Annotated in this window: 115 protein-coding genes, 2 pseudogenes and 1 other annotated feature (1 of these 118 running past the window's edge); of the genes and pseudogenes, 4 read left to right on the top strand and 113 right to left on the bottom strand. The window is 44.5% G+C overall.

Features of this window, described 5'->3' with window-relative positions:
* The 55 genes and pseudogenes from rpsB to smc form a co-directional block, all read right to left on the bottom strand.
* On the bottom strand, positions 1-95 hold the start of the coding sequence (gene rpsB / locus P855_RS0106510) for a 30S ribosomal protein S2 (protein WP_028782807.1). Its footprint begins 649 nt before the window's first position; 95 of the gene's 744 nt are visible here — the first part of the coding sequence; the start codon lies at positions 93-95; its stop codon lies beyond the left edge, outside the window.
* Between the two features lie 153 nt (positions 96-248).
* The gene (locus tag P855_RS0106505; RefSeq protein ID WP_028782806.1) at positions 249-743 is read right to left on the bottom strand and encodes a DUF6115 domain-containing protein; all 495 of its coding nucleotides are present in this window, start codon (positions 741-743) and stop codon (positions 249-251) included.
* A gap of 173 nt (positions 744-916) precedes the next feature.
* The gene (locus tag P855_RS0106500) at positions 917-1,693 is read right to left on the bottom strand and encodes a FliA/WhiG family RNA polymerase sigma factor (protein WP_028782805.1); all 777 of its coding nucleotides are present in this window, start codon (positions 1,691-1,693) and stop codon (positions 917-919) included.
* Positions 1,694-1,732: 39 nt separating this feature from the next.
* Positions 1,733-2,041 carry a hypothetical protein gene (locus P855_RS20610; RefSeq protein ID WP_037985685.1) on the bottom strand — a complete coding sequence of 103 codons (309 nt, stop codon included), beginning with the start codon at positions 2,039-2,041 and terminating at the stop codon, positions 1,733-1,735.
* A gap of 45 nt (positions 2,042-2,086) precedes the next feature.
* A pseudogene (locus tag P855_RS20605) lies at positions 2,087-3,349 on the bottom strand (chemotaxis protein CheA); the annotation flags it as partial.
* Positions 3,350-3,565: 216 nt separating this feature from the next.
* Positions 3,566-4,429: a MinD/ParA family protein gene (locus P855_RS0106485; RefSeq protein WP_028782804.1), complete on the bottom strand. Its 864-nt coding sequence runs from the start codon at positions 4,427-4,429 to the stop codon at positions 3,566-3,568.
* Entirely contained in the window at positions 4,422-5,555 is a 1,134-nt protein-coding gene (flhF, locus tag P855_RS0106480; protein WP_028782803.1) for a flagellar biosynthesis protein FlhF, read from the bottom strand. The genes P855_RS0106485 and flhF overlap by 8 nt, the downstream gene beginning before the upstream one ends.
* Positions 5,552-7,579: a flagellar biosynthesis protein FlhA gene (gene flhA / locus P855_RS0106475; protein ID WP_028782802.1), complete on the bottom strand. Its 2,028-nt coding sequence runs from the start codon at positions 7,577-7,579 to the stop codon at positions 5,552-5,554. Before flhA ends, flhF begins: the two co-directional genes overlap by 4 nt.
* A gap of 19 nt (positions 7,580-7,598) precedes the next feature.
* Positions 7,599-8,678, bottom strand: a complete 1,080-nt coding sequence (flhB, locus tag P855_RS0106470; protein ID WP_028782801.1) for a flagellar biosynthesis protein FlhB — start codon at positions 8,676-8,678, stop codon at positions 7,599-7,601.
* Position 8,679: 1 nt separating this feature from the next.
* Positions 8,680-9,459 (bottom strand): flagellar biosynthetic protein FliR, encoded by a 780-nt coding sequence (fliR, locus tag P855_RS0106465; RefSeq protein ID WP_028782800.1) that lies wholly within the window; start codon positions 9,457-9,459, stop codon positions 8,680-8,682.
* A gap of 3 nt (positions 9,460-9,462) precedes the next feature.
* Positions 9,463-9,732 (bottom strand): flagellar biosynthesis protein FliQ, encoded by a 270-nt coding sequence (fliQ, locus tag P855_RS0106460; RefSeq protein WP_028782799.1) that lies wholly within the window; start codon positions 9,730-9,732, stop codon positions 9,463-9,465.
* A gap of 18 nt (positions 9,733-9,750) precedes the next feature.
* Positions 9,751-10,416: a flagellar type III secretion system pore protein FliP gene (fliP, locus tag P855_RS0106455; protein WP_028782798.1), complete on the bottom strand. Its 666-nt coding sequence runs from the start codon at positions 10,414-10,416 to the stop codon at positions 9,751-9,753.
* A complete protein-coding gene (gene fliO / locus P855_RS20600; RefSeq protein WP_037985683.1) occupies positions 10,409-11,083 on the bottom strand; it encodes a flagellar biosynthetic protein FliO in 675 nt (224 codons plus the stop codon). The genes fliP and fliO overlap by 8 nt, the downstream gene beginning before the upstream one ends.
* A gap of 19 nt (positions 11,084-11,102) precedes the next feature.
* A complete protein-coding gene (locus tag P855_RS0106445; protein ID WP_028782797.1) occupies positions 11,103-11,465 on the bottom strand; it encodes a response regulator in 363 nt (120 codons plus the stop codon).
* Between the two features lie 26 nt (positions 11,466-11,491).
* Positions 11,492-12,682: a flagellar motor switch phosphatase FliY gene (gene fliY, locus P855_RS0106440; RefSeq protein WP_028782796.1), complete on the bottom strand. Its 1,191-nt coding sequence runs from the start codon at positions 12,680-12,682 to the stop codon at positions 11,492-11,494.
* Positions 12,672-13,670: a flagellar motor switch protein FliM gene (gene fliM, locus P855_RS0106435; RefSeq protein WP_028782795.1), complete on the bottom strand. Its 999-nt coding sequence runs from the start codon at positions 13,668-13,670 to the stop codon at positions 12,672-12,674. Before fliM ends, fliY begins: the two co-directional genes overlap by 11 nt.
* 35 nt (positions 13,671-13,705) lie before the next feature.
* The gene (fliL, locus tag P855_RS0106430) at positions 13,706-14,128 is read right to left on the bottom strand and encodes a flagellar basal body-associated protein FliL (RefSeq protein ID WP_028782794.1); all 423 of its coding nucleotides are present in this window, start codon (positions 14,126-14,128) and stop codon (positions 13,706-13,708) included.
* Positions 14,125-14,331: a hypothetical protein gene (locus P855_RS0106425; protein ID WP_028782793.1), complete on the bottom strand. Its 207-nt coding sequence runs from the start codon at positions 14,329-14,331 to the stop codon at positions 14,125-14,127. The genes fliL and P855_RS0106425 overlap by 4 nt, the downstream gene beginning before the upstream one ends.
* 47 nt (positions 14,332-14,378) lie before the next feature.
* A complete protein-coding gene (gene flgG, locus P855_RS0106420) occupies positions 14,379-15,227 on the bottom strand; it encodes a flagellar basal body rod protein FlgG (RefSeq protein ID WP_028782792.1) in 849 nt (282 codons plus the stop codon).
* A gap of 88 nt (positions 15,228-15,315) precedes the next feature.
* The gene (locus tag P855_RS0106415) at positions 15,316-15,687 is read right to left on the bottom strand and encodes a TIGR02530 family flagellar biosynthesis protein (RefSeq protein ID WP_028782791.1); all 372 of its coding nucleotides are present in this window, start codon (positions 15,685-15,687) and stop codon (positions 15,316-15,318) included.
* A gap of 18 nt (positions 15,688-15,705) precedes the next feature.
* Positions 15,706-16,149, bottom strand: a complete 444-nt coding sequence (gene flgD, locus P855_RS0106410; protein ID WP_037985681.1) for a flagellar hook assembly protein FlgD — start codon at positions 16,147-16,149, stop codon at positions 15,706-15,708.
* A gap of 9 nt (positions 16,150-16,158) precedes the next feature.
* Entirely contained in the window at positions 16,159-17,478 is a 1,320-nt protein-coding gene (locus P855_RS0106405) for a flagellar hook-length control protein FliK (RefSeq protein ID WP_028782789.1), read from the bottom strand.
* Between the two features lie 30 nt (positions 17,479-17,508).
* Positions 17,509-18,090 (bottom strand): MotE family protein, encoded by a 582-nt coding sequence (locus P855_RS0106400; RefSeq protein ID WP_028782788.1) that lies wholly within the window; start codon positions 18,088-18,090, stop codon positions 17,509-17,511.
* A gap of 4 nt (positions 18,091-18,094) precedes the next feature.
* A complete protein-coding gene (fliJ, locus tag P855_RS0106395; RefSeq protein WP_028782787.1) occupies positions 18,095-18,544 on the bottom strand; it encodes a flagellar export protein FliJ in 450 nt (149 codons plus the stop codon).
* Complete coding sequence (fliI, locus tag P855_RS0106390; RefSeq protein ID WP_419177260.1) at positions 18,544-19,863, bottom strand: flagellar protein export ATPase FliI; 1,320 nt, start codon at positions 19,861-19,863, stop codon at positions 18,544-18,546. The genes fliJ and fliI overlap by 1 nt, the downstream gene beginning before the upstream one ends.
* Positions 19,853-20,623 carry a flagellar assembly protein FliH gene (gene fliH, locus P855_RS20595; RefSeq protein WP_051353105.1) on the bottom strand — a complete coding sequence of 257 codons (771 nt, stop codon included), beginning with the start codon at positions 20,621-20,623 and terminating at the stop codon, positions 19,853-19,855. The genes fliI and fliH overlap by 11 nt, the downstream gene beginning before the upstream one ends.
* Complete coding sequence (fliG, locus tag P855_RS0106380) at positions 20,616-21,626, bottom strand: flagellar motor switch protein FliG (protein WP_028782785.1); 1,011 nt, start codon at positions 21,624-21,626, stop codon at positions 20,616-20,618. The genes fliH and fliG overlap by 8 nt, the downstream gene beginning before the upstream one ends.
* 13 nt (positions 21,627-21,639) lie before the next feature.
* On the bottom strand, positions 21,640-23,244 hold the full coding sequence (fliF, locus tag P855_RS0106375; protein WP_028782784.1) for a flagellar basal-body MS-ring/collar protein FliF: 1,605 nt from the start codon (positions 23,242-23,244) through the stop codon (positions 21,640-21,642).
* Positions 23,245-23,308: 64 nt separating this feature from the next.
* Positions 23,309-23,587, bottom strand: coding sequence for a flagellar hook-basal body complex protein FliE (gene fliE / locus P855_RS0106370; protein WP_419177264.1), 279 nt, complete (start codon positions 23,585-23,587; stop codon positions 23,309-23,311).
* Between the two features lie 42 nt (positions 23,588-23,629).
* Complete coding sequence (flgC, locus tag P855_RS0106365) at positions 23,630-24,088, bottom strand: flagellar basal body rod protein FlgC (protein ID WP_028782782.1); 459 nt, start codon at positions 24,086-24,088, stop codon at positions 23,630-23,632.
* 1 nt (position 24,089) lies between these two features.
* Positions 24,090-24,485, bottom strand: a complete 396-nt coding sequence (flgB, locus tag P855_RS0106360; protein ID WP_028782781.1) for a flagellar basal body rod protein FlgB — start codon at positions 24,483-24,485, stop codon at positions 24,090-24,092.
* A 353-nt stretch (positions 24,486-24,838) separates the two neighbouring features.
* On the bottom strand, positions 24,839-25,618 hold the full coding sequence (codY, locus tag P855_RS0106355; protein ID WP_028782780.1) for a GTP-sensing pleiotropic transcriptional regulator CodY: 780 nt from the start codon (positions 25,616-25,618) through the stop codon (positions 24,839-24,841).
* Positions 25,619-25,646: 28 nt separating this feature from the next.
* Positions 25,647-27,041 carry an HslU--HslV peptidase ATPase subunit gene (hslU, locus tag P855_RS0106350; protein WP_028782779.1) on the bottom strand — a complete coding sequence of 465 codons (1,395 nt, stop codon included), beginning with the start codon at positions 27,039-27,041 and terminating at the stop codon, positions 25,647-25,649.
* A 14-nt stretch (positions 27,042-27,055) separates the two neighbouring features.
* Positions 27,056-27,601 (bottom strand): ATP-dependent protease subunit HslV, encoded by a 546-nt coding sequence (hslV, locus tag P855_RS0106345; protein ID WP_028782778.1) that lies wholly within the window; start codon positions 27,599-27,601, stop codon positions 27,056-27,058.
* A gap of 13 nt (positions 27,602-27,614) precedes the next feature.
* Positions 27,615-28,523, bottom strand: coding sequence for a tyrosine recombinase XerC (xerC, locus tag P855_RS0106340; RefSeq protein ID WP_028782777.1), 909 nt, complete (start codon positions 28,521-28,523; stop codon positions 27,615-27,617).
* Between the two features lie 64 nt (positions 28,524-28,587).
* On the bottom strand, positions 28,588-29,895 hold the full coding sequence (trmFO, locus tag P855_RS0106335; protein ID WP_028782776.1) for an FADH(2)-oxidizing methylenetetrahydrofolate--tRNA-(uracil(54)-C(5))-methyltransferase TrmFO: 1,308 nt from the start codon (positions 29,893-29,895) through the stop codon (positions 28,588-28,590).
* 142 nt (positions 29,896-30,037) lie between these two features.
* Positions 30,038-32,113 carry a type I DNA topoisomerase gene (topA, locus tag P855_RS0106330; protein ID WP_028782775.1) on the bottom strand — a complete coding sequence of 692 codons (2,076 nt, stop codon included), beginning with the start codon at positions 32,111-32,113 and terminating at the stop codon, positions 30,038-30,040.
* 166 nt (positions 32,114-32,279) lie between these two features.
* The gene (dprA, locus tag P855_RS0106325) at positions 32,280-33,152 is read right to left on the bottom strand and encodes a DNA-processing protein DprA (protein ID WP_037985677.1); all 873 of its coding nucleotides are present in this window, start codon (positions 33,150-33,152) and stop codon (positions 32,280-32,282) included.
* A gap of 80 nt (positions 33,153-33,232) precedes the next feature.
* Positions 33,233-34,135, bottom strand: a complete 903-nt coding sequence (gene sucD / locus P855_RS0106320; protein WP_028782773.1) for a succinate--CoA ligase subunit alpha — start codon at positions 34,133-34,135, stop codon at positions 33,233-33,235.
* 16 nt (positions 34,136-34,151) lie between these two features.
* A complete protein-coding gene (gene sucC, locus P855_RS0106315) occupies positions 34,152-35,312 on the bottom strand; it encodes an ADP-forming succinate--CoA ligase subunit beta (RefSeq protein ID WP_028782772.1) in 1,161 nt (386 codons plus the stop codon).
* Positions 35,313-35,745: 433 nt separating this feature from the next.
* A complete protein-coding gene (gene ltrA / locus P855_RS0106310) occupies positions 35,746-37,047 on the bottom strand; it encodes a group II intron reverse transcriptase/maturase (RefSeq protein ID WP_028782771.1) in 1,302 nt (433 codons plus the stop codon).
* A gap of 192 nt (positions 37,048-37,239) precedes the next feature.
* Entirely contained in the window at positions 37,240-37,365 is a 126-nt protein-coding gene (locus tag P855_RS22635) for a hypothetical protein (RefSeq protein ID WP_268744481.1), read from the bottom strand.
* Between the two features lie 754 nt (positions 37,366-38,119).
* A complete protein-coding gene (locus tag P855_RS0106295) occupies positions 38,120-38,893 on the bottom strand; it encodes a ribonuclease HII (protein WP_028782769.1) in 774 nt (257 codons plus the stop codon).
* A gap of 104 nt (positions 38,894-38,997) precedes the next feature.
* Positions 38,998-39,846, bottom strand: coding sequence for a ribosome biogenesis GTPase YlqF (gene ylqF / locus P855_RS0106290; protein WP_028782768.1), 849 nt, complete (start codon positions 39,844-39,846; stop codon positions 38,998-39,000).
* Positions 39,847-39,860: 14 nt separating this feature from the next.
* Entirely contained in the window at positions 39,861-40,412 is a 552-nt protein-coding gene (gene lepB / locus P855_RS0106285; RefSeq protein ID WP_028782767.1) for a signal peptidase I, read from the bottom strand.
* A gap of 96 nt (positions 40,413-40,508) precedes the next feature.
* Entirely contained in the window at positions 40,509-40,853 is a 345-nt protein-coding gene (gene rplS / locus P855_RS0106280; protein ID WP_028782766.1) for a 50S ribosomal protein L19, read from the bottom strand.
* Between the two features lie 126 nt (positions 40,854-40,979).
* Entirely contained in the window at positions 40,980-41,714 is a 735-nt protein-coding gene (gene trmD, locus P855_RS0106275; RefSeq protein WP_028782765.1) for a tRNA (guanosine(37)-N1)-methyltransferase TrmD, read from the bottom strand.
* Positions 41,714-42,229, bottom strand: coding sequence for a ribosome maturation factor RimM (gene rimM / locus P855_RS0106270; protein WP_028782764.1), 516 nt, complete (start codon positions 42,227-42,229; stop codon positions 41,714-41,716). The genes trmD and rimM overlap by 1 nt, the downstream gene beginning before the upstream one ends.
* A gap of 9 nt (positions 42,230-42,238) precedes the next feature.
* Entirely contained in the window at positions 42,239-42,625 is a 387-nt protein-coding gene (locus P855_RS0106265; RefSeq protein WP_028782763.1) for a YlqD family protein, read from the bottom strand.
* A gap of 57 nt (positions 42,626-42,682) precedes the next feature.
* Positions 42,683-42,910 carry a KH domain-containing protein gene (locus P855_RS0106260; protein WP_028782762.1) on the bottom strand — a complete coding sequence of 76 codons (228 nt, stop codon included), beginning with the start codon at positions 42,908-42,910 and terminating at the stop codon, positions 42,683-42,685.
* A gap of 15 nt (positions 42,911-42,925) precedes the next feature.
* Positions 42,926-43,198, bottom strand: a complete 273-nt coding sequence (rpsP, locus tag P855_RS0106255) for a 30S ribosomal protein S16 (RefSeq protein ID WP_028782761.1) — start codon at positions 43,196-43,198, stop codon at positions 42,926-42,928.
* Positions 43,199-43,282: 84 nt separating this feature from the next.
* Positions 43,283-44,625 (bottom strand): annotated as a pseudogene (ffh, locus tag P855_RS20590) (signal recognition particle protein).
* 13 nt (positions 44,626-44,638) lie between these two features.
* A complete protein-coding gene (locus tag P855_RS0106245; RefSeq protein WP_028782760.1) occupies positions 44,639-44,959 on the bottom strand; it encodes a putative DNA-binding protein in 321 nt (106 codons plus the stop codon).
* A 75-nt stretch (positions 44,960-45,034) separates the two neighbouring features.
* Positions 45,035-46,237: a signal recognition particle-docking protein FtsY gene (ftsY, locus tag P855_RS0106240; RefSeq protein ID WP_419177263.1), complete on the bottom strand. Its 1,203-nt coding sequence runs from the start codon at positions 46,235-46,237 to the stop codon at positions 45,035-45,037.
* Between the two features lie 118 nt (positions 46,238-46,355).
* On the bottom strand, positions 46,356-49,922 hold the full coding sequence (gene smc, locus P855_RS0106235; protein WP_028782758.1) for a chromosome segregation protein SMC: 3,567 nt from the start codon (positions 49,920-49,922) through the stop codon (positions 46,356-46,358).
* A 124-nt stretch (positions 49,923-50,046) separates the two neighbouring features.
* Between smc and P855_RS0106230 the strand changes: the two genes are divergently transcribed.
* Positions 50,047-50,268: a DUF1128 domain-containing protein gene (locus P855_RS0106230; RefSeq protein ID WP_028782757.1), complete on the top strand. Its 222-nt coding sequence runs from the start codon at positions 50,047-50,049 to the stop codon at positions 50,266-50,268.
* Between the two features lie 49 nt (positions 50,269-50,317).
* Here the strand turns inward: P855_RS0106230 and rnc are convergent, their stop codons facing one another.
* The 18 genes from rnc to sdaAB form a co-directional block, all read right to left on the bottom strand.
* Complete coding sequence (gene rnc / locus P855_RS0106225) at positions 50,318-51,010, bottom strand: ribonuclease III (RefSeq protein WP_028782756.1); 693 nt, start codon at positions 51,008-51,010, stop codon at positions 50,318-50,320.
* An 81-nt stretch (positions 51,011-51,091) separates the two neighbouring features.
* Positions 51,092-51,325, bottom strand: coding sequence for an acyl carrier protein (acpP, locus tag P855_RS0106220; protein ID WP_028782755.1), 234 nt, complete (start codon positions 51,323-51,325; stop codon positions 51,092-51,094).
* A 102-nt stretch (positions 51,326-51,427) separates the two neighbouring features.
* Positions 51,428-52,168: a 3-oxoacyl-[acyl-carrier-protein] reductase gene (fabG, locus tag P855_RS0106215; protein ID WP_028782754.1), complete on the bottom strand. Its 741-nt coding sequence runs from the start codon at positions 52,166-52,168 to the stop codon at positions 51,428-51,430.
* Positions 52,168-53,106 (bottom strand): ACP S-malonyltransferase, encoded by a 939-nt coding sequence (gene fabD, locus P855_RS0106210; protein ID WP_028782753.1) that lies wholly within the window; start codon positions 53,104-53,106, stop codon positions 52,168-52,170. Before fabD ends, fabG begins: the two co-directional genes overlap by 1 nt.
* Positions 53,103-54,110, bottom strand: coding sequence for a phosphate acyltransferase PlsX (gene plsX, locus P855_RS0106205; RefSeq protein WP_028782752.1), 1,008 nt, complete (start codon positions 54,108-54,110; stop codon positions 53,103-53,105). The genes fabD and plsX overlap by 4 nt, the downstream gene beginning before the upstream one ends.
* Positions 54,107-54,688, bottom strand: a complete 582-nt coding sequence (gene fapR, locus P855_RS0106200) for a transcription factor FapR (RefSeq protein WP_028782751.1) — start codon at positions 54,686-54,688, stop codon at positions 54,107-54,109. Before fapR ends, plsX begins: the two co-directional genes overlap by 4 nt.
* A gap of 219 nt (positions 54,689-54,907) precedes the next feature.
* On the bottom strand, positions 54,908-55,921 hold the full coding sequence (locus P855_RS0106195) for an ABC transporter ATP-binding protein (protein ID WP_028782750.1): 1,014 nt from the start codon (positions 55,919-55,921) through the stop codon (positions 54,908-54,910).
* A complete protein-coding gene (locus P855_RS0106190; RefSeq protein ID WP_028782749.1) occupies positions 55,918-56,859 on the bottom strand; it encodes a C40 family peptidase in 942 nt (313 codons plus the stop codon). Before P855_RS0106190 ends, P855_RS0106195 begins: the two co-directional genes overlap by 4 nt.
* 12 nt (positions 56,860-56,871) lie before the next feature.
* Positions 56,872-57,966 (bottom strand): mandelate racemase/muconate lactonizing enzyme family protein, encoded by a 1,095-nt coding sequence (locus P855_RS0106185; protein ID WP_028782748.1) that lies wholly within the window; start codon positions 57,964-57,966, stop codon positions 56,872-56,874.
* Positions 57,967-57,986: 20 nt separating this feature from the next.
* Positions 57,987-58,907, bottom strand: a complete 921-nt coding sequence (locus tag P855_RS0106180; RefSeq protein ID WP_419177259.1) for a S66 peptidase family protein — start codon at positions 58,905-58,907, stop codon at positions 57,987-57,989.
* Between the two features lie 138 nt (positions 58,908-59,045).
* Positions 59,046-60,677 (bottom strand): peptide ABC transporter substrate-binding protein, encoded by a 1,632-nt coding sequence (locus P855_RS0106175; protein ID WP_028782746.1) that lies wholly within the window; start codon positions 60,675-60,677, stop codon positions 59,046-59,048.
* Positions 60,678-60,717: 40 nt separating this feature from the next.
* The gene (locus P855_RS0106170; RefSeq protein WP_028782745.1) at positions 60,718-61,713 is read right to left on the bottom strand and encodes an ABC transporter ATP-binding protein; all 996 of its coding nucleotides are present in this window, start codon (positions 61,711-61,713) and stop codon (positions 60,718-60,720) included.
* Positions 61,714-61,718: 5 nt separating this feature from the next.
* Positions 61,719-62,690 (bottom strand): ABC transporter permease, encoded by a 972-nt coding sequence (locus P855_RS0106165; protein ID WP_028782744.1) that lies wholly within the window; start codon positions 62,688-62,690, stop codon positions 61,719-61,721.
* Positions 62,687-63,619: an ABC transporter permease gene (locus P855_RS0106160; RefSeq protein WP_028782743.1), complete on the bottom strand. Its 933-nt coding sequence runs from the start codon at positions 63,617-63,619 to the stop codon at positions 62,687-62,689. Before P855_RS0106160 ends, P855_RS0106165 begins: the two co-directional genes overlap by 4 nt.
* A gap of 13 nt (positions 63,620-63,632) precedes the next feature.
* Positions 63,633-64,457 carry a M55 family metallopeptidase gene (locus P855_RS0106155; protein ID WP_028782742.1) on the bottom strand — a complete coding sequence of 275 codons (825 nt, stop codon included), beginning with the start codon at positions 64,455-64,457 and terminating at the stop codon, positions 63,633-63,635.
* Between the two features lie 272 nt (positions 64,458-64,729).
* Positions 64,730-66,766 (bottom strand): ATP-dependent DNA helicase RecG, encoded by a 2,037-nt coding sequence (recG, locus tag P855_RS0106150; protein ID WP_028782741.1) that lies wholly within the window; start codon positions 66,764-66,766, stop codon positions 64,730-64,732.
* A gap of 4 nt (positions 66,767-66,770) precedes the next feature.
* Positions 66,771-67,655: an L-serine ammonia-lyase, iron-sulfur-dependent, subunit alpha gene (gene sdaAA / locus P855_RS0106145; RefSeq protein WP_028782740.1), complete on the bottom strand. Its 885-nt coding sequence runs from the start codon at positions 67,653-67,655 to the stop codon at positions 66,771-66,773.
* An 18-nt stretch (positions 67,656-67,673) separates the two neighbouring features.
* A complete protein-coding gene (gene sdaAB, locus P855_RS0106140; RefSeq protein WP_028782739.1) occupies positions 67,674-68,336 on the bottom strand; it encodes an L-serine ammonia-lyase, iron-sulfur-dependent subunit beta in 663 nt (220 codons plus the stop codon).
* Positions 68,337-68,565: 229 nt separating this feature from the next.
* Here sdaAB and P855_RS0106135 point away from each other — a divergent pair, with 229 nt between their 5' ends.
* Positions 68,566-69,843: an NCS2 family permease gene (locus P855_RS0106135; protein ID WP_037985672.1), complete on the top strand. Its 1,278-nt coding sequence runs from the start codon at positions 68,566-68,568 to the stop codon at positions 69,841-69,843.
* Positions 69,844-69,936: 93 nt separating this feature from the next.
* Here P855_RS0106135 and P855_RS0106130 read toward each other — a convergent pair whose 3' ends face one another.
* From P855_RS0106130 to P855_RS0106115, 4 genes are all read right to left on the bottom strand, one after another.
* Positions 69,937-70,677, bottom strand: a complete 741-nt coding sequence (locus P855_RS0106130) for an SDR family oxidoreductase (protein WP_327084773.1) — start codon at positions 70,675-70,677, stop codon at positions 69,937-69,939.
* Between the two features lie 82 nt (positions 70,678-70,759).
* Entirely contained in the window at positions 70,760-72,232 is a 1,473-nt protein-coding gene (locus P855_RS0106125) for a protein adenylyltransferase SelO (RefSeq protein ID WP_028782736.1), read from the bottom strand.
* Between the two features lie 133 nt (positions 72,233-72,365).
* Positions 72,366-74,036, bottom strand: coding sequence for a DAK2 domain-containing protein (locus P855_RS0106120; protein WP_028782735.1), 1,671 nt, complete (start codon positions 74,034-74,036; stop codon positions 72,366-72,368).
* 45 nt (positions 74,037-74,081) lie between these two features.
* The gene (locus tag P855_RS0106115; protein ID WP_028782734.1) at positions 74,082-74,444 is read right to left on the bottom strand and encodes an Asp23/Gls24 family envelope stress response protein; all 363 of its coding nucleotides are present in this window, start codon (positions 74,442-74,444) and stop codon (positions 74,082-74,084) included.
* Positions 74,445-74,706: 262 nt separating this feature from the next.
* Between P855_RS0106115 and rpmB the strand changes: the two genes are divergently transcribed.
* Positions 74,707-74,895 (top strand): 50S ribosomal protein L28, encoded by a 189-nt coding sequence (gene rpmB, locus P855_RS0106110; protein WP_028782733.1) that lies wholly within the window; start codon positions 74,707-74,709, stop codon positions 74,893-74,895.
* Between the two features lie 112 nt (positions 74,896-75,007).
* Here rpmB and spoVM read toward each other — a convergent pair whose 3' ends face one another.
* The 14 genes from spoVM to P855_RS0106040 all read right to left on the bottom strand — a co-directional run bounded on the left by spoVM (position 75,008) and on the right by P855_RS0106040 (position 88,976).
* Positions 75,008-75,088, bottom strand: a complete 81-nt coding sequence (gene spoVM / locus P855_RS20585) for a stage V sporulation protein SpoVM (protein WP_037985670.1) — start codon at positions 75,086-75,088, stop codon at positions 75,008-75,010.
* Between the two features lie 59 nt (positions 75,089-75,147).
* Positions 75,148-75,795: a thiamine diphosphokinase gene (locus P855_RS0106100; protein WP_028782732.1), complete on the bottom strand. Its 648-nt coding sequence runs from the start codon at positions 75,793-75,795 to the stop codon at positions 75,148-75,150.
* A gap of 51 nt (positions 75,796-75,846) precedes the next feature.
* Positions 75,847-76,497, bottom strand: a complete 651-nt coding sequence (rpe, locus tag P855_RS0106095; protein ID WP_028782731.1) for a ribulose-phosphate 3-epimerase — start codon at positions 76,495-76,497, stop codon at positions 75,847-75,849.
* Positions 76,498-76,501: 4 nt separating this feature from the next.
* The gene (gene rsgA, locus P855_RS0106090) at positions 76,502-77,377 is read right to left on the bottom strand and encodes a ribosome small subunit-dependent GTPase A (protein ID WP_028782730.1); all 876 of its coding nucleotides are present in this window, start codon (positions 77,375-77,377) and stop codon (positions 76,502-76,504) included.
* A gap of 12 nt (positions 77,378-77,389) precedes the next feature.
* A complete protein-coding gene (gene pknB, locus P855_RS0106085; protein WP_028782729.1) occupies positions 77,390-79,495 on the bottom strand; it encodes a Stk1 family PASTA domain-containing Ser/Thr kinase in 2,106 nt (701 codons plus the stop codon).
* Complete coding sequence (locus tag P855_RS0106080; RefSeq protein ID WP_028782728.1) at positions 79,495-80,253, bottom strand: Stp1/IreP family PP2C-type Ser/Thr phosphatase; 759 nt, start codon at positions 80,251-80,253, stop codon at positions 79,495-79,497. The genes pknB and P855_RS0106080 overlap by 1 nt, the downstream gene beginning before the upstream one ends.
* 45 nt (positions 80,254-80,298) lie before the next feature.
* The gene (gene rsmB, locus P855_RS0106075; protein WP_028782727.1) at positions 80,299-81,648 is read right to left on the bottom strand and encodes a 16S rRNA (cytosine(967)-C(5))-methyltransferase RsmB; all 1,350 of its coding nucleotides are present in this window, start codon (positions 81,646-81,648) and stop codon (positions 80,299-80,301) included.
* The gene (gene fmt, locus P855_RS0106070) at positions 81,641-82,588 is read right to left on the bottom strand and encodes a methionyl-tRNA formyltransferase (protein ID WP_028782726.1); all 948 of its coding nucleotides are present in this window, start codon (positions 82,586-82,588) and stop codon (positions 81,641-81,643) included. The genes rsmB and fmt overlap by 8 nt, the downstream gene beginning before the upstream one ends.
* A 17-nt stretch (positions 82,589-82,605) precedes the next feature.
* Complete coding sequence (gene priA, locus P855_RS0106065; protein ID WP_037985668.1) at positions 82,606-85,023, bottom strand: primosomal protein N'; 2,418 nt, start codon at positions 85,021-85,023, stop codon at positions 82,606-82,608.
* The gene (coaBC, locus tag P855_RS0106060) at positions 85,016-86,212 is read right to left on the bottom strand and encodes a bifunctional phosphopantothenoylcysteine decarboxylase/phosphopantothenate--cysteine ligase CoaBC (protein WP_028782724.1); all 1,197 of its coding nucleotides are present in this window, start codon (positions 86,210-86,212) and stop codon (positions 85,016-85,018) included. Before coaBC ends, priA begins: the two co-directional genes overlap by 8 nt.
* Before the next feature lie 581 nt (positions 86,213-86,793).
* Positions 86,794-87,015, bottom strand: coding sequence for a DNA-directed RNA polymerase subunit omega (rpoZ, locus tag P855_RS0106055; RefSeq protein WP_084315632.1), 222 nt, complete (start codon positions 87,013-87,015; stop codon positions 86,794-86,796).
* Complete coding sequence (gene gmk / locus P855_RS0106050; RefSeq protein WP_028782722.1) at positions 87,012-87,632, bottom strand: guanylate kinase; 621 nt, start codon at positions 87,630-87,632, stop codon at positions 87,012-87,014. The genes rpoZ and gmk overlap by 4 nt, the downstream gene beginning before the upstream one ends.
* 11 nt (positions 87,633-87,643) lie before the next feature.
* Positions 87,644-87,907 (bottom strand): extracellular matrix/biofilm regulator RemA, encoded by a 264-nt coding sequence (remA, locus tag P855_RS0106045; RefSeq protein WP_028782721.1) that lies wholly within the window; start codon positions 87,905-87,907, stop codon positions 87,644-87,646.
* A gap of 187 nt (positions 87,908-88,094) precedes the next feature.
* Positions 88,095-88,976 carry a YicC/YloC family endoribonuclease gene (locus P855_RS0106040; RefSeq protein WP_028782720.1) on the bottom strand — a complete coding sequence of 294 codons (882 nt, stop codon included), beginning with the start codon at positions 88,974-88,976 and terminating at the stop codon, positions 88,095-88,097.
* A gap of 146 nt (positions 88,977-89,122) precedes the next feature.
* Between P855_RS0106040 and P855_RS0106035 the strand changes: the two genes are divergently transcribed.
* A complete protein-coding gene (locus tag P855_RS0106035) occupies positions 89,123-90,844 on the top strand; it encodes an Rqc2 family fibronectin-binding protein (RefSeq protein WP_028782719.1) in 1,722 nt (573 codons plus the stop codon).
* A gap of 598 nt (positions 90,845-91,442) precedes the next feature.
* Here the strand turns inward: P855_RS0106035 and P855_RS0106025 are convergent.
* From P855_RS0106025 to P855_RS20580, 22 genes are all read right to left on the bottom strand, one after another.
* Complete coding sequence (locus P855_RS0106025; protein WP_235062615.1) at positions 91,443-91,712, bottom strand: hypothetical protein; 270 nt, start codon at positions 91,710-91,712, stop codon at positions 91,443-91,445.
* A 145-nt stretch (positions 91,713-91,857) separates the two neighbouring features.
* Positions 91,858-92,481: an orotate phosphoribosyltransferase gene (pyrE, locus tag P855_RS0106020; RefSeq protein WP_028782717.1), complete on the bottom strand. Its 624-nt coding sequence runs from the start codon at positions 92,479-92,481 to the stop codon at positions 91,858-91,860.
* Positions 92,474-93,178, bottom strand: coding sequence for an orotidine-5'-phosphate decarboxylase (gene pyrF, locus P855_RS0106015; protein WP_037985912.1), 705 nt, complete (start codon positions 93,176-93,178; stop codon positions 92,474-92,476). The genes pyrE and pyrF overlap by 8 nt, the downstream gene beginning before the upstream one ends.
* 5 nt (positions 93,179-93,183) lie before the next feature.
* Positions 93,184-94,095, bottom strand: coding sequence for a dihydroorotate dehydrogenase (locus tag P855_RS0106010; RefSeq protein ID WP_028782715.1), 912 nt, complete (start codon positions 94,093-94,095; stop codon positions 93,184-93,186).
* Positions 94,092-94,859, bottom strand: a complete 768-nt coding sequence (locus P855_RS0106005; protein WP_028782714.1) for a dihydroorotate dehydrogenase electron transfer subunit — start codon at positions 94,857-94,859, stop codon at positions 94,092-94,094. Before P855_RS0106005 ends, P855_RS0106010 begins: the two co-directional genes overlap by 4 nt.
* The gene (carB, locus tag P855_RS0106000; protein WP_028782713.1) at positions 94,856-98,056 is read right to left on the bottom strand and encodes a carbamoyl-phosphate synthase large subunit; all 3,201 of its coding nucleotides are present in this window, start codon (positions 98,054-98,056) and stop codon (positions 94,856-94,858) included. Before carB ends, P855_RS0106005 begins: the two co-directional genes overlap by 4 nt.
* Positions 98,035-99,150, bottom strand: a complete 1,116-nt coding sequence (locus tag P855_RS0105995; protein ID WP_028783514.1) for a carbamoyl phosphate synthase small subunit — start codon at positions 99,148-99,150, stop codon at positions 98,035-98,037. The genes carB and P855_RS0105995 overlap by 22 nt, the downstream gene beginning before the upstream one ends.
* A gap of 1 nt (position 99,151) precedes the next feature.
* The gene (locus P855_RS0105990) at positions 99,152-100,423 is read right to left on the bottom strand and encodes a dihydroorotase (RefSeq protein ID WP_028782712.1); all 1,272 of its coding nucleotides are present in this window, start codon (positions 100,421-100,423) and stop codon (positions 99,152-99,154) included.
* A complete protein-coding gene (locus P855_RS0105985) occupies positions 100,423-101,301 on the bottom strand; it encodes an aspartate carbamoyltransferase catalytic subunit (RefSeq protein WP_028782711.1) in 879 nt (292 codons plus the stop codon). The genes P855_RS0105990 and P855_RS0105985 overlap by 1 nt, the downstream gene beginning before the upstream one ends.
* A gap of 174 nt (positions 101,302-101,475) precedes the next feature.
* Positions 101,476-102,867, bottom strand: coding sequence for a solute carrier family 23 protein (locus P855_RS0105975; RefSeq protein WP_028782710.1), 1,392 nt, complete (start codon positions 102,865-102,867; stop codon positions 101,476-101,478).
* Positions 102,868-103,132: 265 nt separating this feature from the next.
* Complete coding sequence (gene pyrR, locus P855_RS0105970) at positions 103,133-103,681, bottom strand: bifunctional pyr operon transcriptional regulator/uracil phosphoribosyltransferase PyrR (RefSeq protein WP_028782709.1); 549 nt, start codon at positions 103,679-103,681, stop codon at positions 103,133-103,135.
* Positions 103,682-103,852: 171 nt separating this feature from the next.
* Complete coding sequence (locus P855_RS0105965; protein ID WP_028782708.1) at positions 103,853-104,761, bottom strand: RluA family pseudouridine synthase; 909 nt, start codon at positions 104,759-104,761, stop codon at positions 103,853-103,855.
* Positions 104,758-105,231, bottom strand: a complete 474-nt coding sequence (gene lspA / locus P855_RS0105960) for a signal peptidase II (protein ID WP_028782707.1) — start codon at positions 105,229-105,231, stop codon at positions 104,758-104,760. The genes P855_RS0105965 and lspA overlap by 4 nt, the downstream gene beginning before the upstream one ends.
* A 162-nt stretch (positions 105,232-105,393) precedes the next feature.
* Positions 105,394-108,150, bottom strand: coding sequence for an isoleucine--tRNA ligase (gene ileS, locus P855_RS0105955; protein WP_028782706.1), 2,757 nt, complete (start codon positions 108,148-108,150; stop codon positions 105,394-105,396).
* A 158-nt stretch (positions 108,151-108,308) separates the two neighbouring features.
* Positions 108,309-108,537: a binding site (T-box leader), on the bottom strand.
* A 65-nt stretch (positions 108,538-108,602) separates the two neighbouring features.
* Complete coding sequence (locus P855_RS0105950; RefSeq protein ID WP_028782705.1) at positions 108,603-109,118, bottom strand: DivIVA domain-containing protein; 516 nt, start codon at positions 109,116-109,118, stop codon at positions 108,603-108,605.
* A gap of 88 nt (positions 109,119-109,206) precedes the next feature.
* Entirely contained in the window at positions 109,207-109,980 is a 774-nt protein-coding gene (locus tag P855_RS0105945) for an RNA-binding protein (protein ID WP_028782704.1), read from the bottom strand.
* Between the two features lie 301 nt (positions 109,981-110,281).
* Positions 110,282-111,583, bottom strand: coding sequence for a group II intron reverse transcriptase/maturase (gene ltrA / locus P855_RS0105940; RefSeq protein WP_028782703.1), 1,302 nt, complete (start codon positions 111,581-111,583; stop codon positions 110,282-110,284).
* Between the two features lie 1,096 nt (positions 111,584-112,679).
* Entirely contained in the window at positions 112,680-112,943 is a 264-nt protein-coding gene (locus P855_RS0105930) for a YggT family protein (protein ID WP_028782701.1), read from the bottom strand.
* A 4-nt stretch (positions 112,944-112,947) separates the two neighbouring features.
* Entirely contained in the window at positions 112,948-113,394 is a 447-nt protein-coding gene (locus tag P855_RS0105925) for a cell division protein SepF (protein ID WP_028782700.1), read from the bottom strand.
* Between the two features lie 24 nt (positions 113,395-113,418).
* Complete coding sequence (locus P855_RS0105920; protein WP_028782699.1) at positions 113,419-114,087, bottom strand: YggS family pyridoxal phosphate-dependent enzyme; 669 nt, start codon at positions 114,085-114,087, stop codon at positions 113,419-113,421.
* 1 nt (position 114,088) lies between these two features.
* Positions 114,089-114,910 (bottom strand): peptidoglycan editing factor PgeF, encoded by an 822-nt coding sequence (gene pgeF, locus P855_RS0105915; RefSeq protein WP_028782698.1) that lies wholly within the window; start codon positions 114,908-114,910, stop codon positions 114,089-114,091.
* 63 nt (positions 114,911-114,973) lie between these two features.
* On the bottom strand, positions 114,974-115,240 hold the full coding sequence (locus tag P855_RS20580) for a YlmC/YmxH family sporulation protein (protein WP_037985664.1): 267 nt from the start codon (positions 115,238-115,240) through the stop codon (positions 114,974-114,976).
* Positions 115,241-115,343: the final 103 nt, after the last annotated feature.

Genomic DNA, 115,343 nt, shown 5'->3' with positions numbered 1-115,343 from the left:
AAGATGTATTTTTTCATCTTCGGGTTCCAGCGGCGAGTTTGGTGTCCGAAATGAACACCAGCTTCAAGCAGCTGTTTCATTGAAATTACAGACATGTTAATTCCTCCTGTTTGGTTTTTTAGTATCCTCCGGCCGCTTCATCTTCCTTCCGAAACTCATGTATAGAGCACCCTCGGCAGGAATCGGCAACCGTGTGTATTGACACCAAGAGTAAATATATCATAAGCCATTGGTGCAATCAAGTATAATCACATATTTTGTTGATTGAATTTTAAAATTAAAGCAATTTCTGTCTTACCCCTGTTTAATTGGCGGGCGATTTCCTCAATAGAATAACCCTGATCTTGGAGTGAAAATACCTGGGTTGAGAAAGAAGGTTCATAGTTCACTTGTTCATTTCCCGGCATCAATGGCTGGTAAACCGGCTTTAATTGCTTCTCGAAGTTCTGTTTCCCGTAGGTATGGACAGGATTTTCTGCCCCAGAAACACGATTTCGCTCTGGGTATGAAGGTGAATAATCGGTCGCCGTTTTCCCTTCCATATTAAGCATTTGCTGAAAACGTTCATTTTCTTCTTTGATTTCAAGCAGGTATGCGGTAAACATCTGTTCAATATCCTCTGCTACTTGCTTTTGGCGAGTCTCGAGTTCCTGTGCTTTCTTCACCCGTACAGAAAGGATAACCATGCTCAGTACCAGAACGCCGTGTAATATAAAACTAATGATCAATAAAAAAACAACCATTAAACAACCCTCGCAATTTCCAAATTCCTGTCAACTGCATACTTTTTTATCCCAGAGAGCGAATCGCGATTGCTCTTTTTAGTAAGTGCAGCAAATTATTATTGATCGTACGGAAGATTTTCCTGTGTTAATAAATCGTTAGCCGTTTTCATGCTGTCATCCCTGGCTGCTCTTCAATCTAACACTAATTTAGAAAGACTTTCTCTCAATTTGAATAATGCCTTTGCGTGAATTTGTGAAATCCGGGAGGTCGTCAATCCCAGCACATGCCCGATTTCGGTCAAAGTAAGTTCTTCATAATAAAACAGGCTGATGACGAGCTGTTCTTTCTCTTTCAGCTTTTTTATCCCTTCCGCCAGATCCTGAAAGTTTTCCTGTTGCACAATATTCTTTTCCGGGGTCAATGTTTTCTTATCAGGCAGTGTATAGCCGATCCCTTCCTTATGTTCACTGTTGCCCTCCTTAGATTTATCCTCCATAGACAGTACATGTGCAAACAGGGAATCTTTTATGACTTCTGCTACTTCCTCTTCCTCCATGTCCAGGAACTCCCCGATTTCTTTTGCGGAAGGGGGGCGCTGCAGCTGCTGTTCCATACGTTCTGATACTTGTTCGATTTTTTTAGCCTTGTCTCTTACAGACCGAGGCAGCCAATCCTCTTTACGCAGTCCGTCCATGATGGCTCCGCGAATTCTGAAAGAGGCGTATGTATCAAATTTCAAATCACGATTGACATCAAATTTTTTAAGGGCATCATATAAACCTGACAATCCTAAACTTTTAATATCTTCTTTATTTACACTTGAAGGTAAATGGGCAGAAATTCGTTGGACATGAAAGTTTACAAGATGAAGATGGTTTTCAATCAATTCATTCGCAGCTTCCATATCCTCTTTGTGCTGCCACTGACTCCACAGTTCCTGTTCTTTAGCAGATAACAAGTATGCCATACAACCCCTCCTTCTTACACGTTAATCCATCGGTATTCTTTAGTCTTCGTTTAACAGCTTTCTGATCGTTTCCGATGCTTGTTTGGCTACCGGATCTTCCCTGGTACGGTCTCTATCATCTTCGATTCCCGATACATTCTCCCTACTTTCATCAGGTGTCTGGTGATAAGTTCTATTAATATAGTAAAATACCAACCGGAATAAAAAAGCGAGGACATACATAAAAAAGAACGCAGTAGCGGCCCGGATCATTGATGTATCAAGGGAATTATTCTGCAATGATAAAAATAACGATAAACAAAAGCCAAATACAGCAAACAATAAGTTCCACAAAAGGTTTCCTGCCATTATATTTCAGCTACCCCTCTATCGTTCTGATTCCGCGAACTACCTTAAAGGCAATTGGATAGAAAATTTACTTCCTTCCCCAAAAGCAGAAGCAATATCTATCGTCCCGCCTAAGGACTCTATTGTATTACGGACAACGTCTAACCCGACTCCTCGTCCAGAAACGCCTGAAATTTTTTCTGCTGTAGAAAAACCACTTGCCATCAGCAATTCGTAAACTTGCTTATCCGATAGCTCTGCGGATTGTTCTTTGGTGATTACAGCACGCTGGATTGCATTGTTTAGAACTTTTTCACGACTGATTCCAGCGCCATCATCCGATATTTCAATAAATGCATGGTTGCCGCTATGGCAGGCTTGGAGTTTCAGTGTCCCTTCCGCAGGTTTTCCCTTCTGTTCCCTTTCATCCGGTGATTCAATTCCATGGTCTACCGCATTACGAATTAAATGGACGATAGGCTCCGCGAGTTCCTCTATGACCGCGCGGTCCAGTTCCGTGTCCGCACCTGAAATTTCAATGTTGATACGCTTGCCCAGATCTTTCGCCAACTGCCTGATCATACGCGGAAAGCGATTGAACACCTGGTCGACCGGCACCATTCGCATCCTTAAAATAATATCCTCCAGGTTTCCGGAAGTTCTGGCCATTCTTTCTGCCGTTTCCTGCAATTCTTTATGCTCCAATTCTTTGGAAATCAGCTCCAGTCTGCGCCTGTCTATGATCAGTTCTTCAAATAAATTCATTAAGATATCGAGCCGCTCGATGTTAACCCGAATAGTTTTATTACCGCAGGCGCGTTTTCCTGCCGTCACAGACGTTTGATTGTTTGCCCCGTTTTTTTCCGTAGGCTTTTCGATAAAAGGGCTATCATTTTCAGGCTGGTGAGATTGAAGAGGTTCCAGTAGTGCATCTGCACCCAGCGTCATTTTTCCTGATTCGATTGCTTCTATTCTGGATAAGATCGCTGTAACATCTCTTCTTCCTTGTGCTCCATCCGAAATATCAATGATAATAGCTTCTAAATATTCAACCGCTTCAAAAAGGACATCGACTACCATTGTTTCCACAGTAATTTCACCATTTCGTACAGCGTCCAAAACGTTCTCCATTTTATGGGTCAGGTCGGCCAGGTCCTGGAACCCCATCGCTGCTGCCATCCCTTTCAATGTATGGGCAGAACGGAATATTTCCTGGATAATGGTTAAATTCTTTGGGTTGCGTTCCAGCTCAAGCAGCTGGTCATTTATCGTCTGGAGATTTTCTTTGCTTTCCTCGATGAAAATATCCAAATATTGATACACTTCCACTGCCAATTAAACCTCCTCTTGCACCCTGATAACGTCCGGGATTGTTTTTCCAATTGCCTCCAATGAATCCATGCTATCCGTGCAATCCCCGGCTCACAACTGGCTTTGGCCTCTCTGATGAAATGCCTGTTGCAACAACTGGGTACTACAGTGGAAAGTGAGTGCCATTAAAAGGGTAAATCTCCTTAGCCTGAAATAATCTTTTAGCCATAAGTACTATCTTTCTGTAACCAGCCTCTTTAGCTTTGTGACAAAACTTGTGGCTGGAGGTCGAGTGATATCCAGTTTATCCTCTAAATATTGGTCAGTAATATGCTGTACCGCCTTTGATGCAGGAGAATGCTGGTTATGTAGTAAAAATGGCACCTGACGGGCAACAGCTTTCATTACTTGCTGATCGTCTGGAAGTATCCCCATCGGATATAATTTTCTGGTAAGGAACTGCTGCACTACCTTTTGGAGTCGTTCCATTGCTACTCTGCCGGCTTGCTGGCTGTTTGCACGATTGATCACTGTGTATATTTTGATCCCCTTTTCCATTCGATAAATATGTTTCAATATGGCATAAGCATCGGTCATGGATGTAGGCTCATGAGTAGTGATCAATATAGCTTCTTCTGCAGCAAGGATGAAACTTAAACTGTTCTGGCTGATTCCTGCGCCCATATCAAAAATGATATAGTCATAAGCTTTGGCAATCTGATCGAATTGGGATAAAAAATACTCGAACCTTTCGTCATCCAACTCAAAAAAATCACTCAAACCCGATCCTCCGGCTATGTATGTCAGTGCTTCTGGTCCATGGGTAAAAAGGTCTTTCATCGACAAACCACTCTTGAATAAATCGGTTAAATTATATTTAGCTGACGAGCCTGTTAAAATATCAATGTTACCCATACCGATATCGAGATCAAAGACCAGTACCCGCTGCTGACGCTTTGCCAATGCCAAAGCAAAGTTTAAGGCAAAATTCGACTTACCAACTCCACCTTTGCCACTGATCACTGCTATCGTTTTTGCCCGAGGCGGTTGTTGTTTAGCCATTAAACGGTCCCGGAGCTGTTGTGCCTGATCATACATCATAGTGCTCACCTGCAATTCGGGACGCTATCCATTGCGGGGATGCTGTCTGGATGTCATCGGGAACATTTTGTCCGTTGGTTATATAAGCTGCTCCGATCTTATTGTGAACAAGCATATTCAATGCGCTTCCATAAGTGGAAGTTTCGTCCGACTTAGTAAAAATCAATTGCCTGATAGGAATATCATTGAATTGGTCAAAGATTTCCTGCATGTCTTTATAACGGGAAGTCAAAGACAGCACAAGGTAGGTTTCCATACTTGTACGGAAATCAATTAGTTTACTTAACTCGTAGACATACTGTGGATCCCGAAAATTCCGGCCCGCGGTATCCAAGAGAACCAAATCACAATTTGCGAATTTATGCCTGGCTTCCATATAATCCTCCAGTGAATACGCTACTTCTATTGGTATATCTAATAGTTTTGCATATGTTTTCAGTTGATCTATCGCTGCAATGCGGTAGGTATCCGTAGTGATGAAAGCTACTCTTTTATGATCATTCAATACTGCCCGCGCGGCTACTTTTGCAATCGTAGTAGTTTTCCCCACGCCTGTCGGTCCGACGAAGTGAAGGAACTTCCGGTTGTAATCAACACCACCGAATGTTAACGGTCTTTCTTTCGCTTCCAGTGAATGAAGAATAATAGATTTCAAACCATCGATAGAGGCAGGAACCGATTCTTCGTTCTTTTTTAACTTGGTAATCAGTTCATCAGCCAACTCCGGGGTAACTTCCTGTTCAAACAGGTGATCATAAAATTTCTGATATGGGTGTGGATGACTCGTCGTCTGGCTCGTTTGCTGTTTCTCCATCAACTTTTTCAAAGCTTTGATTTCTGTCATGACTGCTTGATTTTGATCGGACACAAAGGCGGGCAATTGCTCAGAAGGTGGAGCAGCTATTTCTTGCCTCCTCTCCATTTTCCATGCCTGTTTTTTTGGCAGCTTATCTTCCGGGTCGATTGCAGCAATCACTTCGATGTTTTTTTTCTTAAAAAGGCCGAGGAATCCACCACGATGAACTACCTTGGAATTTAAGATGACTGCATCATTTCCCATTTCTTTTTTTACCTGGCTCATTACTTTCGGCATCGATTCCGCTTCGAATTTTTTCACTTTCATGCTACGTTCACCACCCCTACACTTTGGACTTCGATTGTCGGTTCCAGCTCATTGTAAGACAACACATTCACTTGAGGCAGGAAGCGTTCGAGCAATTGTTTCAAATACATTCTTACTGCCGGCGAGCAAAGCACAATGGCCGTTTCCTCTTGTAAAGAAAGCTGTTCTACCTGTTCGGCAACTGACTGGATGATTGTCTGTTGCGTTTCCGGATCCAGGGTGAGGTAACTGCCATGCTCTGTTTGTTGAATATGATCTGCGAGCAGTTTTTCTACTTTCCCGGAAACCGTTATCACTTTCACCGTTTGACCGTCACTGGTGAACTGGCGGGTAATCTGGTGTGATAGCGCCTGTCTTGCATATTCACCGAGCAGATCTGTATCCGTAGTCATCTTGCCGAAATCTGCAAGCGTTTCGAAGATGATTGGCAGGTTTTTAATCGAAATATTTTCACGGAGCAGTTTAGCCAGCACCTTTTGGATATCTCCGACACGAAGCGGTTCCGGTGTAACCTCATCCACCAGAATGGGGTAAGAGTCCTTCAAGTGGTCAATCAATTGCTGTGTTTCCTGTCTGCCCAACAATTGATGGGCATGCTGCTTGATGACTTCGGTAATATGGGTGGACACGACAGAAGGTGGATCAACCACCGTATATCCGGATAATTCCGCGTCATCCTTCACTTCTTCTGTCACCCATTTAGCCGGCAGACCGAATGCAGGCTCCTGGGTGTGAATTCCATCGATGTCGTCTTCTTCACGTCCTGGACTCATCGCTAAATAATAATCCAGCATGAGTTCCCCCCGTGCCACTTCATTGCCTTTGATTTTCAGCCGGTATTCGTTAGGGCTCAATTGAATATTGTCTCTGATGCGGACTACCGGAATTACGATGCCCAGTTCAATCGCAAGTTGGCGCCTAATCATTACGATACGGTCCAGCAGGTCTCCGCCCTGGTTTGTATCTGCGATCGGAATCAGTCCATAGCCGAATTCGAATTCAACCGGGTCCATACTGATCAGGTTGACAACATTTTCAGGTGATTTCATGTGATTGCTTTCCTCTTCGTCTTCATCCATTTCGAATTCATCTGCTGGTGTTGGGCGGGACAACCAGTAGCCCCCGAATGCGAGAGCCGAAGCAATCAAGGTAGTCAAAAAGAAGTTGATCGGTGTCAATCCTAAGAAAAAGATCGTTCCAGCGGCAATGTATAATAATTTCGGATCCTGTAATAATTGATCGGATACATCGGTTCCAAGGTTCCCTTTAGAAGCCACTCTCGTTACTACAATACCGGTTGCTGTTGAAATCAATAAGGCAGGGATCTGGCTGACGAGTCCGTCACCGACAGTGAGACGCATGTAAACATCCACTGCTTCTGAAAATAGCATGTCCATCTGTACCATTCCGATGATCAGTCCAAAGATAATGTTGATTAGTACAATGATGATACCCGCAATGGCATCTCCTTTGACGAACTTACTTCCCCCATCCATCGCTCCATAAAAGTCGGCTTCCTGTTCGATTTTTTCCCTGCGCTCTTTAGCCTGCTGCTCAGAAATCATTCCGGCATTCAAGTCGGCATCGATACTCATCTGTTTACCTGGCATAGCATCCAAGGTGAATCGGGCCGCGACTTCAGATACACGTTCAGCACCCTTGGTAATGACTAAAAACTGAATGATTACTAAAATGATGAATACAACGAAACCAACAAGCGGATTATTGCCGATTACAAACGTTCCGAATGTCTCAACGACACCTCCCGCCTCTGCTTTTGACAGGATGGAACGTGTTGTGGAAACATTTAACCCTAAACGGAACAATGTCATTAGTAATAATAAGGAAGGAAATATAGAAAATTGCAGGGCTTCCTTCATGTTCATTGAAACGAGAATGACCATCAATGCCAGTGAAATATTGATCAGTATTAAAAAGCTGAGCAGCCAGCCCGGTAAGGGGATGACCAACATTACGATTATCATGATGACGCCTAATAAAACCGATAGATCTCTCGGTGCCATTGTCTTCTCCCCTTACTTTCTAGACTTTCTTTTGAATCCGGTAAACATATGCCAATATTTCTGCTACAGCTTTATAAAACTGCTCGTCGATGTTATCCCCGATTTCTGTTTCAGCGTATAAAGCTCTTGCCAACGGACGGTTTTCTACCATAACCACTTTGTTCGCTTTGGCCACTTCTTTTATTTTCTGAGCTACAAAATCGACGCCTTTAGCCGATACAAAAGGTGCATCAGATTTATTTTCATCATACTTGATGGCTATCGCATAGTGGGTTGGATTGGTGATGACAACATCTGCTTCAGGTACTTCACTCATCATCCGCTGCATCGCCATCTGGCGCTGTTTCTCTTTGATTTTGGATTTGATTTGCGGGTCACCTTCGATATTTTTATACTCATCTTTAACATCGTTTTTTGACATCCGGATGCTTTTTTCATAATCGTATTTTTGATAGCTGTAATCCAGCACAGAAATTAATAAAAGAGCCAGAGCGGAAGCTATTCCCATAATTACGGTCGTATGGCCAAAAAACGCGAGTGCTCCATCGACAGATCGTTGCGACATCATCATCATTTCGTCTTTATTCAGCCAGATGACTGTAAAAGTTATCGTACCGATCATGGTTATTTTCAATAAGGATTTCACCAGCTCAACTAACGCACGAGCTGAAAAAATTTTCTTGGCACCTTCAATCGGATTAATCTTATTCAGTTTAAATTTCAACGGTTCGGCAGTGAACATAAAGCCTACCTGGAGCCAGTTAGAAGCAAGACCCGCTATCACTGCTGCCCCCATAATCGGTACGATGACTTTACTCAATTCAACAGTTGTTTCCCTAAATACCTGAAAAACACTGTTCTCCGTGACTTCCCGGTGCAAGTATTCCTGGAAAGCATGTTGATACATACCGGTCATGACACTTTTAAGGTAATCCCCCAGAACCATGAATAAGGCAAACATAAACAGCATCAGGATAGCCGTGTTTACGTCCTGGCTTTTTGCGACCTGTCCCTTTTTCCGGGAATCCTGTCGCTTTTTCGGTGTTGCTTTTTCTGTTTTTTCCCCAGCAAAAAACTGCAAATCTAACTTCAGGTGCATATCAGGCGCCTCCAAATAGCTGCATCAAGCCTCTCATTGTGGCGAGCATGGTATCAAATAGATTTTCGATCAGCATCATGAATATTCCCATCGATAGGAATAGGACGACAAGGGCTACCAGTATTTTCAAAGGAAGGCCGACCACGAAGACATTCAATTGCGGCACTGTCCGGGCAACGATGCCTAAAGCGACATCGACAAGAAACAAACAGCCCACCACAGGCACTGCCATTAAAAATGCGATGATGAACATCTGATTAAAAGCATCGATGACGAACGCAGCTATATTGCTTTCTCCAATCGGAATCCAGACCTGCATCGGAATCAATTCATAGCTGTAAAAAATACCATCCAGCATTAAATGATGACCATTCACCGCTAATAAAAACAATAAAGCAAACGTATAAAGGTACTGGCCAATCAAAGGGCTTTGGGCTCCGGTCTGTGGATCAATGACATTCGCAATCGCAAAACCCATTTGGAAATCGATGAATCCTCCTGCAATTTGAACAGCAGCTAATATGATATAGGCAATCAAGCCAATCATGATTCCAACAAATGCTTCCTTTAATAAAAGGAGTAAGTATGTACCATTAGGCAAAACGAGTGGAATATCAATCGTGAAAAACATCAATAGTGCTAAAAAGAAACTGATCCCGACTTTATGCTGGGCAGGTACGTTACGGTAGGAAAAGAGTGGCAATGTTACAAAAAATGCTGTAACCCTGACTAAAATCAATAAAAATGCAGGAATACTTGCCAGATTAATAGTTTCAAGCATAATCTAACCTACCAACATATTAAGATTGTTGAAGATATCCGCAGTAAACTCGACTACTTGCGTCAGCATCCATGGTCCAAAAAAGATCAGTCCAAGCAAGACTGCAACGATTTTCGGGATGAAGGCAAGTGTCTGTTCCTGGATCTGGGTGGTCGCCTGGAAAATACTTACCAGCAAACCGACACCGAGTGCTAATATCAACAATGGACCGGTTACCATCAATACTGTATAAATCCCTCTTTCTGCTAAAGAGATGACCATCTCACTGTTCATCCAACCTACCTCCTATCCCTAAAATCCTTCCAATAAGGAATGCGTAATCAAATACCATCCATCCACCAGGACGAATAATAGAATTTTGAATGGCAGAGAAATCATCACAGGGGGCAGCATCATCATCCCCATAGACATCAAGACGCTGGCCACTGCCATATCAATGACAAGAAACGGGACGAATATCATGAACCCCATTTGAAACGCGGTTTTCAATTCACTAATAGCAAAAGCAGGCACGAGCGTTGTCATCGGAATATCCTGAATGGTTTCCGGTCGTTCCATTTGGGCGTAATTCATAAACAAAGCCAAATCCTTTTGTCGCGTATGTTTCGCCATGAATTCCTTCATAGGAACAGCAGCCTCTTCATAAGCTTCATCTAATGTAATCTCTTCATTGAAAAGTGGCTGCAATGCTTCATTATTCACTTCCTGCAATGTCGGAGCCATAATGAAGAAGGTGAGAAACAGGGCGATCCCTATCAGTACCTGGTTGGGTGGCATTTGTTGGGTCGCAAGAGATGTACGTACAAATGACAGGACAATTAGGATTCGTGTAAAGCTGGTCATTAAAATCAGAATACCTGGTGCCAATGAAAGGACGGTAAACAATAACATGAGACGCACTGCTGTCGAGACGTTTTCAGGATCAGAGCTTGAAAAGATTTCTGCGAATTCATTCATCGTGATAATCCTCTCGCTGCTTCTTGTTATGTAAAAGTCGTTGTCGGTTTTCTTTCAGGTCTCCAAGTTCACCTTCAAACAATTGTTGGAATTGTATGGAAGAAGATTGCTGGTAGGTTTTCGGTTTCTTTTTATCCTTCTTGTTGAAAAAACGGGAAATCAACTGGTCATCCAGCGTCTCTTCCTGATCTGCCTGCATTAAATTTTGTTTAGAAGTTTCGTCCTTAATTTCTGTTACCATTTTCACATTTTCACCCACTCCGATCACTAACACACGGTCTCCAATTCGGACAAGCTGAAGAGAGCGGTTTGGGCCGAGCGAAAGACCTCCTATATTTTCCAGCTTGCGATTTTTTTGGAACATCTTATTTTTCCGATTGAAAAATTTCAGCAGCCCGTAAATCAATCCCAAAACCAATAGCAGTGAAAATAATAACTGGACCAGGTTCCAGGCCATGGAGTCGTTTGACGGGGCAGCCTCATTATTCTGTCCTTCTGAATCCCCCGGCGCTTCACCAGCTCCTGACCCACCTTCTCTGCAGCCCTCCAAACCTGGGTTTTCGGTACAATCGATGACGGAAGGCCTTGCTGTTACCACATTAGGCGATAAAACCGGGATCACAGCTGCCAGTATGGCCAGGGTGAATATCAATACTCTATTTATCATAGCAGCCTCACTTCTTCACTTAATCTAATGCTTTCTGGATTGCTTCAATAACCCGGTCTGCCTGAAAGGGCTTGACTATAAAATCCTTTGCGCCTGCCTGGATGGCATCAATGACCATCGCCTGCTGCCCCATAGCTGAACACATGATGGTTTTGGCTTCAGGGTGACTTTGTCTGATTTCCTTCAAAGCAGTGATGCCGTCCATTTCCGGCATTGTTATATCCATAGTCACCAGGTCAGGTGAAGTCTCTTCATACTTATCGATCGCCTCCTGGCCATCCTGCGCTTCACCTACTACTTCAAATCCATTCTTAGTTAAAATATCTTTGATCATCATCCGCATAAATGCTGCATCATCAACAATCAATACTTTATTAGCCATTTATAATTTCTCCTCTCTCCATGCTGCTATTTAATTTTTTTAAGCCTGTCTTCAGGGCTTAATATATCCGTCACCCGGACGCCAAAATTTTCATCGATGACGACTACTTCGCCTTGGGCGATCAGCTTATTATTGACATGAATGTCGACCGGTTCACCGGCAAGCTTATCCAGCTCGACTACGGAACCAGAAGACAGCTCCAAAATATCTTTGATGGTGCGTTTGGCTCTGCCCAGTTCCACCGTCACTTTCAATGGAATATCTAACAGCATATCTAAATTTTTCTGTTCAGTGGAAATACTCTGGTTATTGCCAAAATCAGAAAACTGAGCCGATTGAATATCTGCATCCGTATTAGGATGGCCATTTCTGCCTAACAATTGAGCACCTTGTTTTGATGTTTTGTGTGGAGCGGTAGACCGGGAGAAGTATTTTTTTTCATCAGCATTCAGCACTGGAGGAGATATTTGCTCTTGAGCAGCTATCTGATGATCTCTGGTATGTTTTTCCTGATAAGCAGGGTTGAATAATCGATTGACCAGTTCTTTGGCAAACTGATAGGGCAGCAGCTGCATAATATTAGAATCTATCAAATTACCAACTTTCAAATGGAAAGAAACTTTAACTAATATATTTTCATCTGGTATATAACCAAGTCCTTCATCTTCAGGAATGCCCAGTACATCAATGACCGGCGGAGAAATATCTACTCTTTTTTCAAAAACGGTTGACATACTAGTCGCGGCTGAACCCATCATTTGGTTCATTGCCTCCTGCACAGCACTAAGATGTATGTCCTTCAAATCCTCCGACGGTGAAGTACCGTCCCCACCAAGCATCAAATCTGCAATAATTGCTGCATCCTTAGCCCGGATGATCAATAAATTATCTCCGGAAAATCCATCCGTATAGGTCACTTTGATTGCCACATTCGGTTTAGGGAATTCTTCATTCAGCTGTGTTCTGTCGATCACCATTGTAGTAGGAGTCGTGATTTCCACCTTTTGATTCAGCAACGAAGATAATGCCGTAGCAGAACTGCCGAACGAAATATTCCCGATTTCCCCGAGAGCATCCCGTTCTAATTCCGATAAATACTCATCCACATTTACTCGCTGGCTGGCATTGTTTGGTTCATCACTGAAGTCCTCATCGCTATCACTGCCATTTAACAGTGCATCAATTTCATCCTGAGATAACATATCATCATTCATCATCTTCCCCCCTTTGAATTTCTTCGAGAATCTGCACGGCCATTTTTTTGCGTTTCTTTCCTGGCTGCACATAGAATTTAGGTTCTTCATCAATACATAACTGCATTGGTTCATTGATCAGCTGGTCGAGCTGGATGACGTCATTTCGGTTGAGGTAAAGAAACTCCTCAATGGAAATATCTGCTTCTCCTAAAACAGCTTTCACTTCTACCTTCGTCTTTTTTATCGATTTGGAAAGGACCTGATATTCTTCAGGCTTACTTTCTTGCGGTTGCTGATTCTGCATCCAGTAATGGACAGATAGCTTAGGAATGATAGGTTCTAAAACAACATGAGGGATGCATATATTGATCATTCCGCTCGAATCCCCGATGGTCGTATTCAAAGAGATGACCACTACTGTCTCATTAGGTGACACCATTTGGAGAAACTGAGGATTGACTTCGAACTCTTCCATCATGGGCTCGATGTCGACAATAGAACTCCATGCCTCTTTTACATTGGCAGCTGCATGTTCGAATAATTGGCTCATGATTGTTGTTTCGATTTCCGTCAGATTTTCCACCTTATTTACGCTTGCTCCACGCCCTCCCAACACCCTGTCAAGCATTGTATAAGCAATATTGGGATTGATTTCGAAGAGGATCCTGCCGTTTAATGGCGGCATGCTGAATATGTTTAAAATCGTCATTTTAGGTATCGAGCGGATGAACTCTTCGTATGGAACCTGATCGACGGAAGCAACTGAGATATTCACATACGTACGAAGCTTGGCTGAAAAATAAGTGGTCAATAGACGGGCAAAATTCTCATGGATTCTCGATAAGCTGCGAACCTGGTCTTTGGAAAACCGAAGCGCACGCTTGAAATCATATACCCTTACCTTTTTTTCTTTTTCTTCTTCCTTCAATTCATCCGCATCCATTTCCCCAGTGGAAATTGCAGAGAGAAGGGCATCAATTTCACTTTGAGAAAGAACCTCTTCTGCCAATTATTTCACCTCCGTTCATGTGAAGAACCTTTTTATCATTGCAAAACTTTTTTAATGGTATATACATCTGTGACTTCGCCTTCTGTCATCATTTCATTCAATTTCAATTTCACCGTACTTTCCAACTGACCAATACCTGACTTGAACTCACTGACTTCCATGGATGCCAGCTCTTTGATCAGGATATTTTGCAGCTGGAAATCGCGTTTCTGCAATTCTTCATTAGCATCTTTGCTATCTGTTACGATGCGAAATTGAATCCTGACGAAATGATTATCTTTTAAATCGGTGGTGATTTCTTTTGTTTCATAGGAAGTTTCGATAATTTCATCAATCGACCGCTTCCCTTCCGCTTTTTGTTGATCACCAATATTCAGTACGATAATAAGTGCTGCGATTCCAAGCACCGTCAAACCCGATAGTATCATTATCATTGATTTGACCAGTTTGGAGCTCATTCTTCATCACCTGCTTCTTTCCATTTCCCTGCCAGTCCAATTTCCTGATCAAATGTAGTGATATGCGGCTTGATTTCTTCTTCTTTGACTACCAGTTTTTTCCGGCAGTCATTGTTATGAATGCATCCGGACAGGAGTGGATTTGTTCTATGTATATGGCATGCCTGGAATGTTTTTCCGTTCAAGCGTGTCCGTTTAATCATATATGGGAGGATTCATACCAGTGGCTGAATCCTCCTTCCTTCCTTACTTATCGCTTCAGGTTGACAAGCTCCTGCAGAATTTCATCAGAGGTCGTGATGATTCTTGTATTAGCCTGGAAACCACGCTGGGCTGTGATCATCTCTGTGAATTCTTCAGAAAGATCCACATTGGACATTTCAAGTGCACCCGCAACAGTCTGGCCAGTCCCATTAGAACCAGGTGCGGATAAATCTTCTAAAATATTAAATTCTCCTGCATTATTCGTCGCCCGGTACATATTGCCTCCAACTTTCTCCAGTCCTTCCGGGTTTGCAAAGTTAGCGAGACTGACAGTTCCTGCAGATTGAGCCTTGCTAGCATCATCTACATAAGTCACATCACCGTTACTCTGAATACTGAAGCTTTGAGCAGTTGCAGGTATGTTGAGAATCGTTGGTGAGTTATTTCCATCAACACCTACGAGATATTGTCCATTGCTACTAACGATGTTCCCTTCGGTATCGAGGTAGAAGTTGCCAGCCCTTGAAAAACTTAAGGTTGAGCCTTGTACGTTATTGCCTGCACCTAAATTTTCTGCTAAGACAAACATGCCATCGCCTTCTATGGCTAAATCAAGTGGTCGATTGGTTGTCTGACGATTGCCTTGTGTGTGAATCGTATCTACCGACCCTATTTGGGAACCTAAACCTACCTGGGAAGGGTTTTTCCCTCCTAGTAAGCTATTGGCGGAAGGACCCTGAGCTCCTGAAATTGTCTGGCTCATCATATCCTGAAAAGTGGTACGGCCTTTCTTGTAGCCAAAGGTATTGACATTGGCAATATTGTTCCCGATTGTATCCAGTTTGGCTTGAAAACCTTTCATTCCTGATATTCCAGCGTACATTGAACGTAACATAAGGTTGACATTCCCTTCTTAATTCCATATATTTGGGAACTGCATCAATCAATTAGCAGTTCTGTCGGCCTCCCTATCCGGGTCCAGCCTATTTATCCATCAAAATTGTTCCATTAATATTTGTAAATATTTTTGCAGTTGCTTCTCTGCGGTCCATCGCTGTAATTACTGTATTGTTTGTTGTACTGACTACCAGTGCGGCATCGGGCAGCAATACCAATGAATCTGTGATACCCTTTTGCTTTGCTTCATTCATTTTGTGGGCAATATTTTCCCATTGTGTTAGAGAAATCTCGATATTTCTTTCTTGCAGCCGCTCCCCGGCATGTTTACTTACTTTCAGCGTTTGGACATCAGCCAAGACATCCTTGAATGAAACTCCAGACGCTGCTGCTTGTTGTTTCAATGGTGTCTTAGGTAAAGGCAGCGGTTGGTGCAGCTGGTGGATACGATGTTTCATGACATCCCCTTCCTTACATCATTCTGTCGTCAAATCACTCACTCTTGAAATTGACCGGACATCTACCGTCTTACCATTCTTCAATTCAAGCAGGACAACGCCGTTTTTTTGACTGACAGCCGTAACTGCTGCATTCTCTTGTCGGCTGTCTTTCCGGCTCTCTGTATCATCTACCGGATAAGTAACTTCTTTACCGATCAAAGAACTATATTGGACAACAGGTGCGAAAGACTGCGATTCAGTCATTTTCTCCATTGCTTTTGACATGTTCATCATCTGTTCCAAGCTGGAAAAACTAGCCATCTGGGAAATGAATTCTTTATCTTTCATTGGATTCATCGGATCCTGGGTTTGGAGCTGTGTCATCAGAATCTTTATAAAATCATCCTTATCCAAAGTAGAATTGATTGATCCTCTCGATTGCTGCTGGTTTAAATAAAGTGAAGCATCGACTTTGGTCATATCATTCACCTACACTTTCTCGTTCAACAAAATTTCCTGGAAACTATCTTCGTTTTCATTATTCTCTTCTTCCCGTTCTTGCTGTTTAGCAGTATGCTCTGGACTGGATTGATCATCACTGCCGTTGGTTTGTTGGTCTTTCGATTGGAATTGCTGCTGTGCACTACTCATATCCGCCTTTTCAACCACCACCTGTTGTGGGGAGAACATGTGACGAAGCTGCTGCATATTACCCTCCAGCATTTCTTTAGCAGCCTGAGATGTTACGATGATTTTTACAGCCATTTCTCCATTCAGCTGTGTCATTCTCACTACAACATCTCCCAGCTGTGCGGGTCTTAGTTTCAGCTGCATTTCCATGGAGCCATTTTTCAACAATTGAAGATTACTTGATTTTAAAACTTTGTCGAACTCCTGCATCAATTGTTTTTGCATTCCCTCAGTCGATTGGCTATGATTCAAATGGATCATGAACTGTTCCACTTTAGTTATAGTCCCAGCAGGGAGAAAGGAGTGCTTTTCCGGCCCCTTATCAGCCGTTATGTACCTGTTCAAAGCGTGCTGCAGCCATTTTGTCATATCTTTTGTTGTCACCTGGGATTGACTTTGATATGCCTGGTTTTGTATAGCCGTACGGGACTGGTACCATTTAATCAAGTCTCGCAGCAGGGGTTCGTCCAAAGGGTTTGGTGCCTTCTGACCCTGTGCTGCTGCCTGCTGGGCATTGCTGTTATTACCATTGTGTTGAGCTGTCCATTGTTCTAATGATTGAACCAGTTGTTTTGCCAGCTTTCCGAATTGGTGCTCACTGGTATCTGAGCCTCTCCATTGCTTCGCATGTTGTATTAAATCTTTCATATGTATAGCTAATGTCAAGTTCTCCTGTCCCATTGCTTCCCCTCCCACTGTGCCTGTTGCAGGACTCGAAGCTATTGGGGCAGGAAAAAATATGCGATTTCCCGCAGATTGTTCTTTTGCCTCAGTGTTACCCCCGCTAATTAACTGTTGTGATGACTGTAAATCTTCGAGGGGAAATTCCGATGAAAGCTGTTCGAAGTCTTCCAAGACAGTTTTTGGCAAGGTATCTTGAAGCTTACCTTGAAGGTCTGTCATCTTAGTTCCTTGAGACGCCTCGATTGCCCCCGCCAACATTTGCTGGACCATCCCTTCAACCGCAGCTGTTCCTGAGCCCTCTTCTTTTTCTATATGAAGAGCTGCTAATACGTTTCCAAAGATATATGCATTCCCTTTCTGGGGGTGATTTTTTTGAACCTTCCCATTCAGTGATGAGGATGTAAAGAAATCCAGTTTCATTGCACTTGTATTCACATAATCACCTCCTTTCAAGGTGTACTATCATTAATTTCCTATTGTTATAAATAAGCTTGTCAATTTGGCAGCCTGTTCCGGATCCAATTCTCCAAGGATATCTCCACGCTCGTTATTTGGGAGATTACGAAGAACAGTGACTGCAATCGGCTGGTCTAAGTTACCGATGATTGCAGCTGCCTGTTCCGGGTCCATATCTTTAAAAGAAGAGGATATTTGTTTGACTTGCGCTTCTTTATCTTCCTTTGTATTTTCTTTCATTGACAGTTTTGCTTGCAAATCGCCAACTTGCTGCTGTAATTTCTCAATGGTTACGTTTTTCCCTGCTATCTCTTGTTCCAACTGGTCAAGCCTGTCAGTCTTTTCATCTAACGAGTATTGCATTTTATTGATCGTATGATCTTTGCTCTTTTCAGCTTGATAAGAAAATAGAGATTGAACAACCGGAACGTCCTTCCCATACTTGGCTGCCAGATCACCGAGGTTGACCCCAGCTATGGTTAATACAATCAACGTTAGCGTGACAGCAAAGATAACAGGAATGAGAATGACAAAAAAGAACCATTGGAGACGATTTGTGCCGGCTGATTCGTTCGGTCTTGACTTGGCCATAACCTCACCTGTTTCTTTCGATTAAAAATTGACGTAATGAAAGCTCATCCATTTGCTGTTTTTCCGCTTCCTTCTGTCGTAATTGCCATTTTTGTACTTTTTTATCGATCAATTTATCAAATTTCTTCACTTCCACATGGGCTTCTGTCAGTATGTGCTGGCAATTCTCCATTTCACTTCTTGCTGATTGCACTATTGGCTGTAGCTGCATTACTTTCTGATCTAACCGCGCTATAAATTCTTGCGTTTGAGCAAAATAATGCGCAGACAAATTTCCGTTTGCTAATTTCCCTTGAAGCAATTGTCCGGTGTCTTCTTTCTTTTTTAACGTTTCATATAATTGCTGTGCAGTTTCCTCAAACTTACTCAACGCTTGCTGGTATGCTTCCTGCGCAGTCAATTTATCATTTTCATGGATATCACGAATTTTATGGAAAGCATGTAGACTTGCCATCAGTTATCACTTCCCCGATTAAGCTCTTTCAATAGGCTCATCGACTCTGTAAATGGTGCCTCTTCATGGATGCCTTGTTTCAAAAAGCTAATGATGTTTGGATACGCGCGAATCGCTTTATCCACTTCAAGGTTTGCTCCTTTTTTATAGGCCCCGATTTGAATTAATTCACTACTTTCTTCATAAGTGGAGAGCAGTGAACGCAGACGATTGGCAGCTTGTTTGTGGTCTTCATCAACCACTTGATTCATCACCCTGCTGATCGACTTCAAAATATTGATAGCTGGAAACTGATTTTGTTCCGCCAGCTTCCGATCGAGTACAAAATGGCCATCCAATATCCCTCTTACCGTGTCAGCAATTGGTTCATTCATATCATCACCATCAACCAGCACAGTATAAAAAGCCGTAATGGTTCCCAGTTTGCTCGTACCTGTCCGTTCTAATAATTTAGGCAGTACAGCGAAAACAGAAGGAGTATAGCCTTTAGTGGTGGGGGGCTCTCCTGTCGCAAGCCCGATTTCCCTTTGAGCCATTGCTACCCGTGTCACTGAGTCCATCATCAGGTTGACCTCATAGCCTAAGTCGCGGAAATACTCGCTGATAGCGGTCGCTGTATAGGCGCCTTTCATTCTCATCAGTGCGGGCTGATCGGAAGTAGCGGCTACAATGATCGATTTCTTCAATCCTTCCTCCCCGAGGTCATTTTCTATGAACTCCCGGACCTCTCTCCCTCGTTCACCGATTAATGCAATGACATTGATTGTCGCTGAACTATTTCGGGCAATCATTCCCATCAGCGTACTCTTTCCAACTCCGCTTCCTGCAAATATTCCGATCCGCTGACCTTTCCCTACAGTGAGAAGTGTATCGACAGCCCTGACACCGACATGGAGAGGTTCTTTAATTGTCGGTCGTAACAAAGGGTTTGGCGGAGACTGTTCCGTTGGATAAGATATTAGCCCTTTCGGAAGGAGATGCTCACCCAGAGATTCCCCCATAGCATCGACAACAGTTCCGATCAAGCCTGCTCCAACTTTTATTTGGAGTGGAGATCCGGTAGCTTCGACCAGACTGCCAGGACTAATTTCCCTCACTTCTTTGAAAGGCATCAATAATATGTTTTCATCATGAAATCCTACAACTTCTGCCTTAATTGTTCTGTTGATATGGGAGGGTGTATGGATTAGACAAACTTCTCCAATCGAGGCTTCAGGTCCTTTAGATTCAATCATAAGCCCGACTACCCGATGGATCCTTCCAAACCGTTTATATGTATCTATTTGATCAATAGCTTTCAGATAAGAATTATGAATCAACGAAACCGCCCTCCTTGGAAATTTGCAGCAATTGTTTACGAAGCTCGCTCAATTGACTATCGATCGAGGCGTCAATACTGCCGAAAGGCGATTCGACTTTGCAGCTGAATGGTTCAAGTTCTGCATACGGATAGATGGTCAATATCGTTTTGCCTGAGGTGAGCACTTCCAATTCATCTTTTTGAGCTAAAACAAGAGCATACTGATCCGGATGAACAGAAATAACAATCTCCGGTTGATCCTGGACTTCCGCAATAACCTCTTTAACTATCGGTAGAAACTTCTCCGGTTTTTCGGTTAATTGATGCTTCATGATTTTTTCGGCAATTCGCAATGCGATCTCCAGGATGGCAGTTTCACTGGACTCAATAATCTGCCGATAATCTTCTCTAGCCTGGTCCACCACCTGGCGCGATTGATTGATATGAATTTCAGCTTCCTGATAAGCCAGTTGCCTGCCTTCCCTGTGACCTGCATTAAATCCCTCTTTTCGTGCAGACTCTGTCAAATCCACCTTTTCTTGTTCCCATGCAAGCCTTTGCTGCTCAATAATCTTTTCAGCTTCTTTAAGCTTTTTTTCCGTCTCCAGCTCAGCTTCCTTCCATTTTCTGTCTGCTTCCTGGAGCCTCTGGGCAATCTCTTCTTCTTTTTCAGATAAGGATGTCTCTGTATTAGGTTCTATTTCTTGCTTTGCCACATGGATAGGTCTCAGCTTGATAAGCCTGGCCTTTTCTTTTTGGTTACCAGTTATATCAGACAATGATATCGTCACCTCCGCCACGGGCAATCACTATTTCACCGACTTCTTCCAATTGACGGATAACCGCCACTGTACGTGTTTGTGCCTCTTCAACATCTTTCAGCCGGACAGGTCCCATGAACTCCATTTCTTCCTGGAAGGTCTCCGCCATCCGCTGGGACATATTGTTGAATACGATCTCTTTCACTTCTTCACTAGCTACCTTCAGTGATAGGCGGAGATCATCGTTTTCAACCTCTCTTATGACACGCTGTATCGCACGGTTATCCAGCGTGACGATATCTTCGAATACGAACATCCGCTTTTTGATTTCTTCCGCCAAATCAGGATCTTGTATTTCCAGGGCATCAAGAATCGTGCGTTCTGTGCTCCTGTCCACACCATTCAAGACTTCTACCACTGCAGGGATACCACCGGTCTGCGTATAATCCTGCGTACCCGTTGAGGAAAGATGCCTTTCCAAAATCTGTTCCACCTGGCTGATGATCTCTGGTGAAGTGGACTCCATCAACGCAATCCGTTTGGCTATGTCCGCTTGAATTTCCTGTGGCAATTCAGAAAGCACCTGAGCCGATTGAGAGGAATCCAAATAAGATAACACCAATGCAATCGTTTGCGGGTGTTCATTTTGGATAAAATTCAAAATCTGGCCTGGGTCTGCTTTTCGTGCAAAGTCAAAAGGGCGGACCTGCATCGAAGAAGTAAGACGACCGATGATATTGGCTGCCTCCTGTTCTCCCATGGCTTTTTCTAATACAGTTTTCGCGTAACCTACCCCACCCTGGGTTATATAATCCTGAGCGAGAGCAATTTGGTGAAATTGTTCGAGGATTTCTTCTTTTTGTCTGGAATCGATTTTTTGCACGGATGAAATCTCCAAGGTGAGTTTTTCGATTTCTTCCTCTGTCAGGTGTTTGTATACTTGTGCGGACACGTCCGGACCAAGGGAAATCAATAGTATGGCTGCTTTCTGCTTCCCTGTCAGTGCCTGTTTTTTTGGCATGTGTCACTTCCCCCTAATCTTCCGCTATCCAGGACCGTAATAATTTCGCGAAATCTTCCGGTTTTTCTCTTGCCATACGCTCGAGCTGTTTGCGTTTGACGGTTCCTTCTGTATCTTTTTCTTCATCCAGCTCCGGAATATCATATGCTACGGTTTCCTGCATAAATTCTTGATAACTTTTTTCATCCTCGTCTTGTTTGCGGCCCTTTTTCAACAAGACCAAGAGCAATGTTAGTACAACGGCAACAAGTACTACTCCTGCAATATATGCCCAGAGCGGGATACCTGTCGGGGAAGGCTGCTGCTCTGCTGTTCCGTTGAACTCCTGGAACACAATTGAAACATGCTCACCTGCAGCGTCTCCTTCATAAGGAGCAGCAATAGAAGTGGAAATGATCGAATCAAGGATGGAGCTGACACTTGCTTCAACCGTCGCTTGTTCCTGCTGGGATAATAGCTGAACCTCACCGGTATCATCCAATCCTTTTGATGTATCGATCGCTACCTGGATGCCGATATCTCTGATCTTATACGGACTCTCCACAATTTCGCGTTGGATACGGTCGAATTCATTATTGATTGTTTCCTTGACCATTTCATAATCGCCGCCACCGTTTTCATTTTCAGCATTATAACCTGGTACATCATTTTCACCTGTACCGGCTACACCGCCTTCATCCGGCGGGTTCCCGGTATAGGTTTCTGTAAGCCGTTCCACACTTACCGGTAGTCCTTCCATACTGTCGGGATCTACCGGCTCCACTAATTCCTCTATTCGATTCTCTTGTGTGAAATCGATATCAGTTGTAACAGATGCCACTACCTTATTCATACCGACCATGGTTCCAAGCATTTGCTGGACACGCCTTTGTATGTCCCGCTCTATATCTGTTTTGATGTTCTGCTGCTGGGTGTATGTACTCCCGCTACCAGGAGAATCTGAACTATTTTGATCGAAGTATTCAAAATACTGGTTCATAATGACGATGTTATCTGTAGTAAGATTGGGAACTGATTTTGAGACTAAGTTATATAGACCTTCAAGCTGGTTATCTTTGAACTGATAACCAGGTGATGTATGTAATACAATGGAAGCCGTCGCCTCCTGTTGTTCGTCTCCTACAAAAACCAGTTCAGGCGGCTGGTTAATCATTACCTGCGCATCCTTGATCCCCTCGATACCCTTTATCAAATTTGCTAATTCCGTCTGCATCGTGTCCAGTTTGATCATGTCAAATTCATTATCTGTCATTCCCCATGAGGTGTTTTCACTGAAGAATGAGTAATCTATGTTTCCGCTTTTCGGAAGCCCGGATGCTGCCAAATCTACTAAAAGGCCATCGACCTGGGATTCCGGCACCAGGATGGTCTGTCCACCTTGTGTCAGCTCATAATTTACGTTACGGGCGTCTAATTCCGTTTTCATTTGGCCGATCTCTTGTAACGAAAGATTCTGATAAAGGGGGACCATATTACTTTTTGAAGATAGGAAACTGACTGCCAAAAGCACAATGATCAAAGTTAATACAGAGCCAATCAAGGTGCTTTTTTGGGCTTTGGTACGTTCTTTCCAAAAGTTTGCTATGTTTTCTTTAAAAATAATTAAATTTTTTCTCATAATTGCCCCCATAAAACACACACTTCAAAAGAATACTATAATATCGAAATGGAATAGGATTAGCTCAAACTTGCATTCTCATAATCTCACGATACGATTCGATGACTTTACTTTGTATTTCTACAGATGTTTGCAAAGTAATACTCGCTTTTTTTGCAGTAATCATCACATCATGCAGATCATCGATTTTCCCCTTGGCAAGGGCCTCTGTTTTTTGATCAGAAACCATCTGGCTGTGATTGACAGCAGCGATCGCCTGCTTCAAATCAGCAGCAAAATCCGCCTGTGCGTCAGCCGGGGTCATGCTGAGATTATTTTGAGCTTTAGGTACTATGCCAAATATGTTATTGATTGCATTTAAGTCGACCAAGTTAAGTCACCTGCCTTATTTTCCAATTTCCAATGCTTTCAGGAGCATTGATTTTGAAGCGTTGACTGTTGTGATGTTCGCTTCATAAGAGCGAGTGGCACTCATCAAATCAACCATTTCTCTCAAGGGGTCAACATTGGGAATCTGTACATACCCATTTTCATTTGCATCCGGATGATTCGGATTATATTCCAACTGGAATGGTTCCGTGTTGTCTTCCCGTATTTCGCTTACCCTTACACCCTGGCCTGAAGTGGCAGAAGAAGTTTTCGCTTGCTTAAGAAATGTGCTGAAATCCTTTTTTACAGACTCAAAGACAACCTGCTTTCTTCGGTATGGCTGCCAGTTCCCCTCATCATCCAATACTGCTCTAGTGGTTTCTGCATTGGCAATGTTGGAGGAAATAGTATCCATTCGTAAACGTTGGGCTGTCAAAGCACTAGCGCTAATATTCATCGCATGAAAGATGCTCACATTATCTGCCTCCCTTAATCACAGTTTCCATGCTGCGGAACTTCCCGTTTAATCGTTCAACCATTGATTGATAATACAGCTGGTTTTTGGCAAGTTCGTTCATTTCTTTGTCAATATCCACGTTATTGCCATTATGGTTATATGTAGTTCCTTTATTGGTGACAACCTGGTAAGGAGTCAGGCTGTTATTTCCGATGGGAAGGTGTCTGGGTTGGGTGCGTAAACCTTTGATACTGGTGGTGGTTTGTTCCGCTAAAATTTCCTTGAAGATTACTTCTTTTGCCTTGTATCCTGGAGTGTCGATATTTGCAATATTATTGGAGATGGTATTATTTTTCTGGGTGGCATAGTTGAGCGAATGTTCCAGAGTCTGCATTGTCCCGCCGAATAACTTCATTTCATCTACCTCCTGATTAATGGGCATGGACCCATAACCTACCAACACATTGTAAGAAAACGGAGACTGGTTGTCTATGCGAAATCGTCAATATGTTGGGGAATCTTACAAAAAATGACTAAAGACCCGGTTCTTTATTCTTGTCAATTAGACATCATTTTACATATGCGTCTATTACTGGGGATTATGTAGCATTTTGGCGAATAATGAACATCTCACCTTTATTATTACATACTTTACAGGGTAAGGGAATCTCCGGATAAATTTATTCTTGTCTTGGTTTAAATGATAAGCAACAAACTATATATATTGAAAAAGGCTGCCGGGAAAATACCGGCAGCCTTTACTGTATATTAATTGGTGCGTAATTTTTGAAGTTCCACCAGAAAATTGTTGTTCAACACTTTGATATAAGTCCCTTTCATACCGAGGGAGCGGGATTCGATGACCCCTGCACTCTCCAGCTTACGAAGAGCGTTGACAATAACAGATCTTGTAATGCCGACACGGTCGGCAATTTTACTTGCTACCAGCAATCCTTCGTTGCCTTCCAGTTCCTCAAAAATGTGTTCAATAGCTTCCAATTCACTATAGGATAGTGAGCTGATAGCCATTTGCACAACTGCTTTGCTTCTTGCTTCCTGTTCGATTTCTTCTGTCTTCTCATGAAGAATTTCCATCCCTACCACGGTTGCCCCGTATTCTGCAAGCAATAGATCATCTTCCTCAAAGCTATCGCTGAGACGGCTTAGGATTAATGTGCCCAGACGCTCCCCGCCGCCAATGATAGGTACGATGGTAGTCAGGCCATTTTCAAATAGCTCTCTGTTCTCTACCGGGAATGCTGTATACTCACTGTCAATGTCAATATTGGCAGTTGTTTCCTGGATCGTGAATAAGTTCTGGGTATAAGCTTCCGGAAACTGGCGCTCAGAAAGCATCGCTTTCATACGTTCATTCTCAATTTCCTGTTTGATCGCAAAGCCTAAAAGCTTACCTCTACGACTTAAAATGAAAATGTTGGCCCCAATGACATCACGCAATGTAGCGGACATGTCATTGAAATTGACTGATTTCCCTGTTGTTTTCTGCAACATAGAGTTGATTTTTCTGGCACGTTCTAATAATTGCATTTGTTTTTCCTCCTAACTGTACTCGCTTCTAAAGGATAAATCGGCTTAAATCTTTATTTTTCACGATGCTGCTTAACTTCTCATCGACATACTGAGGAGTGATTTTTATCGTATCCATGGTTACATCCGGTGCTTCAAACGATAAATCCTCCAAAAGTTTCTCGAGAATGGTGTGCAGCCTCCGTGCACCGATATTATCTGTTTCCTGATTAACTTCAAAGGCGATTTCTGCAAGCTTAGTTACAGCTTCGTCAGAAAATTCAACCTTTATACCTTCTGTTTCTAATAAAGCACCATATTGTTTCAATAATGCATTGGATGGCTCTGTTAAAATTCGTTTAAAGTCACCGATGGTGAGCTTCTCTAATTCCACCCGGATAGGAAAACGGCCTTGCAATTCCGGTATAAGATCAGAAGGCCTTGCCATATGAAAAGCACCGGCTGCAACAAACAGGATGTGATCTGTTTTGACAGGACCGTGTTTTGTCACTACGGTAGATCCTTCCACAATCGGCAGAATGTCGCGTTGGACACCTTCCCTGGATACATTCGCCTGGTTCTCACTTTTAGCGGCTACCTTATCGATTTCATCGATGAAAATCATACCCGATTGCTCAACTTTCTGCACAGCTTTCTGGGTAACCTCATCCATATCGATCAATTTTTGTGCTTCTTCCTGTGTAAGTACTTTTCTGGCCTCAGATACAGGAAGGCGGCGTTTTTTCTTTTTCTTCGGCATGAATTGGCTCATGGCATCCTGCATATTCATACCCATTTGTTCCATTCCTGAACCCTGGAGCATATCAAACATCGAAGGCTGCTGTTCTTCGACTTCCACGTTTACCATATGATCTTCCAATTCTCCCATTGCAAGCTGCTGGGCAATCCGATTCCGTTTATTTTCTACTTCAACCTCTTCATCACCCGTCTGCTCCTGAGTATCCTGATTGGGTTGCTGGTTGAAAATCATTTCGAATGGATTTTTGAAATTGGTCTGCTTCTTTTTAGATGGCACAAGGAGCTTGACAAGGCGTTTGTTCGCTTGTTCTTCAGCCCGGTCCTTCACCGCTTCCATCTGCTCTTCTTTCACCATCCGCACCGCTGTTTCTGTCAAATCCCGTACCATTGATTCAACATCACGCCCAACATAACCGACTTCAGTGAACTTAGTGGCTTCCACTTTGACAAAAGGGGCCCCTACAAGCTTTGCCAGGCGGCGGGCAATCTCAGTTTTTCCGACGCCGGTAGGTCCGATCATCAGGATATTTTTGGGTACGATTTCATCCCTCAGCTGATCATCCAGCTGCATCCGACGGTAACGGTTTCTCAATGCAACCGCAACGGACTTTTTCGCATCCTTCTGACCAATGATATATTGATCGAGTCTCTCGACAATTTGTCTTGGAGTCAACTCAAATGACATCCATACCAGCCTCCTTATTCAATGACCTCGAGTGTGATCTGGTCATTCGTGAACACACAGATTTCTCCCGCAATTTCCAATGCGGCCCGGGCAATATCTTCCGCACTTTTATCAGAAGAATACCGCTTTAATGCGCGGCCGGCACTCAAGGCATAGTTACCGCCTGAACCGATAGCCAGAATGCCATCGTCCGGTTCGATCACTTCTCCTGTACCGGAGACAAGAAACATTTCATCCTTGTTCATGACAATCAGCATGGCCTCCAGCTTCCTTAAAACTTTGTCGCTTCGCCACTCTTTGGCTAATTCCACTGCCGCACGAGCGAGATTTCCATCATACGCTTCGAGGTTAGATTCAAATTTTTCAAACAAAGTGAAGGCGTCAGCAACTGATCCGGCAAAGCCTGCCAGTACCTGGCCCTTGAACAGCCTTCTCACCTTTTTCGCTGTGTGTTTCATAACCACCTGATTGCCAAGGGTCACCTGGCCATCCCCGCTCATCGCGCACTGCCCTTTGTGGTGGACAGCAAATATAGTTGTTGCATGAAACTGTTGACTCATCCTTTTCTCACCTCTATTTATTTGCTCTCGGGTGACTATCCCTATATATCTTACGTAAATGGTCCTTTGTCACATGAGTATAAATCTGCGTGGATGATAGTTTTTCATGACCAAGCAGTTCCTGGACTGCCCGCAGATCGGCACCCTGATTTAACATGTGGGTGGCGAAGCTATGCCTTAACTTGTGTGGATGGATGTTTACGGTCATGGCTGCCTTTTCAACCATCTTATCCAGGATGAGACGTACCCCCCGATCAGATAGTTTTCCACCTTTCGCGTTGAGAAAAAGGTGATCAGGCTTTATGTCCTTATTTTTGAGAAGTCTGGAACGACCGTTCTCCATGTACTTCTTCAATGCCTTAGCAGCGAATTGACCAAAGGGTACATACCTTTCCTTACGGCCCTTCCCTCGTACGAGGATGGTACCAATCGTAAAATCTATATCTTCCACTTTGATATCCACACATTCACTGACACGGATTCCTGTCCCATACATCAATTCAAGCAAAGCCTGATTACGTTGACCAAGCGGAGCAGATAAGTCGTTTACAGAAAATAACCGCTCCAGTTCTTCTTCATAAAAGAATTCTGGAATCGGCTTTCCTTCCTTGGGCAAGGATACGTTAATGAATGGATTGTTGTCCACTTTCCCCTCCCGTTCAAGAAAACGATAAAACGACCGCATACAGGACAGCTTACGGGAAACACTTCTTCTGGAGAGTTTCTGCTGGTACAAACGTGTCAAAAATATGCGTATCAAAGGGTAATCTACGTCTCTTAAACTTGGAATCCCTTCTGTTTGCATAAAAAGAAAAAATGCATCTACATCTTTTTCGTAGTGTTGGATGGTTAGTGAAGATGCATTTTTTTCAATTTGCAGGTATTCCAGAAAAAGAAGTTTTTCTGTTTGTAAATCGTCCATATATCCACCTCTTCAAGGCGTTTAAATTTTAACACAATTCAATCAATTAGCGCAATCCTTTTAACTAAATTGTAACAAAATTCTGAATTGTTTCCAATGCCCGCTTAGCGTATGCATCATTTCTTTCCTTCTTATTCTTTATTTTATTCTCCAATGGCTTGATCAAACCGAAGTTAGCATTCATCGGCTGGAAGTGCTTAGGGCTGGTTGTGGTTATATAGTGTGCCATACTTCCCATCATCGTTTCGTGAGGAAGTACAACTGGTTCTTTTCCCTGGAGCAATCGAGCTGCGTTGATACCTGCAATCAATCCGGCTGCAGCCGATTCTACATAACCTTCGACTCCGGTCATTTGACCAGCAAAGAAGAGGTCTTTTTTGTCTTTGTATTGATAGGTCGCTTTAAGTAAATTAGGTGAATTGATAAAAGTATTTCTATGCATAACTCCATACCGGACGATTTCTGCATTCTCGAGACCAGGTATCAAGCGGAATACTTCTTTTTGCGGCCCCCATTTCAAATGGGTTTGAAAACCTACCATATTATATAATGTTCCTGCAGAGTCGTCCTGTCGTAATTGAACGACCGCATAAGGTGTTTTTCCTGTTTTCGGATCTTCTAAACCTACAGGTTTCAACGGCCCGAATGTCATGGTTTTTTTACCACGCTGGGCCATGACCTCGATTGGCATACATCCTTCAAAAAATATTTCCTTTTCAAACTCTTTCAGTGGAACGGTTTCCGCTGCTATCAACGCCTCGTAAAAACGGTTGAATTCTTCCTCGGTCATTGGGCAGTTGAGGTAAGCGGCTTCCCCTTTGTCGTATCGTGACTTCAAATAGACTTTGTCCATATCGATGGAATCTTTCTCAATGATCGGTGCCGCAGCATCATAAAAGTATAAGTATTCTTCGCCTGTCATTTCCTTCAGGTGAGCGGATAGTGATTCTGACGTCAATGGACCGGTGGCTACAATCACAGGTCCATCCACAGGTATCTCCCCGATTTCTTCATTATATACGGTTACATTCGGATGATTCTTCACATGTTCTGTCACATATCCCGCAAATTCATGGCGATCGACCGCCAACGCGCCTCCAGCAGGAACCTGTGATTGATCGGCAGCTTGTATGATGATGGAATCCAGTGTACGCATTTCTTCTTTAATAACCCCTACTGCATTGGTAAGGGAATTGGCGCGAAGCGAATTACTGCAGACGAGCTCCGCAAATTTATCAGTATGATGGGCCGGAGTCTGTTTAGAAGGTCTCATCTCATACAGATGTACCGATATTCCCCGTTTCGCCAACTGCCAGGCAGCTTCACTGCCGGCCAGTCCTGCTCCGATTACGGTTACATGTTGTGCGCTCATCAATCATACTCCTTTCAAAAGTCGTGTCAAGTATATCTACTTACCATTCGGTAATTATATCGGTACGGCATGATAGTGTCAATAAATTATTTTTCACTCTATCATACATATCAAAAAGAAAAAGTAAGCGCAAATTTTGCGCTTACTTTTGAGGTTCTTCTTTATAATCACATTCGGTACATTGAATTTGTACCCCTTTTTTCGATTTCTTTTCTACCAGTAGCGAGCTGCACTTTGGACAAGGTCTGCTGATCGGCTTATCCCAGGAGATGAAATCGCACTCCGGATAACGGTCACAGCCATAGAATGTCCTACGCTTTTTACTCTTTCGCTCCACCACTTCGCCCTCTTTACATTTCGGGCAAGTGACACCAACTTTTTTAAGGATGGGCTTTGTATTCCTGCATTCAGGAAAGTTGGAACAAGCCAGAAACTTACCATAGCGGCCCATTTTATATACCATTTCATGACCACAATTCTCGCAGTCGACTCCCGCGGGTTCATCTTTGATTTCGACTTTTTCCATTTCTTTTTCAGCTTTTTCCAACCTAGGTTCAAAGCCCTGATAAAAATCATCAATAATTTCTACCCATTCCACATTGCCCTCTTCAACGGCATCAAGATCTTCTTCCATTTTCGCTGTGAAATCGACATCGATGATTTCAGGGAAATATTCCTCAATGGATTCATGCACAATACTGCCAAGCTCTGTAGGCACAAATCGTTTATTATCAAGCGCTACATATCCTCTGCGTTGAATCGTATCCAGGGTCGGGGCATAGGTAGAAGGCCTTCCAATCCCCAATTCTTCCAGGGTTTTAACCAGTCTTGCTTCCGTATAACGGGGAGGCGGCTGGGTAAAGTGCTGATTAGGTTCAATCTCATCTGCCTTTACAGTCATCCCTTCTTCCAGTTCTGGGAGCATTTTATCTTCTTCTTTTTTGTTGTCATCGTTTCCTTCTATATACACCTTCATAAAGCCTTTGAATTTTACTTTTGATCCGGTTGCGCGGAATTCGACACCTTGATTGGTCATATGAACGGTCATTGTGTCCATCACTGCCGGCGCCATTTGACTGGCAATGAACCGATCCCAGATTAATTTATATAAACGATATTGATCGCGGGATAAGACGCTTTTCATCGCCTTAGGATCACGGTTAGCAGAAGTAGGACGGATTGCCTCGTGTGCATCCTGAGCCCCTTCCTTCTGTTTCTTTTTCTTATTGCCTCCGAGATATTCTTTACCGAACTGCCCTTCAATATAACTTTGGGCCTCGCCTTTCGCGGAATCTGAAAGGCGTGTAGAGTCTGTACGCATATAAGTGATCAGACCGACAGTTCCTTCTTTTTTCCCTAAATCAATTCCTTCATATAACTGCTGGGCGATCATCATCGTCTTTTTCGCCCGGAAGTTAAGCTTACGTGCTGCTTCCTGTTGGAGGGATGAGGTAGTAAATGGGACAGAAGGATTTCGCTTACGTTCCCGTTTATTGACTTTGTCGATTTGAAATTCCTTCCCCTTCATTTTATTCAAGATTTTATCGACATCATCTTTCGTTTTTAATTCTTGTTTTTTGCCATCGATTCCATAAAAGGCACCTGGGAATTTTTCTTTCCCCTTCAGAAATGTACCATCTATAGACCAGTATTCTTCCGGTTTGAAATTGTTGATTTCATTTTCACGATCAATGATCAAACGGACGGCTACCGATTGTACACGTCCGGCACTAAGCCCTTTTTTTACTTTTTTCCATAGAATTGGGCTGATATTATATCCCACCAGCCTGTCCAGGATACGTCTTGCCTGCTGAGCATCGACACGATCCATGTCAATAGTTCTTGGATTCTTGAATGAATTCTTGACTGCTTCTTTTGTGATTTCATTGAAGACTACCCGGCACTCTGATTTATCATCGATATCTAAGCTGTGAGCTAAATGCCACGCAATTGCCTCCCCTTCTCTGTCGGGGTCGGCTGCGAGATAAACGCGCTTCGCCTTTTTTGCTGCGGTTTTCAATTCTTTCAACACGGGACCTTTCCCACGTATCGTAATATATTTAGGTTCATATTTTTTGTCGACATCAACACCCATTTGACTTTTCGGCAAGTCACGGACATGACCGAGTGAAGCCTTTACCTTATACTTTTTTCCTAAGTATTTTTCGATTGTTTTGGCTTTTGCGGGTGATTCGACGATAACTAGATAATCTGCCATAAATGTTCCTCCCATAGAGGTGTGTGCACCTTATGCATATTTCATTGATAAACTTTCCCTATTATTAAATACTTTCTTTTCATTTGTCAAACGTAATTGGTCAGAATTTTTTCAAAAAAAGAAGTGTATAACTATTATTGGTCGATTTTCGAGAAAACAGACGGTGTTATTTCGGCCATGATTCCACTATATCCTGGGTATTAAGAACTATTCTAGCACCTTCCTGGATCATCCGGTTACATCCTTCACTTTTCTCTTCCAAAAGAGACCCGGGAAATGCAAAAACTTCTCTGCCTTGTTCCAGTGCCTGATCCACCGTAATCAATGACCCGCTCCTCGCTTTCGCTTCCACTACAAGTGTGGCTTCCGTTAATCCGCTAATGATACGGTTCCGTTCAGGAAAATGGTATCTTTGCGGCCGAATATCAGGAGCGTATTCAGATATGACCAGATGATTTCGTGCCATTTGTTGAAATAAGGATATGTTTTGTTGTGGATAAATATGATGGAAACCAGATCCAATAACTCCAACTGTTGTACCATGATAGCGTAAAGACAGAAGGTGTGCAAACCTGTCTATCCCGACTGCAAGTCCGCTGACTAACATCCACCCTGCTTCAATTAAAGGGGAAAGAACCCTCTCCATTGCAGGAAAAGCCGATTGGGTCGGCTGTCTTGTTCCCACCACACTCAAAGCAGGAGTCCGGTTGAGAAGTGCGCTATCGCCAGCCAGATATAGTACTAAAGGAGGGTCTGGTATATTTGCCAATAAAATCGGATAATCTTTATCTAATATCGTCATTATGGAGAATTCTTTCATAAAACGTTCCATTTTATACCTAAGGTTGTCTGAATGGAGATGATGATGGAAAGCAGTTGCCCGTTTCAAAGGGATAGCATAGCTTGTAGCGATGGTTTGAGGGGACATGGTGAAAATGGTGGTCAAACTGGGGTCTTGCTGAAGAATTTTACGAAGTAAAGGCCGGGTGGTGTAAGGATTAATGTGAAGAAAAATCAACAATTTCCTTGTTTCATACAATCAGAAGCACTCCTTTTTTCCATTAGAAATAAGATCGTGCATGGGGCTGCCATGCACGATCCTGATTCATTACCTAATCATTAATGTGTTTTACACTTATCATAAAGTCCATTGTCTTTAAGCACTTCAATCAAAGTTTCTCCCATAACAGATGGTGTTTCTGCTACTTTGATACCGCACTCATTCATGACACGTATTTTTTCGTCAGCTGTACCTTTACCCCCGGAAATAATCGCACCAGCATGGCCCATGCGCTTTCCTGGAGGCGCAGTACGTCCACCAATGAAGCCGACTACAGGTTTGTTCATGTTACTTTTAACCCATTCTGCCGCTTCTTCTTCTGCTGTACCGCCGATTTCACCGATCATGATGACTGCTTCTGTATCATCATCTTCATTGAATGCCTGCAGGACATCGATAAAATCCGTGCCGTTTACCGGGTCCCCACCAATACCTACAGCTGTAGACTGACCAACTCCCGCTTCGGAAAGCTGATGAACTGCTTCATAAGTCAAAGTACCAGAACGGGAAACGACCCCAACATGGCCTTTTTTATGAATATAACCAGGCATGATACCGATTTTACATTCTTCCGGAGTGATGACACCAGGACAGTTTGGTCCTACTAAACGCGTTTTCTTCCCTTCCATGTACCGCTTTACCTTCACCATGTCAAGTACAGGAATATGCTCTGTGATACAGATAGCCAAATCCATTCCAGCATCTGTTGCTTCCATGATGGCATCCGCTGCGAACGGTGCAGGGACGTAAATAACAGAAGCATTGGCACCAGTTTTTTCAACTGCTTCAGAAACTGTATCGAATACAGGTACGCCTTCAACTTCTGTACCACCTTTGCCTGGTGTGACTCCGCCTACGATCTTCGTACCGTACTCAAGCATTTGTTTTGTATGGAAAAGGGCCGTTGAACCTGTAATTCCTTGTACGATTACTTTTGTGTCTTTATTAACATATACACTCATCTGATTCCCCGCCTTTCTACTTCACTAGTTCTACGATTTTTTGTGCGCCGTCTGCCATTGAATCTGCGGACGTGATATTTAAACCGGATTCATCAAGGATTTTCTTACCTTGCTCGACATTCGTACCTTCCAAACGAACGACCAATGGAAGTGTCAATCCGATCTGTTTAGTAGCTTCTACAACACCCTCCGCAATAACATCACACTTCATGATACCACCGAAAATATTGACGAAAATTCCTTTGACTTGTTCGTCAGACAAGATGATTTTGAATGCTTCTGTAACTTTTTCAGTAGTGGCTCCGCCCCCTACATCCAGGAAGTTGGCAGGGTTGCCGCCATAGTGTTTGATGGTATCCATCGTAGCCATGGCTAGACCAGCACCATTAACCATACAACCGATATTGCCATCAAGCGCGATATAGCTGAGCTCATATTTGGATGCTTCTACTTCTTTCGGATCTTCTTCATCCAGATCACGTAGTTCCTGGATGTCTTTTTGACGATAAAGAGCATTGTCGTCAAAGTTCAACTTCGAGTCTAAAGCCATGACATCGCCATCACCAGTAGTGACTAGTGGATTAATTTCAGCGATGGAGCAATCTTTTTCTACAAATACTTTGTATAGCCCCATCATGAATTTAACTGCTTTGGAGACCAGTTCTTTCGGAATATTAATATTGAATGCCAGGCGACGAGCCTGGAATGGAGTCAAACCGACAACTGGATCAATGACTTCTTTAAAGATTTTTTCAGGAGTTTCAGCTGCTACTTCCTCGATTTCCGTGCCGCCTTCTTCAGACGCCATCATCGTTACACGGCTGGTAGCACGGTCAAGAACAAGGCCGACATAATACTCACTTTTAATGTCGCATCCTTCCTCAATCAGTAAGCGCTTTACTTCCTTGCCCTCTGGTCCAGTTTGATGAGTTACGAGCGTTTTACCGAGGATTTCGTCGGCATATGTACGCACTTCATCAGCATTTTTAGCGATTTTGACACCGCCGGCTTTACCGCGGCCTCCCGCATGGATTTGTGCTTTAACAACTGTGACATCAGAACCTAATTTTTCAGCTGCTTTAACAGCTTCATCTACGGTATATGCCACGTGACCATTTGGTACTGAAACGCCAAATTCGCGTAGAATGTCTTTCCCTTGATACTCGTGAATGTTCATGTTCCATCCTCCCATCATTTTAACTGCATTACCATTGTATAAAAAAACGTCGGGAATTGTCCACAGTAAGCGTCGGGAACTTGTCGAAAAAAGTTACATCCACTGCATTGTAGAGACTATAATATGATTATGTAAACTTGTTTTTCTTTTTCTATTTTCCTGTCTTACATTCGTATTTTTGCAAAAATAAGTGTTGATTTCACCGTTAAAGCTCCCTTTTATGGAAGACTCAGTTTCGAGATACATTGTTTCCGTTACGATAGTAACGGTTTGGAGGTCCGGGAAATCACTCGCTTTCCATGGTAGAGTAGAGAACTGATTTCAAAGGGGAGCTCCTCCCCTTTTACTTTCAGCTCCCCCTCATCAAACCGTACGTGAGGTTCTCCCTCATACGGCTTTCCGATGTTCTTCTTTCTTTGGCTTTACGGGACCCTTAATCAGCTAATTTCACCAAGCTATGTTTGACTTGATTTGTAACCTCGTCCATATGACCCTGAAGGTTATTGCGTTGCCTTTTCTTATTGTTAAATAAGGCTAGACGTTTAAGTACATACCAGTCGATACGCTTCAGCCACTTCTTGGCGATCGAAGATATGAGGTAGTAGTTCTTAAACCCCTGCAACCTTCGGTTCAAACCATCGACTAGTTCACGGATGTCGAGCTGTAGTTTACCTCTTGGTTCCGTGAACGCTTTGATTTTAGCGCGCATTCTCTTCATGGCTTCTCGTTTTGGAAAATGACTCATGACATATAAGGTCGGCCTACCTTTTCTTCGAATCGGTAATTTACGGTTATGGAATCCCAGGAAGTCAAAACCATCGATATCATTCCAGATGTTGATCAGCTTTGATTTCTTGGTGTTCAAAGATAAGTCCAGTTTCCCCATAATTGCCTGTATGACACGAATGCTCTCCAGTGCTTGTTGTTTGGTCTTACACATGATGACGAAGTCATCCGCATAACGGATAATCTCTCCCAAATGGTTGAACTTTTTCTCCCATAATTGGTCCATCGTATTTAGATAGATATTTGCGAGGAGAGGAGAAATGACACCACCTTGCGGTGTACCCGTGACAGGGTTTCTTACATTTCCTTCTTCCATTACCCCTGCGTCCAACCATTTACGGATAAGTTTTAATACCCTTCTATCGTTAATTCGTTGCTCCACTAGTTTCATCAATTTTTCTTGGTTGATGTTATCGAAATAGCCTTGGATATCGACGTCGACTACCCAAAAACTTTTCTTACTAGCTTTTCGAATTTTCGCCATGGCTTGATGGGCATTCTTTTTCGGTCGAAAACCAAACGAACAATCATTGAAATCAGCTTCGAATATCGGTTCAATCACCAATTTGGTCGCCATCTGTACCACACGGTCTTTAATGGTTGGAATTCCTAAGGGACGCTTCTTTCCATCATCCTTCGGAATGTAGGTTCGCAGAACCGGACTTGGATGATACTTCTTATCCTTTAATTCCAGATAAAGTTCATTGAGAAACTTTTTCTCTCCATAGTCCTCGACAATCTCTTGGATTGTCTGGCCATCGATACCTCCACTACCTTTCTTGCGCCTTACTCGTTGCCATGCTTCCCATAAAATATCAGGACGATAAATCTTGTCATATAGTGCATGAAATCTTCGTGTAGGGCTCTCCTTGGCACAAAGATATAACGTCTTCCAGAGTTCTCGAGCTTTTACTTTATTGGTGTAGTTAGTCATTTTCTTGACATTCACTGACTCTTACCTCCTTCTGACATATGAACAAAGTAGAGGTCCTTTCCTAGACTACGTTATGTTGTCGTAGTCATTATAGGTACTATGACCTCCTCCGACTCCCTCTCCTCCATCCGCCATTTCATGCTGTCCGCATTTATAGGTTTCTGCTTTACTTCTTTCGAAGTGACGAGGAGGGTATCCCTAGTTCCGTTAATCCCTTTCCGAACATATCGCTCCCTCTACTCCGGGAGATTCTTCGATACTGATTCCAAGGTCTTCGCATCTTCCATGGTCTTCACCCGCACGCCCGGGGTTCGACTTCTCCTTGTCCTGCATGAACAGGTGCTCTTGACGAAGCGGCAGGATTCACTTTATGTTACGATCTGTTCGTTTGCTGGCACAGGGCTCTAACCTTAAGATTTCTCTACCAGTTACCTGTCAGCTACCGAGCGTCTTGGCACTTACTCGGATTGGACTTTCACCAATAAGCAATTAACGGCTTGCTAGGCACGCGGCGGACGGTGAGCTTCCTCAGGCTCCGCCTTGCGGGATCTCACCATGTCCTATCCTCCCATCGGAGTCTCGCAATTTCCCGCCCCTCCTTGCGTTTGTAAGACTAACGGAAACATCGATATGCGGAACCACCATCTTAACAGCTGAAAAGAGCTTATGTCCTGAATCATTGAGCTTTTCATGCAGAAAATGTGGAAGATATCTTCTCACAACGTAGGGTTCGTTCGTCAAAATATGGATAAGGTGGCGGGGAAACGGTGAGACTCCCGTGGGAGAAGGGGCTAGGCGAGACCCCACAGGTCGTGAAACGGCCGCGGAGGCTTGCCAGCCTCCCCCACAGGAAAGCGAATCGTTTCCCAGCCACCCTTCACTCTGTCTCGGTAACGAACCTAATATCTTGAAACTGAGTCTTCCATAATCCGGCCATATTATGGAAGACTCAGCCAACAAATTATTGGAACAAATACTTTTCCCCTAAGGTCAGTGACGCCTTCAGCCGGGCACTCACTTGCTTTCCACCTAGCCATAGTACTGAAAAAGATGTAAAGCACCTGCTTGCATCTCAGAGGCTCCTTTCTTAACATTTGATGGCTGCTGCAACCGGTGAAAAGCTACGGCGGTGATAGGGAGATGGACCGAATTGTTCAAGAGCTTCCATGTGACTTTTTGTTCCGTATCCCTGATTCGATTTGAAATCATACATTGGAAATTCTTCATGGAGATCCTGCATCATCCGATCTCTGGTTACTTTAGCAATAACACTGGCTGCTGCGATCGATACACTGCGCTGGTCACCCTTAATCAGAGATTCTGAGGAACAAGGGAGTCCCTCCAGCTTTACAGCATCAATCAGCACATGATCCGGGGTCATATCCAGTTTTTTTAGAGCTCTGCTCATAGCCATCTTTGTTGCCTGGAAAATGTTATATCGATCTATTTCTTCATTTGTTACGATGCCTGTTCCGTAGGCTAACGCGTCTGTTGCTATTTGCTCGAAAAAACTTTCCCTCTTCTCCTTAGAAAGCTGCTTAGAGTCATTCAGACCCTCTAAGTAATAATCTTTATGTAAAACAACGCATCCGGCAACCACTGGACCAGCAAGCGGCCCACGTCCCGCCTCATCTATGCCAGCGACAAAATGATTGCCAAGCCGGTATTGTCTCTTTTCAAATTCCATCATTTGCTGATATTTTAGAAGCATTGTATTTTTTTTTCGTAACTGCTGTTCATATTGGAATAACAGCTTTTGCACGCCTTTACGAGTGTCGTTTCTCAGTTCCTCTACTTCTTTCTCAGTCAGTTGTTTGTGACTAAGCAACTCTTTTACTTCAGCTATCGTCCATTTCCCCAACGTTTAACTCTCCTATCGTCACTTTATTTATCGGTGTTGTTTCATTATTTATGTAGGAGCAAAGAAAAAAGCGCACTTTTGAAAATCAAAAATGCGCTGGAACATCAATACCCTTCCGGTACATCAAAAGTAATGCGGCCAATCTTCCCGGACCTCAAATCTTGTATAATGACTTCTGCAGTCTTTTCATAATTGACTCTGCCTCCGGACTCAAGGCAGCCGCGCTTTTTACCAATCGTTTCGAAAGCTTCAATCATGTCATCGAAACTGGAAAAACCATATCGTTCCTCCATAAGGTCAGGATAGAAGTTTTTCAGGTAATCTAAAATATAGGCAGCCACATCTTCTATAGGCAAAATCTGATCTTTGATTGTTCCAATAGAAGCCAGCCGGTACCCTACTTCTTCATCTTCGAACTTCGGCCAGAGAATCCCTGGAGTGTCCAGCAGTTCAAAATCTTTTTTTACTTTAATCCATTGCTGACTGGTAGTAACGCCCGGGCGGTCGCCTGTTTTGGCAATTTTCTTATTGGCCAGACGATTGATAAGTGTAGACTTTCCTACATTAGGTATGCCGAGTATCATAGCGCGCGCCGGCCTTGGATTGATCCCTTTCGCTTTCAACTTGGCCATTTTTTCCTGCGACATTTCCTTAGCCAGTTGAATGAGTGCCTGAATATCTTTTTTATCCTGCGCATTCACTGCTATAGCCGGAGCATTTGCATTTTTAAAGGAGCTCATCCATTGATCCGAAAGCTTTGGATCAGCAAGATCTTTTTTCATCATTACAATCATTTTCGGTTTCGATTGAAGCAATTGCTGAAGCATCGGATTTTGGGATGACTCCGGTGCTCTTGCGTCGACCAATTCGATGACAAAGTCGACGAGTTTCAGCTTCTCTCCTACTTCTCTTTTTGCTTTGGCCATATGGCCGGGAAACCATTGTATTGTCATCTCATCACCTTATCCTAGTTTACGATTCCGATCCGATCCAGCGGCCAGTAGGTCAGCACTGCTTCCCCTACGAGCTGGTCCATCGGCACGACACCGAACATTCGACTATCCGTAGAATTATTACGGTTATCACCGAGTACGAAAACATGTCCTTCCGGTACGGTTTCATATCCTTCTTCCGTAACTTGCTCAAGCGTAAAATCCTGTGTCAGAATCTGACTATCCGGCATTTCTTTTTTCCGTTCTTCCAAGTAAGGTTCTTCTACTCTTTCCCCATTGATATATAACTCATCATTCTCTACAGCTACGTGATCACCAGGAACTCCGATGACACGCTTGATATAGTCACGCTGTTCCGTAGCGTGAAAAACGACAATATCAAACCGTTCCGGCTCACCAAGGATGTAATTGATTTTGCTGACAATCAAGTGGTCATTATCTTCCAGGGTAGGAAGCATCGATGGTCCTTCGACTACGACCGGAGCAAAAAGTACAACTCTTACCAATACTGCTAATATGGCAGCGATCAGGAATGCTTTGATCCATTCCACCCATGCATTCTTCATGAAGGCCATCCCTTTCCTATAAGCTGACTAATAAGTTCATAAGTAGTTTTCAGTAGAAAAAAGGAGCTTGGCATGTGCAAGCTCCTTACTGTTTCATTAGATGATTTCTTTAATACGCGCAGCTTTACCACGCAGATTGCGTAGATAGTACAGCTTCGCACGACGAACTTTACCACGACGTGTACGTTCGATCTTCTCGATACGCGGGGAATGCAGCGGGAATGTACGCTCGATTCCAACACCGTAAGAAATTTTACGTACAGTGAATGTTTCGCTGATTCCGCCGTTTTGACGCTTGATTACAACGCCTTCGAAAACCTGGATACGCTCGCGAGTACCTTCCACGACTTTTACGTGGACCTTCACGGTATCACCAGGACGGAAATCAGGATGGTCTGTACGAAGTTGATCTTTTGTAATTTCGTTAATCAAATCTTGCATCCTATTTCACTCCTTCCAAACTAATGCTCTTGACTAACTAGGAGACAGCGGAACATCGTTTTCCGCTTAAACCGACGTTTAAGCACAAAATTTAATATATCATAATTTCAATGCTACTGCAACAAGCTATCCGTTTTTTTCCCATTTTTCTATCCAGGATTTTTCTTTATCCGTCAAGTTTCTTTCTCTTAACAGATCAGGACGACGCTGCCAGGTACGATATAAAGACTGCTGATGACGCCATTCTTCAATACGGGCATGGTCACCGGATAATAGGGTGTCCGGTACTTTCATCCCTCGAAAATCGGCAGGGCGTGTATAATGGGGATGCTCAAGCAAACCATTGGAAAAGGAATCCTCTGGCGCAGAGTGTTTATTTCCTAACGCCTCAGGCAAAAGACGTACGACAGAATCTATCACAACCATCGCCCCAAGCTCTCCACCAGTCAAAACGTAATCCCCGATAGATATTTCGTCAGTGACTACATGTTCCCGTATCCGTTCATCATAGCCTTCATAATGTCCGCATAAAAAAATCAGATGATTCTCTTTCGAAAGCTCCACTGCTTTGCTCTGGGTATACGTTTCGCCCTGAGGACAGAGAAGAATCACCCGAGGATTGGTTTTACGCTGCTCTTTGACCGCTTCAACGGCATCGAACAGCGGTTGTGGAGTAAGCACCATTCCCGCCCCTCCCCCATAAGGGTAATCATCGACCTTTTGATGCTTGTTTTCGCTATAATCCCGGAAATTGATAAACTCATAACTGAATATGTCCCGGTCTTGCGCTTTCTTTAAAATGGAATTATTCAATACACCTTCAAACATTTCTGGAAACAACGTCAGTATATCGATATGCATCAGTCGAGCAGCCCTTCTATTGGATCAATGACAATCCGTTCTTCCTCGAGATCAACTTTCTTGACAACGTCTTCGATATAAGGAATCAGGGCATCAGGTTTTCCTTCCCGTTCCACGACCCAGACATCGTTAGCACCGGGGGTAAGAATCTCTTTTACTTTTCCAAGTTCCGTGCCATCCTCCAGAATGACGCGGCACCCGATGATTTCATGAAAATAAAATTCCCCTTCCTCCAAATCAGACAATTGTTCTTCACGGATTTGAAGAATTCCACCTTTCAAGTGTTCGACATCATTGATAGTCGGAAGACCTTCGAATGTGAGCAGATCGAAGCCTTTATGGTTCCGATGACCGGATACTATCAGCTTTTCCGGCTTTCCCCCGTCCTTCATCCAATACAAAGGCTCTCCAGGCTGGAATCTTTCATCAAAGTCGGTGATGCGCATCACCTTCACTTCCCCTTTGATTCCATGGGTATTGATCACTTTACCTACATTGTACATTTGTTGTTCCATAGTTTTTCATTACCTCGCTTGAATTACTATTCCATCTTTAATGACGATTGTCTGATTCTCGTATATTTCATCCCAACGAGCGCCTTCCTGTACATCCACAATCGCTTCCACTTCTTCGATGAACAATTCGCTTCCTTCTGGCAGTATTTCTAACTGCTGCAGCTTGTATTCTACCCAGTTCATCTTTTCTTTTCGGATTTTGATTTCCTGTGTGAATCTTTTTTCGATCTCACTCGGGGAAATGTCACTCCGTTTTTCGAGCTTTCTCTGTTCAAAGCGAAGTTGCTGGCATTCGCGGTCATAGCGCTGGTAGCGTGTCTGAAAGTCCTTAGAGAGCTGTTTCTTGCTCTCTTCCGTCAATACTTGTTTTACAGGAATTTTCTTTATTATTTTCATGTTCCTGCCCCTTTGTCCGTGTAAAAAAAGGGAAAGGTAATTGCTCCCTCTCCCTCCTTACATGATATCCAAGTAAATTCTCTTCTTAGAGTCTGACCCTGCTGCGTAAACAACTGTCCGGATCGCCTTGGCGATCCGACCGTTCTTTCCGATCACTTTGCCGACATCGTCCTGGTTGACTGTGAGATGATAAACGATTTTGCGTTCCTCTTCTTTCACGTCAATTCGGATGTCTTCCGGGTGATCGACAAGCGGATTGACAATAGTTTCAATCAAGGCTTTCATGGTATCACCACTACTTTACTTTTGTTTTTTTGCTTCGTGGAGCTTCGTCATGATGCCTTCGTTAGAGAATAGGTTACGAACCGTGTCGCTTGGTTTAGCACCATTAGTCATCCAGTTCAATGCTTTTTCTTCATCAATGTCAACCTCTACAGGGTTAGCTACTGGATTATATGTGCCAATTTGTTCAATAAAACGTCCGTCACGAGGAGAACGTGAATCAGCTACAACAACACGGTAAAATGGGTTACGTTTAGATCCCATGCGCTTTAGGCGAATTTTAACTGCCATCTTTAAGCACCTCCATAAATTTTTAATGTTTCGCACAAGTTTAGATTTTAGCAGATGTTTTTCTGTGTGTAAAGGATTTTTCCATTACATGAATGGAAAATTCATTCCTTTACCTTTTTTTCCTTTTTGCATGTTGCTCATTTGCTTCATCATTTTCTTCATTTCTTCGAATTGTTTAAGAAGCCGGTTGACCTCGGAAACAGAAGTTCCGGATCCTTTTGCAATCCTTCGTTTACGGCTTGCATTCATCAGGGATGGATCCTGACGTTCTTTCTTGGTCATGGACTGGATGATCGCCTCAACATGCGAAATTTGTTTCTCATCAATCTGCGCATTTTTCAAGCCCTTCATCTTATTTGCTCCTGGAATCATATCGAGCAGTTCATCCAGAGGCCCCATGTTGCGGACTTGCCCCATTTGTTCCAGGAAATCATCAAAGGTGAAGGAAGCGGATCGCATCTTCTCTTCCAATTCTTTGGCCCGCTTTTCATCGACACTGTCCTGCGCTTTTTCAATCAGCGTCAGAACGTCTCCCATGCCAAGGATACGGGATGCCATCCGCTCTGGGTGGAATGGCTCGAGCTGGTCAAGCTTTTCCCCCATACCGGCGAATTTGATTGGCTTGCCTGTCACTGCCTTGATAGACAACGCGGCCCCGCCACGGGTATCCCCATCAAGTTTCGTCAGTACCACACCGCTGACTTCCAGTTGTTCATCGAAGCTTTCTGCAACATTGACGGCATCCTGACCGGTCATCGCATCGACAACCAGGAAGATTTCATCCGGCTGGACATTCTCCTTGATCTGCTGCAATTCACCCATCAGGTCGCCATCGATATGGAGACGACCCGCGGTATCGATAATGACATAGTCATAATGGTTTTCTTTCGCCTCGGCAATTGCTTCATTGGCGATATCGACAGGGTTGGCATCTGTGCCTTTGGCATATACAGGCAAATCCAACTGCTTTCCAATCGTCTGGAGCTGGTTGATCGCCGCTGGACGATAGACGTCTGCCGCTACCAGCAACGGATTACGGTTGTGCTTTTTCCGTAAATGATTGGCCAGCTTCCCTGTAGTCGTCGTTTTACCGGCACCCTGGAGACCGACCATCATGATGACGGTCGGCGGGCGTTTAGCGACAGCAATTTTACTCTCGTCCCCCCCATCAAATCGGTCAATTCTTCTTTGACTACTTTGATGACTTGCTGGCCAGGTGTCAAGCTTTCCATGACTTCCTGGCCTATCGCACGTTCTTTCACGCGTTTGACAAAATCTTTGACGACCTTGAAGTTGACGTCTGCCTCAAGGAGGGCGAGACGGACTTCCCGGGTCATTTCTTTTACATCTTGTTCGGTTACCTTCCCTTTACCTTTGATACGTTGGATTGTATTTTGTAAACGGTCGGCTAAACCTTCAAATGCCATAGAAGGAGCCCTCCTAATCTAATTCTTTTAATCTTTCGAGTAAATCCTGCACTTCTCTCTGATCCTTCAGTCTGTCTTGCAGCTTATCGATCAGTTGCTGTCTCTCCTGGAATTTTTCATATAAGTTCAATTTATCCTCATATTCTTCCAGCATGGCTTCCGTACGACGTATATTGTCATAGACAGCCTGCCTGGAGACATCAAACGTTTCTGATATTTCCCCCAGAGAATAATCTTCTAAATAATAGAGTTCCATGTAATTCCGCTGTTTTGGGGTCAACAGCGTCTGATAGAAATCAAACAAATAGTTGATTCGTGTAGTCTTTTCCAGCACGGCAACCACTCCTTGTTAAGTGAAATGCCTTTACATATATGAATATTACAGAATGAAAGGCCAGGCTGTCAAGCATCACTGTTCTTTTTCTTCATCGTGGGCTTCCACCATATCGGCGAATAGTCCGTATACAAAGGCATGGGCGTCAAACTGTTGGAGGTCAGTCACTTTTTCACCAAGCCCTACCAGTTTAACAGGGATCTCCAGTTCATTGCGAATCGCAAGTACGATCCCACCTTTGGCAGTCCCATCAAGCTTTGTCAAGACAATACCGGAAACATCGGTAGCTTCAGAGAATGTCTTCGCCTGACTCATCGCATTCTGCCCTGTAGTAGCATCCAAAACCAGCAGCACTTCGTGTGGGGCTGTCGGAACCTCGCGTTCGATCACACGCTTCACTTTAGAAAGTTCATTCATGAGGTTCACTTTATTTTGCAAACGGCCAGCCGTATCACATAGCAGCACATCGGCATCACGGGATTTGGCTGCCTGGATGGCATCGAAGATAACCGCTGCAGGGTCACTGCCCGCACTATGCTTTACGACACTGACACCGACGCGTTCTCCCCAGGCATCCAATTGTTCAATAGCCCCGGCACGGAAAGTATCACCGGCGGCCAGCATGACATTTTTCCCTTCACTTTTCAGCTGGTGGGCAAGTTTTCCGATCGTGGTTGTTTTACCGACACCATTGACACCGACGAATAAGACGATGGACAACCCATCATGATCAATGTTCAGCCCTTCGATTTCTTCGCTGTCGTCATCACCGTAATAGATTTCTACAAGCTTTTCTGAAATGACTTCTCTTACTTGACGCGTATCTTTGATATTGCGTCGTTTCACTTCCAGTTGCAGTTCATCAATCATATCCATCACTGTTGTGACACCCACATCTGCTGAGATAAGAATCTCTTCTAAATCTTCAAAGAAGTCTTCATCAACAGTGCGATAACGTGCAACCAGATCATTGATCTTTCCTGAAAAGGAATCCCTGGTTTTTGTCAAGCCGATGCGGAACTTGGCCGCAATCGATTTTTCACGGCCTTCTATATTTGGCTCCGGCTCCTCTATCTCCGGCTTGGTATCTTCGTCAGGAGGAGCTGGAGCAGCCTCGGGTTCTTCCAGTTTCGCCGGCTCTTCCCAATCTGTTTCCAGCTGCTCTACCGGCGCTTCCTCTTCTGTTTCTGTAAGCTCTTCTTCAGGAGGCTTCTCGTCTGTTTCTTTGACTGAAGTATCTTTCTCATCGTCCTCGACTTTCGCATCGTCCAATCCCATGTCTTGCTCTTCCAGGTCTTCTGTCTGTTCCTGCTCCAATTCTTTCAAGTCTTGTTCAAATGGATCTAAGATAAATTTGTCCTTCAATTTTTTGAAAAAGCTCATCCAATCTTCCTTTCTATACTTCCAGTAAGTCTTGAGATTCTTCCAGTCTTACAGAAACAAGCTTGGAAACCCCCGATTCCTGCATGGTGACTCCGTACAGTACATCCGATTCCTCCATTGTGCCTTTACGGTGAGTGATGACGATAAATTGCGTATTTTTACTAAAGACTTTCAAATAGCGGGCAAACCGATCGACATTGGCATCATCGAGTGCTGCTTCCACTTCATCCAATACACAGAATGGCACAGGACGAACATGGAGAATGGCGAATAGCAGTGCAATTGCTGTCAAAGCCCGTTCCCCCCCGGACAGCAGGCTGAGATTCTGCAGCTTCTTACCTGGCGGCTGAGCTACGATATCCACCCCTGTTTCCAGCATATTATCAGGGTCGGTCAGTCGAAGGTCGGCTCGTCCTCCTCCAAATAATTCTTTGAAAACAACGGAGAATTCCTGCTTGATTTGTGTAAATGTATCTTCAAATCTGCGTTCCATCTCGCCGTCCATTTCTGAAATGACAGAATACAACGTATCCTTGGCTTCATTCAAATCTGTCTGTTGTTCACTTAAAAATTGGTAACGCTCCTGAATCCGGTCATACTCATCGATGGCTCCGAGATTAACGGTACCCAGTTCATCTATGGCACGTTTGATCAATTTGACTTTTGTTTTGCTTTCCTCCATATTGCTGGTGCTTTCATACTCCTGCCGGGCCCGTTCAAAAGTTAGGAAATATTCTTTTTGCAGGTAATCCAGCATGTTTTCCAGCTCCACATCCATACGGTTCGCCTTGACCTCTTTGTCCTGGATATCCTGGACATAATGGTGATGGGTTCTGTTTTCTTCTTTCAGTTGGAGTTCTATCTTCTTAATCGTTTCAGAATGCCTGTTACGCTGTTCTCTGCGGTCTGCGATCAGTTGAGCCGTCTCTTCTTTCGCTGCTTTTTTATCTTCAATGGCAGCTTCCAGTTCAGCTTCTGTCTGCTTGTTATTGGCAATATCCATCAACTGCTCATATTGCTTGCGGTTCTCTACTACATGTTGTTCCAGCTCTTTTTTCTGGACTTGATAACCATGTAGTTTCTCTTGTTCGTTCTTCACTTCCGAATCCTGCTCGGCGAGTTTCAACTGCAATTCGTGCTGCTTTGCTTTTAAGTTTTCCTCATTCTCTGACTGTCGCTTTTCAGCTTCTGTCAATGTATCAATTTCTTTTTGAGACGCTGACAGCTGCTGTTCCAACTGTGCTAATTGTCCGGTAAGGTCTTCCAATCGGGATGTAAGCTGGTCACGGTCCTGTTCATATTGTTCCTGGTCCTGGTCGAACAGTAACAGTTGGTCATTCAGGTTTTGATGTTTCACCTGGGCCTCACGCAAGACAGCTCGTTTTTCCTGTTCCTGCTCTTTCAAATTTTCTCTTATCGTCCGAAGTTCCTGCACCTGCGCTTGTTGATTAGTTGTGAGATTCTTCAATTGCTGAACCTCTTGTTCTGCAGCAATCGTCTTCTGTTCAAAAGATGATAGCTTGTCATTCAGTTCCTGCAATTCCTTTTCCCGGGTAAACAAGGATTGATTGGTCTTTTTCTTTGCACCACCGGTCATCGCTCCCCCCGGATTGATGACATCCCCTTCTAAGGTTACAATCCGGAAACGCCGTTGCAACATTTGAGCAAGTTTGTTTGCTGTTTCCAGGTTTTCTGCTATCACAATATGACCTAGTAAATGACGTATGGGACGATCATAACGGTCATCAAATTCAACCAAATCAGCAGCCACACCGACAAAACCAGGTTGTCCGCTTACTCTGGAGATCATATCTTCCGGAATGAAGCGCGGCTGGATCGTTTCCAATGGCAGGAACGTCGCTCTGCCTTTATTGTGCTGGCGAAGCCAGTGGATTGCTTGGCGGGCGGAAGATTCATTTTGCATGATGACGTGCTGAGCCTGGGCGCCAAGCGCTGTCTCGATGGCTGTAATCAAATTACCAGGAACATCGATCAATTCCAGTACCGCTCCTTCTACACCTGACAAAGATTGTTGCTCTCTCGCTTTCAAAACTTCTTTGACACCCTGGAAATACCCGGAGAAGTCTTCTTTCATCTCTTCCAGCATCTCTTTTTTTGATTTTAATTTCTCTACATACTGATATCCCTGGTAAAGTTTATTTTGCAGATTCTGATAGCGTTCCTGACTGCTGCGCAGCTTTTCTTCCATTTCGCTTAATTTCTGCTCTGTCTGCGACCGCTGCCTGTGGATATCGTCCACTTCACGCTCCAGCTTTTCCTTCTCGCCAAGCAGCTGTTCCCTTTCTTCTCGCATATCTTTAAATTTATCTTTCTGCACTTCACTTTTGGAACCGATTTGTTCCAGCTGCCTTGCAATGGATTGTTTTTCATTTCGCTTGGCCGCTTGCTCATTCAATAACTCAATGTAATCACTTTTCAACTCTTCAATCTGCTCACCGATATTCTTGCTCTCAAGCTCAAGCTGGCTGGCTGTTTCTTTTAACAATTTTTTCGTCCTGGTACGCTGGTCTTTCCAACGGTTCAGTTTTTGCTCATGATCTTCACATAATTCCTTTGTCTGCTCCACCCTGTCTGAAAGTTGGCTGAATTCCTCTTCAAGCTTCGCTTTGTTTTCTTCAAAATGCTTGAAACGTTCTTTGACTAACTGTTTCTTTCCCTCTAAGTTCTCTAATTCCTGCGTCAAAACAAGCAGCTTTTCCTGAAGACTTTCAAGCGATTCATCCAACGCAAGTACTTGCTGGCGTTCGGCTTCGACAATTGTCTCTTTTTCATCAATAGCCGTCTTTATCTCTGTTTTTTTCAATTTCATTTCTTCGAGGTTATTCAAAAGGTGCTGCCATTCCTCATTAATCGTTTCAATCTGGGCGATCAATAAAGAAATTTCCACGTGTTTCAATTCTTCTTTTTTCTCGAGATAATCTTTCGCAATGGCTGCCTGTTCCTTCAATGGCTCAAGCTGCCCTTCGATTTCATAGATGATGTCTTCCACACGATTAAGGTTTTCTTGTGTCTCTGCCAGTTTAAATTCGGCTTTCTTCTTACGCTGCTTATATTTCAGCACACCTGCAGCTTCTTCAAAAATACTTCGTCTCTCTTCAGCTTTAGAACTCAGTATTTCTTCGACTTTTCCCTGGCTGATGATGGAAAAGGCTTCTCTCCCCAGCCCCGAATCCATGAATAAATTGACAATGTCCTTTAAACGGCAGGGCTGTTTATTGATATAAAAAGCACTTTCACCTGACCGATATACTCTCCTGGTGACACTGACCTCCTGGTAATCCAGCGGGAGGGTTTGATCTTCATTGTCCAATGTCAACGTCACTTCTGCCATGTTCAAAGCGTTTCTTGTATCACTGCCTGCAAAAATGATATCTTCCATTTTGCTGCCTCGTAATGAACGGGCAGACTGTTCACCGAGCACCCAACGGATTGCATCGGTAATGTTACTCTTTCCGCTGCCATTCGGTCCCACTACTGAAGTGACACCAGGTACAAAATCTACGGTGACCCGTTCGGCAAAAGACTTGAATCCAACTGTATCTAAACGTTTGAGGAACATCTGCATCCTCCTATGTATTTAACTTTCATTTGATTTATCGTTTGCATTTCAACTCATTTATTTTATCATAAACAATAAGGCTATAGAAGAAGCCAACCAATCCTGCTGTAAGGAGGAAACCAATATGAGCTTGAATGAACCGACCCAGGAAAACTTAGAAACGATCATCAACGACCTGGCTGACCGCTTGCAGGTCGTCAACCGTTCCATTATGGACCCTGCGGATTATGACCTTGCCAACTATGATGAAATCAAATCCCTGCATGATATGGTCGTAACGAAAGGGCAATTAAGTGTGTCAGAAACCCAGGCCTTTGTCCAGGAGCTGGGTGCGTACCGGAAATAATGTAAACCCAACAGAAAGCCGCGCAGATTCTGCGCGGCTTTCTTCAATCTTATTTACATGCTCCAGCTTTGCGAAGCGCTTCTTCAGCAGCTTTTTGTTCAGCTTCCTTTTTGGTACGGCCGATACCTACGCCAGCCGTTACATCCTGGATGCGGACATGCGCGACGAACTCACGGTTGTGTGCAGGTCCAAGTTCTTCGACGATTTCGTATTCGATGACTCTGTTTTTTTCACGCTGGACAAACTCCTGCAATTGGCTTTTGAAATCCATCGCATGCGAAAAAGCACCTTTTTTAACCTTCGGATACACGTACTTTTCCAAAAAGGCCAGGACAGACTCATATCCTTTATCCAGATAGAGGGCGCCAATAAAGGCCTCAAAAACATCTGCAAGCAACGCCGGGCGATTTCTTCCTCCTGTCATCTCTTCGCCTTTCCCCAACTGGATCAGTTCACTGAAGTTCAATTCATCAGCAAAACGAACCAGAGAGATTTCACAGACGATGGAGGCACGCAGCTTTGTCAGTTCACCCTCACTCATATCCGGATATTTTCGATAGAGATACTGGGACACTCCAAGCTCAAGTACTGCGTCTCCCAAAAATTCAAGACGCTCGTTGTCCTTGCGATCTGTCTTACGATGCTCATTCACATAAGATGAATGGGTAAATGCTTGTTTTAAAATATCGACATCATTGAAGTGGATACCGATTTTTTCTTGAAAGGTTGAAAAGTCTTCCATCGCTCACCTAAACCCTTTCAGTTTGATTTGATGAAATATAGGAAGGGCTGTCCACATGATGGACAGCTCCTTGCTAACTGTTTATTGGATGCTGTTTATGTAATTCACAGCGTCACCAACAGTATTGATTTTTTCTGCTTCTTCATCAGCGATCTCTGTATCGAATTCATCTTCAAGCTCCATAACAAGCTCAACTACATCCAAAGAATCCGCTTCAAGATCATCTTTGAAGGAAGCCTCCATTGTAACCTTAGATTCTTCTACATCAAGACGGTCAACAATGATTTGTTTGACACGATCAAAAGTATCTGCCATAAGACTTCACCTCCCTTCCGTTATTATAGTAGAAATTCCATTGAAAAACTAGATAAATCATCATTTATGATTTCAACCGGTAATAATTTACCGGGTCCATCCTTACATTACCATGCCGCCATCGACATGAATTGTCTGGCCTGTCATATAGCTGCTGTCTTCAGAAGCAAGGAAACGTACCACATTGGCGATATCCTTAGCTTCGCCCAAACGGTTTAACGGAATCATTTTCAGCATTTCTTCCCGTTGTTCTTCGGACAATTCATCAGTCATGTCCGTAGTGATAAAACCAGGCGCTACGGCATTGACCAGGATATTTCTTGTGGCCAATTCTTTTGCATTCGACTTCGTCATCCCGATGACACCCGCTTTGGCTGCTACATAGTTTGCCTGACCGGGATTTCCGGAAACACCGACGATGGACGCAATGTTGATGATCCGCCCACTTTTTTGTTTCATCATTTGACGGGTAACAGCTTTGGTAGTCAAAAATACACCCTTCAAATTGGTGTCAATCACCTGGTCGAATTCCTCTTCTTTCATGCGCATCAGCAGGTTATCTTTTGCAATGCCAGCATTGTTCACCAGGATATCCAGTCTACCAAAAGCTTCAATCGTCTGTTTGACCATATCTTTCACATCGGCTTCCTTTGATACGTCTGCCTGGATTTTGATCGCCTTTCCACCATTAGCTTCGATTTCTTCTACGACTTCCTGTGCTTTTGCTTCACTGCCTGCATAGTTGACAGCGACGGCAGCACCTTTATCAGCAAGTTCCAGGGCGATCGCTCGTCCAATTCCACGTGAAGCACCGGTTACGAGTGCAACTTGATGTTCGAGCATTATGAATCCTCCTTATACCAGTCAATGAATGCTTGCAATGTTTCTGGATCCTGAATTTGGAACGTCTTCATTCTCCTTTTTACTTTACGAACCAATCCACTCAATACTTTACCATGTCCGACTTCCACGATGGCATCGAGATCCTGTTCCACAAACTTTTCAAGGATTTCCTGGAACCGGACAGGTGAATAGAGTTGCTCAACTAATAGCTCCTCGATCATTTTTTTGTCCTGTACGGCTTCAGCCGTGACATTCGCATAAACTGGAAGGTCAGCATCCGATAGCTCCGCCTCCTGCAATGCTTTAGAGAAATCTTCACTGGCCGGTTTCATCAGACGGGAATGGAATGGACCGCTGACATTCAATGGAAGCACTCGTTTTGCCCCGGCTTCTTTTAATAGCTCAGATGCTTCATCTACACCTTCTTTGCTGCCGGAGATAACAATTTGCCCAGGGCAGTTAATATTCGCAAGATCCACAATTTCTCCTTCGATTTTATCCAGGACTTCCTGGATAAAATCTTGCTCCAGACCTAAAATCGCAGCCATTGCTCCCTTACCGGTTGGGTAAGCATGTTCCATCAGTTGGCCCCGCTTTTGTACCAGTTTTGCTGCTTCGAGTGGCTCTAAGGCTCCTGATGCAACCAGCGCGCTGTATTCACCCAGGCTGTGGCCGGCTGTCATTACTGGTTCGATTCCTTCTTTTTTAAGGAGGGATACAATGGAAGCACTATTCACTAACAGTGCCGGCTGGGCATGCTCTGTTTTCGTCAGTTCCTCCTGCGGTCCTTCGAACATAAGCTTCGTCAAGGAGACACCGAGTTTATCATCCGCTTGATCAAATAATGTTTTCACTTCGTCATAAGATTCATACAAGGCTTTTCCCATTCCTACTTCCTGGGATCCCTGGCCGGGAAAAATAAAAGCTACACGTTTCATGCTTTTTCCTCCTCTGTTTCCTGGATATTTTTTACCGCTTCCGCTATTTTTGTTGTAACATCTTCTTCCACCATATGGGAAGCTTGTTTAATCGCATTGAAAACCGCTCTTGCATTAGATGATCCATGAGCTTTGATCACCGGGGCTGCCAGCCCGAATAATCCGGCACCGCCATATTCCGAATAATCAAGTTGACCCTTCAGCTGTTTCAAGTCATTTTTCACCAGACCGGCTGCCAGTTTTGTTTTAAAGTTCGACATAAAGGTTTCTTTTATCATAGCAAACATCGTAAGCGCAGTTCCTTCTATGGTTTTAAGAGCAATGTTGCCACTGAAACCATCTGTAACCACGACATCAGCAACGCCTTCGAGAAGGTCACGTGCTTCGACATTTCCGATAAAATCTACCGGCGCTTCTTGCAATTGAGTGAAGGCCTTTTTGGCAAGCTCACTGCCTTTACCATCTTCTGTGCCGACATTTAACAAGCCTACTCTCGGTTTGTTGATTCCTCTGACTTTCTCTGAGTAAATGGAGCCCATGATGGCATACTGGACAAGATGCTGTGCTTTAGCATCAACATTGGCACCAACATCGAGCAAAAGGAACCCTTTTCCGTCAACTGTCGGTAGCGTCGGGCTCAAAGCCGGCCTTTCGATCCCTTTGATTCTCCCCACCATAAAGAGTCCGGCGCTCATCAAGGCTCCGGTATTGCCAGCGGAAATGCATGCATCGGCCCTTCCTTCCTTCACTTCCTGAGCCATCAGCACCATGGAAGCCTGTTTTTTTCGGCGGACCGCACGGACAGGCTCATCCTCGCTGGTTATTTTCTCTTTTGTATGTAAAATGGTTATATTACTTGTATCTTTTACCAATGGCTGAATTTGTTCTTCATCACCAATTAGCGTGATCTGAAGGTTGGCATCAGCTTTTACTGCTTCTATTGCACCTTTGACGATCTCGCCAGGTGCATGATCTCCGCCCATTGCATCAATTGCGATTCTCATGACTGTTCCTGCCCCCTCTGTTCATTCGAACGAAACATTTCAAACACTCCGGAAAACACTTTTTCATTTTCTACGTAGCTATTCACTTCGACGACGGTCCGCCCTTTTCTATCAACACCGGTGACAGCGGCTTTTGCTACGACACGTTCTCCTTTTGTCACCTGGCGGGTAAAACGGATCTCCGCCTTGGCTGTAAGTGCCAGTTCATCATTGATGACGGCCACCGCCAATGAATTAGCCTGGGCGAATAAATGATGTCCCCGTGCAATATCATTCCGGGAAAACACATGCTCCCTATCGATATCCAATATAGAAATTGCCCGTTGATCCAACTCTAAATCTACTATTTCACCGATAACTTCTTCGATCGGTAACGCTTTTACCGTTTCATTCCATTCATTTCTTGCTACCGATTTAATCCGTTCCCTTAACTCCGGAATGGAAAGTTCCATGCGGTCAAGCCTGATCGTCTGGATGCTGACACCGAACTTTTTCGCCAGATCTTCATCTGTAATGAATGGAGTGGAGTCGATCGTTTCTTTTAATTCTTTTTGACGTGTTCGTTTATCCTTTTTCATATTTGCCATCCACCGTCCGAATTATGACTAGGTACTAATAGTAATATATAATACCAAATAATCTAATGCAAGAGTAAGGGGATAAGATAAGAAAGAGTGCTCTATTATATTGACTCAAAAAGGTAATTACTTCCCGCTGCTATCAAAAGTAATAATAAAAGCTTGCAGAAAAACCATGTGGCCCTCTGCAAGCTTTATTTATAGTGAAAACCTTTGTACTTAATGCAATTGTTTGTGTTTATGCTTTATCGGTGTTTTGTCTTTTATGTCATCATTGTAAAGATGACAGGCAACGAAATGTTTGTCATCCACTGCCTGCCAGACGGGTTTTGTCGTTGCGCATGCTTCCATCGCCATTGGGCACCGGGTGCGGAACACACATCCGCTCGGTGGATCGATCGGGCTGGGCAGTTCCCCTTCCAAAATCACTCTTTCCCTGCGCTCTTCCACATCCGGATCAGGTATCGGGATGGCAGATAATAATGCCTGCGTGTAAGGATGTTTCGGGTGTTCATAAAGACTGTCACTGTCGGTCAATTCTACTAAGTGGCCAAGGTACATGACTCCGATCCTGTCTGAAATATGACGTACCATGGATAAATCATGGGCAATGAATAGATAGGTCAACCCTTTTTCTTCTTGTAATCTCTCTAATAGATTCACTACTTGAGCTTGTACAGAAACATCCAAAGCAGAAATTGGTTCGTCTGCAATGATAAAGTCAGGGTCCAGTGCCAGCGCGCGTGCAATTCCGATCCGCTGCCTTTGTCCACCGCTGAATTCATGGGGATATCTGGTAGCATGATCACGATTCAACCCTACCTCTTCCAGCAATTGATACACTCGCTCCATCCGCTTCTTTTTATCGGGATATAAATTATGGACAATCATTGGTTCTGATATGATTTCTCCTACGGTAGAACGTGGATTCAAAGAGGCATAAGGATCCTGGAAAATCATCTGCATATTCCGGTAAAACTTGAATTTTTCTTCTTCGCCCTGTCCATGGACATCTTTTCCATTATAGATTACCTGGCCATCCGTCCGGCTATATAACCCCATAATCGTTCTGCCGATGGTAGATTTGCCGCAGCCAGATTCGCCGACAAGACCGAATGTTTCTCCCTGGTAGACGTCAAAACTGACATCATCTACCGCCTTAAGATTACGACCTTTACCAAGGTTGAAGTGTTTTTTCAATTCATTCACTTGTAGTATGACTTTGTTGCTCATGCTGGTTCCTCCGTCTCCTGCCAGTAGCGTCTGGCTGCACATAGTTCTTTTTCATAAATTGTTCCTGCTAGTGCTCTGACTTCAATCCCCTTTCCTGTACTTGGAGAATGAAGCATTTTTCCATCACCATAATAGATACCGACATGATGGATATTCCCTTGCCCTTCTTCATAAGCGAAAAACAATAGATCGCCGGGCATGAGGTGGTCAAAAGAGATTTCTTCTCCTGCTTTAGACTGATCGGAAGCATCTCTAGGGATTTGATAACCTGCCGCTTTATGCATGTTGTAAGTAAATCCTGAACAGTCATAGCCATAGGCACTCATGCCGCCCCAAAAATAAGGCAGGCCGATAAAAGCTTCTCCGAGGCGGACAATATTTCCCCCACTCTCTTTTTTCATTCCCAGCGATTCAGCAAATACGATCGAGTCCGCCACGCGTATATAGGCGGGACCATGGGGTGTATTAACCTTGATTGAATCCTCAAGGATCCCAAGCACAGGCAGCATCGTCATATAGCTTAATACAAGGATTGTTTCTCCGGCTTCATCTGTCAATATGGCCTTTTTGCTTGTCACTACTGCTGTTTTGTCCGTTTCCCATAGCTGGGTTGTAATGGGTTGTAATTGTGCAAGCGGAACCCAGCCAGGATAACCTCGCTCATCTTTCTTAGAGGGCTGAGTGGGGATGATCACATGGGCCCAGCCATTATTTTTATCTGTTACCATTACTTCCTCTCCATATAAAAGCTGAGACTGTACCAGGTTTTCGTCACACAGTTCCAAACGTTTCTCTTTGGTCAGCCGTTTCAGCCATTCCTCCAGTCTCACTGGATTGGCTAACCCGGGTTCATCCAGTTCTCTTGGTGAAATCGGAGCTGTCCAAACCGTGGCTACCGTCACATTGACAATATAATTTTCATATGATTCTTCCAGCATCAGATATCCTCCTTATTTCTTGACGAATTGCTTTCGTATCTCCTTAATCCCCATACCAGTATCTGAGGACAGATGTATATCTTTTCCTCGATACTCGACGCCTCCTTCCAGCACATCATCCGCAAGCATCAGAGGGGCATCAAAGTCGTACCGGGTCACGTTCTTTTGACTGGCTGCAAAGTGACAGGCGGCAGTAATACCAATTTTAGTTTCAATCATGCTTCCTGCCATGCATTCTACCCCATAACTATCTGCTATGGCCGCTATTTTCAGAGCCTGGTAGATGCCTCCACTCTTCATCAGTTTAATATTTATCAAGTCTGCACTTTCTGTTTCTAATACCTGCCTTGCATCATACAATGAAAATACGCTTTCATCTGCCATTATAGGTGTATCCACTTGTTCCTTCACTTGCTTTAACCCACCAAGATCATGCGCTTTTACCGGCTGTTCCACAAGTTCGATATCCAGGCCGGAATCTTCCATTTTTCTGATTGCATATACCGCTTCTTTCGGTTTCCATCCCTGGTTCGCATCGAGTCGGATCAGGATATCTTTACCGGCAGCTTCTCGCACCGCTTGAACCCGCTTAATATCGGTATGAATATCATTTTTGCCCACTTTCACTTTCAACGCATGAAAACCATTCTTTATGTACCGGGCTGCGTCTTCGGCCATTTCTTCCATCGTATTGACACTGACCGTGTAATCTGTTTCTAACTGGTTCCGATACCCTCCGAGAAACTGATAGAGCGGCATGCCAGCGTACTGGGATATACAGTCGTAAAGAGCCATATCAATGGCTGCTTTGGCGCTTGTATTGCCGACCAACACCCCGTGCAGCCTTTCAAACACTCTCTCCCGCTCCAGCAGCGACATCCCTGCCAGACGGGGAGCAATGATATCATTCACTGCTGACTCGATACTTGCAAGGCTTTCTCCGGTAATGACATGAGTTGGCGGTGCTTCTCCGAACCCCACCGTACCATTGTCACAGGATACTTTGACAGCGATCGTTTCCGCTACCGTAACCGTCCGAAGTGCAGTTTTAAATGGTGTATGCAGGGGAGCGGATATTCGAAAAGTTTCTATAGATTGCAGTTTCATGGGAGCACTCCTCTTTTGGTTTATTTTACTCCTGGAGCGATAATAAGGGATAAATTCTTTGTTGACATTTCAGCCTGTACGCCGAGTGGAACAGCGAAATGAGGCTGGCAATGGCCAATTTTGAAACCCGCTATTACAGGCTTGTTCAGGTCGCTCAAGTATTCATTTAAAACTTGTGAAAGACTGAGAGATTCTTTCCGCTTGGATGGTTCAACATTCTTGAAGTCACCAACAAGAATACCTGCCGCCTCATCAAGCTTTCCGCTTAACTTCAGTTGATTCAGCATACCGTCAATCCGGTACGGTTCTTCGTCAATATCCTCGATAAGCAATAACTTCCCCTTTGTGTCCAATTCATAAGGAGTTCGAAGCGTACTCACCAGCAATGATAAATTTCCACCAACGAGCTCACCTGAAGCGATACCTTCAGAAATTATCATTAATTCGGAATAGGCGGTCGTATAGTTGAGATTCGTAGGGGTGAATAGCTGATGGAACAAATCCTTGGATTGCTCATGGAAATCGTCTTTGCCGATATCCGAGCTGAGCATCGGCCCGTGGAAGGTGACGAGCCCTGTCTGCTGACGTATCGCTGTATGTAAGAACGTGATATCGCTATAGCCCCAGAAAGGTTTAGGATTTTCTTTTATCAGCTCGTAATCAATCTTCCCGGCAATCCGTCCTGTGCCGTAACCTCCACCCGCACAAAAAATCCCTTTGATTTCCGGGTTGCGGAACATGTCATGAACATCAGCCAATCGGTCTTCATCTCTTCCTGCCAGGTAGCCATGGACATCTTTCACATGATCTCCCACAACGACCTCGAGACCAAGGGATTCTATAAATGGGACAGCCTGATACATCTGATCAATATTCGGAGGGCTCGCTGGTGCTATAACGCCTATTTTATCCCCTTTATGTAAACGGTTTGGTAACAACACCTTCATACCTGCCTTTCGTATGTAAAAAGGGACAGAGCAAGGATCAGCCATTGACCTGGTACTAGATCGTGCTTCCATCGGCGCCTGCCCCGTCCCTCTTTCAATCTGTTTTTTTAATAAGGAACTATTTCATTTTGTCTATTGCTTGATATCTGCCCATTTTAATTCCAAGTACCCTACTGGATGACGGACGATATTTTCCACTTTATCTTTTTGTAATACAACCTGGTTGTAGAAATGAATCGGGAAGATCGGCATTTCTTCAAATAAAATCTTTTCCGCTTCATACATATATTCGAAACGCTTCTCTTCATCTGCTTCGTTCTTTGCTTTAGCGATCAGCTTGTCGTATTGCTCATTGGACCAGCCAGTACGATTCATGGAAGAATTGGTGGTGAAGCTTTCCAGGAAATTGATCGGATCTGCATAGTCAGCAAGGAATGAGCTTCTGGATAATTGATGCTTTAAATCTTTCTGATCCTGTAAGAACACGTTCCACTCCGTGTTTTCAAGCGTGATATCAATACCAAGATTTTCTTTATACATGTTCTGGATCGTCTCTGCAATTGCTTTATGGGAATCGCTGGTATTATAGGTCAATGTGACTGGAGGAAGTTCTTCATACCCTTCTTCTTTCATCCCTTCTTCCAATAGCTGTTTGGCTTTTTCAGGATTATGTTCAACCAGTTTGCCATTTTGTTCACGGAAATCATTGCCCGCTGGATCCGTAAAACCATAGGATACAAAGCCATAAGCCGGTTCTTCCTTGTTTTTGGTTACATAGTCCACGATATCCTGCTGGTTGACAGCCATCGCAAACGCTTTACGGATTTTTTCATTAGTAAACGGTTCCTTGTTGACATTGAAGCGGTAAAAATACGTGCCTGCCTGATCTTCAATCACTACATTTTCGTTATCCAGCAGTTGTTCTGCCATCTCGCTTGGAATACCAGAGGTATCCAGGTCACCGCTTTCATACATTTGATATTCTGTGTTGGTATCGTTGACCATTGCCCACTCTACCTTATCCAGTTTGACGGTTTCTGCATCCCAGTACTCATCGTTCTTTTCCATGACCAGCTTGCTGTCGTGCTTCCACTCAGCAATTTTGAACGGTCCGTTTCCTACAAAAGTGTCAGCTTCTGCATACCACTCTTCATTTTCTTTTTGAACTTTTTCATTGATTGGGAAAAATGCAGGGTTGGAAATGACATTAAGGAAATACCCGGTAGGTGCTTTCAATGTCACTTTCAGCGTTTTCTCATCCACGGCTTCTACCATCACGTCATCCCTTGTGCCTTCTCCCGTGTTATAAGCTTCTCCTCCTTCAATGAAGTACCCAAGGAAGGCTGCAGGAGATGCTGTTTCAGGGTCAAGCAGACGCTTCCAGGCAAATTCAAAGTCTCCCGCTGTAACGGGATCGCCATTGGACCAGTTGGCATCCTCACGAATATGGAAGGTATATACCTTTCCATCTTCTGAAATCTCCCATTTCTCTGCAGTCGCTGCTGCAGGCTCATGGGATTCATCAAGCCTGGTCATTCCTTCCATTAAGTTGTTCAACACATTCCAGGAATAGGAATCAAAACCAATCGGAGGATCCAGGGAAGTAGGTTCTGTCCCATTATTCAGCTTCAGTACCTTTTCCTCACCTGAAGCTTCCCCTCCTCCTTCTTTCTCCTCGTCACTGCCAGAGCTGCCACTTGTCGTACACGCAGACAGAACTACTGCCACCATGACGGCTAAAAACATCGTCAGCCATTTTTTCATGTTACGTTCCCCCTTTTAGGTATGTATTTATCTTGAGGCTTCACTTGGAAGCCAACAATTTGTTAGCCCGCTCATCCTGGAGCCAGCACTCAACCTGGTGCGTCTCGCTAAGCTCAGTCTGCATCGGATAAACCCGCTCGCACACTTCCATCGCTTTTGGGCATCTCGCTGTAAAAGGACATCCAACTGGTGGAGAAAACAAATCCGGAGGAGTCCCGTCAATCGGTATCAGTTTACCCTCCCGCCTGTCCAAACGCGGCACAGATGTCAACAAGCCATTGGTATAGGGGTGCTGAGGGCGATAGAAGATTTCTTTTTTTGTCCCGACTTCGATAACCTTACCCGCATACATAACAGCGATCCTGTCGGCGATTTTAGCCACTACTCCTAAATCGTGGGTGATCAGGATGATCGCTACCCCGGTCTGTTCCTGGATACGCTCGAACAGTTCGAGAATTTGCGCCTGAATCGTCACATCCAGCGCAGTTGTCGGTTCGTCTGCAATCAATAGCTCTGGTTCACAGATCAGCGCCATCGCAATAACGATACGCTGCCTCATTCCTCCACTGAATTGATGGGGATATAAACCAAGCCTTTCTTCCGGATTCGGGATGCCTACTAATTCCAGCATTTCTATCGCTTTTTGTTTCGCTTGCCGGTTAGAAACGGCCGTGTGCTGTTTCAGTCCCTCGGTCAGCTGGTTACCCACTGTCAGGGTAGGATTCAATGCGGTCATCGGGTCCTGAAAGATCATGGATATATCCACTCCCCTGATCTTTCGCATTTGTTTTTCGGGAAGATGGCGTAACTCTTTGTCTTTGAATTTAATCGTTCCATTCGTAATCCTGCCAGGCGGTTGAGGAATCAAGCGCATAATCGAGCTGGCAGTCACGCTTTTTCCGCAGCCGGATTCCCCGACTATCGCAAGTGTTTCACCTTTATATAAGTCAAAGCTGACTCCTCTTACGGCCTGTACTTCCCCTCCATAAGTCAAAAAGGAAACTTCAAGGTCTTTCACTTCCAGTAACTTTTCCAATGTTGTCACCTCCTTAGCTTAGGATCCAGTGCATCCTGAAGCCCGTCTCCAAGTACGTTGAATGCAAACATAGTTGCAGATATGAAGAAAGCAGGGAAAAACAGTCTCCACCAGTGTCCAGATAATATGGTCCCTAACGCATCATTCGCCATTACTCCCCAGCTGGCATAGGGTGATTGGATTCCCAGACCCAGGAAGCTCAAAAATGCTTCAGCAAAAATAGCTGTAGGTACGGTCAATGTCATTTGGACGATAATTGGACCCATCGTGTTAGGAAGCAAATTCTTCCTGATGATCCGCCAGGTTTTCGTCCCAAATGACTGGGAAGCTAATACGAATTCATAATTCTTGATCTGGAGTACCTGCCCGCGTACAATCCGTGCCATTCCAACCCATCCTGTCACTGTGAGGGCGATGATGATGGTCAAAAGACTCGGCCCCATGACAACCAGAAGCAAAATGACGACCAGGAGATATGGCAATCCGTAAAGGATTTCTATGATACGCATCATCATGCTGTCGGTACGTCCTCCTTTATAACCGGCAATGCCTCCATACACCACTCCGATGAAGAAATCGATCAGTGCGGCCATCAATCCGACAAACAAGGAAATCCGGGCACCATACCAGGTCCTTGTAAATACATCCCTGCCCAGGTTATCTGTACCAAACCAGTGGCTGGCAGAAGGTGGCTGATTCTGATCGGCCAAAGGACCATTCTGAACGGTATAGGGAGATAAAATCGGCCCAAAGATAGCCAGCAAAGCCAGAAATATCAAAAATACCAGGCCGCCCATGGCCAGTTTATTTTTGACCAGTCGCCTCCAGGCGTCCTGCCAGTAGGATAACGAGGGACGTACAACCTTTTCTCTGTCTTTCTGGCTTTTTTCCTTGGGTTTGAACCATTCATCAGGAATATCATGGACAGCAGGAGAATGCTTTGCCTTTTGTTCTTCCGCAAGATGATTCATGCTCATTCTCCTTCCTTTGTATGCATTTTGATTCTAGGGTCAAGCAGGCCGTATGCAATATCGACCAGGAACAACATAAACACTAAGAAAAAACTGTAGAATACGGTCGTACCCATAATCAGAGGATAATCCCGCTGGTTAATGCCTTCGATGAAGTATCTTCCCATACCAGGAATAGCGAATATTTTTTCAATGACAAACGTCCCTGTCAGGATACCGGCTAATAAGGTACCAAGAATGGTAACAACAGGCATCAAAGCATTCTTCAAGGCGTGTTTGAAAATGATTTTATATGGTTTCAAGCCTTTTGCTTTCGCCGTCTTAATATAATCCTGGGTCAACACTTCCAGCATACTGGAGCGGGTCAGCCTGGCGATGATCGCCATCGGCCCTGTAGCCAATGCCAGCGTAGGCAGCACCATATGAGTCGGGCTGGACCAGGTCGCAGCAGGGAAAATTTCCCAATCGACAGCGAGCTTTTGAATCAACAGTGTTGCCAGTACAAAGTTAGGGATTGAAATTCCCAGCACAGCTAAGGTCATCGCTAAATAGTCGATAATGCCGTTATGTTTGAGCGCTGCCAGCACGCCTAGAATAATTCCGGATATAAGAGCCACCAGGACCGTAACAATTCCTAACTCAAAAGAAATCGGAAATCCACGTCCCAGCAAGTCATTGACCGTTTCGGTCGGATGTTTGATGGATGGCCCGAAGTCCAGAGTCGCAATAGATTTCAGGTAGATCAGGTACTGGACAAATAATGGCTCATCCAAATGGTAGTGGGCTTCCAGGTTTGCCTGGACCGCTGCATTGGTTCCCCTTTCCTGGTTGAGTGGAGAACCAGGAATGGCATGCATTAAAAAGAATGTAAGTGTCGCAATGATCAATACAGTTGCGATCATAATTAGAAATCGCTTCATTATGTATTTCGTCATACAGGCACCCTCCCTAGCTGAAAGACGTATGCATCGCCAGTTCGGTCATGACGATCATCGCCTGATAAGCTTCTATGATATCTTTTGCCTGGTATTTCACAATTGTGGTGCCTGGTTCAATTTCAGTATTCGGCATCAGGTTCGCCCATTCTGCCTGGCCGTAATTGGTAAATTCTATTCGTAATACGGGATTGTCAGGCGGAGTCAAGGGTTTGACCAGATGACGTTTTTTCAATGCTTCAGTCACTTTTTCCTGTAATAGTTCTCCAGCTTTCAATGGAGTCAGACTTTTGACTGCTGAGCGGGAAATCGTTTCTTTGACAACTGCTGTCGTTATGTTTGGAATAAGTGATTCAGCTTCCTGTCCGGCACAATCATCACCCGCGACTAATAAAACGGGAACACCATAGTATCCGGCAACGTATGCGTTAAAGCCAAGTTCCCCTACCTCGACATCGTTTATGTAGAAATTCCTTACTCCGAAAATCATCGAATGGGACATTACCCCGCGCTGTCCAGCTCTTGCATGATATCCAACGAACATCGCCCCAGAAAAGCTATCATCCAGGCTTTGTACCATTGATAGCGGTTTCACATCCCCTGTTATCAGATGTGCTTCCGGATGGAGCTCATCGATCAGCAGGTTGTTCATCTTCGAATGGCTGTCATTCACTAAAATATCTTTGCAGCCGAATTTCCTGGCCGCCTCGATGACGTAATTCGTTTCCTCTGTCATAATGCGTCGGGCCCGGTCGTAATTAAGTTCCGATGAATCTACGTATGTATAATCGGGCAGACCGGTTATTCCTTCCATGTCCACTGAAAGAAATAGTTTCATAGATGCAACACTCCTTTGGGTGTTTAAATTATTAAGTTTTTGGTGAATTTTCTTAAAATTCTATCAAATATTTCCTGAATTAGCAATGGAGTTCAAAAATATGTAGAAATTTACTCTCTTTCAGTAAGCGCTTTCATAAAAGTGTTCACTGAAAGTTCGCATAGGAAAGAAAAGAAAAGGGCCATTTCAGGAACGAAGTCTCACCCACGTAAACATATAGCAAAATCAAAATAGTGGATCAGCCTCCGTGCCGAAACAACCCTCATCTCCAGTTAATCTAGTATTTCTCCTTGTAAAGCTTCGTCACGATATAATATCCCCCGTAAAGCACTCCATGCTTCATCGGTATCCAACTGGTTCGACGCTATAATATCCGCGGCGTCCTTTCGAGCCGTCTCAAGCGCACGATAGTCATGTACCATATCACCGACTTTGAATTCGGGTACCCCGCTTTGTTTCTTCCCGAAAAAATCACCGGGACCACGCAGCTGGAGGTCCTGCTCCGATAATTCGAAACCATCTGTCGTTTCGGTCATGATCCGCATCCGTTCTTTACCGATTTCACCTTTCGGTTCAGCTAAAAGAATGCAATAACTTTGAGCATCTCCGCGACCGACACGTCCTCTGAGCTGATGTAGTTGACTGAGGCCGAATCGTTCGGCGTCGTAAATCACCATGACAGTCGCATTTGGGACATTGACCCCTACTTCTACTACAGTGGTGGATACAAGAATCTGTATGTCATTATCGACAAATTGCTGCATGACTTCCTCTTTTTCTTCCTGATGGAGCCGGCCATGCATCAGGCCTACGGAAATATCCGGTTCATAGTAGGTCTGCAACTGGTGATGAAGGTCCACTGCATTCTGGATATCCAGTTTATCCGATTCTTCAATCAACGGAGAAATGACATAAGCCTGGTGTCCGCTTGCGATTTCTTTATGAATGAATTGCAGTACCCGGTCCATCATGTCTCCTTTAACCCAGTATGTCTCAACCGGTTTTCGGCCGGCTGGCATTTCATCAATGACAGAAACATCCATATCTCCAAAGGCTGTGATTGCAAGCGTTCTGGGAATAGGTGTGGCAGTCATGAATAGTACATCCGGATGCAGCCCTTTATCCCTTAACGTCCGCCGCTGATTGACCCCGAAACGGTGCTGCTCATCGACGATCACCAATCCCAGATTGGAAAATACCACTTCATCCTGGATCAGGGCGTGAGTTCCTACAATGATGTCTGCCTCCTGGTTACTAATTTCCTCCAGTACTGCTTTTCGCTGTTTTCCTTTAATAGATCCGGTCAATAATACAATCTTCACCCGATCCCCGAACATCTGCTGAAGCGATTCAAAGTGCTGTTCAGCCAGTATTTCGGTCGGTACCATCAATGCACCCTGGTTCCCTGCTGTAATAGCCGCATATAAGGCAATAGCAGCAACTGCTGTCTTCCCTGAACCGACATCACCCTGCAACAGCCTGTTCATGCGATGGGGAGATTTCATATCTTTTAAAATTTCTGCCAGCGACTTCTTTTGCGCTTTCGTGAGTTCAAATGGAAAGGAGTCCACAAAGTCTGTCAGCTTATCATTATCATAAGCCTGCCTATTTCCTTCTGTTGCTTCCCGTTTCAATTTACGTAAAAGCTGCATCTTAAGCTGAAAAACCAGAAATTCTTCATAAGTGAATCTTCTCCGGGCGTGCTTTAATAACTCCCTGCTTTCGGGGTAGTGCATTTGCCATAAAGCAGCCGACCGTTCCGGGAGTTTGTAGCTCTCCATCAAATGCTCTGGTAAGATTTCACGGATTTCTTCCCCATAGTCTTCCAGTGCCTGGTGGATCAGCTTCCGCATTTTTTTCATGGTGATGCTTTCTTTTAAAGAATAGACCGGCTGGATCGGGTTTTGCTCCTCCGCCCGGCCCTTTTTATACTGGCTGACCGTTATTTGCAGCCGATGCTGATCCCACTTTCCCGTCACGGTAATAATGTCGCCGGGATTGATTTGTTTTTTTGCAAACGCGCGGTTGAACATCACTGCTTTCACAGCAAATTGATCTACCTGCAATGTCATCGTCAACCGGGATTTCTTACGACCATAAAAAGTAAGGGAAGGTTCACCAATGACCTCCCCTTCGATGGTCGCTTTTTCATCATGAACTAGTTCCGTCAACGGTTTGACCTCATAAGTATCATAACGATAGGGAAAATAGAACATGAGGTCTTCGATGGTATATATACCTAGTTCATTCAGGGTTTCTGTTACTTTCTCCCCTACTCCGTTCACCTCGGAAACTGGTTGCGTCAACACATAATCACTCTTTCTTCAAAGAAATTCCGTACACTTTCGCTTCTAGTTCTCTTCCCGTAGGTGTTGCCGCCAACCCTCCCTGGGCTGTCTCACGCAATGCTACCGGCATCGTCTGCCCGATTTTGTACATCGCGTCGATCACTTCATCACAAGGAATGCGGCTGGTCACGCCGGCTAATGCCATATCAGCAGCTGTAACGGCATTAGAAGCTCCCATCGCATTACGTTTGACACATGGTACTTCCACGAGGCCGGCAACCGGATCACAGACGAGGCCAAGCATATTCTTTAATGTAATTGCCATTGCTTCAGCCGATTGTGATGGCGTACCACCTGCCATCTCGACAATTGCAGCAGCTGCCATTCCAGCCGCCGATCCGACTTCTGCCTGACATCCTCCTGCAGCACCGGAAATGGAAGCATTATTCGCCACGACGAATCCAAATGCCCCAGATGTGAAAAGATAACGTACCATTTGTTCTCTCGTCGGATTTAATTTATTTTTTACTGCAAAAAGCGTTCCTGGCACACATCCGGCACTACCGGCTGTCGGAGTCGCGCAAATAGTACCCATGGCAGCATTCACTTCATTTGTCGCTACCGCCTTACTGACCGCATCAAGCAGGATAGTACCTGATAAAGGTTCATGGTTTTTCATATATTCCTGGATAAGTACAGCATCGCCGCCTGTCAGGCCACTATGGGATTTCACTCCTTTAAGGCCATCCTCGACTGCTTTTTCCATGACATCCAGGTTACGTTCCATCTGCCCGAAAACCTCTTCCCGGGTTCTTTCTTTGACTTCCATCTCCTGACGAATCATCACTTCTGATATTTGAATGCCTTCACTTTCCGCCATTTCGACGAGTTCGGCTACATTACGAAACATGATACATGCCCCTTTCTATTAATCGACTATCTTAGCCACTTGCAGGATATGGTCGGCTCTTTCCAGCTCTTTCAAAATACTTTCATCTATATTCTGATCGACTTCGATGACCATTAATGCCTGCTGTCCTTCCTGCTTCCGGGAGACTTCCATATGGCCAATATTGATTTCATGGCGAGCCAGAATGGACGTTACAGAAGCAATTGCCCCGTATCTGTCATTATGGATCAGCAAGACTGCCGGATGGCCGCCAGACAGGCGTAATTCAAAACCGTTCAACTCGGTGATTTCCGCCATTCCTCCACCAATTGAAATACCGACAAGCTCCAGATCCCCATCATCGTCACCGATGCGGATCCTGGCCGTGTTGGGGTGATCCGTATGAGAATCTTCTTCATGGAACCTTATTTTGATCCCATTTTGTTTAGCAGTTTCTAAAGCCTCTCTTATTCTAGTGTCGTGCGTATCGTAATCCAGCAGTCCGCCAACAATGGCGACGTCTGTACCGTGTCCCTTATATGTTCTGGCAAAAGAACCATACAAATGGATTTCCGCCCATTTAGGCTCCCGGCCGAAGAGATTTCGGGCTGCACGTCCGATTCGCGCTGCTCCTGCTGTATGCGAACTGGACGGTCCGATCATGACAGGACCCATAATATCGAAAACTGATTTGAATTTCATATGTCACCTTTCCCTTCCATGAGATAAGCAGTTATGTATAGCGTTCACATAAGCTTATACCCTATTCTATTTTAGCGAGAAACCGTTTACTTGAACAGGTGTTTCCATACTATTTTTTCCTGAAAGATAATAAGTTTGCCAGAATACACATCACGTATTATAATTTAATTTTGTGGGTTGCATGAACAACCGGGTGGGAGAGGGCTACAATTCTATAGAGGAGTACACCATGTTTAACAAGCATAAACATGACATCGATGCTGCCCAGTGGAAAAATGACGTACTGGCTGGTTTCATCGGCTACTTCACGACTGTATACATCGTAGCAGTAAACAGTTCGATTTTGAACGATGCCGGAATCGGTGTGGAAAATTCCATGGTCGCTACCATCCTGGCCAGCTTTTTCGGCACGTTACTGATGGGATTGCTTGCCAATGCCCCGATGGTACTGATACCGGGAATGGGGGTCAATGTCCTGTTTGCGTATACGATTGTTGAAGGTACGGGTATGAGCTTTCAGGAAGGTCTTGCTGTTGTCATTGTATCATCTTTGATATTTCTTTTGACAGCTTTTACAAAGCTTGGCGAGTGGCTGAAAGAAGCGATTCCCGACTCGCTGAAGCATGCGATCACCGTTGGCCTTGGATTGTTTTTGACATTGATCGGCCTTGAAAAAGGCGGATTGGTCGTCAGAGGAGAACATTCCCTGATTGCGCTTGGTAATCCATCTTCTGAAATGGTGATCACCAGCCTGTTGACATTATTTATCGGGATCTTTCTGTTTACGAGGAATGTACCCGGCAACTTCCTGGTGACGATGATCATAGGTACAGTGATTGGCTACTTTTTTGGATTGCTCGGTGAGCCTGGCAAAGGGATTTCAATGGAAATGGATTCTTTTGTATGGATCCCATCTTTTGCCGGCATCGGGTCGTTGACCTTCTGGATGGCTGTTTTCCCATTAAGTATTGTGCTGATATTTGAAAATATGGGTTTGATCCATGGTCAGTTAGCCATGCTCAAAAACGAAGGTAAATTCAAACGAGCCTACCAGGCAACAGCATTTTCTGCACTGGCAAGCGGATTTTTAGGCACTTCGCCGACTGTTTCTTCTGCTGAAAGTGCAGCCGTCATAGCGTCCAAAGGAAAAACCGGCCGTGCTGCTATCACAATGGCGATCCTATTCCTGGCAACGTTACTGTTGATCCCCTGGATTTCAATGGTGCCATCCACTGCCATCAGCCCGATATTGATCATTGTAGGAGCTTTAATGGTCCAAAATATCAAACATATCGAGCTGGATCAGCTATCAGAGACGATGCCTGCATTTTTGATCATTGTCATGATTCCGTTCACCTATTCGATTGCTGATGGGATGGCATTTGGATTCATCGCCTATCCACTGGTAAAGCTGGCGATCGGTAAACAAAGGGAGCTATCTTTCCCGGTCGTATTCATCGCGATGATGTTCCTATTCGAATTTGTCATGCGATCAGTCGGACATTAATATATTAAAAATATAAGAAGCTCAGAGTATATAAGCTCTGGGCTTCTTTTACATGATCCTCCCCGATAAGTCCAGAACATTTTCATGCATCACTTAATGTTCATAAAGCATTTTCCTGGTCATTCCTCCGTCAATGACGATGTTTTCTCCGTTAATGAAATCATTTTCTTCCTGGCTTAGAAAAACACAGGCTCTTGCAATATCCTCCGGTCTTCCTACTCTTTTGGAAGGGTGCTGGAAATGGTCGACTTCACTTAAGTCCTGATAATTTTCCGTTGCTATCCAGCCTGGACTGATAATGTTCACACGGATATAATAATCACTCAATGTCATTGCCAATGAATGAGTGAGTGCCACGATTCCTCCCTTGCTTGCTGAGTAGGCTTCTGTATGCGGTTCAGCCATCGAAGCTCTCGTAGATGCAATATTGATAATGCTGCCCCCCTGTTCCTTCATTAGTAATGCAGCTTGTCTGGTTAAGTAAAATACACTACTTAGGTTAGTAGAAATGACTTCATTCCAGTCTTGTTCGCTCATCTCCCAAAAGTCTTTGAATTTTGAAATTCCTGCATTATTCACTAAAATGTCAATTCGTTCATATTCGTTTTCAATTTCCTTGAATAACTTCTGTACTGCTTCGTAATTGCTTACATCACACCATTTAAATTCTGCCTGATAACCGTTTTCTTTCCAGCCTTTACAAACTTCCCTGCCCTTTTTTTCATCTTTATCAATAAGTATGACTGTATAATCCTTCTTAACAAAAGCATTAACAATGGCTTCTCCAATACCATTTGCTCCTCCGGTTACGATTGCGATTTTCCTTTCTTCCATCATCATTCCTCCTTTACCACTATGTTACCGAAACATCTGCCACGTAAACTATGATAAAAGAGACAGTGGATTTTCCACTGTCTCATGTCCCGCAATAGGTTCGGTATGGGAGCCTGGATGGTGCTGGCAGGGTCGTGTATTCCTCTTGTTCCTGTGAATAGGCATAGGGATTGGAAAGGACATCCAAAAGCTTTTTCATCACGCTATAGTCATCTTTATCTACAGCAGCCTCAAGCGCCTCTTCTACCCGATGGTTTCGGGGGATAATGGAAGGGTTTACTTCCTTCATCAACTGATAAGCAGAAGTCTTCGATATCTCCTGCCTTTCCAACCTCTGCTGCCAACGTTCATACCAATGCTTAAATTCGGCTGCCCCAGCCATCGTTATATCCTCTGGTTTATTTAAAGTCAAAGCACGGAAGGTGTTTGTATAGTCGGCACGATTTTCCTTCATTATGCCGAGAAGATCTTCCACCAGCTCCTCATCATGCTCTTCATCATTTTGAATTCCCAGTTTCTTTCGCATGCCCTTAAGCCAATGGTGTTGATACCAGTGTTCATATTTGCCAAGAATCTCCTGAGCTAATTCAACCGCCTGATCCGGCTTATCATGAATCAACGGTACGAGAGATTCAGCAAATCGTGCCAGGTTCCATTGGCCGATGGCGGGTTGATTCTGATAAGCATAACGGCCTTGAACATCGATTGAACTGAATACGGTTGAAGGGTGGTATTCATCCATAAACGCACAGGGTCCATAATCAATCGTTTCTCCACTGATAGTCATATTGTCCGTGTTCATCACTCCATGGATAAACCCTACCAGCTGCCAATTCGCTATCAGCTCAGCCTGCCGTTTGACCACTTCTTCAAATAGTGTAAGATATCGTTCTTTATATTGTTCCTGTTCTAGTTCTGGAAAATGACGCGCAATAGCAAAGTCTGCAAGCGTCTGAAGTTTTTCCCTATCACCCAGTCTCAACGCATACTCAAATGTCCCTACGCGCAGATGGCTGTCAGCCACACGGGTTAATACAGCCCCAGGCAGCGGGGTCTCCCTTATGACCGTTTCTCCCGTGGTAATAACAGCCAAACTTCGATTAGTAGGAATTCCAAGGGCATGCATCGATTCACTGATGATATATTCCCGAAGCATCGGTCCAAGCGTCGCCCGTCCATCGCCTCTCCGGGAAAATGGGGTGGGCCCTGATCCTTTAAGCTGAACATCATAACGTTTTCCTGAGGGTGTTATCTGCTCACCGAGTAGTACTGCACGTCCATCTCCCAACATGGTAAAATGGCCGAATTGATGACCAGCATAAGCCTGGGCGATTGGAAACGACTGAGCGGGCACCTGATTACCAGCAAATACTTCCACCCCTTCTTTTGTCTGCAATAAATCACTATTCAATCCTAATGTTTCTGCCAATGCCTTATTGAAGGTGACCAGCTCGGGTGAATGAACCGGGACAGGAGCGGCTTTTTCGTAAAACGAGTCCGGCAAACGCGCATAACTGTTATCAAAATTCCATCCCATCTCTTTTATATGTGTCATTATATCTCCTTTGTCTGAATGATTTTGTAAATAGTATTCACGTATATTCTTCTACAAAAACATAAAATCATTAAATCGAAAAAAGATCTAAATCTATTTTGATTTAGACCTTTTCGAGCTTGGGAACCATTAATTATTCTACTGAAAAAATGAAAGAATAAATTGGCTGGTCCCCTTGATGGACTTCCACTTCAATGTCTTCGAATTTTTCTTCCATAAAGGATTCTATCTTTTCGATTTCTTCCTGGGTCGCATCTTCCCCGGTCAGAACTGTCAGAATTTCATCCTCATCTTCATCAATCATTTCATTGAGCAATTTCTCGACAGTGATGATTTTATCTTTATCCGTAGCTTTGATATCGCCATCTAATATACCCATGAAATGATCCTTTTCGATAGTCATCCCGTCAATTTGTGTATCACGCACCGCATAGGTGATCTGCCCTGTTTTTACATGTCCCATCATTCCGGACATTTCCTGCTTATTTGTTTCAAGATCAGCTTCCGGGTTGAACGCCAGGAGAGCGCTCATCCCTTGAGGAATTGATTTGCTCGGGATGACAGCAACATTATCTTCAGCAAGATCGGCTGCCTGCTCGGCAGCCATCACGATATTTTTGTTGTTGGGCAGGATCAGAACGTTTTTCGCATGGGCCTGACTCACGGCTTCAGATATATCCTTCGTGCTTGGATTCATTGTCTGTCCGCCCTGGATGACCACTGTAGCGCCGAGGCTTTCGAACATTTTTTTAAGTCCCTCACCCATGGATACAGTAATTATGCCGTAATCCGCTTTTTCTTTCGGCTGTTGCTTTTTATTCCCTTTTTTATCGCCGACGATGGAAGTATGCTGCTCGCGCATATTCTCGATTTTCATGTTCACAAGACTTCCATAGCGCTGCCCAAGTGTCATCGCCTCACCCGGATATTCTACATGAACATGGACTTTGATGAGTTCATCATCTGATACGACAAGCAAAGAATCTCCCATTTCGCTCAACTCATTGCGGAATGTATCTTCATCATAAGGATGTTCCTTAAGCTTGTCTTCCTCGAATTTAACCATGAACTCTGTACAGTAACCGAATTCTATATCTTCGGTTTCCATAAAATCCTGGGCAAGTTTATGATGTTCTGCATTAACCATCTCATCCATAGAAGAAGTACTTGCAGGCTCAGGTAGCGTTTCCCCTTTCAGGTTGGCAAGAAAGCCTTCATAGATCGTTACAAGTCCCTGTCCGCCGCTGTCTACAACGCCTACTTCCTTCAGGACAGGAAGCAGATCCGGAGTCCGTTTCAACGATGCTTTGGACTCTTTCAAGACTTCATCCAGAAAAACGATCATATCTTCTTCTTTTTCAGCTATTTTGACAGCTGCTTCTGCTGATTCTTTCGCTACTGTCAAAATCGTCCCTTCAACCGGCTTCATGACTGCCTTATAAGCAGTTTCAACTCCAGCCTGCAACGCCTGGGCGAACTCCTTTGTATCACATGACTCTTTGTGGGCAAGCTCTTTGCCAAAACCACGGAATAATTGAGACAGAATGACACCTGAGTTGCCACGCGCTCCCATTAATAAACCTTTCGCCAGGGCCTGTGCTACATCCCCAGTATGGTTATTCTCAACATTTCTTACCTCATTGGCACCTGAAGTCATGGATAAATTCATATTCGTACCTGTATCACCATCAGGAACGGGAAAGACGTTCAATGCATCAATCATATCAGCATTGTTAGTCAGATGCTGAGCGCCTGCCAGCACCATCTCTGCGAACGTTTTGCCGTCCAACATATTAACCGTCACACCTGCTTCCTCCTCTATATCTGCTAGTTTGTCTTATTGATTCGTTTATTCAGCGGAAACACGAACACCCTGAATATAGATGTTCACAGAGTTTACGGATAATCCGACTGTCTTATTCAATGTATATTTCACTTGAGACTGGACGTTATGCGCAACTTCGGAAATCTTTGTACCGTAGCTGACGATAATGTACATATCAATATGCAGCGTGTCTTCTTCCTGTCTGACCACCACGCCTTTGGAAAAATTCTCTTTCCTGAGAATCTCCGCGATACCATCACGCAGCTGGCTTTTAGAAGCCATCCCTACGATTCCGTAGCATTCGACTGCGGCTCCACCTGCAATAGTAGAAATAACTTCGTTACTGATTGTTACTTGCCCATATTTGGTATTCATATCAACAGACATGATGATCCTCCTTCGTCCCTGTTAGTTTATTCCCTATATTATAACACATTCTCAAGTATGTAAGGATTATCGCATAACTCCTCATCTGGTAAAGGCATCCGTTGATTAAAGATTGCCCCTATAATACTTTGGATTAATTACTCCGTTCTGTCAAGTGAAAATTCTTGATATAATTTAACAGCAATTATTGCAATCCCTTGTTCATTATGATACATTGTATAAGTATTTCAAGATACATTTGTAAGCACTAGGAGGGATTACCATGGGACGTAAATGTGTTGTAACAGGACGCAAAACTACTTCAGGTAACAATCGTTCACACGCAATGAACGCTAATAAACGTAATTTCAAGGCTAACGTACAAAAAGTACGCATTCTGGTTGACGGCAAGCCTAAAAAAGTTTATGTATCTGCCCGTGCACTTAAATCTGGTAAAGTAACACGCGTATAATTACGCAGGACTGCGCCTGAAGATTCCGGCGCATATCATTTACTTTAACACGGGAAATCATTTACACTTTTAAAGTACAAAAAAAGCACCCTGCGCCGGGGTGCTTTTTTTGTTACCCTTTTTTAAAGGTTCCTATGACAGCTCTTACGAAGCCACCAATGAATTTTGGGAGTTTAATGGTATAAAATTTCAATGAGTCCCCCTCCTCTTTCCCAAATCACTACTTGCAGATGAACTGTATGGTGCGCGCGCTCAACTATCTCGACTCCTTATTAACAATAGTATGCCCTGGCTGTATGAAAAAGTACCATATTCTTTAACAAGCTTGTTTGACATACAGAGAGTCGACCCGATTGGCAGGCTTTTATTTTCAAGGGGATAATAAAAACCTTGAAGCGTCAGTTCCTCTACAATCAAGGACATGGGAATGAATGATATATATGGATAGCTGTCATTCTTCATTACCTGATGCTCTCCAGGGGTAGTCAGTTCGATATGATTCTGCTTATCAATAATGACTGCTTTGATGCCCGCCCGCTCCGTCTGGTGAAGCAAATGGATATTAGCCAGGGTATGGTCGATCCGCCCGCCGGTAACCCCAAATAAATAAATTTCGTCAGGCTGTTCTTTAATCGCTGCTTTAATTGCCAGTTCTAAGTCGGTATCATCTTTTTCCTCTGGATAGACCTCCGTAACAGCTGCATATCCCTTTATTTCACCAAGGCGGCCTTCCGAAACCGAGTCAAAATCCCCGATTGCCAATTTCATCGGAATTCCTTGTTCATAAAGTACTTCGGCTCCCTGGTCGGCACCGACCCAGGTCATTCCTGCTTCATGATGTGCATTCAATTCAGGAATATACTGTTTCGGCCCTCCGCCGACAATTGCAATACGTTTCATCTGCCACACTCCTAACGGAAAACAGCCGCACAAGGTGCGGCTGGAGAAATTTTAATAAGCATTCTTTATAGCATTAATGGCTGCTTTTCTGTCTTCCTTATTAAAAACGGCGCTTCCGGCAACGAGAACATCGGCGCCAGCATCGACACATGTCTTAGCCGTTTCTGCATTTACCCCACCGTCAATTTCAATTTCAAACGAGAGATCCATTTCATCTCTCCAGTCGGCAATTTGCCGGATTTTCGGCACTACCGATTGAATGAATGACTGGCCCCCGAAACCAGGGTTGACTGTCATTAGTAAAACAAGATCGACATCCGAAAGAATTGGTTTGATCGTTTCAGCTGGTGTAGCAGGGTTGATGACAACACCGGCTTTTACTCCATGACTTTTTATCAACTGGATCGTACGGTGCAAATGCACATTAGCTTCCTGGTGTACTGTTATAATATCAGCCCCCGCTTTAGCGAATGCTTCGATATATTGTTCGGCATTCTCAATCATCAAATGGACATCCAAAGGCAGGTCAGTAACTGGACGCACAGCATCCACGATTAAAGGACCGATCGTGATGTTAGGAACAAAATGCCCATCCATGACATCTATATGGATATAATCCGCTCCCCCGTCTGCCACTTCCTGAATTTCCTGTCCCAGTTTTGCAAAATCTGCGGATAATATAGAAGGTGCTATTTTTGTCATCTATTCAATACCTCGGCTTTCTCGTTTGTATTTCTTCTAAAAATTGCAAGTAATTTTCGTAGCGCTGACTGGCTATTTCCCCATGATCAACACCAGCCTTCACCGCGCACTTCGGTTCTTTTTTATGGAGACATCCCCTGAACTTGCATAAATGCTGGACTTCCCTGAACTCGGGGAAGCATTCCGGCAGCTGATCCTCTTCAAGCTCCTGGAATTCCAGTGAGCTGAAACCAGGGGTGTCCGCTACTAATCCTCCGGCAATTTCAAATAATTCTACATGTCTGGTGGTGTGTTTCCCTCGTCCAAGACTTTCAGAAATCTCATTTGTTTCGATTTCCAATTCCGGGTCCAGGTGATTCAGCAAGGTGGACTTGCCGACGCCTGACTGGCCGGCAACGACCGTGATTTTTCCTGTGAAGTGTGATTGGATCTCCTCAAGCGCCATATCTTTTTCCTTTGATGTCAATAGGACCGTATAACCGGCCTGCTGATAGAGCTCCTGATAAGTGCGTATATCTGCTTCTTCCTTCGACCCGTCTACTTTTGAGATGACAATCAATGGTTCAATCCGATTAGCTTCCACCAGCACAAGAAACCGATCCAGGAGTAAAGGATTGAATGCCGGGTCTTTCGCAGAGGTCATGATCAATGCCTGGTCGACATTCGCAACGGGCGGCCTTACTAATTCATTTTTGCGTTTTTCGATCGAAAGGACGTATCCTTCTTTCTGGTTATCCGCTTCAAAGGTGACTTCATCCCCCACCAAAGGGGTGATCTTTTGTTTACGGAACACCCCTCTGCCTTTACATTGATACACTTTCCCCTCGGAATAGACATAATAGAAGCCACTCAATGCTTTTGTGATTTTTCCTACCGGCATTATTTCACCATCCTAATACTGAATCGTCTGTTCCTCGTAGATTTCACCGTCACGGAGAACTCGATAACTGGCCTCTGAACCAGGAGCTATACTCATTTCAATCTTGAATTCCGTATCTTTCGTAATGGTCGCTTTTTGGTATACCTCTTCCCCGTCTGAATCATTATCTTGCACATAAATGATCACTTCCTGTCCAGGTGGTTCTTCTTCTGGAGGGTTGTCTTTATTTTCATCAACCTGGTTTTCACCGTCTGGATTTTCGCCATCCTGGTTTTCACCGTCTGGATTCTCATCATCCTGTTCCGGATTGTCCTGGTTTTGCTTTTCATCCTCAGGAGGTTGATATTTTACCATAACCGTTTCGGTGTGGGTACGCGGCTTGGCTTCGGGTCCCATAGAGATAACAATCGTCACGGTCGACCCTTGCACCACGGTACCTGAAGAAGGTTCCTGCCTTATAACCTTTCCTTTACCAAAGCTATCCGAGTATTCCTGCTGTACGTCGACTTTCAGGTTGTTTTCTTTTAAATAAGACTCCGCTTCTGCCTGCGTATATCCTGTCAGAGATTTCAAATCGACAGGAGGAGGACCAGAGCTGACAGTGAACACAATTCGTTGATCTTCAGGTACCACTTCCTGGCCGGCATCTGGAAACTGATCTATGATAGTCCCTTTTTCGTATTCGCTGGAGGTCTTCGAAAAACCCTGAATATCAGAAAAACCTTTGGCTTCCAATTCCGTTTTCTTCTGGTCAAAATTATCGCCGATATAATCCCCGAACGTAGTCGTTTCTTTACCATCGCTGGAATAGACAGTGACGGTGGATCCCTCTTTGATCGTTTCGCCCTTGTCAGGATCAGTTCTGATTACATATCCTTCTTCCACTGTATCTGAAAACTCGGTTTCTCTCTCTACCTGAAGGTTCAAATTTCTAAGTTCACTATACGCTTCTTCATACTCCATCCCTGTTACATCGATCATTTCGACGTCTTTTGGCTCCAGTAATCCCGGAACAAGGAATAAGGCTGCTGCCCCGGCAGCTAATAGCACTAGGAATATCGTCAATAGCCATGGCCAGACTTTCTTTTTCTTCTTCTTTTCTTTTTTATTAACAGGTTCGTCCTGTTTTTTATCCGCCACCACTTCGACCGGCTTTGTGGCATGGCTTTTGCCGTTGGTATGGACAATCGTTTCATCGTTATGGTTATTTTCGAATGCTTCTTTTGTTATGACTGGTATCGCCTTCGTTTTTTCATCCAAATCATCTTCGATTACAAATGGGGCTTCATCCATCCGTTCAGGATCCAATGCGGTCGCCATGTCATCTTCCATCTCATGCACATTCGCATAACGTTGGAGCGGATCTTTAGCTGTCGCTTTCAACACGACATTTTCGACACTTTGAGGGAGATCCGGATTCCACCTTTTCAAAGAAGGGGTATCGTTCTGTAAATGCTTCAATGCTACCGAGACAGCCGATTCTCCTGAGAATGGAAGACGTCCGGTCAACAGTTCGAACATGACTATTCCCATAGAATAAATATCTGATTTTTTTGTTGCTACCCCGCCTCTTGCCTGTTCTGGTGATAGATAATGAACAGATCCGAGAATAGAATTGGTCTGTGTCAATGCGGTTGCACTTAAAGCCATGGCTATCCCAAAGTCTGTGACTTTGACTTGCCCGTAATGGTCGATCAGAATGTTTTCCGGTTTGATATCCCGATGGACGATTTCGTTATCATGCGCATGAGCGATGGCGGAAGAGACCTGCTGCATAATATCTATAGCCGCAGTCACATCCACGGGGCTATGAAGCTGTATGTATTTTTTCAACGTCATCCCGTCAATGTGTTCCATGACCATATAATAGATATCATCTTCTTCGCCCACATCGTAGATATTTACGATATTCGGATGGGAGAGACTGGTGGCCGATTGGGCTTCCCGGTGAAACCTGGCGATGAATTCCTCGTCATTCCCGTATTCAAGCCGTAGTACCTTAATTGCTACATCGCGATTCAAAATGGTATCTTTTCCCAGGTAGACATTTGCCATCCCGCCGCCGCCGATTGTCTCTTTGATCAAATATCGTTCGCTCAACAGGCGGTTGTTCAGCATTAGGAGCCACCCTCTTTCTCATTCGAGTGGTCATAATGGACGAGAGCAAGGGTGATGTTATCTTCTCCGCCACGCTCATTTGCAATTTGGATAAGTTTGTTCGCGGCTTCTTCCAGCTCCAGTGGGTTTTTCACCAGCTCAAACAATTCCTCGTCATTCAGTTTATTGGTCAACCCATCACTGCATAGCATCAGTACGTCATTCTGTTCCCAGCCTAATGTCTTAACATCAATCGTCAGGTCCGGCTCCGTGCCAAGCGCCTTCAATAACACATTTTTGCGCGGATGCTGCTCTGCATCCTCTTTCGTTATCTGCCCGGAACGGACCAGCTCATTGACCAGCGAATGGTCTTCCGTCACCTGCTGGAATCCATAATGATTAGCTAAATAACATCTGCTGTCTCCGATATGGGCGATAGTGACGAAATCATTCGTACAAATGGCTGCAACGATGGTGGTACCCATCCCTTTACATTCCTCATTCGCCCTCGAATGCTCCAGAATCGTATGGTTAATGGAATGAATCGCTTGCTCCAGCCACTCTTCGGCCTGGTCTGGTGATGATATTATATCAGCATTCTGCCAATGGTTATGTAAGTAGGAGGTAGCCATTTCACTTGCCACATCCCCCGCTCGATGACCGCCCATTCCATCTGCTACCACCGCAAGCGTCTGGTAACGGCCATTAACAAAAAGGCCTCCGGCATCTTCGTTATGATTTCGCACCTGGCCCCGGTCTGTCAAAAAATAACCGTTCATCATTTCACCTCGTCTTCTGTTACGCTCAGTTACTAAATTTTTGAATCAATCCATCCTTCTCAGCCTGGTCAAAAAGAATCCATCGGTATCAAAATGCTGCGGGAATAGCTGCAGCCCATATTCGCTTAGTCCTGGTGCCTTCTGCAGCGCATCCGGAAGACTCTTGATGAAGGATGCATCAATGATATATTCAGGGTGATTGTCTAAAAACCTTTCAATGACCTGCTCATTCTCGCGCTGGTCCACTGTGCATGTACTATACACCAGCTTGCCACCCTTCTTCAAAAGAGGCGCCATGCTTTCGAGCAGTTCATCCTGGATCGAGGATAATACCAATATATCCTGTTCCTGCTTATGATACTTGATGTCCGGTTTGCTGCGTAGAACGCCTAGTCCTGAACAAGGAGCGTCCAATAGAATTCTATCGAAACTTTCCACTCCATGTTTACTGCCAAGCTCCCGGCTGTCCGCCTGTCCAGCTTCTATGATATCAAGGTCAAGCTGTTTCGCTTTTTCGGAGACCAATTTAGCCTTTTTGGCATGGAGGTCATAAGCGATGACCTTGCCTTCGTTTTGCATTTTCTCGGCAATATGGGTGGTTTTGCCGCCGGGTGCACTACAGGCATCCAGCACGTCCATCCCCGGCTGCACATCCATCATCTCGCCAACCAGCATGGAACTTTGATCCTGAATCGTCAGGATGCCACTTTTGAAGAAACCATGTTTTAGTATGTTGCCTTTCTGAATTAAAATTCCCTGAGGAGAAAGTTTCGATGGTTCCACTTCAAAACCGTCATCGGTCAACTGTCTCATGACCTCCTCCCTGTCGGCTTTCATTGGCTGGACGCGGACGCTGACAACTTTGTGTGTCAGGTTGGTATTACACATCTCCCGTGTTGTTTCCAGCCCATACATATCCACCCAACTGCCAACGAGCCAATCCGGGTGGCTGGTTTCGACAGCTAATCTCTCGACAGGATCCTCGATTTTACTGGTATCCGGTACACCTTCCCGCTGAATAGTCCGTAATACTCCATTTACCAGGGATGCTATCCCTTTATGTCCACGTTTTTTAGAAATTTCCACGGCTTCATGGATAATCGCATGATCAGGAACTTTATCCAAAAACTGCATTTGATAAACAGACATATAAAGCAGCCATTTCACCCAGGATTTCACCTTTTTTTTTCCTTTGATCCTATCATCGACATAATAGGCCAGCAGGTTGCGGCGCTGCAACGTTCCATATACAATTTCTGTCAATAAAGCTCCATCACGCTCTGACAATTTTTCTTCTTTCATGGCCCGGTCAATCAAAACATGACTGAATCCACCTTGATCGCCGATTCTTGTCAGCAGATCCAGGGCCGTTTCCCGTAGCGCAAATTTACTCATTGCCTTTTCCTAACTTTTCGCCTCGTTCCAGCTGACTTCCTGCTCCATTCAGAAAATCGACTGCTGACATCCGCTTTTTTCCTGTTGGCTGTAATTCCGTTATCTTAAGACCTTTCCCATCACCGGCGGTAACGACAAAACCATCTTCCTGGATATCTACAATTACACCTGGCTCACCGTTACCTGAGATACTTGTTTTTTCCCCCCACCATATTTTCATCGGTCTCCCTCTCCAATGGGTGTAGGCAACCGGCCATGGATGCAGCCCGCGGATCTGATTATAAACGGTCACCTGGTCAGCGTTCCAATCGATTTCCTCCTGCTCGCGTTTAATATTGGATGCGAAGGTGACTAACGCTTCATCCTGCCGCTTCGGTTCGATCTCACCAGCCAGCAGTGCCGGAAGTGTCTCATGCAATAATTGAGCACCAGCTTTAGCAAGTTTGTCATGTAATGTTCCGACATGATCTTCTTCCTGGATCGCTACTTTGATTTGAGAAAGAATATCGCCGGCATCCAGTTTTTCAACCATATACATGATGGTGACGCCAGTTTCTTCTTTCCCTTGCAGGATAGCATAATGGATCGGCGCACCCCCACGCAGCTCAGGAAGTAAGGAGGCATGTACATTAATACAGCCATGTTTGGGTGCTTCCAGTAACGCTTTCGGTAAAATTTGGCCAAAGGCAGCAGTAACGATCAAGTCAGGCTCATAAGCGAGCACTTTCTCATATTCATCACGGATTTTTTCCGGCTGAAAGACAGAGATGCCATGTTTTTCGGCGGCCGTTTTTACTGGCGGCGGTGTCATGACCTTTTTTCTTCCTTTTGGCCGGTCCGGCTGTGAAACGGCAAGTACGATTTCATATCTATCTGCGATTAATTGTTCCAATACGGGAACGGCAAAATCAGGTGTTCCCATAAATGCGATTTTTGTCATGGTTGGCGGCTCCCTTCTTACATGAGCTGGTATGGTTGAAAGTCTATCGAAATCTGCAGCTCATTCTTTCTGATTTCTTCATCATAATAATGCAGTACTTTTTTCAATAATTTCCGCTGCTCGGGTTCTTGCTTGTATTTTATCATGCATTGATACCGATATCTATCTTTGATCCGTGCAAGTGCAGATGGGGTCGGGCCGAGGACCGTGGCTCCATCTGACAGTTTACCATTCAAAAACTTGCATATTTTCTGGGTGACTTCCTGTGCTTTCAATTGATTAGGGTGAGAAACGGTAATCAACGTCAAAAAATAAAAAGGTGGATATTGAAAAGCCTTTCGAAGTTTCATTTCCTGATTAAAAAAACGGGTGTAATCATACTGACTGGCAAGCTCAATGCTGTAGTGTTCCGGTGTATAAGTCTGTACGATCACTTCGCCTGGCTTCAAATGACGCCCGGCCCGACCGCTGACCTGAGTCAATAACTGAAACGTTTTTTCCGCTGAGCGAAAATCAGGAAGATTCAAAAGTGAATCTGCTGTCAGCACCCCTACCAGGGTTACGTTTTGAAAGTCCAGCCCTTTGGCAATCATTTGTGTCCCTAGTAAAATATCTGCTTCCCCCCGGCCGAATTGGGAAAGAAGCTTTTCGTGAGCACCTTTTCTTCTGGTCGTATCGACATCCATCCGCACGACTCTTGCTTCCGGAAGCAATTGCTGCAGATTTTCCTCCACTTTTTGTGTCCCTGTACCGAAATACCGGATTGAGTCACTTTCGCATTCCGGACATCTGACCGGCAGGGGTTCCTCATAGCCACAATAGTGACATTTTAACCTTTCCTGTCTGCGATGATATGTGAGTGCGATATCACAGTGGGGACACTCGCTGACATACCCGCAATCCCGGCACATGACGAATGTCGAATAGCCGCGACGGTTCAAAAACAGGACCACCTGCTCTTTTCTTCTCAAACGCTCTTCCATGCTTTCCATCAATGCACGGGAAAACATCGAGCGGTTTCCGGCATGCAGCTCTTCACGCATGTCGACTAATTCTACTTCCGGCATCGTCGCATCGTTCATCCGTTTGGAGAGTGTAAGCAGCCGGTAGTTCCCTTTCTTAGCACGGGCAAAGGTTTCCAGGGTAGGTGTTGCACTCCCAAGTACGACCGGGCACTGATGGTGTTCACTACGGTATATGGCCACATCTCTCGCGTGATACCGGGGGTGATCTTCCTGTTTATAGCTTGTTTCGTGCTCTTCATCAATAATGATAATACCGAGATCCGTAAAAGGAGCGAAGATGGCCGATCGGGCACCCACCACCACCTGCACTTCTTTCCGCTGTATTTTTCGCCATTCATCATATTTTTCTCCCGCTGATAAAGCACTGTGCATAACAGCAACCCTGGAGCCGAATCTCCCTTTAAAACGCTCCACCATTTGTGGCGTCAACGCTATTTCAGGAACGAGCATCACTGCTTCCATGCCTTTATCAATCACCTGCTGTATCGACTGCAGATAGACTTCCGTCTTACCACTTCCTGTAACGCCGTGCAGCAGCATCACCTCATGACGATCTTCTTCGATGCTGGCCAAGACAGGGGCAATCGCTTCCTGCTGTTCTTCTGTCAGGGCAAACGGCTCGGTACGTTCGAATTCTCTATTTTGATAAGGGTCTCTGTATACTTCCTGTTTGAATTCCTCGATGAGCCCTTTTTCTATTAAGGGTTTCAAGGATGCACGGGTAGTCGATAACGTTTGCAGTAAATGTTTTTGGGATACAGGTTCCGGATAATCGACAAAAAATTGTACGATTTCTTTTTGCTTCACTGCCTGCTTCGGCAAATCGATCGTCGCTTCTTCTAATTCCACTGGTGATTTTCCTGGCTGTATCATTCTGGTCGTTTTCTTCGTTTCCTTACTTTTTACCTCGTAATGGACATCAATGAGACCATCATGAATTGTCTTCTGCAGTTGGTGATAACTGATCCCCGCCTGCTCGAATTCTTCAAAATCAATCACATCGCGGCCAGCGAAAAGCTGCTCTAAAGCTTCAGGCAGCACCTCTTCATCCTGGCGCCATAACTCTTTTCTATATTTCGCTTTAAGCACTTGTGGCAGCATAACCTGGAAAGAGGAAATATAAAAGCTTAACGTCTTTTCCGTCAGCCATTTTCCAAGCCTGATCAGTTCCTCCGTAAGAATCGGGGTAAGGTCCAGCACATCGGAAACAGGCTTCAGTTTATCAAACTCACTTTCATCTGTGAGTGATACGACATACCCCATTACTTTACGCGGGCCGAATGGAACGATGACCCGGACACCCGGCTGGACGATACCTTGATATTTAGCTGGAATTCGGTAATCAAAGGGGCGGTTGGTCTGTGAAGACGGGACATCGACGACGACACGGGCAATGTCTAAACTACTCATGAGGCCAATCCAACTTAATCTGGTTGAATATGGTTTGTGCCAATTGTTTTTTACTCATCATCGGCAGTTCTGTTTCCTCGAACTTATGATTGATGTATACCGCTCTATTCGTATCATGGCCGAACCCCGCCCCTTCATCAGCAACATTATTAATCACGATAGCATCCAGGTTTTTCTTTTCAAGCTTTTCCTTCCCATAAGGGACGGGGTTGTCCGTTTCTGCTGCAAAACCTACGAGGAATTGGCGGTCCTTCTCTTCTCCCAGCTTCTTCAGTATATCTTTGGTCCGTTCCATTTCAACAACGTATTCGCCAGGTTGTTTTTTCATTTTTTTATCATAGGTGACTGCCGGACGGTAATCAGCGACAGCAGCCGATTTAATGACAATATCCTGACCCTTGTAATTAGCTAGTACTGCCTGGTACATTTCCTCTGCTGTTGTAACATCAATCCGGTTCACCCCCGCGGGCGTTTTTTGCTGTACGGGCCCTGCGACCAAAGTCACCGCTGCACCGAGCCTGGCTGCTTCTTCTGCTAAAGCAAACCCCATTTTACCGGAAGATGGGTTTGTGAAATAACGGACCGGATCGATTTTTTCCCTGGTAGGTCCTGCAGTGATCAGCACACGTTTTCCGTGCAGCCAGCCAGGGGCATCGATATTATCTAATACCTGGACAATTGTTTCCGGCTCTTCGAGTCGTCCTTTGCCCACATAACCACAAGCAAGGTACCCTTCTCCTGGTTCTATGAATTTGTAGCCCCATTGATCCAGCGTGGTCATGTTTTTGATGACAGCAGGGTGTGCATACATATGTACATTCATCGCTGGTGCTACATAGACAGGTGCTTCTGTTGCAAGCAGTGTCGTAGAAAGCATATCATCCGCGATTCCATTGGCAAGCTTACCGATAATATTGGCAGTCGCTGGTGCAATCAAAAATAAATCTGCCCAATCCGCAAGATCTATATGCGCAATATAGCGGGGGTCTTTTTCATCGAAGGTATCGGTATAGACTGGATTGCGCGACAAGGCCTGGAATGTCAGTGGCGTAACGAATTCCACCGCACTTTCTGTCATGACTACTTTGACTTCGGCGCCTGCCTGGACCAGCTTGCTTGTTAATGCGCTCGCTTTATAAACGGCGATTCCTCCGGAAACACCGAGTACAATCCGCTTTCCCTTGAGCATAACCATCTTCTCCCTTTACTACTTTGTCGATTAATTAACTAGAAGGAAAGCCGCGCTCAATGCTGTACTTAGCGCGGCTTTCCTTCATACTAAAAATTTTCACTGTCACGTACCAATGTTAAACGTGCGCTTTCGCTTTTCAAACCCAGGCTCTAATGTTGATTTTACAATTAAAACTCCCTTTTATGGAAGGCTCAGTTTCGAGAGAAACTGTTTCCGTTACGGTGGTGAGCGTTTGGAGGTCCGGGAAATCACTCGCTTTCCATGGGCGGACGGTGAGCTTCCTCAGGCTTCGCCTTGCGGGATCTCACCATGTCCCCCGCAGGAAAGAAACGAATGCGTAATTGCCTTGGGAGACACGACACGCATAAGCAGAACAGCAAAAGGGAAGTGTTCTTTCTTCCCGTTGATGGACTGCTTATGTCGCGAGTGTCTAGGCGATGAAGCTGGAAAGCGAGTAGTTTCCAAGCCACCCCTAACGCTTTTATGGTAAAGAACCTTGAAACTGAGTCTTCCATAATCCGGCCCTTTTGTTGAATAAGCACCTTATGAAAAATCAACAACGTTTTACAGAGTAAAACTTAAAATTGGCGTTCCTGGATTTCGTCTGCGAAGGAGTATGTCAGTTTGCCTTCGCGGATTTCCTCCAGTGCGACTCCGACGAATTTATGTGATAGTGGTTTTTCGATCATCGGCTCGCCTTCCTGCTGCAGGTCACGTGCTCTGCGGGCAGATAACGTAACAAGTGTATATTTTGATTTGATCTGTTTTTGCAATGAATCGATTGATGGTTCTAACATCATGATCGACCAGCCTCCAATGCTTTTTTGTATTGTTTCGCAACGCGCTCCCGTTTGCAATGCTCACTCATAACGATCGATTGGACTTTTTTGACTGCATTATCTACTTCGTCATTGACGACAACATAGTCATAAGCATCCATCATCTCAATTTCTTCACTTGCTGTATGCAGCCGGTTTTTCACTTTTTCCTCGGTTTCCGTACCGCGGCTGACGATGCGGTCTTTCAGCTCTTCAAGGCTTGGTGGAATCAGGAAAATGAATACTCCCTGTGGAAAGTTTTGCTTGACCTGCAAGGCTCCCTGGACCTCGATTTCTAGAAATACGTCTTTTCCATTTTCCAATGTTTCTTCCACATACTCCCGCGGTGTGCCGTAATAATTGCCGACATACTCCGCGTGTTCGAGTAATTTGCCTTCCGCTATCAATCTTTCAAATTCCTCCCGGCTTTTGAAAAAGTAATCGACGCCATCGGTTTCCCCTTCCCGGGCTCCCCGGGTGGTCATTGATATCGAATATCTCAAATCTGTCGACTGCTCGAATAAGGACTTCCTGACAGTACCTTTTCCAACGCCAGACGGACCTGAGAGAATGAATAAAATACCTTTCTCTTCAATCACTTTATGTCCTCCTAGTTTTCATCAGATATATCGTCATGACTGATCACCCGTTGTCCTACTGTTTCCGGTTGAACAGCGGAGAGGACGACGTGATCACTATCGGTGATGATGACCGCACGTGTACGTCGGCCATATGTAGCATCTACTAGTTTATTATTGTCCCTTGCAACAGTAATAATACGTTTAATCGGAGCGGACTCCGGAGAAACGATAGAAATCACCCGGTTGGCAGAGACGACATTTCCAAAACCTATATTAATTAACTTCAGACTCAAAACAGTTCCTCCTCCATGACACGTTCTCTTTGCATTACTTATATTATAAGGAAAAAATGCAAGCAGTGTAAATTGTATGATTCCTGGTTGTGTTTTTCAAGCTGGTGAAGGAGGCGGCTCCATCGTACCATTGATGAAAAACAATGTAATACCGTCACGTTGGCAGTATTATCGATAGCTTTCTGACTTATTCCACATTTTGAACCTGTTCTTTGATTTTTTCAATCTCACTTTTTAATAATACCACCCATTCACTGATTTTGGCATCATTTGATTTTGACCCGATGGTATTTACTTCCCGGTGCATTTCCTGAACAATGAAATCCAAACGGCGCCCGATAGCATCCGGCTTCTCTAATGTATCATCGAATTGTTCCATATGTGAAAACAACCGCGTAATCTCTTCCGTGATATCCCCTTTTTCAGCCAGCAAGGCCACTTCCTGGAGAATGCGGGAATCTTCGACGTGCAGTTGTTCCTGGACATACTCCTCGATCCGCTGCTTGATCCTCTCCCGGTAGGCCTCTATGACCACTTCTCTTCGCCCGGCGAGACCATCGACTACTTGCCGGATATTCGACAGGCGATTCAGCATATCATGCTTCAAGGCATCACCTTCACGTTTTCTCATTTCCAACAATTTGAAGACAGCTGCCTCGAGGGTGGACAGCACATGTTGTTCCCAATGATTTTCATCTTGCTCCTGTTCCTGGACAAGAAATACGTCTTCCAATTTAGTTACCATATCAACCGTGAGATCTCCAGTCAATTCATAGTGGGACTTCAATTCTTTTAAACGGCGCAAGTATTGATCTGCTAAATCCCAGTCAAGCTTCAATTCACGCTTACCCAGTTCTTCACCTTCTATGGTTAGGAAAATATCAATTTTTCCTCTATGGATCGATTGCTGAACCACTTTTTTCATTTTATCTTCTAAGAATAAAAATGTACGTGGCATTTTTGTGGAAATATCCAAAAAACGATGATTCACGGATCTTACTTCTAAGCTTAACCGCGCTTCTCCCAACTCCATTGTTTTTCTTCCATACCCTGTCATACTTCTCACCATAAAATCACACCCGTCAACTCAATATGTTTCCATTCTGGTTACCATTTTAACAAAAAGACCGTCTTCATGGCTATGAAAAACACGCCTGATGATAGAGACGGTTCGGGAAAACATGCTATACTAGCAACATTGAGAGGTGAATCCCTATGTCATTTGATGGAATAGTAACTCGAGCTGTAACCCACGAACTTGAACAGACTATTACCACAGGAAGAATTATGAAAATCTATCAGCCGACAGAAACCGAACTGGTTTTTACGGTAAGATCCCAGCGGAAAAACCATTCGTTACTATTATCTGTACATCCAAGTTATGCCCGTTTTCATTTGACGGATGATAACTATTATAACCCGAAGGAACCACCGATGTTTTGTATGCTCCTTCGAAAGCATTTAACCGGCGGGTTCATCGAGAAAATCGAGCAGGTAGATATGGAACGGATTGTACGTTTCCATGTAAAAACAAGGAACGAACTCGGAGATGAAACAACGAAAATCCTAATTATTGAAGTGATGGGCAAACATAGCAACATTATTTTAGCAGACGCAGAAAAAGGACATATCCTTGACAGCATCAAGCATCTTCCCCCTTCCCAGAACAGGTACCGGACGGTCATGCCGGGCCAGCCCTATAAATTCCCTCCGGAGCAGGGAAAAGTAAATCCATTAGATCTTAATGGGGAATCCTTCGTCCGGAAGCTTGATTTCAATGCTGGAAAAATGGACCGGCAAATGCTGGATGTCCTGATGGGATGTTCCCCCTTGATTACAAAGGAACTCGCCTACCAGGCTCACTTAGGCTCAGCTAACGCTTATCAGGAAGCTTTCCTTCAATTCCAGCAAAAATTGAAAGAACATGATTATCAGCCGCGAATTTATCATGGTAAGAAAGAACAATTTTACGTCCTGCCGCTTTCTACAGTAGAAGGGGAAGCAGAGGAATTCGAACAGGTCAGTACGATGCTGGACTCCTACTATTCTGGAAAAGCAGAACGTGACCGCGTCAAACAACAGGCTGGTGACTTGTACCGTTTCTTGAAAAATGAACGCGAAAAAAATATCCGTAAAATCAAAAAACATCAACAGACATTAAAGAAAGCAGAAAAAGCCGATGACTATCAGAAAGAGGGCGAACTGTTGACGGCTCACCTGCATCTGGTAAAGCAGGGAGATAAACAAGTTGATGTTGTCGACTATTATGATCCAGAACAGCGAACGATCACAATCGAACTGAACCCGAATAAGACACCCAGCGAAAATGCCCAAAGTCTGTTCCAGACTTATCAAAAAATGAAAAAGTCCAGGCAAGTCGTCCAAGAAGAAATCAAAAAAGCAGAAACGGAAATCGAATATTTCGATCAGCTCATCCAGCAGGTTGAAAAAGCCAGGGAGCAGGATATTGAAGAAATCAGAGAGGAACTGCGCGAAGAAGGTTATTTAAAGAAAAAACCCCAGACAAATAAACGTAAAAAGAAACCGAAGGCACCAGAACCGGAAACTTTCACCGCCAGTGATGGAACGGCCATCTATGTAGGCAGGAATAATAAGCAAAATGAATATTTGACCAACCGTATGGCTAATAAAAATGATGTCTGGCTTCATACGAAAGACATCCCTGGTTCGCACGTAGTGATCCGGTCGAATGCCCCTTCGGAGGATACGCTGTTAGAAGCGGCACAGCTTGCTGCTAATTTCAGTAAATCTTCCCAGTCTTCTTCCGTCCCTGTCGATTATACGTTGATCAGGCATGTGAAAAAGCCTTCCGGAGCAAAACCTGGTTATGTCATTTATGATAACCAGCAAACATTATTCGTCACTCCCGATCCGGCATATATCAAGAAACTAAAAAAGGATGGTTCCTCCCAATAAGGAGTACCATCCTTTTTGTTTGGCTATGTTAAACGTTGTTGATTTTTTATAAGAGACGAAAAGTCGAAGACTTGATTTCGAGATATTATTGGAGTTTAGGGGCTCCGGGAAACGATTCGCTTTCCGTGGGCGTGTGCTGAGTCTCCTCAGGCTTCGCCTTGCGGGGCCTCACCTATCACTCAGCTCCCACAGGAGTCTCATCGTTCCCCTCCACCCTCTGCCATAAAATTTTCTCGAAATCACACTTGTAAAAACTGCCTCTGGATAATAGAAAGAAGACTTCGTTCCCTTTATTTCCTTAATAAATACCTCAGTATGAAAGGTTTAGTTGCATACTCTTTTCTCATTAGGAGGGTCCGTTTAGTACAAAATTGGCTGGATGGGAAGGGAAACGGCGAGACTCCCGCGGGAGAAGGGGCTAGGCGAGATCCCGCAGGGCTTTAGCCCGAGGAAGCTTGCCAGATCCCCCGCAGGAAAGCGAGTCGTTTCCAAGACCATCCCATTTCTCTTATGGTAATGGACCCCACTATCTCGAAACTGAGTGTTCAGCAATAGGAAGCTTATCTTTAAAATCAACACTGAGATTTAACAGAGCCTTTTATTTGGTTAAAAAATAAATAAAGACGACGATTGTGGCTGCGTAGGAAAATACAGCCTGCAGCCAATATTTCTTGCGTTCTTTGCGGAGTAGCCACTTGTTCCAGAAAAAGAATACGACCAATGCGAACACCAATGTCATTAAAGGCTGCAAGGATAGCATACTTTCCATAAACGCATACGTAAACCATACATAAAGGTAGCCGAAACACGTAATTAAGCCAAAAATGGCATTCGATAGTATGAAAAAAGAATGTTTTCGTGATCTCATCATGCACCACCATAATCGCTCAGGTTACTATTCATATACTACCAATGGTACCTGGTTATTCGCAAGGTGACAACATTACTGTTTCATTCTTATCTGTTGATATGGTTCAAGTATACTCCGTCTATGCCCCCCAGGCCTTCCTTCGTTAGTAATCTGCGGGTTCTTTCTGCCACTTTTCAAGTTTGGCTTCCGCTTTTTCATCGAGTTGACCATTTGCCTTCATATAGCTGAGTAGTTCAGGAAAACCCGTCAAGGTCTGATAGTGGAAACCTGCTTGTTGAAATGCTTCCTTCGCTTCAGGAAGTCCGTAGCTGAAAATGGCCATTACCTCTACTACTTCGGCCCCTGCCTCCCGTAGTGCTTCGGCTGACTGGATCGATGACTGGCCGGTGGAAATCAAATCTTCGATCACTAACACCCGATCTCCCGGGTGGATCACCCCTTCAATCTGGTTACCTTTGCCGTGCTTTTTAGCTGAGGAACGTACATAAACCATGGGAACATCCATCGCATCAGCAATAAAAGCTGCATGTGGAATACCTGCTGTTGCACAGCCGGCAATCACATCTATAGCTGGTTTCACTTCCCTGATACGTTCAACAAACAGATTTCTGATTTTCTTTCTAACTTCCGGATAAGACATGGTCAGCCGATTGTCACAATAAATCGGTGATTTTATTCCTGAAGTCCATGTAAACGGATTGTCAGGGCGGATCTGGACCGCTCCAATATCCAGCAAATCCTTAATGATTGCAGTAGGTTCAGCCATGGTTCCACTCCTCTATAATTTGTTGATGACTAAAATAAGGGTCTGAAGCTGCAGTGATGGCTCTGCCGACAACAATCGCATCGGTTCCCTGCTGTTTCGCTTCCACCGGGGTCGCCGATCGCTTTTGGTCATTTTGCTGCACCCCTTCTGGTCGAATACCCGGGGTCACAGTCAAAAAGGAAGACCCGCATGCCGCTTTTATGGCTTTTACTTCTTGGACCGAACAAACTACCCCATCTGCGCCTCCTGCTTTTGCAAGTTTGGCAAGATGAATGACTGATTCTTCGACGGTACCTTGCTGACGCAGTTCTTCCGACAGCATCTTCTGATCGGTCGAAGTCAATTGTGTGACTGCCAGCAACACTGGCCGCTCTTTTCCCTGACAGCCTTCTTCCAGCCCTTTTTTCGCTGCAGCGATCATTTCTATGCCTCCCTGAGCATGGACGTTGACCATATCCACATCAAGGCGGGAAAGGTTACGCATGGCATTTTCAACTGTGGTTGGTATGTCATGCAGCTTCAAATCTAAAAATATATCATGATTCCTTTCTTTTAAGCCGGCTATGATAGATGGACCTTCCTGATAGAATAATTCCATCCCTACTTTGACCGCTGTTCCTTCCAATTGATGCTGCTCTAAAAACTGCAGCGCTTTCTTTTTATTTTCAATATCCAGTGCTATATAGAGGGAACTGATACTTTTCAACGGTGTGCCCCTCCAATCGTATCCTGAATAGTCGTGAAGCCATATCGTTCTATTGCTGCAGGAAGCTCCTCAATGATTTCCTTGCAGATGAATGGATTTTTGAAATTGGCGCTTCCAATTGCTACCGCGCTTGCACCTGCGAGCAGGTATTCAATTACATCATCCGTGGTTTCTATACCACCCATTCCGATAATCGGAATGTCCACTTCCTGATAGACCTGATAGATCATCCGGATCGCGATTGGTTTAATAGCAGGACCAGACAAGCCTCCAGTCTGATTGGCGATGATCGGCTGTTTACTGTTTAGATCCAGACGCATGCCGGTCAAAGTATTGATCATGGATAGACCGTCAGCCCCTGCTTTCTCCACCGCTTTTGCCATAGCAACAATATCTGTAACGTTCGGTGACAGCTTCACATACACCGGTAGCTTACTCACCTTTTTCACCTGACCCGTCACTTCGGCAGCCAGTTCGGGGTCTGTTCCAAACTGTACCCCGCCCTCTTTGACATTCGGACATGATATATTCAATTCCAATGCCTGGACATGAGTGACCCGGGATAATTTTTCGGCTACCTCAACGTATTCTTCTACCGTACTGCCTGCAACATTTGCAATCACAGGCGTATCGAATTCACTTAAAAACGGAAGTTCTTCCTGTATGATGCGGTCGACCCCCGGATTTTGGAGACCGATAGCATTAAGCATCCCGGAGGAGGTTTCAGCCACTCGCGGAGTAGGGTTCCCATATCGTGTTTTACCAGTCGCCGCCTTGATGATGATGGCGCCAAGTAATGATAAGTCGTAAAATTCACTGAATTCCTTGCCGAACCCAAAACATCCGGAGGCCGGCATGATCGGGTTTTTCATTTTCAAACCTGGAAGCGAGAGTTGCGTCGATATCATAATATCACCTCTCCCGTACGGAACACCGGACCATCCCGGCAAATCTTCCGGTATCCTTTTGCGTCTCCGTCAGGTGCAGGTACAACGCAGGCGAAACAAGCCCCGACTCCGCATCCTAAGCGTTCTTCAATGGACAAGTAACCATCATAGTTACCAAGTGTTTTCGAAACAGCTTTCAGCATCACCGCAGGACCGCAAGAAAAATACGTATCAAACTTACCTTCAAGGGAAGGAAGAATGTCTGTGACAAACCCTTTATTCCCATAGGAACCATCATTGGTCGCCACAAACACTTCTCCTAATTCGCGGAACTCATCTTCAAAAAAAACAGCACCTGCATGCTGGAAGCCAAGCACGGTCGTAACTTCAATCCCTTTTTCTTTCAATTGTTTACCAAGGTAGTATAGGGGAGGTACACCGATTCCTCCCCCTACAAGCAAAGCCCTGCTGGCCGAAACTTCTTCAATCGGAAAACCATTTCCACCGGGGCCTAGAACGTCGAGATACTCTCCGACAGGCTTCCCGGCCATGGATGCAGTACCTTTTCCAAGAACCTTATATAAAATAGTCAGTGTACCTGATGTAAGGTCGACATCAGCAATGGAAATCGGCCGTCGCAAGGAGTCACTGGGATCAATCATAATATGGACAAATTGCCCCGGCTGTTTCACATAGGAGGGCATGTCTCCTTTCAGCGTCATCTGATAGGTCTTTTCCGCTACCAACTCATGGGATAAGATTTCCATGTCTTCCCTTATCATCATGTCAGGGTCACCTCTCGGTTACCGATCGCTCTTGCTGTGAATGACATGGAGTCGATGACCTCCACAATGGCATTGGCAGTATCCAGACTGGTAAGGCAGGCAATGCCGTGCTCGACCGCCGTGCGTCGGATACGGAAGCCATCACTGCGTGACTGCTGTCCCTTGGTAAGTGTATTGACAACAAACTGCACTTTGCCCGATTGGATGATATCGATGATATTCATTTCCGTCGCACCCACTTTACTGACGGTTTTGACGGGGATACCAGCCGATTGAATGGCATCAGCTGTTCCGATTGTGGCATACAGCTGGAACCCTAACTCATGGAAGGTACGGGCAATTCCCAGCATTTCCTGTTTATCTTTATCGGCAACTGTAAGCAGGACGGAACCTTCTACCGGTATCTTCAATCCAGCTGCTGTCATCCCCTTGTATAAAGCTTTTTCCAGGGTTCGGTCATAACCGATGACTTCACCGGTGGATTTCATTTCTGGTCCCAGCGTGGTATCGACACTGCGCAGCTTTTCAAATGAGAAAACCGGTACTTTGACGTAGACACCCTCTGGAGATCCAGCGATACCTGTTTCATAACCGAGATCCGTCAATTTTTCACCCAATATCGCTTTCGTGGCCAGGTTTGCCATCGTAATTCCAGTGATTTTACTTAAAAATGGTACAGTTCGGCTTGCTCTTGGATTGACCTCTATAACATAAGCTGTATCGTCATTTACAACAAACTGAATATTGATCAAGCCCTGCATATTCAGTTCTCTGGCGATTTTCACGGTGGCATCGACACATTGCTGCTTCAGTTCACTGCTGAGCCTCTGTGATGGATACACCGCCATCGAGTCGCCCGAGTGGACACCTGCACGCTCAATATGTTCCATGATGCCAGGAATAACAACAGTATTGCCATCACTGATTGCATCGACCTCGATTTCCATACCGGTTAAATATTTATCGACTAAAATCGGATGGTCGCTGTAATCCCTTACCGTTTCTTCCATATAGGAAAGCAGTTCTGCTTCTCCATAAACGATTTCCATCGCTCTTCCGCCAAGGACATAGGACGGCCGGACCACAACCGGGTAGCCGATATTCCGTGCAGTGTGGACAGCCTCTTCTACGCTAGTAACACTTTCTCCGCCAGGCTTAGCGATTTCAAGACGGTTCAGCAACTGTTCAAATAAATCACGGTCTTCTGTTTCATTGATTGCTTCCATCGTGGTGCCAAGTATTTTCACCCCGCGGCGGCTCAAACCATCGACGAGATTGATCGCTGTCTGGCCGCCGAATTGAACGATTACGCCTTCTGGTTGTTCTAACTCAATGACGTGCATGACATCTTCGAGTGATAATGGTTCGAAATACAACTTATCAGAAACACTGAAGTCAGTGGACACCGTTTCCGGATTATTGTTCATGATGATCGCTTCATAGCCCATTTCTTTCAATGCAAGAACGGAATGAACAGTAGCATAGTCGAATTCTACCCCTTGCCCAATCCGGATCGGTCCAGACCCGATAACAAGTACTTTTTTACGGTCTGAAATGACTGACTCGTTTTCGTCTTCATAACTGCTGTAGTAATATGGCGTTTCCGACGCGAATTCTCCTGCACATGTATCCACCATTTTATATACCGGCATGATTTGATGCTCCAGGCGGTAATTGTACACCTCATCGGTATCAGCACCAATCAGCCTGGCCAGTTGAGCATCAGAGAAACCCAGCTGTTTCGCTTTTTTGATTGGTTCATAGGCGAGTCCTTCTGTCTGGATCACTTGTTCGAGTTCGATCAGCTTCTTCAGCTTATTCAGGAAGAATAAATCGATACCGGTCAGTTCATGCAGTTCCTTAATCGTACGATTCCGCCTTAATGCTTCCGCAAGCACGAAAATACGTTCATCATCAGCGTTTACCAGACGCTGATCGAGTACATCCTCGGGTACTTCTTCCAAATATGCCAGATAAAGCTCCTCTGTTTTACCTTCCAGCGAGCGGACACCTTTTAGCAATGATTCTTCAATGTTTCGGCCGATAGCCATAATTTCACCCGTAGCTTTCATCTGAGTACCAAGCGTCCGGTTTCCTTTTGCGAATTTATCGAAAGGCCAGCGCGGAATTTTTGTTACTACATAATCAAGAGCCGGCTCAAAGCAGGCGTAGGTTGTTCCTGTCACTGGATTTTTAATTTCATCGAGGGTCAGGCCGACAGCGATTTTCGCCGCCAGTTTCGCAATCGGATAGCCTGTGGCTTTCGAAGCCAGTGCCGAAGAGCGGCTGACCCTTGGATTGACCTCAATGACATAATATTGAAAGCTGTCCGGATCCAGTGCCAGCTGAACGTTACAGCCTCCCTCAATCCCGAGTGCCCGGATGATTTTCAACGAAGCATTTCGCAGCATCTGGTATTCCCGGTCGCTCAATGTCTGGGAAGGAGCGACTACTATCGAGTCTCCGGTATGGATGCCAACCGGATCAAAGTTTTCCATGTTACAAACAACAATGGCATGGTCGCTTTTATCCCGCATCACTTCGTATTCAACTTCTTTGAATCCTGCGATATTTTTCTCAATCAGGCATTGATTAACCGGAGAAAGCGACAAACCATTGCGGGTGATTTCCCGTAGTTCTTTCTCGTTGTCGCACATACCGCCGCCAGTGCCTCCCATGGTGTACGCAGGCCGGACAATGACAGGATAGCCGATTTTCTGAGCAAAAGCTGCTGCGGCGTCCACTGTACTGACAATCGTGCTTTCAGGGACCGGCTGCTTCAATTCATGCATCAAATCGCGGAACATTGCCCGATCTTCTGCCTGTTCGATTGCTTCCATCCGGGTACCCAGCAGTTCAACGTCGTAATCCTGCAGGATCGTCGTCTTACTCAGTTCCATCGCCAGGTTGAGCCCTGTCTGCCCGCCAAGCGTAGGAAGAATAGCGTCCGGCTGCTCTTTACGTATGATTTTCATCATGAATTCAACGGTAAGCGGCTCCATGTATACTTCGTCTGCAAAAGTATAGTCCGTCATGATCGTAGCCGGATTCGAGTTGGCCAGAATCACTTCATAGCCTTCTTCTTTCAGAGCCTGACATGCTTGTGTTCCGGAATAATCAAACTCTGCGGCCTGACCGATAATGATCGGTCCTGACCCAATAACAAGAATTTTATTTATATCTGTACGTTTAGGCATGTGGCTTCCTCCTTCTGCTGCTTCTTATCGGCTTGTATATTTTCAAGGAATTCATCAAATAGGTTTTCTGTATCTTCCGGGCCTGGTGAGCTTTCAGGATGATATTGAACCGTGAATACCGGGTGTACACGGTGTGCCAGCCCTTCCACTGACTCATCATTCAATGAAATCTGGGTAAGCTCCAGTTCTGTCGCTTCCAACGATTCCCTGCTCACGGAATACCCATGGTTTTGTGAAGTGATATAGGTCTTGCCATTTTTTAAATCCTTGACCGGCTGGTTGGAGCCCCGGTGGCCGAATTTCATCTTAGCTGTGTCCGCTCCGCTTGCCAGAGCAATCAACTGATGACCAAGGCATATCCCGAATATCGGTATCTGGCTGATCAATTCTTTGATTGTCTCAATCGCTTCTGGTACGTTCTTCGGATCTCCCGGGCCATTTGTCAGCATAATGCCATCCGGCTTGAGCCGCTCGATTTCCTGTGCTGTCGTATTGTATGGTACTACGGTGACATGGCAGTCCCGCTTCGTAAGTTCTCTTAAGATCCCGTGCTTCATCCCAAAATCCATCAGAACGATCCGGCATCCTCTCCCAGGTACTACATATGGTTTGATGGTGGAAACCTGGCTGACCTGATCTTGAGGAAGTGTGGTCTGATCAAGAATTTCCAGAACTTCTGATACCGACCGGTCCATGGAAGTGATCATCGCTTTCATCGTTCCGTGACGACGGATGATTTTCGTCAACTTACGCGTATCGATCCCCGCAATCCCGGGAATGTTTTTTGCTTCAAGAAATTGATCCAATGTCTCTTCACTGCGGAAATTAGAAGGTGTGTCACAATGCTCTTTCACCACAACCCCTAAGATAGCCGGGTCAACGGATTCAAAATCATCCCGATTGATGCCATAGTTCCCGACCAATGGATAAGTGAAAGTTACAATCTGCCCACAATAGGAAGGGTCTGAAATGATTTCCTGGTATCCTGTCATTCCTGTATTGAAGACGATTTCTCCTATGGATTCGGTGTCACTGCCGAAGCCTTCCCCAATAAAGTAGCTGCCATCTTCAAGTACTAGCTGTTTCAAAGTCATATCACTCGTCCTCCCAAACAATTTTTCCTTCTGCTATCGTCCATGCCGGCCATCCTGTTGCTTCCCATTCATGAAATGGGGTGTTCTTCCCTTTGGACGCGAAGGCATGACGATTGATTGTTGCCCGTTTTTCAAGGTCAATCAGTGTAATGTCCGCCACTGCCCCTTCTTCCAGCCTTCCATATGGGAGACCGAAAACATCGGCAGGTACTCGGCTCAGACGATCAAGCAACTCCTCCAGACTGATTTTTCTTTTCAGGACCAGATGGGTGTACAGCAACGGAAATGCGGTTTCCAGCCCTGTGATTCCAAACGGAGACCCTTTCAGCCCCTGAGATTTTTCTTCCTCGGTATGGGGTGCGTGATCCGTGGCGATACAATCGATTGTCCCATCCAAAAGTCCATCCAGCAGTGCCTGTTGATCCTCTTCACTACGCAATGGTGGATTCATTTTAAACATGGCGTCATCATGCTTGATATCATTTTCATTCAATAACAGGTGATGGGGCGTTACTTCTGCTGTGACGCGTATACCTGCGCGTTTGGCATCACGGATGACCCGAACCGATTCTTTCGTACTTACATGACAGACATGGTAATGGCAGCCGGTTGCTTCAGCGATAAGGACATCCCTCGCGATGTGGACGGACTCACATATCGATGGAATGCCAGGCACACCCAGTTTCTCACTTGTCTTACCTTTATGGATAACTCCTCCCTGTATCAGGCTGTTATCTTCGCAATGAGCAACAATGCTATATCCATGGTCGGCCGCCTGGGTCATCGCCTCTAACATCTTTCCGGCTTCCTGCACCCCCACGCCGTCATCAGTGAAAGCGAATGCTCCTGCTTCATACAGGGACGGCATATCGACAACTTCCTTTCCCAGCTGGCGCGTTGTTATCGCTGCATAGGGCAGAACGCGAACTTTTGCATCCTGATTGATTTTTTCCATCAGACGATCCAATATTTCTTTAGTATCAGGAACGGGTCTGGTATTCGGCATGGCGCATACTGTTGTAAATCCGCCTTTAGCTGCGGCTTGGGTACCGGTAGCTATCGTCTCTTTTGCTTCTCCGCCTGGTTCGCGGAGATGGATATGTACATCAACCAGCCCGGGAGCTGCTATTTTCCCCTGGCCTTCAATGATTTTATCAGCCTCTATATCAATAGATGAATCAATTTTTTTAACAGTGCTGCCCTCAACCAGGATATCCCTGGTCAACCATTCCCCGCCTTTACTAAGCTTTACATTTTTAATTAATAGGTTCATTACACTTCCTCCTTCAGTAATGCATGGATGATCGCCATACGCATCGTTACGCCATTTGTCATCTGTTTGAAAATACGGGACTTTGGTGAATCAACCACTTCACTGGCGATTTCCACCCCTCGATTAAAGGGACCCGGATGCATAATAATTGAATTTTTATTCATTTTTGCTTCTCTATCCTTCGTTAACCCGCAGGTGTGCAGATAGTTATTTTCATCGGCCGCGGTTTCATGTCTTTCCCTTTGGATGCGAAGCAGCATGACGACATCTGCAAGCTTGACTGCCTCATCGATAGATACATAGTTTTCGGATATCTCTTTGTCCTGCCACTCTGGTCTGGAAACATAATATACTTCTGCTCCAAGTTTCCTTAATGCTTCACTATTAGAGCGCGCCACCCTGCTATGTTTGATGTCACCGATGATGGCAACTTTCAACCCTTGGAAGGTGTTGAATTCCTGATAAATCGTATAGAGGTCCAAGAGGCATTGCGTAGGATGCTGACCGGTCCCATCACCAGCATTGATGATCGGCACATCCACCTGAGCTGCTATCTCTCTTAATATACCATTTTTGGAGTGACGGACAATGCATAAATTTGCAGAAATACTGTATAATGTTTTAACAGTATCATATAAAGACTCCCCTTTTGTCAAACTTGAACTATCCCCGGAAACATCGAGGACATCAAGTCCCAACCGCCTTTCTGCTACAATAAAGCTATTTTTCGTCCTGGTACTTGGTTCTAAAAAAATATTTGCTGCAAATAATTGTTTGGAAAATACCGGAACATCGCCTCGTTCGATTGCTTCTGCCTGGCTGATCAAACGATAGATTTCTTCGGCCGTCAAGTCTTCCATCGATAATAAATGCTTCATGTCATGACCTCCTCAAGTTGACTTTCTAATGCGAAAGGGATAAGCAGGGTATAAAAAAACACCCCCGGGGTGCGGGGGTGCTCAATCATCATCATCTGGAGACATGACAAATCAATCAAACCCTACACCCTTTAAAATCTCACGGGATTTTATTAAAAAGTGTGATGGTTCGCTTTATGCGGCGTTATCATCATTTGATTTTTTATTATTGACCGTTGTATCTTTGAACATCTTACCATTTCCATGAGCCTTTTCTTTTCCTGGAAGAATGACATTCAATACGACACCGATAAGTGCGGAAAGTGCCATGCCGGCGATTTGAACGTTATCAGTAACCTGGATGAAAGCTCCCCCAATTCCGATGACAAGTATGACAGATGAAATGATCAGGTTACGCTTTTCTCCTAAATCAACCTGATTGTCAATCAGCATGCGGAGCCCGCTGGATGCGATGATACCAAACAGCAGGATGGAAACACCGCCCATGACCGCAGATGGAATGGATCCGATCACAGCGGTACTCATCCCGATGAATCCGAACAGGACAGCCAGGACTGCGGCTCCTCCGATGACGAAGACACTGAAGACACGCGTAATTGCAAGTACGCCGATATTTTCACCATAGGTTGTATTCGGCGGGCCACCAAGGAGGGAAGCAATCACAGTTGCTGTTCCATCTCCAAGGATTGATCTGTTCAAGCCGGGTTCTTTTAAGAAGTTGCGCCCGACGACTTTTGAGAGTACCATCTGATCCCCGATATGCTCAGCAATCGTTACCAGCGCGATCGGTACCATGATAAAGATGATTTCCACACTGAGAACATCCAGTGGGGAATAATCGACGAAGGGTACAATGAAATCCGGTTTCTGGAAGATTGCCCCAAGTACTCCACCGAAGGAATCCGCCGACGTGATCGCTTCCCACTCTGCTTTGATCTCTGAGGTGTCCACAATTCCGCGAAAGAGTCCGAATACATAACCGCCAACGATACCGACAAGGATCGGCAGCAGGCTGAAGAATCCTTTAAAAAAGATGGACGCAATAATCGTGATTGCCAGCGTGACTAACGCGACACTGAAATGTTTCGAGCTGTATACCTGCTCATCGATTCCTGGTACATACATAGACATGTCGATGGCGGTCGTGGCAAGGCCAAGACCAATGACGATGATGACGGGTCCCACTACGACAGGAGGTAATAAGTTGATCAGCCAGTTGGTACCGAACATCGTAATCAGAAGCGCCACTACCCCATACACAAGACCGGCAAGGAAACTGCCTACCATGGCACCGGGAATTCCACTGGCTGAGCTTGCGGCTATTACAGGGGCGATGAAGGCAAAACTGGAACCGAGATAGGCTGGAATCCTTCCTTTTGTAATCAATAGATAAGCAAGTGTACCAGTCCCGCTGGAAACTAATGCGACGGATGGTGATAATCCCGTTAAAAATGGCACAAGGATGGTTGCACCAAACATGGCGAATAAGTGCTGTAAGCTTAAAGTAAGCCATTTATGAAGGGCAGGAACCTCTCTGACATCTAATGCAGCGTTATTTGATTTCATTGTCATTTCCTCCTTTTGAATCCTATCATTTTTATCTACTCTTGCGTTTTAACAATTAGAAAAACTTGGCTTATCGCCAAGTCCTTATGGCGAAAGCCTAAGTTTTTCTTATACTTTAATCCTTTAAACAAAGTTAAATTTATTAAAGTATAAAAAAACCTCTTTGCTTAAAAAACCGCAAAGAGGTGGACGTATCTTTGTATTGCTTGATACGTACTGGTTTGCGACCTTTTAAGCCTCACTGGACTTACTTAAAGGTGCTTCGTTATTCGTTTTTTTCGTAAATGACTACTTCATCTTGTTGATCTGTCTCAGAGACAGTTACGGTCACAATTTCATCGAGTGATGTCGGAACATTTTTCCCGACATAGTCAGCACGGATCGGCAGTTCACGATGTCCACGATCCACGAGGACAGCTAATTGTATTTGTGAAGGTCTTCCGTGGTCGATCAATGCGTCCATTGCGGCACGCACCGTCCGCCCTGTATACAGGACATCATCGACGAGTACTACTTTTTTCCCGTCTATGTTCGCCTCAATATTTGTTTCTTTCAGCTCAGGTTCTTTCTGATCCGTTTTTGTAGTCAAATCATCGCGGTAAAGCGTGATATCCAGTTCCCCGCTTGGCAGGATGACTCCCTCGATATCATTGATCCTTTTTTGTAAACGGGCTGCCAAAGGTACGCCTCTTGTTTTTATTCCGACAAGGATGACGTCTTCAACTCCCTTGTTCTTTTCTATAATTTCGTGGGAGATGCGAGTGAGCGCACGTCGGATAGCTGCTTCGTCTAATACGGTCGTTTTCGGTTTCATTCCTCCACCTCCGATTCTCTGGAACTAAAAAACCCTTTTCCTGCGTGAGGGCAGAAAAAGGGTATGAGTCACATACGTAAATATGATCCGTTTCCTTTTCAGCCTCACGGGACTGTCTTTAAAGGTCTTATTGAATTCTTTAATTGATTATCACAAATGATGCTCTATTTGTCAACTGCGTTTTTTCACAAGTTCGAGCATTTTTTTGAAATCTTCTGGTGGTTCGACATGAAAATCCATTCGCTCGTTCGTTACCGGATGGTTGAATCCCAGCGTGCGGGCATGAAGTGCCTGACCATCAATAGGCAGCGATTTACGCGGTCCATATTTTGGATCACCAGCAAGGGGATGATTGATATATTTCATATGAACACGGATTTGATGGGTCCGCCCTGTCTCGAGTACACATTCCACATGGGTGAAATCTTTGAATAGCTCGAGTACCTTAAAATGCGTGACAGCCGGCTTGCCTTCTTCTACCACAGCCATGGACTGCCGGTCTTTATGATCCCTTCCTATCGGTGCTTCAATCGTGCCATATTCATGAGCGATTTCTCCATGGACAATCGCTTCATATTTTCTGTCGGTCGTTTTATTCGCTAATTGTTCCGCCAGTGATTGATGGGCATGATCATTTTTAGCTACCATCAACAGGCCGCTGGTATCTTTGTCGATCCGATGGACGATCCCTGGTCTGGTGACTCCATTGATCCCGGACAAGTCATCGCAATGATGCAGAAGGGCATTGACCAACGTCCCATTGGGATGGCCGGACGAAGGGTGTACCACCATTCCCCGGGGCTTGTTGACCACAATGATATCCTTATCCTCATACACGACATCAAGAGGAATAGCTTCCGCTTCAATTTTTAAAGGTTCCGGCTCTGGGACTTCCCAGGTAATCTCATCATTTTCCTGGACTTTATAATTGCTTTTCACTTGTTCCCCGCCCACAAGCAGGTGACCGTCTTTAATCCAGCTCTGTACCTGTGTCCTTGAAGCGGAAGGGTCTATTTCTGTTACCAATTTATCAATCCGATTGCCTGTATCCTGTTCACTTACCTGATAATGATTACTCACGATTGGGTACTCTCCTTCTTCTTACGTTCATCCAAAAAGGATGCGATCATCACTAAAATGACACCGACTACCAGGGAGGAGTCTGCGATATTGAAGATGGGATAATCGTATGTAAAGATAATAAAATCCAAAAAGTCGACGACTTCTTTTCTAAGCAGCCGGTCGATGAAATTCCCGATGGCTCCTGCCAATAACAATGCGAGGGCAATGCCCCCTAATTTGTATTGTTTACCATATTGGTGCAAGTAGTAAAGGATCACCCCGATGACGACAAGGGTGATAACATAAAAAAAGATCATCTGTCCCTGCAATATCCCCCAGGCAGCCCCACGATTCCGATGTGAAGTCAGGTAAAAAAAGTTTTCAATCACAGGAATACTTTCCCCGATATACATATTTTTGACGACCAGCCATTTTGTCCATTGATCAATGACGATGATAAAGCTTGCTAATATGTAATACCAAACCATAGTCTTCCTCCAAAATAATTATTCGATTTTTTCATTGTACCATAATTTTCACTAAAAAAGATAACCACTTATATTTGTTTACATAATATTATTATCGATAAATAATCCTAAATAAAAAGTCGTGTGCAGCTGGTGTGTTGCACACGACTTCAAAGTAAACCATTAACCTTGGTAATGTTCTTTTACGACAGTAGCACAGCGGACACACAATTCCGGATGCTCGTCGTCTTCTCCTACATCATCAGAAGCGACCCAGCAGCGTTCACATTTTTCCCCTTCATGCTTCTCGACATAAACGTCGACATGCTCATATGCTTTTGCATCCGGATGTGATAATGCTACCTCTGCTTCTGAGACTATCAAAAGCTGGTGGAGGTGTTCGATATTTTTCAACACGCGCTGTGTCTGCTCATCTTTCGGTACAATCGTCACCCGGGCTTCCAGGGACTTACCAATGACTTTTTCGTTACGTGCCTCTTCTAGAGCTTTTAGCACATCATCTCTCACTTCCATGAAGTGATCCCATTTGGCCTTAAGCTCCTGGCTGTCGATTACGGCTACTTCTTCCGGCATATCTGTCAGCTGGACACTTTCCTCGCTTACACCTGGCAGGTATTCCCATACTTCATCAGTTGTATGTGGAATGATTGGTGCCAGCAGTTTAACTAATGCCGTCAGCGTTTCATAGTAGACAGTCTGGATGCTTCTTCTCCGTGGATGATCAGGTGCTTCGATATACAGGATATCTTTGGCGAAATCCAGGTAAAACGAGCTCAGATCAATCGTACAGAAGTTATGAACCTGATGGTAGATCACATTGAATTCATAGTTATCATAAGCTTCCCGCACTTTTTTAACCAGGCTGTTCAAACGCATTTTCATATAACGATCCACTTCTTCCAACTGGTCCTCAGGTACACGGTCGGCAGCAGGATCGAAATCATGAAGGTTCCCAAGCAGGAAACGGAACGTATTACGGATTTTACGATAAACTTCGGAAACTTGTTTCAGGATATCATCGGAAACTCTCACATCTGCCTGGTAATCAGAGCTTGCCACCCACAAACGGATGATTTCTGCGCCCAGCTGCTTTGTGACCTTGTCAGGAAGGATAACGTTACCGATCGATTTACTCATCTTACGGCCCTGGCCATCCAAAGCAAACCCGTGACTTAAGATTCCTTTGAATGGTGCTTTTCCTGTCACAGCTACAGAAGTAGACAAGGAAGAGTTGAACCAGCCACGGTATTGATCAGAACCCTCTAAATACAGATCTGCAGGACGCTGAAGTTCCGGACGCTGGTGCAACACTGCCTGGTGCGACGAACCGGAATCAAACCAGACATCCATGATGTCTTCTTCTTTGGTGAATTCGCCGTTCGGGCTATGTTCGGAAGTGAAGCCTTCCGGAAGCAAATCCTTCGCCTCGCGCTCGAACCAAACATTGGAACCGTGTTCCCGAAACAATCCTGCGACATGGTCGATCGTTTCATCTGTAATAATCGGTGTTCCATCTTCTCCGTAAAAAACAGGAATCGGCACTCCCCAGGTACGCTGACGGGAAATACACCAGTCTTCACGGTCACGTACCATATTGTAAAGTCGTGTTTCACCCCAGCGAGGTACCCATTTGACGTTGTTGATTTCCTCTAATAATGTTTCACGGAAATCTTTGATGGAAGCGAACCACTGATCTGTAGCACGGAAAATCGTCGGCTTTTTCGTTCTCCAGTCATGCGGGTAGGAGTGCGTGATGAATTCCAATTTTTCCAATGCTCCTGCTTCGGTCAATTTTTCTGTAATCGGCTTGTTTGCTTTATCGTAGAACATGCCTTCAAAACCTGGAGCTTCTTCAGTAAATACGCCTTTATCATCAACCGGGCAAAGCACCTCCAGGCCATATTGCTTTCCTACCCAGAAGTCATCTTCCCCGTGGCCGGGAGCGGTATGGACACAGCCGGTGCCACCATCTGTAGTAACATGATCACCAAGAATGACAAGGGATTCACGATCATAGAATGGATGCTGGGTCGTAACATGTTCTGCTTCTTTTCCTTTAAATGTCTTCACAACCTCGTGCGACTCCCATTCCAGCTTCTCAGCAACGTCTTCAAGCAAATCTTCAGCGATGACAAATTTATTGTCGCCGGCTTTTACGACTACGTAGTTGTAAGCCGGATTCAAAGCGATCGCCAGATTAGAAGGAATAGTCCAAGGCGTTGTGGTCCAGATGATGAATTTTTCATCTCCGTCAAACAAGCTTTTGCCATCTTTCACATAGAAAGAGACATAAATGGACGGCGACCGTTTGTCCTGGTACTCGATTTCAGCCTCTGCAAGCGCTGACTCGGATGAAGGAGACCAATAAACAGGCTTCAATCCTTTGTAGATATAGCCTTTTTTAGCCATTTCTCCAAATACTTTGATCTGTTCTGCTTCATAATCTTTATTCAACGTCACGTATGGGTTATCCCAATCGCCGCGAACCCCCATACGTTTGAATTCTTTCCGCTGGTTATCCAGCTGTCCCATTGCATAGTCCGCACACTTTTGACGGAATTCCGCAATGGACATCTTTTTACGATCCACTTTCTTTTTCTTTGTCAGTGCTGTTTCAATCGGAAGTCCGTGTGTATCCCAGCCTGGAACATATGGCGCATGGTATCCGGCCATGGATTTATACCTGACGATGAAATCCTTCAGGGACTTATTAAGGGCATGCCCCATATGCAAGTCACCATTAGCGTATGGAGGGCCGTCATGAAGGACAAACAAGGGACGCCCTTCGGTACGTTGTTGTACTTTCTCATATATATTCATTTCCTCCCACCGTTCCTGCATCTTCGGCTCACGGTTCGGAAGGTTTCCCCGCATTGGAAACTCGGTTTTAGGCATCCGTAATGTATCTTTATAGTTCACTGCTGCTTCCTCCTTCAGTTTGTAAGTATTGCAAAATAATAATAGAAAAACTTGACTTGTCGCCAAGTCCTTATGGCGAAAGCCTAAGTTTTTCTTATACTTTAATCCTTTAAAACAGTTAAACTTTCTTAAAGTATAAAAAAGACCCTCTTATCCCTGGAAGGGACGAGAGGATCTCGCGGTACCACCCTTGTAGAACCGGCCTGTCATATGCCGATTCCGCTCTGTTGATCTGTAACGTAGATAAAGCGCCCATTTCTACTCACCACTTTTCGAATGGAAAACTCGAGGGTGATCTTCCATCAAGTCGCTGCTTCAGGCTTTCACCATCCCTGAATCGCTCATACTGCATGCGGGCTTGTGTACTCTCCCTGTCATCGTTCGACTGGTCTATTATTCTTTTTTTGGAATTATTTCATGTTAATGAATTATATGTAATATTGCTGTTTTCGTCAAGATTTATTTTCCACCATCTCTTTATCCACTTCTGTCGAGTCATCGATATCTGTATCAAACAAATGATCCCAGTCGTCTGTATCAATCATATCCAATTGTGCTTCTACAAGCATACGCAGACGGGTCCTGAACACCTTGGCCTGTTTTTTCAGCTCTTCCACTTCCATAGCAATCCGATGGGATTTTTGAAGAGCTTCATTAATGATGCGATCGGCATTCTTTTCTGCTTCTTTTATAATCAGTTTAGACTCTTTACTGGCATTGCTTTTCACTTCTTCTGCCGTCTCCTGAGCCACCAGAATGGATTTATTGAGCGTAGTCTCGATATTATTGAAATGCCCCAGACGCTCATTCAATTGCTCCACTTTCTCTTCGAGCGCTTTTTTATCACGATTCACCATCTCATAATCTTTGATAACCTGCTCAAGAAATTCATTGACTTCATCTTCATCATAACCTCGAAAACCGCGTGTGAATTCTTTATTATGAATATCCAGTGGTGTTAATGGCACACCAGCCACCTCCTCAAAAGTATCGGTCATTATTTCGAATTATATTCCATTTCGACAAAAGTTGGTCGATTCCTGCTTGTACAACGGTTTATTTTAAACGGGAGATGATTACTTTGTACTTATCTTTTTTTGTGGTGCCCAGTACCTCTATCAGCTTGCTTCTTCCTTTTCCCCTGATGGAAATCATATCTCCTGCTTCCAGCTTGAATGAGGCGTCTTCGACGATTCGGAAGTTCACTTTCACCTGTCCTTTTTCAATGAATACCGAAGCCTTTTGACGGGACATACGGTAAATTTCTTTAATGAGTGTATCCAGCCGCAAAGATGAAACGGTAGTATCTAACTCCTCCCATTGTTCATTGTCTTCTAGCAGGCGGTCAAAAGGTATTTCCTGAAAATGCACAGTGGCTTTTTTTATCCCTTCAAGATTCATACGTACATAATCTGCAATTTCACTGGCAACGATAATCTGAACGACTCCATCATGGACAATCAGATCACCGAGCTTCTTCCGTTTTATACCTAAACTCATGAAGGCACCGAGTACGTCAGGATGGGTCAAGGTAACAAACTTGGCTGGATAAGAAGCCTCCAGGAGAGTCAAGTCAAACTGTTCTGGCTGGATTTGTTCATAATATGGAGCCAGGAGTCCTCTTTTCCGCTCGGAACCTTCCGCACCCCCGTACAGTTTCCAGGTGAAGTCAGGATGATTGCCCAGCAGACTTTCAAAAATGAATTGTTCGCGAGGATCCAGAAAATCTGTCAATTTACTTTGGTAACTGCGCCCCACTTCTTCTTGCCAGGAAAGTACTTGATCGATGAATGGCTGTTCTTCTTTTCGAAAATGCTGATAAATATCCATTGTTATCTCTCCCCTCCCTCAAAAATCATCTCTTGTTAAAAAATGCTCTGTTAAATCTCATTGTTGATTTTCCAGATAAGCTCCCAATTGCTGAAGACTCAGTTTCAAGATACATTGTTTCCGTTACGATAGTAACGGTTTGGAGGGCCGGGAAATCACTCGCTTTCCATGGTAGAGTAGAGAACTGATTTTAAAGGGGAGTTCCTCCCCCTTTACTTTCAGCTCCCCCTCATCAAACCGTACGTGAGGTTCTCCCTCATACGGCTTTCCGATGTTCTTCTTTCTTTGGCTTTACGGGGCCTTAATCAGCTAATTTCACTAAGCTATGTTTGACTTGATTTGTAACCTCGTCCATATGACCCTGAAGGTTATTGCGTTGCCTTTTCTTATTGTTAAATAAGGCTAGACGTTTAAGTACATACCAGTCGATACGCTTCAGCCACTTCTTGGCGATTGAAGATATGAGGTAGTAGTTCTTAAACCCCTGCAACCTTCGGTTCAAACCATCGACTAGTTCACGGATGTCGAGCTGTAGTTTACCTCTTGGTTCCGTGAACGCTTTGATTTTAGCGCGCATTCTCTTCATGGCTTTTCGTTTTGGGAAATGACTCATGACATATAAGGTCGGCCTACCTTTTCTTCGAATCGGTAATTTGCGGTTATGGAATCCTAGAAAGTCAAAGCCATCGATATCATTCCAGATGTTAACGAGCTTTGATTTCTTGGTGTTCAGTGATAGGTCCAGTTTCCCCATAATTGCCTGTATGACACGAATGCTCTCCAGTGCTTGTTGTTTGGTCTTACACATGATGACGAAGTCATCCGCATAACGGATGATCTCTCCTAAATGACTGAACTTTTTCTCCCATAATTGGTCCATCGTATTTAGATAGATATTTGCGAGGAGAGGGGAAATCACCCCACCTTGCGGTGTGCCCGTGACAGGGTTTCTTACATTTCCTTCTTCCATTACCCCTGCGTCCAGCCATTTACGGATAAGTTTTAATACCCTTCTATCGTTAATTCGTTGCTCCACTAGTTTCATCAATTTTTCTTGGTTGATGTTATCGAAATAGCCTTGGATATCGACGTCGACTACCCAAAAACTTTTCTTACTAGCTTTCCGAATTTTCGCCATGGCTTGATGGGCATTCTTTCTCGGTCGAAAACCAAACGAACAATCATGGAAATCAGCTTCGAATATCGGTTCAATCACCAATTTCGTCGCCATCTGTACCACACGGTCTTTAATGGTTGGAATTCCTAAGGGACGCTTCTTTCCATCATCCTTCGGAATGTAGGTTCGCAGAACCGGACTTGGATGATACTTTTTATCCTTTAACTCCAGGTAAAGTTCATTGAGAAACTTTTTCTCTCCATAGTCCTCGACAATCTCTTGGATTGTCTGGCCATCGATGCCTCCACCACCTTTCTTGCGCCTCACTCGTTGCCATGCTTCCCATAAAATATCAGGACGATAAATCTTGTCATATAGTGCATGAAATCTACGTGTAGGACTTTCCTTGGCACAAAGATATAACGTCTTCCAGAGTTCTCGAGCTTTTACTTTATTGGTGTAGTTAGTCATTTTCTTGACATTCACTGACTCTTACCTCCTTCTGACATATGAACAAAGTAGAGGTCCTTTCCTAGACTACGTTATGTTGTCGTAGTCATTGTAGGTACTATGACCTCCTCCGACTCCCTCTCATCCATCCGCCATTTCATGCTTTTCCGCACTTATAGGTTTCTGCTTTACTTCTTTCGAAGTGATGAGGAGGGTCTCCCTAGTTCCGTTAATTCCTTTCCGAACATATCGCTCCCTCTACTCCGGGAGATTCTTCAATACTGTTTCCAAGGTCTTCGTATCTTCCATGGTCTTCACCCGTACGCCCGGGGTTCGACTTCTCCTTGTCCTGCATGAGCAGGTGCTCTTGACGAAGCGGCAGGATTCACTTAATGTTACGATCTGTTCGTTTGCTGGCACAGGGCTCTAACCGTAAGATTTCTCTACCAGTTACCTGTCAGCTACCGAGCGTCTTGGCACTTACTCGGATTGGACTTTCACCAATAAGCAATTAACGGCTTGCTAGGCACGCGGCGGACGGTGAGCTTCCTCAGGCTAAAGCCTTGCGGGATCTCACCATGTCCTATCCTCCCATTGGAGTCTCGCAATTTCCCGGCCCTCCTTGCGTTTGTAAGACTAACGGAAACATCGATATGCGGAACCACCATCTTAACAGCTGAAAAGAGCTTATGTGCTGAATCATTGAGCTTTTCATGCAGTAAATGTGGAAGATATTTTCTTACAACGTAGGGTTCGTTCGTCAAAATATGGATAAGGTGGCGGGGAAACGGTGAGCCTCCCCCACAGGAAAGAAACGAATGCGTAATCGCCTTGGGAGACACGACACGCATAAGCAGAACAGCAAAAGGGAAGTGTTCTTTCTTCCCGTTGATGGACTGCTTATGTCGCGAGTGTCTAGGCGATGCAGCTGGAAAGCGAATCGTTTCCCAGCCCCCCTTTCCCCTGTCTCGGTAACGAACCCGAATTACTTTGAAACTGAGTCTTCCATAATCCGGCCCTATTATTGAATAAGCTTCTTATGAAAAAAACAAAACGTCGTTTAACGAGTCAATAAAAAAGCAAAAATAAAGCCGCCAATGGCAGCTTTACTTCCCAATTATTATGATATCTCTTACAAAAGCATCATGTATAGTTCACGAAGCCCCATGTTTGCAAAGTTCAACACTAAAATAGCTACAATTGGGGAAATATCAATCATTCCAAGCGGAGGAATAATACGTCGGAACGGTTCTAAAAATGGTTCACATATTTTAGTCAGAAATTTCCCAATCGACGACTCTCTGGCTCCGGGGAACCAGGACATGAAAATATAAATAATTAATGCCCAGCTGTAAATTTGGATAGCATTGGTCAATAAAACGAATAGTTGCTGCATTTCTTTACCACCTTTTGTCTAGATCATCTTCCTGCTCAAGAATTTCTGAAATCGAACCGGATATCTCAACGTTATCCGGAGTGCACAGAAAAGTTTGCATACCGAGCTTCTGGATATCCCCTCCAATAGCATAAACCGTACCGCTTAAAAAATCCACAATCCGCTTCGCCTGCTGGTGATCCACCCGCTGCAGATTGATCACTACCGCGCGACGGTTTACAAGGTGATCGGCGATATCCTGGGCCTCATTATAGTTGCGGGGCTCACACAACATCATCCTTGATGAGGATTGAGCGCTTTTTAAACTGACTACGTTCTTTGTCTTTTGCTCAGGAAAACTTTGCTGCTGATTAGCCGGCTGATTGGTATTGGTATCTTCCATTTCTTCCTCCATATATTCATATTCATCATCTAGTGTGAAAAATGATTTGAACTTATTTTTCATACTCATTCATGATCACCTCTTTCATAGTTATCAGCCCACCAGGCTGGAGCCAAGCCGTATGAAGGTAGCACCTTCTTCAATTGCCAGCTTGTAATCATTACTCATTCCCATGGATAACTCCTGACATGGGGCATGCGGAAACTGCTTGTCCCTTATCCTGTCACGCATTGCGCGTAATTTACGAAAAGTGCCTCTCAGTGTCTCTTCATCCTCTACGTGGGGAGCCATGGTCATCAATCCGATCACCCTGACATTAGGATAGTCCTCCAGCCACTCGATGAACCCTTCCACTTCATCCAGTGCCATCCCATGCTTAGATTCTTCACCGGTGACATTCACCTGCAGAAAACACGAGACGGGACTATCGGCACGTTTGTCAATTTCCTTCGCCAAAGATTTTCGATCCAACGAATGAATATAGTCAACATCATTGATGATTTCCTTTACCTTCCTGGACTGTAGTGACCCGATGAAATGCCATGTGGCATCATTCCCAATGGCTTCGTACTTTTCCTTGAAACCTTTCATTCTGTTTTCACCGAGATGAGTGATACCTGCAGATAAGGCTTCTCTCGCCCTCTCTATCGTTACGTATTTCGTAACTGCCACAACTGTAACTTCTTTCAAATCCCGTCCACAATTACCACATGCCTGCTCTATGTTAGTTTGAACTTCCTGCCAATTTGCTTCCACACTCATGCTACACGTCTCCTTTTCCATCTGTAAAGCCTATAAACCCAAGCATCCGGCCTGTTTTCCCGCAATCACGGCGATGGGAAAAAAATACGTCTTCCTGCTCGTATGTACAATGCCCGGTAACATGGATGGATGTTTCCTTTACACCTGCATCCAATAAAATCAGCCGATTCAATTCTCTCAAATTCATCAGAAATTTTCCATCTTGAAGGGGGTCGGTGACTTTATTCATATATTTACCCTCTATGTTGTCTACTACACGTTGATCCACTTCGTAATGTTTTCTGCTGATACATGGACCGATGACTGCCCTTATTTCGTCAGCGGATACACCCTGTGTTTGAAGGGCTTTCACCATCGACGCAGCCATTCCATTCACAGAGCCTTTCCAGCCTGCATGTGCAATACCGACCCATCCTGCATGTGGGGCGTAAAAGTATAATGGTACACAATCAGCAAAAAAAGCTGCCAATAACAGTCCAGGCGTATTGGTGATGAGTCCATCGCACCCCTCAATCGAAGAATCCAGGCGAAAAGCTCCTTTACCTGCATCTTTCTCTTGAACGACAGCTACTTCTGTCCCATGGACCTGTTCTCCAATCACCCATCTTTTTAATGGAATATCAGTAGAAGCAGCCAGGCGATCCCGGTTACTGATGACATCCGCTTCGCGATCATTCACATGCAGGCCCTGGTTGAAATCCGCGAAAGGAGGCCTGCTGACCCCGCCATACCTGGTTGAAAAGCCCGCTGTAAGCGCCTGGTCCTGCTCCCAGTCCTGTATAGCTAACAGAGAATCGTTTTGTTGTTTCAATGGTTCTGTCATGTTACCACCTCAGTTGCCCTATATTTTACCACAGAACCAGTCATATTTCTTCTTCTAACCCCATTATTCTATCTTATTTGTCGATTGAGGCGGCAGCGCAAAAGGTTTCTTCACTAATATAACATCGGTCCCGATGTTGATAATCTGGTCCCACGGGATCACTGCTTCTTCATCTTTTCCAAACAACCCCATCATTTTTCCTTTCAGTGTAATGACAATGGCAACCACTTTCCCATTATCGACATCTATATCCAAATCAGCAATCTGGCCAAGGCGTTCACCTGTTTCCATGGCGATGATATCCTTCATTTGTAATTCTGAAATCATCATATCCAATCACCTTCCTTGTTCCATTCTATGCAGGAAAGGTGTATTACATGGTTCTAAAATTAAAAAAGAACTGTTAAATCTCATTGTTTGATATTACAGTTAA

This window comes from Thalassobacillus devorans MSP14, from assembly GCF_000496835.1.
Taxonomy (GTDB): domain Bacteria; phylum Bacillota; class Bacilli; order Bacillales; family Halobacillaceae; genus Thalassobacillus; species Thalassobacillus devorans_B.
Note: the sequence above shows the minus strand (reverse complement) of the source record. Positions and strands in the feature narration are given on the sequence as shown.

Excerpts from the sequence above, each read along its gene's own strand:
- P855_RS20580 (WP_037985664.1), bottom strand. The coding sequence starts at position 115,240 with ATGATGATTTCAGAATTACAAATGAAGGATATCATCGCCATGGAAACA.
- sdaAB (WP_028782739.1), bottom strand. The coding sequence starts at position 68,336 with ATGAAATTCAAATCAGTTTTCGATATTATGGGTCCTGTCATGATCGGA.
- P855_RS0106155 (WP_028782742.1), bottom strand. The coding sequence starts at position 64,457 with ATGAAACTATTTCTTTCAGTGGACATGGAAGGAATAACCGGTCTGCCC.
- rpsP (WP_028782761.1), bottom strand. The coding sequence starts at position 43,198 with ATGGCAGTTAAAATTCGCCTAAAGCGCATGGGATCTAAACGTAACCCA.
- flgD (WP_037985681.1), bottom strand. The coding sequence starts at position 16,149 with ATGACCAAAGTCGATGCTTCACTTTATTTAAACCAGCAGCAATCGAGA.
- smc (WP_028782758.1), bottom strand. The coding sequence starts at position 49,922 with ATGTTCCTCAAACGTTTAGATACAGTTGGATTCAAGTCTTTTGCCGAA.
- ftsY (WP_419177263.1), bottom strand. The coding sequence starts at position 46,237 with ATGGGATTGGACGATGCGAAAGTCGAGGACGATGAGAAAGATACTTCA.
- rnc (WP_028782756.1), bottom strand. The coding sequence starts at position 51,010 with ATGGAAGACTTTTCAACCTTTCAAGAAAAAATCGGTATCCACTTCAAT.
- lepB (WP_028782767.1), bottom strand. The coding sequence starts at position 40,412 with ATGAAGAATGCATGGGTGGAATGGATCAAAGCATTCCTGATCGCTGCC.
- rsmB (WP_028782727.1), bottom strand. The coding sequence starts at position 81,648 with ATGAGTAAATTTGCGCTACGGGAAACGGCCCTGGATCTGCTGACAAGA.
- P855_RS0106130 (WP_327084773.1), bottom strand. The coding sequence starts at position 70,677 with ATGGAAGAAAGGAAAATCGCAATCGTAACCGGAGGAGCAAATGGTATT.
- priA (WP_037985668.1), bottom strand. The coding sequence starts at position 85,023 with ATGAGTAGTTTAGACATTGCCCGTGTCGTCGTCGATGTCCCGTCTTCA.
- hslV (WP_028782778.1), bottom strand. The coding sequence starts at position 27,601 with ATGAGTCAACAGTTTCATGCAACAACTATATTTGCTGTCCACCACAAA.
- P855_RS0105995 (WP_028783514.1), bottom strand. The coding sequence starts at position 99,150 with ATGACTTTGAAACAGCTAGTACTTGAAGATGGCAGCTACTTTATTGGG.
- P855_RS0105975 (WP_028782710.1), bottom strand. The coding sequence starts at position 102,867 with ATGAAATCAAATAACGCTGCATTAGATGTCAGAGAGGTTCCTGCCCTT.
- P855_RS0105920 (WP_028782699.1), bottom strand. The coding sequence starts at position 114,087 with ATGAGTGTGGAAGCAAATTGGCAGGAAGTTCAAACTAACATAGAGCAG.
- fliQ (WP_028782799.1), bottom strand. The coding sequence starts at position 9,732 with ATGAACAGTGAGATGGTCATCTCTTTAGCAGAAAGAGGGATTTATACA.
- rsgA (WP_028782730.1), bottom strand. The coding sequence starts at position 77,377 with ATGCCGGTAGGAAAAATCACAAAAGCATTGAGTGGCTTCTATTATGTC.
- P855_RS22635 (WP_268744481.1), bottom strand. The coding sequence starts at position 37,365 with ATGCAGGACAAGGAGAAGTCGAACCCCGGGCGTGCGGGTGAAGACCAT.
- rpe (WP_028782731.1), bottom strand. The coding sequence starts at position 76,497 with ATGACAAAAATAGCACCTTCTATATTATCCGCAGATTTTGCAAAACTG.
- P855_RS20610 (WP_037985685.1), bottom strand. The coding sequence starts at position 2,041 with ATGGCAGGAAACCTTTTGTGGAACTTATTGTTTGCTGTATTTGGCTTT.
- hslU (WP_028782779.1), bottom strand. The coding sequence starts at position 27,041 with ATGTCATTTGAGTTGACTCCAAGACAAATTGTCGAGAGACTCGATCAA.
- pgeF (WP_028782698.1), bottom strand. The coding sequence starts at position 114,910 with ATGACAGAACCATTGAAACAACAAAACGATTCTCTGTTAGCTATACAG.
- fliG (WP_028782785.1), bottom strand. The coding sequence starts at position 21,626 with ATGCCAAAAAAACAGGCACTGACAGGGAAGCAGAAAGCAGCCATACTA.
- P855_RS0106185 (WP_028782748.1), bottom strand. The coding sequence starts at position 57,966 with ATGAAACTGCAATCTATAGAAACTTTTCGAATATCCGCTCCCCTGCAT.
- sucC (WP_028782772.1), bottom strand. The coding sequence starts at position 35,312 with ATGAACATTCACGAGTATCAAGGGAAAGACATTCTACGCGAATTTGGC.
- sucD (WP_028782773.1), bottom strand. The coding sequence starts at position 34,135 with ATGAGTGTATATGTTAATAAAGACACAAAAGTAATCGTACAAGGAATT.
- P855_RS0106485 (WP_028782804.1), bottom strand. The coding sequence starts at position 4,429 with ATGTATGATCAGGCACAACAGCTCCGGGACCGTTTAATGGCTAAACAA.
- trmD (WP_028782765.1), bottom strand. The coding sequence starts at position 41,714 with ATGCATATCGATATACTGACGTTGTTTCCAGAAATGTTTGAAGGTGTA.
- flhF (WP_028782803.1), bottom strand. The coding sequence starts at position 5,555 with ATGAAAGTGAAAAAATTCGAAGCGGAATCGATGCCGAAAGTAATGAGC.
- P855_RS0106190 (WP_028782749.1), bottom strand. The coding sequence starts at position 56,859 with ATGCTGGAAGAATCATATGAAAATTATATTGTCAATGTGACGGTAGCC.
- fliR (WP_028782800.1), bottom strand. The coding sequence starts at position 9,459 with ATGCTTGAAACTATTAATCTGGCAAGTATTCCTGCATTTTTATTGATT.
- acpP (WP_028782755.1), bottom strand. The coding sequence starts at position 51,325 with ATGGCAGATACTTTTGATCGTGTCAAACAAATCATTGTTGACCGTCTT.
- fapR (WP_028782751.1), bottom strand. The coding sequence starts at position 54,688 with ATGAAAAAGGATAAACGAACACGTCAAAAAGAATTAAAAGAAACGATC.
- topA (WP_028782775.1), bottom strand. The coding sequence starts at position 32,113 with ATGGCAGATTATCTAGTTATCGTCGAATCACCCGCAAAAGCCAAAACA.
- pknB (WP_028782729.1), bottom strand. The coding sequence starts at position 79,495 with ATGCTGAACAACCGCCTGTTGAGCGAACGATATTTGATCAAAGAGACA.
- P855_RS0106125 (WP_028782736.1), bottom strand. The coding sequence starts at position 72,232 with ATGACACATATAAAAGAGATGGGATGGAATTTTGATAACAGTTATGCG.
- trmFO (WP_028782776.1), bottom strand. The coding sequence starts at position 29,895 with ATGAGCGCACAACATGTAACCGTAATCGGAGCAGGACTGGCCGGCAGT.
- P855_RS0106260 (WP_028782762.1), bottom strand. The coding sequence starts at position 42,910 with ATGAAAGCCTTGATTGAAACTATTGTCAATCCGCTTGTCGATCACCCG.
- P855_RS0106265 (WP_028782763.1), bottom strand. The coding sequence starts at position 42,625 with ATGAAAATAATAAAGAAAATTCCTGTAAAACAAGTATTGACGGAAGAG.
- P855_RS0106445 (WP_028782797.1), bottom strand. The coding sequence starts at position 11,465 with ATGGCTAATAAAGTATTGATTGTTGATGATGCAGCATTTATGCGGATG.
- rpmB (WP_028782733.1), top strand. The coding sequence starts at position 74,707 with ATGGGACGTAAATGTGTTGTAACAGGACGCAAAACTACTTCAGGTAAC.
- carB (WP_028782713.1), bottom strand. The coding sequence starts at position 98,056 with ATGCCTAAACGTACAGATATAAATAAAATTCTTGTTATTGGGTCAGGA.
- P855_RS0105945 (WP_028782704.1), bottom strand. The coding sequence starts at position 109,980 with ATGGATATTTATCAGCATTTTCGAAAAGAAGAACAGCCATTCATCGAT.
- flhB (WP_028782801.1), bottom strand. The coding sequence starts at position 8,678 with ATGCACCTGAAGTTAGATTTGCAGTTTTTTGCTGGGGAAAAAACAGAA.
- rplS (WP_028782766.1), bottom strand. The coding sequence starts at position 40,853 with ATGCAAGATTTGATTAACGAAATTACAAAAGATCAACTTCGTACAGAC.
- fliP (WP_028782798.1), bottom strand. The coding sequence starts at position 10,416 with ATGAATGAATTCGCAGAAATCTTTTCAAGCTCTGATCCTGAAAACGTC.
- codY (WP_028782780.1), bottom strand. The coding sequence starts at position 25,618 with ATGCAATTATTAGAACGTGCCAGAAAAATCAACTCTATGTTGCAGAAA.
- P855_RS0106080 (WP_028782728.1), bottom strand. The coding sequence starts at position 80,253 with ATGAACGGTTATTTTTTGACAGACCGGGGCCAGGTGCGAAATCATAAC.
- P855_RS0106040 (WP_028782720.1), bottom strand. The coding sequence starts at position 88,976 with ATGGTGAGAAGTATGACAGGGTATGGAAGAAAAACAATGGAGTTGGGA.
- ylqF (WP_028782768.1), bottom strand. The coding sequence starts at position 39,846 with ATGACAATACAATGGTTTCCCGGCCATATGGCCAAAGCAAAAAGAGAA.
- P855_RS0106195 (WP_028782750.1), bottom strand. The coding sequence starts at position 55,921 with ATGAGCAACAAAGTCATACTACAAGTGAATGAATTGAAAAAACACTTC.
- coaBC (WP_028782724.1), bottom strand. The coding sequence starts at position 86,212 with ATGCTCAAGGGAAAGCGGATTGTACTCGGTGTTTCCGGAGGAATCGCC.
- P855_RS0106165 (WP_028782744.1), bottom strand. The coding sequence starts at position 62,690 with ATGAGCATGAATCATCTTGCGGAAGAACAAAAGGCAAAGCATTCTCCT.
- xerC (WP_028782777.1), bottom strand. The coding sequence starts at position 28,523 with ATGGACGATTTACAAACAGAAAAACTTCTTTTTCTGGAATACCTGCAA.
- fabG (WP_028782754.1), bottom strand. The coding sequence starts at position 52,168 with ATGCTCGAACATCAAGTTGCACTCGTAACCGGTGCTTCACGTGGAATT.
- P855_RS0105930 (WP_028782701.1), bottom strand. The coding sequence starts at position 112,943 with ATGCAGCAACTATTCGTTTTATTGACCAATGCTATCCAAATTTACAGC.
- plsX (WP_028782752.1), bottom strand. The coding sequence starts at position 54,110 with ATGAGAATCGCAATTGATGCAATGGGCGGAGATCATGCACCTGGCGAG.
- fliL (WP_028782794.1), bottom strand. The coding sequence starts at position 14,128 with ATGAGCTCCAAACTGGTCAAATCAATGATAATGATACTATCGGGTTTG.
- P855_RS0106035 (WP_028782719.1), top strand. The coding sequence starts at position 89,123 with ATGTCATTTGATGGAATAGTAACTCGAGCTGTAACCCACGAACTTGAA.
- P855_RS0106230 (WP_028782757.1), top strand. The coding sequence starts at position 50,047 with ATGAGCTTGAATGAACCGACCCAGGAAAACTTAGAAACGATCATCAAC.
- sdaAA (WP_028782740.1), bottom strand. The coding sequence starts at position 67,655 with ATGTTTCGTAATGTAGCCGAACTCGTCGAAATGGCGGAAAGTGAAGGC.
- P855_RS0106500 (WP_028782805.1), bottom strand. The coding sequence starts at position 1,693 with ATGGCATACTTGTTATCTGCTAAAGAACAGGAACTGTGGAGTCAGTGG.
- fabD (WP_028782753.1), bottom strand. The coding sequence starts at position 53,106 with ATGAAACGTGTAGCTTTTATTTTTCCCGGCCAGGGATCCCAGGAAGTA.
- P855_RS0106115 (WP_028782734.1), bottom strand. The coding sequence starts at position 74,444 with ATGTCTGTTGATATGAATACCAAATATGGGCAAGTAACAATCAGTAAC.
- flhA (WP_028782802.1), bottom strand. The coding sequence starts at position 7,579 with ATGGCACCGAGAGATCTATCGGTTTTATTAGGCGTCATCATGATAATC.
- P855_RS0106135 (WP_037985672.1), top strand. The coding sequence starts at position 68,566 with ATGTTTAACAAGCATAAACATGACATCGATGCTGCCCAGTGGAAAAAT.
- P855_RS0106025 (WP_235062615.1), bottom strand. The coding sequence starts at position 91,712 with ATGAGATCACGAAAACATTCTTTTTTCATACTATCGAATGCCATTTTT.
- rpoZ (WP_084315632.1), bottom strand. The coding sequence starts at position 87,015 with ATGATGTTAGAACCATCAATCGATTCATTGCAAAAACAGATCAAATCA.
- pyrR (WP_028782709.1), bottom strand. The coding sequence starts at position 103,681 with ATGAAACCGAAAACGACCGTATTAGACGAAGCAGCTATCCGACGTGCG.
- P855_RS0106415 (WP_028782791.1), bottom strand. The coding sequence starts at position 15,687 with ATGAAACATCGTATCCACCAGCTGCACCAACCGCTGCCTTTACCTAAG.
- fmt (WP_028782726.1), bottom strand. The coding sequence starts at position 82,588 with ATGACAAAAATCGCATTTATGGGAACACCTGATTTTGCCGTTCCCGTA.
- flgB (WP_028782781.1), bottom strand. The coding sequence starts at position 24,485 with ATGAAGTTATTCGGCGGGACAATGCAGACTCTGGAACATTCGCTCAAC.
- flgG (WP_028782792.1), bottom strand. The coding sequence starts at position 15,227 with ATGTTACGTTCAATGTACGCTGGAATATCAGGAATGAAAGGTTTTCAA.
- P855_RS0106505 (WP_028782806.1), bottom strand. The coding sequence starts at position 743 with ATGGTTGTTTTTTTATTGATCATTAGTTTTATATTACACGGCGTTCTG.
- P855_RS0106175 (WP_028782746.1), bottom strand. The coding sequence starts at position 60,677 with ATGAAAAAATGGCTGACGATGTTTTTAGCCGTCATGGTGGCAGTAGTT.
- P855_RS0106400 (WP_028782788.1), bottom strand. The coding sequence starts at position 18,090 with ATGGCCAAGTCAAGACCGAACGAATCAGCCGGCACAAATCGTCTCCAA.
- pyrE (WP_028782717.1), bottom strand. The coding sequence starts at position 92,481 with ATGGCTGAACCTACTGCAATCATTAAGGATTTGCTGGATATTGGAGCG.
- fliF (WP_028782784.1), bottom strand. The coding sequence starts at position 23,244 with ATGAGAAAAAATTTAATTATTTTTAAAGAAAACATAGCAAACTTTTGG.
- P855_RS0106100 (WP_028782732.1), bottom strand. The coding sequence starts at position 75,795 with ATGAAACGTATTGCAATTGTCGGCGGAGGGCCGAAACAGTATATTCCT.
- rimM (WP_028782764.1), bottom strand. The coding sequence starts at position 42,229 with ATGGAACAACAAATGTACAATGTAGGTAAAGTGATCAATACCCATGGA.
- fliO (WP_037985683.1), bottom strand. The coding sequence starts at position 11,083 with ATGATAAATAGAGTATTGATATTCACCCTGGCCATACTGGCAGCTGTG.
- P855_RS0105990 (WP_028782712.1), bottom strand. The coding sequence starts at position 100,423 with ATGAACCTATTAATTAAAAATGTAAAGCTTAGTAAAGGCGGGGAATGG.
- P855_RS0106160 (WP_028782743.1), bottom strand. The coding sequence starts at position 63,619 with ATGACGAAATACATAATGAAGCGATTTCTAATTATGATCGCAACTGTA.
- P855_RS0106010 (WP_028782715.1), bottom strand. The coding sequence starts at position 94,095 with ATGATATCGACGCAACTCTCGCTTCCAGGTTTGAAAATGAAAAACCCG.
- P855_RS0105925 (WP_028782700.1), bottom strand. The coding sequence starts at position 113,394 with ATGAGTATGAAAAATAAGTTCAAATCATTTTTCACACTAGATGATGAA.
- P855_RS0105985 (WP_028782711.1), bottom strand. The coding sequence starts at position 101,301 with ATGAAGCATTTATTATCGATGGAAGACTTGACGGCCGAAGAAATCTAT.
- fliJ (WP_028782787.1), bottom strand. The coding sequence starts at position 18,544 with ATGGCAAGTCTACATGCTTTCCATAAAATTCGTGATATCCATGAAAAT.
- P855_RS0106005 (WP_028782714.1), bottom strand. The coding sequence starts at position 94,859 with ATGATGATAAGGGAAGACATGGAAATCTTATCCCATGAGTTGGTAGCG.
- P855_RS0106425 (WP_028782793.1), bottom strand. The coding sequence starts at position 14,331 with ATGATTAAACGGACACGCTTGAACGGAAAAACATTCCAGGCATGCCAT.
- lspA (WP_028782707.1), bottom strand. The coding sequence starts at position 105,231 with ATGGTTTGGTATTACATATTAGCAAGCTTTATCATCGTCATTGATCAA.
- fliY (WP_028782796.1), bottom strand. The coding sequence starts at position 12,682 with ATGATGAATGATGATATGTTATCTCAGGATGAAATTGATGCACTGTTA.